We start from the raw sequence: 115,343 nt of genomic DNA on the forward strand, positions 1-115,343 counted from the left end.
TCGAAACCTTTTACAACCCGGTGCGCCTCCACAGCTCGCTGGGCTATCAATCGCCCGTGGAATACGAACAATCCCTCAACCACAGCTAACCCCCGAAACCGTGTCCGCGCTTTCAAAGTAAGATCAGTCATCCCCGCAAATGCATCGGTGCCCTGTAGGGGCACGAGGAGGTCACGGGCCCTATTACCGTCCCGAATCCTTCGCCGTTTAACCCGCTCATCAATACCTCAAATTCCCACCAAACTCCGGGATCTTCCCGGCTTCCACCTCCTTCGCCCACCGATCGAGCTTCCCATCCTCCATTTTCCAAAACTTCCGGCAGAGCTCGAAATATTCGAGCACCGTCTTCTTCTCCCCCTTCTTCAAGAGATCCAGAGCCAAACTCATGTTCGGCCCGAAGCTGTCCATCTGCGGCGAACCCGGGCTCCGGCCCGCGGCTAACAGATGCTCCTTCGCCTTCTCCAACTTCCCATCCCGCACCGCCAGTCGCCCCAGAATCACATTCGAGTCCTGAATCGCATTGCCATAATTCCAATTGTCTTTGAAGCGCGGCGTCAGCCTTTCCAGCTCCAGAGCCAGCTTCTCCGCCTCCTCATATTTTTTCTCCTTGAACGCCTTCGTCACCGCATCTCCGAGCGAATAGAATCTCTTCTCTTCCGCAGGAATCTTCTCCTCGGCCTCCTTGTCCTCCGCTCCCTGAGGCTCCGCATAACCGCTCGGCGCACTGACCAAACCGGCGACCATCACAAGGACAAGCGTGGGAATCCTCATAAGAGAATGGAACACACCAACCACGATCCTGACGAGACAAAAGCGGCATCGTGCCCCTGCCGTCGCCGACAGCATTCCGCATTTCTTCCGATCATCCATGCTCCCCGAAATCTCCTCGACGACCGTTACGTCACTGATAGGGCAACCCATGTCATCCCTTCTTCTGCGCTTGTACCATGACGTTCGCTAACCTCCGCTTCCGCCGCTTGCTCCTTCTCGGCAGGAAAGCGTTGCTTCCCGTCCTCCTGCTCCTCGGCATGGCAGACTTCTGGAATGACTCAGGCTCTCTATCGAAAAGCGAGCATTTGCCACCATCCGCGCATCAGCCCACGCCCATTTCTCTATCTGACACCGCACCCGCACGCGGCTCAACAACCCTATCCACCCCGCCAACCCGCGGCGCCGGTGGCGAGCTACCCGGCACCAGCTTGGAGGTGGCATTGGATCGAGCCCGCCGTGAAATCGGCGCCCCGAACGAGGAGGAATCGGCACTGCGGCTGAATGAAGGTGTCACGCATTTCGCTTGGAATCCCGGTCAGGACTTCACCGCACGCTTCCTTGCCGCGGGCAGTGTCCGCTTTGACTCTGGTGATAAAACCGGCGGATGGCAGGTCGGCTTCCGTTACTCCGGCGCGGGCACTACTTCCGCGGTCGCGGTGGAGGGCACACGTGCCGAGTTCCTCCATCGGGACGGCGTGCGCGAGTGGTTCGACAATGGCAGCTCCGGGATCGAGCATGGCTTCACGCTCGACCGCCGGCCGCCGCAGGGGGCGCGTCTTGAGATTGCGCTGGATGGCATGATCGCGGTGCGGGAGAGCCCGGACAATACCGCCAATCTGCTACTGCAGGATACGCACGGCAATGCCCGGCTCCGCTACGCCGGCCTTAAGGCATGGGATGCTGATGGTAAGGATCTGCTTGCAGCGATGGATGCCACTCCAATGGGACTCGCCATCACGGTGGATGACCGCGACGCTCGCTATCCGCTTACCATCGATCCCCTCATCACTGTACTGAGTCAGGAGTTGGACCCGCTAATAACCGGTTCCGGATCACAGTATGACTTCTTCGGCTGCAGTGTCGCATTCGACGGCGATACCGCCTTGATCGGCGCGCCTCACGATCAAAGCGCCTCGGGGAAATCCGACTCGGGGAATGCCTACATCTTCATCCGCAGCGGCGAGGGCGTGGACGAAACATGGACACTCCAAGGCCGGCTCGGGACGGGCGGTGCAGCCGAAAACGATTGCTACGGCGCTGCAGTGGCTCTGCAGGGAGACATTGCCGTGATTGGCGTGCCGAACGAAGGCTCGCGCATCAGTCTGTCCCCCGGGACCGTGCGGGTGTGGGCCCGCAGCAATGGCCAATGGACGGAGCAAACCAGAATTGCTCAGCCCACCTTCCATGTCCCGTCGTCGTCGAGTGAAGGCACTCTTGGCTGGCAACTGGCGCTAAGCGGTGAGACGCTGGCGCTTGGCATCCCACGGGCAAACGTGGTGGAAGTCTACACCCGCAGCGGAACCCAGTGGAGCAAGGAACAGCGGATCCACTCGCCGTGGATGGGTGCCACAAACTTCGGCTCCTCCGTGGCGTTGGAGGGCAACGCCCTCGCGATCGGTGCCAATGGCGACACGAGCGAGGGCCGCGTTTACTACTATACACGGAGTAGCGGCATCTGGAGTGGCGCGCAGATCCCCCTGCCTCCGGACCTCGAAAAGGGCGACTACTTCGGCAGCAAGGTCGCGCTATCCGGCGATACCATTCTCGCCACGGCCCCGGGCAGCGGAGGGGTTTATGCACTCCAGAAGACCGGCCAGAATTGGGATGCCGGCACGAAGCTCACCAGTAGCTCGCTGGGAGTGAGCGCACCCAACTTCGGTAGCACCTTGGCAATCGATGGAGATCACGCCTTGATCGGCGCGGCGAGAATGGACCTTTCTCCTTTTCTACAAAGCAGTGGAAAGGTTTTCTCCGCTCGGCGGGTCAACGGGGTTTGGCAGCTTACCGGCATCCTCGCGAATGCCGGTCGTCAAGGCTTCGATAAGTTCGGCTGCTCGCTGGCGATCCGCGGCACGCGCGCGCTGGTGGGTGATATGGGCCGCACCACCGCAGGCGGCATGATGACGGGAGACGCCACCTTCTATCACCTCGCAAACGACATCTGGAATTCCGGTGCCACTGTGGATCTCGGTGATGATGGCGCGGGTTCCAGATACGGTCGAGCCGTCGCGGTAGACGGGGATACCCTTGCCTTCGGTGCCGGTGCGGAGAGCAATGCGAGCGGGCTCCGTCCTGAAGTGGTTCACATTTTCACGCGTGTCGGCACGGGCTGGACCCATCAGGCCCGCCTTGAGGATCCCTCTCCTATGGAGGATCCCTTTCTCACCACAGGCTTCGGCTCATCCCTCGCAATCAGCGGCGGCACTTTGGTCGCGGCCTCGCCGATCCGCAGTAACGGCACTTACCCCCCCGCCCAGGACGGCTCCGTGTACTTTTACGAGCGCTCGGGAGCACAATGGAATCTTGTCTCCGAACTTCCGGGCATCGGGCAGTTCGGCATCTCTTTGGCAGCGGAGGGAAATACCGTCGCCATCGGTGCCCCCTCTTTCCCGCTCCCCGGCGAGCCCCTCAAACAAGGCAAGGTCTTTATTTACACGCGAGGGGCCGCTTCTTGGACACAGACCGGAGAACTGCAAGCCACTGCTGATGCTGGCTACAATAACTTCGGCCGCTCGCTTGCACTCGACGGCGGAACTTTGCTGGTGGGTGCTCCCTACTCCTTGGGAGAAGAGTGGGATAATACCCCCCACGGTGCCGTGGTGTTCTTCCGCAACAGCGGAACCGAGTGGGAGCAGGAAACGGTCATCGGCAATCCTCTTGCCGAGGGCTTCTTCGGCTATTCGGTGGATATCAGCGGCGACCACGCGCTGGTCGCCGTACCGGGATACGAATACGCCTCCTACCTGTTCCTCAACCGCGATGGAAGCACATGGACCAGCGGCGATTTGCACTATCTTGAAGGCTTCCGGAGCCTGACGGGAAATCAAGTGGCACTGGATGGCCATGCCGCGGCTATCTCGGCGGATAATAGCACCTCGGCCCCTGGCGTCTGCAAGCTGCTGGAGTTCGCCGCCGGCCATTGGTTGCCTTCCCGGGACCTCGGCACCACCGGGACAGCGGTGGCAATGGATGGAAATACGCTGGTTGTGGGTGACTCGCTGGCACAAAGATCAAATCCGGACATGCCGGATTTTTCCGCCCGAACCGGTCACGTTTGGATCTTCGGTCTATCCGGCGCGGAGAAGTTTTTGCTGCAAAGCTTCGATCAGAATCAGGATCTCCTGCTAAGCCTCGACGAATGGATGGCGGTCTACGGCACGTCCGCCCCGGAGACGGCTGCCGCAGTTCATGGCTTCATCGATGCCGATGAGAATGGACTGCTAACCGAGGAGGAGTTGGTGAAAGCAGCATCGGCTGCCGCCACTCCCAAGGACAAGACCGCCAGTGCCGCAGTCGCCCTGATGGCCCGCCTTCGCACCTTCGTGGAACTCGATGGCAGCGTGTCCGGCGGAGAAAGGGACGGCATCGTCAACCGCGCCGAAATCGCCTTGATGTGGAAGCCCGGCACCACGGCCAAGCCAATCGATGCCTTCTGGAAGCGGGCTCAGGTTCCGGCAGGCTATGACCTGCGGTCTTGGTTGTTGGCAAAGAGCCTGCCCTCGCAAACAGCCTATGCCAGCGCCCGGCAGACCCGAAGCAGCCGCCGCGCGCTCGCCCTGCGCTATGATAGCAATCGCGACGGATTGATACTGTATCCGGAGTTCATCAACATGCTCGAAGCGGAAACAGGGAGCACCAAGAAATCCTCATCTCTTTGGAAAGCACTTACGACTCCATCCGGGCGCACGCCGACCTACGAAATGAGCATCGATGGTTTCGTGGAAGCCCCTAAGTTCCCTAAAGGACTGGCTGGAAAGTAAAAGTAAGCCGGAACGGGCTAGGTCCAAAGGGCCTCACACCTCGCCATCTCCGCCCCCACCCTTCTCATCCAGACGCTTCGTCTTGAGACCGATCACCATCCCGAGAATCGCCGAGGGCACCAAGTAGCGCAGCGGACTGGCAGGCTTCGATGGACCCGCCGCGGCAAATGCCCCCTCGATCTCCGGGCAATCCGGCACCGCCATCCGCAGGGCCTCCATCTGCGACTCGATCGAACGCCCCAAATCAACTGCCACCAAACTGGGCATCTGCCCGAGATTCGCGATATGCGCCGTGAGTTGCGGGCCCAACCCCACCCGCAGATCCACCTCCAGGTGGGTCCCCTCCGATGACTTCACCCCTTCAAGATGGAAGCCCACGAAGGCTCGGTCATGCCATGAGTAGATTGAGAAGCTCGGCAGGGAGTCGTAACAAAAGACCTCCAGCTTCCCCGGCGAGGCCGCCGGCTTGGCGAGCAAACCCGGCAGCACCGGTGCTGAAACACGAGCCTTCGCCGCAACACGGGCAAGATACTCCAGCGTGCCGCAGATCGACTGACGGTTCTCCTCCGGCCCCTTCTTGTTTTCACGGTCGCGACCGCGACGCGTAACCGATGGCGAGAAGGGATTGAGAACATAGACCCGGATCCGCCGCGACTTGCCCAGCGACTCCAGCATCGCCGGTTCCAACCGCTCCAGGGTGCTGTCGTCGAGCCATGTCTCCACGATTACGGTCTCCGGTGAACTCGCAATCCCCTTGGTCACCTCCTCGAAAGGCAGCCCCAAGCTCGAGGAACGCACGCCGCTCTTGTTCTTGGCATCAAGCTTCTCCACCAGACGCTCTTCCTTCTCCGCCTCCAGCGCCTCGCGATACTTCCACGTCGCGTAGCCGACTCCCACCGATACCACGTAGAGGATCGCCGCTCCCGCCAGACCACCGAAGATCTCGTCGGCCATCTCATCCCGCTGCGACTTCTCCATCCGGAAGTAGAGGAAGAACATCAACAGCAACATCGCCACACTCATGATCGCGGCATTGCGGAGCCCGCGTCTGCCGAGGTTGGAAGGAGGAGGAGATGAGCTCATGGGAGGAGAGCGCGAAGCTTGGTGAAGTTCTCGTCCATCAGCTCCCCGATGCCCGCTTCATTTCCATCGGCCCTCGAGCTGCTGGCCAAGATCAAAGCGGCATTCTGCAGGACCGTGTCCCTGAGAACCGCCTCGGCCCGGCCCTCCAGCAACCCGATAAACAGATCCACCGCGGCATACGGTGAGGCCGCCTCCCGGATGCTCTCGATCTTCTCCGCCGGATAATCAGGCAGCAGCTGAAGCTCGGCATCGAAGCGCTGGATGCCCCGGTCAAACAAGGCGATGCGATTTCTGCCCGGCAGCAATTCATCCACCCCCGACTCCGCGCGGACGATACAAGAGGTCCTACCCAGAAGCTCGCAAAGCTCCGCGAAACGCTCGAAGTAGAGCGTCTTCGCGGCACCATTGATCTGGACCACCGGACCGGTGTAGTTCGCGAAGGGGAAGACGATCTTGTAGAGATCCGGAACACCTTCGCGGTGAATCCGGCGGCGCGCTTCGCGCAGTTCGTTCCGGTAGACGAAACCCGCTTCGCTCAGCCGGAGAAAACGGAACCGGCTCGCCTCGAGAACCTGCGCCAGCGTCGGCGAGTCCGCCTCGCGCTCCCGGAGCTCCGCCACGAAATCCGAACTGCCGATGTTCCCCGTAACCGCCCGCGTGCCCATCTTCACCACCGGCACGAAGCGTGCGGCGAGGATCGCGGCCATGGACGAAAGGTTCACCGTGCCGTCCCCGCCGGTGCCGAAGATGTTCACGTGCCGCGGGAGGTCCTCGCTCACCTGCTTGTTCGCCTCGATGAACCGCACGATCTCCGCAAGCTCCGACACCGCAAGCCGGTCAGGCCGGAGGGCGCACAGCAGGCGATAGTAATCTTTTTCGCTCGCCGCCTCGCGAGTTTTCCGGAACTGGGCAAGGACCTCTGTTTCCACGTTCGCCGTGATCCTCCCGACCGGCGAAGCCCAATGCAAGGCTCGAACAGGGCTCAAGGCTTCAAGATCACCCTCACTCGCGAGTGGTCCGAGCCATGGCGCGAATGCTCCACCCACTGCGCGTGCCAGCCGCTGCCGGTCCAGATCTGGTCGAGCGTGAGCAACGGCACACCGAAGGCCCAAGTCTCGCGGAAGCCCCGGCGCGGGGCATTGTTCGCGAGGGCGAGCTTGCCCTGCCAACGCTCGTACCACTTCGATTCCGGCGGGGTATTGAAATCACCGAGTACGACCACCTTCGGATCGTCACCCGCGGCTTGGAGCACACCGCTCATCGCCTGATCCCGGGAAAGCCACGGCTGCGATCGCACGTCCACCACGATCACCATGAACTCCCCGTGCTCCGGCAGGCTCACGCGAACCCGGTAGCAGCGGTAGCGGTTGTAGATGCCGAGCGATTCATGCCCGAGGATTTTGCCGCGCACCCCGAGCAGGGTGCCGCCGAAAGTCTTCCACTCCATGCCGGACCCGGCCGCCAGGAAACCCCGCCATGACTCTTCGGTGAAATCACCAGACTCCACCACGGCGCTAATGTCCGCCTCCGCCAGCGCGGACCAAGTCGCGGGATCGCTCTCCAAGGTACGGCCCGCATTGTAGATCGAGGCCCGCACGGACCCCGTCATCTCGGAGGGAACCGGATCGAGACGGAAGGAGTGCCAGCCCTCCAAGACCGAAAGAAGCAGGCAGGTTCCCGCCATCAGACGGAACCCCCAATGCCTCAAGACGATGACCGCCAACAGCCCGGCGAGCAACCGCAGCAACCAAGGCGTGCCGTAGTAAAGGGTCGCCGCGATCGCCGAGCCATCCCGCCCGCGGCATGCGAGCCCGAGCCAAGCCAGAATGAGGCCCGACAGCGCCACGCCGCGTAACAGCCGCATCCACGGAACCCGCTTCATTTCCCGAGATTCAGGATCTGCTCGAGGATCGCCAGATAGTCCTCGAAAGCCTTCCGGCCTTCCTTCGTGAGAATATAAAGTGTCTGCGGCCGTCCATCGCCCGTGAGCTTCTCCCCGCTGATGTAGCCGGCCTGCTCCAGCGTGCGCAGATGGGTGATCAGGTTGCCATCGCTCATCTCCAGCTCGAGCTTCAGATCCTGGAACGGCCACGCGTTGGTCCGCGACGCGAGCAAGGTCATGATGCCGAGCCGCGCCTTTTCGTGGATGGTCTTGTCCAGCTTGGAAAAGTCGATCATGCGCCCGGCTTGTCGCGGGGAGTGGTAGTGACGATGGCCGCCCCGTAAAGCAAGTGGAAGCCGCCGAAGGTGGCCGCCATCAACCCGGAAGGTCCTAAACGGTAAAGATGAGGCAACATCGATGTAATGAAGGTGCAGAAGGCGAAAGCCCCGATCCCGGTGACGAGGAAGGCAAGACCAAGCCAGACCATCGACTTCGGAGCGAACTCGCGGATAGCCATCAAGGCCAGCCCGTAGTGCAGGATCCAGAAGGAAGCCGTGAAGAGCTCCGCCCGCGGATTCACCGAATCACGGGCACCATATTTCAGATAAAGAAGACCTAGGAATCCTCCCGCCACCAGCGATGGCAGAGCCCCGCGCAATGCCACCTTCAAGCCATGCGACCAGAACGGCCGCTCGTTCGCCCGGGAGATCCGGTGCAGTTGCCACGCCGCGAAAAACAGCACAACCACCAGGCCGCCGAGCCACACGCTACCCCAAGCCCAGCCGATCTTTGGTTCCGAAAGCCACCCCGCCAGCAGTGACATCGCCCCGCCGAGCAACGCCGCTTCCCCGGACAGCGCGCGAAAGATCGTCGCCCGCTCCATCATCGTCCGGATCACCCGCAACTGCTCGGCGGCTTCCTGATGCATCGTCATGCCGGAACTTTGCGAAACAAAGCTCCAACTTCCAAGCCCGAACTTCTCCCCACAGGTTACAACTTCATACCAACCCGTCCTTCCGCGCCTGCTTCCAGTAAGCGTACTCGGAGCGGTTGAAATCGATATACTCCGGCGAGAGGTCGCTGGAGTACATGATGTAGTCCGCATCCCCCTGATTGAGGTGGATCTCGATCCGGAACTCCGGCTTCGCCGCGATCTCCCGCAACTCGTCCATCGCCGTCGGCGCCTGCAACCCGCCGAGACAGGCCGGCTTGCCATCGTAGAAAATGTCCACCAGCTCCTCACGGATGCGGGCCCGGGAATAGCCGACCGCGTGAAGCACCCGACCCCAATTCGGATCCCCGCCATTCCACGAAGACTTCACCAGCGCGGACTTGCATACCGCTTCCGCGACCAGCTTGGCATCGGCATAAGTGCGCGCACCTTTCACCTCCACGGTGACGAACTTCGTGACCCGCTCGCCGTCGCGCACGATCGCTTGGGCGAGCTCCAGCATCACCCAGCGCAGCGCCTCGCGGAACTGCTTGCAGAGGGCACTGCCGCGGCGGATCGGAGGCATGCCGGAGCAGCCGTTCGCAAGCACGAGCACGGTGTCGTTCGTGCTCATGTCGCCGTCGATCGTGATACGGTTGAAGCTTTCATCCACACCTTCCAGCACCGCCTTGCGCAGGGCCTCGCGCGGCACATTCGCATCCGTGGTGATGAAGCAGAGCATGGTCGCCATGCTCGGTGAAATCATGCCGGCTCCCTTCACGCAGCCACCGATGCGGACACGATGCCCGCCGAGATCGAAAGAGATCGCAACCTCCTTGTGGTGGGTGTCGCTGGTGATGATAGCTCTGGCGAAATCGGTTCCCTTGCCGGAATCGAGGCCTTCAACGAGTTGCTCGAAGCGCGGTTCTATGCGGACCATCGGCATCGGCAGCCCGATCACGCCGGTGGAGCAAACCCCGATCTCCGCACGCTTCAGGCCGAGCGGCTTGGCCACGCCCTTGCACATCAGCTTCGCGTCATTGATCCCTTGAACGCCGGTGCAGGCGTTCGCGTTGCCGCTGTTCGCGATCACCGCGCGCAAGTCTCCCTGGCGCAGATGGGCTTGCGAAAGTTTCACGGGAGCAGCCTTCACGCGGTTGGTCGTGAAGGTGCCGGCGGAAGTGCACGGATGGTCCGAATAGATCAGCGCGAGATCCAACCGCTCGGCTGCGGGATTCTTGATGCCGCAGGAGAGCGCGGAGCATCGGAAGCCGCGCGGCGCTCCTACGCCGCCTTTGATCCGGGTGACGGGAAAATCCATGGCAGGGTTTGCAAGGGTGGGGCGTTGACGCTGCACAAAACTCAGGCCGTTTGCAACCCGGCTGTCTCGCCGAGGCCGAAGATGAGGTTGAATGACTGTACCGCCTGCGAGCCGGCGCCCTTCCCGAGGTTATCTTCCGCGCTGGTTAGGATAACCCTGCCGGTGCGGGCATCGAGGTGCCAGCCGATGTCGATAAAGTTGGTGCGGGTGACATTTTTCGTGTCCGCACAAATGCCTGCACCGAGAAGGCGGACGAAAGGAGCATCCGCATAAGCGGCTTCCAGTGCCTGGCCGATGGCTTCCAGCGAGACACCGGCGCGAATCTTGGCCGTGGTGGTGGTGGCGATCCCGGAATTCACCGGAATGAGGTGCGGGATGAAGGTGATGATAACCTTGCCGCCCGCCGCCAGGGAGAGCTCCTGCTCGATCTCCGAGAGATGGCGGTGCTTCGGCAAGCCGTAGGCGCGGGCGCTTTCGTTGCACTCGCAGAAGAGCAGGGAAATATCCGCTTTCCGCCCGGCACCGCTCACGCCGCTCATCGAGTTCGCGACGATGGTGTCTGGATCCAGCAGGCCGGCTTTCACCAGCGGGATGAGAGGCAGGAGGATGCTGGTGGGATAGCAACCCGGCGAGGCGATGAGGCTGGCGGCCTTGATTTCCTCAGCACGGATCTCCGGCAGACCGTAGACAGCCTGATCCAATAGCGCGGGTGCAGGGTGCGGGTGATCGTAGAATTCTTGGTAGACGGCGGCATCCCGGAGGCGGAAGTCCGCGCTCAGGTCGATAACCTTCAGGCCGCGCTGGAGCAGGGCGCTGGCGATTTCCGCCGCCACCCCGTGCGGGAGCGCGAGGAAGGCGGCCTGCGCACCGGTCGCGGCGATGGCATCGGGATCCGGCTCGATGAAGGCGAGGTCGGCACCGGGGAGCTTGCGGAATCGTGGGAAAACGGCGGAAAGCGGCTTCCCGGCCTCTTGGCGGGAGGTCGCGGCGACCAGGTCGACATTCGGATGGACGAGGAGGAGGCGCAGCAATTCCTGGCCGGTGTATCCGCTCGCCCCCACAATGGCTGTTTTGATCCGCTGCATGGCGGGCGGAAAATGCACGATTTTCGGGGCTTGCCAACCGCGATCTCCCCTGATTGTCTGCCCGCCCGTCGCCGCAGAAGGTAAACGGGCTGTAGCGCAGTCTGGTAGCGCACCTGCCTGGGGGGCAGGGGGTCGTGGGTTCGAATCCCGCCAGCCCGACCACTTCGGGGTTCCAAAGTCAGGAACTCCCTCTTTTCCACCTGATTGGGAGAGTCTTGTACCGGAAAGGTCTGGAAATGTCTGTGGTTTTGAGAAACGGAGTTATGGGCCGGAATGTGGCGTTTATGTGAAAAATTATGTCGCCGGGGATTGGGAGTTGACTTATCGCGCTAATGCTGGTTTTCCAGCACAACTCTTCCGACCATGCTGCCCCGCCTCCTCACCCCTTTGTGTCTCGGTTTGTACCTTGGCCATGCTCATGGCGACGAATTGACCGCTTCCGGCGGGCAATGGTCGCGCTACAAGTCCGACAGCCAGCCCGGTAGCAATCTGGGCAACCTGGTCTCCCGCGGGGACGAGATCCAAGTCAACGGGATCTACCAGTTGAAGGTGAACCATGAAACGGGTGCAGCGGACCAGGCGGCGCGACCGTCCTTCAATCCGAACACCGATCTCATCGTGGCGGACGGGGATAGCCCGGTGTTCTGGACCCGCTCCTGGGCGGAGCCTTCCGGGGCGATCTCGGTGCGGGATTGGACGACCGGCGCGGTGATCGGGACGGCGGCGGTGCCTCAGGAGATGACGCATGCGAGGTTCCACATCGACCAACACGGGGTGGTGATGATCGGCAACGGGAAGGTGGGGGTATGCGGTCATAACGGAGAAAATGCCCAAGTGGCGGCCGCACCTATCTCGATGAGCGGCTTCCAGACGAGGATCGACGCGAGCAGCCAGGCGTTCGCGGTGTCCTTCGAGACCGCGAGCACCTTCAACCGCAGGATCGAAGTCTATGACCGCAGCACCCTGGCCTTCCAAGGCGGATGGGGAAACACGGGCTACCCGGTGGGACTGGAGGGGAACCTGCTGGCCTGCCAGACGGGGAACGCCGTGACGGTCCGCGAGCTGCCGAGCCTGAGCGTGCGGGCGAGTATCCCGCTGCAACCGAACGGCGGATTGCTCGACCTGCAGATGGTGGATGGCGGCCTCTGGTTGCTACAGCGGGCGGGAAACCCCTTCGAGAAGGAGTTCCGCTACTACGACCTTAGTAATCCTTCGGCTCCGGCAGCGGCGAACCGGCTGACACCGCCGGCCTGGAGCTCTTATCTTGGCGGGCTGCATGTGCCCCTGCTTGCGAGCGACGATTTCATCGCGTTCATCGCGGACGACAAGTCGGTCTGGGTGTGGAGCCAAGGCGAAGAAGGGCCGGTGGCGAGCATCGTGCCTTCCGGGGCAGGGCGCGAGGGTCAAGCCGCAGGTTTCAAAGTGAAGCTATCGCATGCCTCGGCCACGGCGGCACAGGTGCAAGTGAGCGCGCAAAGCGCCAGCGCCATGGAGGGGCAGGACTTCCAGGCATTTTCGATGACCGTGACGATTCCCGCCGGGGCTCTCGAAAGTTCCGAGCAGCAGATCAACATCCTCGAGGACACCGTGCTGGAGCCGAATGAGTCGCTGATCCTAGCGAGCGGCACGACGAGCGGCTGCGTGGTGGAGGAAACCAAAGTGCCACTGAAGATCAAGGCGAACGGCTTCAACGCGACCGTGCACCGGAAGTTCCTGAACAACGGCAGCGTGCGGGTGTCGGATGTGTGGGGCGTCGAAGGCGGGAATCTGGTCGCGACGGTTTACGGTTTTCCGCAGATGGGGACCGACTACGGGCGGACGGTCACGATCGACGCCGCATCGGGCGCGATCACCAGCGAGATGGCGGGATCGACCGACTACTTGAGTAACGACACACGCGAGGTGGTGGACGGCATGTTGTTCCGCAACTCGACCCACACGGTGAGCGCGTGGCAGGTTCCAGGGTTTCAGTCGATTGCTTCGAACGTATCTTCGGGCGGCAAGGCTTTAGCCCCGATCAATTCGCAGCATCTTTTGGCAAGCGCAAGCGAGCCGCAGCGCATTCTGGTCACGAAGATCTCCGATGGTTCGGCGGTGGCAAGCAAGACGCTGGAAGCCTCCGGAGGCGACGCGGTGGTGGCGCAGACCATGGCCGGAGTGAACGGGCGAGCAGTCGTGCTGGCCTACATCGGAACCCATCCGGAGGGCGGGAACGCCCTGTTTTTCCAGATCCTCCATCCCTCCACCTTGGAGGTAATCCGGACCTTCACGTGGCCCTACTATCATCCGAAGCTCGGGACTTCCCCAAAGCTCGTGAGCGCGGGCGGGCGCCATGCAATTTTCGCGTCGAACCATGCGATCTCCGCAATGGATACGATGACGGGCGAGTGGCTGTGGTCCACGTCGACCCGCCACCAGAGCAGCTTGGGGGTGGACTACTGCATCAGCGGGGATGTCCTGGCGGTCCGGGGGATCAGCCTGAATGACGCCTCGGACGAGTTCTCCCGCTTCCGCTTCTATGACCTCAAGAGCGGGGCGCTGCTGGAGGATCTCCGTTTCGAAGAGGTATCTGGCAAACCCTTGTTCGCGGTCTCCCGCACCGAGATCCAAGCTACCCCAACGGGATTCCTGCTGATGAACGGCGGCCAGGCCGTGAGCCTGACGACCACGCCGACGCGCCCGAATGTCGAGGTGCTGGCTGAAGCCTTTGAAGACAACCGCAGCGGCGAAGTGCGCATCGTGCCGAAAGAGAACTTCTCCGGCAGCCACACGCTGGTGATCGACGAGTATGCGGAGACACTTGAAGACCTGTCCACGAGCGGGCGTTTGATCGGAACGCTGCCGAGGCAGATCGAGCTCACCGCGGCAGGTGCAAGCATGCCGCTGGATTGCCGACGCCCGGCGAATGCGAGCGAGCTGGCAAGACTGCGGGCCATGTCCCCCGGGAGCATGGGAGCCGCCGCAGGCTTCGGCACCGCCACGGTGACAACCCATGTGGAGCCGATGGTGGAGCAGCTTTTCTTCACCGGAGCACCGGCTCGGCAGACTCACTCGACCCCGCTGGCGACGGGTGCCCAAGTGCTGGCCGTGGGTTATCCCACCGAGCCGGATCAAGCGGGACGACCGACCGGCCTCGTCGATCTCTACGACACGAGCACGGGTGCCTACCTGCGGACGATCAATGCTCCGGCCAATGCCGTGGCGATGTCCTTCGGCGCGTCGCTCGCGATCACCGGCAACCGCATCGTGATCGGTGCGCCGGGGAATAACACGGGCTATCCCTCGATGCCGGGTAAGGTCTTCGTCTTCGATCTGACCAGCGGAGCGATGCTGAAGGAGCTGAAGCTGGGCAAGACGATGGCCTTCGGCGCCTCGATCGCTGCGAACGAGTCTTGGATCGCGGTGGGGGCACCGGGAACGTACCGGGTGCTGCCGCCCACGGGACAGAGCGGGCGCAAGCTGGTGCCCGGCACGGTGGCCGTCTTCGACGCAACGACCTACAAGATGCGCTACAAGTCGACGACGAAGGGCGAGATGCTGGGATGGTCGGTGGCCCTGAAGGGAGACACCTTGTTCGCGGGCGCGCCGATGGCTTCACTGGCGCTGCCAAGTTTCACGGCCTTCGCGGGAATCGTGCGGCCCTATGCCCTGCCGAAGGGGAAGACCAAGGGCAAGGCCCTGCCGATCCTGGGCGCGCTGCGGCCGATGGAGCGCGGACGCTATGGCGAGAGAATCTCGGCCAGCTCCACGCTGCTGGCGGTGTATGCCTCGCCCGGAGCCGATGGTCATGCCGGGTTGCAACTCCATGCGCAGGAGAACCTGCTGCAGGTAGCAGTCCTGGGGGTGCCCGGAGACGATCTGGAGGAAGAATGCGGACTGCACGTGACGGATAGCCTCGTCTTCAACGGCAGCCCGGGCGAGCCGCTGCGGATCTTCGATCTGGATGATGCGCGTCCCGAGCTGAGTTACTCGCTGCCCTTCGTGCGGGACATCAAGACGGATGCCACACACTTTTACTGGGCGGACAAGCTTCCGCACCGCGCGCCGCTGCCTGCCGCAGCTGCCAGCGGAGCGAGCATGGCGAAATCGACCATTGCGAATCATGGCGACCAGAACCTGGACGGCCGGGTGGATGAGATCGACTTGCTGATCCAGACGCGGAGCACGAAGGGACTGCCGGTGAGCATCGAATCTTCGACCGCGGTGGCCGGGATGGAAGGCGTGCGGAGCTTCCGCTTCGCACTGGATGCCGATATTCCCGAGGGTTCGGAGGTGGAGTTCGAGTACACGACGAACCTGTCGGATTGGTCGCCGCTGCTGAGCTGGGATTCAGCGAGCTCGCGCTGGCTGGATGCGAAGGGTGCGGCCATTGGTGCGGTCGGCGGGGAGAACTGGTTCTACGAGTGGCAAGCATCCGCAGGGAAGGTCTTCTTCCGCACCCGGGTGAACGACGGGGAATGAGATCTTGATTGATAGTCGATGCGTGCATCCGTGAGGATCAACCACGGATGCACGCCGATTCACACGGATATAAAGGTGACGGCGATCTTGCCCTGGAGGGTGGGAGGTTCGCGACCGCGGATGACGCGGATAGCGCGGATGGGAAGACAAGATCTTACCGCGGTTCCAATTGATGCAGGTCAAGGTTCCTTGGCGATTTGCTTGCGTTGCTTGAAGAGGGATACTGCATCGCATGTCCATGGAGTTGCCGCACAAGACCCTGGTTGCACGGCTGACAGAGCACAGCCGAGCGCTGGCCCTGCCGAACGGACGACGGGTGGGACAGCCGGGTCATGACGTGGCACGCGACTACCTGCTCGCGGAGATGCGAAGGATCGGTCTGGAGCCATTCAGAAGCGAAGGCTTCGGGCTGACCTATGAGCTGCCCCATCCGAATCACGGGCGACTTCAGGAATTCACGAATCTCGCGGGCGTGATCCATGGTCGTGACCGAAGCCTCCCGCCGATCCTGTTAGGCGCTCACTACGACAGCGTGATCGATGCCCCCTGCGTGGACGACAATGCAACCTCGGTGGCTCACAATCTGGTCTTGGCGGAACACTTCGTGCAGCATCCTCTGGATCGCGATCTGATCATCGGAAGAACCGCCATTCTTCCTAGGAGAAACGATGGGATCGCGGCGCTTCTGCGAGGACTACTGCGGGGATATCGACTTCGCGGCGGTGATCGTGACCGACCTGGTGGGCCACGATGCCACGGATGGCGGCCTGCCCGTGCCGGGGCCGGTGACGCTCTTGCTCCCGCATCTCAAGCGACTGGTGGGAGTGATGGGCACGGAAAGCGACGGAACTTTTCCGGCGATCGTGGAGGCCGCCGCGAAGAACGCGGCAGAACTGCGCGTGATCCCGGTGCTCCACCGGTATGTTGGGCCGATGTCCGACCATGCGTCCTTCGCCGAAGCAGGCCAACCCTTCCTCTTCCTGAGCTGCGGCATGGGAACGCACTATCACACTCCGCAGGACACCATGGACTGGATCAATTTCGACAAGCTGGCCCACATTACCCGCTTCATCGCGGATATCGTGGTAAGAATCGATCACGTGCCGGCTGATGCCGAACATGCAGCGGCGGACCCCTTCGACACCGATCTACGAATGCTCAGGAAAGCGCTCGGCCCGGTGGCGATCGCCGGGCTGCGGGCGGTCGGAATCAAGATGCCGGAATCCCGCAAGGAACTGGACGGCTTCCTCGGTGCTCTCGTCGACGGACAGATGCACTAGCGCTGTTTCAAGTTGCCCCTTCGGGCTGCGGAGTCTATCCCCGCCTTGATGACCCGAACCCTGCTATTCTCAGCTCTCTTGCTCTCCGGCGCGCTGGCCGACACTTTCGTCAATCCGATTGCTGAAGGTGCGGACCCTTGCGTGATCAAGCACGGGGACAAGTACATCTGGTGCCAATCGGCAGGGAACCAGGGCGTGGCGCTGTGGGTTTCGGATCGCCTGACCTCGCTGGGGACGCCGCACGTGGTGTGGCAGGCGCCGGCAACGGGGCCTTACTCGAAGGAGGTGTGGGCGCCGGAGCTGCAGTTCATCGACGGCAAGTTCTACATCTACGTTGCGGCCTCCGACGGGAAGAACGCGAACCATCTGGCCTATGCGCTGGAATCCGAAGGCGTCGATCCGCTGGGCCCTTACAAGCTTCACGGCCCCTTCGCCACCGGCGAGGGCAAGGATGGCAAGTCGCCTAACATCTGGGCGATCGACATGTATGTCTTCAAGTCCGGCGGCAAGCTGTATGCGGTGTGGTCCGGCTGGGACAAGCCGGGCAGCGACCAGCAGTACCTCTACATCGCGCCGATGAAATCGCCGGTGGAGCTGGCGGGCCCGCGCGTGCTGCTGGCGAAGAACGACACCTACCTGTGGGAGCGCACGGAGGAGAAGGAGGGCACCCGCGGTCTGGCGGAAGGCCCGCAGATCCTGGAGCACGAGGGGCGCACCTTCCTGATCTACTCGACGGCGGCTTCCTGGCTGCCGACCTACAAGCTGGGGCTGCTGGAACTGACGGGCAAGGATCCGCTGGATCCAGCCTCTTGGAAGAAGCATGAGGAGCCGGTCTTCCGCAGCACGGACAAGACCTTCGGCACAGGCCACGGCGGCTTCGTGCAGAGCCCGGATGGCAAGGAGTGGTGGCACATCTTCCACGCGAAGCGCGACCGCGGCGGCAACTGGAAGCGCTCGATCTTCGTGCAGCCCTTCACATTCAAGGATGGCTTCCCGGACTTCGGCCAGCCGGTGGCGCCGGGTTCATCGATCGAGCGGCCTTCCGGTGAGAGGCTGCCCTCTCCCAAGCTGCCGGTGGCGCTCGATCTCCGCGGCGGGAAGGACTTCGGTGCGCTGTCCTATTACGGCCACCAGCAGTTCCTAGTGCTAGGGAAGCAAGGTGTGGAGCTGGGCGCGGCGCCGAAGGATCCGGTAAACGATTACCGGACCGGCGAGAAGCTGGTGCTGGATGGCGGGGAGTTCACGGATTTCACGGCGAGCACCACGATCGAGTTCCTCAAGGGCGAGCGCGATGCGGGGCTGCTGCTGCGGGTGACCGATCCCTCGGTGGGATTCGATGCGCAGCGCGGTTACTTCGCGGGGGTGATTCCGGGTTCGAAGAGCGTCGTATTTGGCAAGACGGACGGAACGAATTGGAAGGAAATCGCGCGCGCGGAGGTGGATGTGGACAAGTCCAAGCCGATCGAGCTGAGCGTGACGGCGAAGGGACAGGACTTCACGATCGCGGTGGGCGGGAAGACGGTGCTGAGCGCGAAGGATGATACCTATGCGAAAGGCAGCGTGGGACTGCGCGTGGTGGACACGCACGTGCGATTCGAGACGCTGGAGGTGAAGTAGGGAGATGGCTTAGGATCTCCATCGCTTTGAAGCCCGGGGTCGTGATGAGCGGCCCCGGGCTTTGTGTCTTACACCCGTTGAGATAGAGGGCTTCTCTGGAGAAGCTCCGAAGCAGCCGTTCAACCGCAGATTAGCGGGATAGACGCAGATGAAGAGGATTGGGACCGGGATGGATCCGGTGGATGAGATAGGGATGAAGGTGGGTTTTCTCGCTTCGAGGGATTCGTGCTCTTGGGGGCTCTATGAAGGGCGCGAGACGCACCCTCTCCTTGTGCAGGCAGTGTCGGACCCTTCAAGGCGATTCAGAGAGAGAGTTCCAAGGGGAGAAGGGATGGGTCGGGGGCGAGAGCACTGGGAGGAAGGAGGACTCGGGTGGCCTTAGCGGCGTAGCTTTGGAGCTGGTCGCGTTGGTCGGTCCAGAATTCCTGCTCGGGGAGGGAGGCGGCGGGAGGGATGGCGTCGAGGAGGGCGAGAAGATCGGCGGCATCACCGCGGGCGGCGCTGGCCAAGGTTTGCCATGCCCATGCGGGATCGGGCAGGACGAGAGAGAGGCTGAGCGGCGCGGAGGGGCGGATGAGTCCGCAGGGGTAGCGGTGGATGGGTGTATCCGGACAGGCGGCGCGATAGACGCAGCGGGCGAGGACGCCGAAGAGATGACGGAAGCCGGGCGAAAGCGGGCCGATCTCGCCCTGCTGCCGCTGGACCTGAAGCCGGAGGCGGCCGGAGACCACGCCACCATCGAGCCACCACGGCTGACCGATCCAAACGCCGGCACGATTGAAGGGGGGGCGGTGCTGGAGGAGAAGTTCGCTCTCGCGAGCGATGGCGCAAGCCGGGGATTCGCAGATCTCCCAATCGATGCGATGGATGCGAGCAACGAGCCTGAGGGTGCGGCGGGGGTGGCGGCCTTCGACGACATGGCGGTAACTGCCCAAGCGTCCGCGGAGGCTGGCCGATTGGCCGATGTAGAGAAGCTTATCGGTCCGATCGGTGAAGAAGTAGACGCCCGGGAGCTCCGGGAGATTGAGGAAGAAGTCCCGGCCAAAGCGCTGGGTGAGAACATTCTCCAAGGAGAATAGCCCGGGCTGCTTGGATCGGGTGATGACGGGACTCTCCGGCATGCAAGGAGGCGAGAATAACAGAGCGGTAGAAGGGGCCAATCCCCTTCCCTGCGCATTTCGCGGTCCAAGCTATCCGGTATCATTACGTCATCATGACTAGAACATACACGCCACCTGGAGCGAAGGCCGACGATTGTCGAGATCGGGCTTTATCTTCGGTCAATGGCGGGATTCCGGCTGGACCTCTCAGGAAAAGAGAGGCTTCCCAAAGCGGTGCGGTGATTTGTATGATTCCCAAACCGCTGATCCTACCATGAAAGCCCATCCGATCCTCGCACTGGCGTTCGGCCTGGCGGCGCTTCAGCCGCTCGCTTCGCTCGCCCAAGCTCCTGCCGCAGCGAAGCACCGCTTTGAAATCGGGGAGACGGAGCTGCTGCTGGACGGCAAGCGGATGCAGATCCGCTGCGGTGAGCTGCACTTCGCGCGGGTGCCCAAGGAGTATTGGAGGCATCGCCTGCAGCTCTGCAAGGCGATGGGGCTGAATACGGTGTGTGCCTATCTATTCTGGAACCTGCATGAATTCGAGAAGGGGAAATACAACTGGGAAGGTCAGGCGGATGCGGCGGAATTCTGCCGGTTGGCACAAGAGGAAGGGCTGTGGGTGATCCTGAGGCCGGGGCCCTATGCTTGTGCGGAGTGGGACGGTGGAGGCCTGCCATGGTGGCTGCTGAAGAAGCCGGACATCGCGCTGCGATCGCAGGACCCGGACTTCATGGCGGCGAGCAAGGCATGGCTGGCAGAGGTGGGCCGGGTGCTGGGGCCGCTGCAGGTGACCAAAGGCGGGCCGATCCTGATGGCGCAGGTGGAGAACGAGTACGGCTTCTACGGCAAGGATGCCGAGTATATGGGGCGGATGCGGCAGGCGACGATCGACGCGGGATTCGATATCCCGCTCTTCGCGTGCAATCCGACGGGCAGCCTGTGGAACGGCAAGCGGGATGATCTCTTCAACGTGGTGAACTTCGGCAGCGATCCGGCGACGGGCTTCAAGAAGCTGCGCGAGGTGCAGCCGAAGGGGCCGCTGATGTGCGGGGAGTTCTATCCGGGATGGTTCGATACCTGGGGCGCGCCGCATCATCTGGGCAAGACGGAGACCTACTTGGCGGATCTGGATTACATGCTGAACGCGGGGGCTTCCTTCAGCATCTATATGGCGCACGGGGGAACCTCCTTCGGGCTATGGGCAGGGGCGGACCGTCCCTTCAAACCGGACACGAGCAGCTACGACTACGATGCACCGATCAGCGAGGCGGGATGGATCGGCGACAAATTCGAGCGGACGCGTCAACTAATGTCCCGCTATCTGCTGCCGGGCGAGAAGCTGAGCGATCCACCGGCGCCGAAGCCGGTGATCGAGATCCCGGCATTCCAGCTCACGGAGACGGCGGCGGTGCTCGCGAACCTGCCGGAGGCGATCAAGGACAGCGCGCCGCGCCATATGGAGGCCTACGACCAAGGGCACGGGTGCACGGTGTATCGTACTACACTTCCAGTAGGTCCGGCGGCGAAGCTGCAGCTCGATCAAGTGCACGACTTCGCATGGGTATATCTGGACGGGAAGGAAGTCGGTGTGATGGACCGGCGTTCGCGGCGCTTCCACGTGAACCTGCCGGAACGAAAGGAGGAGGCTCGGCTGGACATCCTGGTGGAAGCGATGGGTCACGTGAACTTCGGCGTGGAGATCCACGACCGGAAGGGAATCCACGGCAAGGTGCAACTGGTGGAGGCTGCGAAGACGAGCGAGCTGAAGGGTGCGTGGGAGATCTTCCCGCTGAAGCTGGATGCGCCACTGCTTGCGGGACTGAAGTGGAAGCCGGCGGACAAGGATGAGAGCGGGCCAAGATTCTGGCGCGGCGGATTCACGCTGGCGAAGGCTGAGGATACCTTCCTGGACATGCGGAGCTGGGGGAAGGGCGTGATCTGGGTGAACGGCCACTGCCTGGCGCGGCACTGGAACATCGGGCCGACACAGACGGCCTACATGCCGGGAGCCTGGCTGAAGGAGGGCAAGAACGAGGTGATCGTGCTGGATCTAACAGGACCGACGGAGGCGACGATGGCAGGGCTGAGCAAGCCGATCCTGGACGAGCTGCGGCCTGAGCTGGACTTCGCCCGCAAGGGGACGAAGAAGAGCACGCTGGAGTTGGGCGACCATGTGGCGGACTTGAGCGCGAGCTTCAGCGCGGGAGCCGACGCGCAAGACGTGAAGTTCGCGACGCCGCTGGAGGGATCGCAATTCGTGCTGGAGGCGCTGAGCGCGCATGATGGCAAGCCTTACGCGGCGATCGCGGAGCTGGATCTACTGGATCCGGCTGGGAACTCGATCTCCCATGCGAGCTGGACGATCGCGTATGTGGATAGCGAGGAACTGGTGGGTGAGGATGGCTCCGCCTCCAATGCGATCAACGGGCAGACGGCGGACTTCTGGCACTCCGAGTGGAAGACCGTGCAACCGGGCTATCCGCACCGGCTGGTGATCGACTTGGGGGCGAAGACGGCGATCGGTGGATTCCGATATACGCCGCGTGCGGGGAACAATCCGGGACGGATCAAGGACTACCGGGTGCACGTGGGGAGCGGCTTCGTGAAGGAAGCGAAGTGAGCGGCGTTTTCCGGGCATCGCGGGTTGCGGGGATGGCATCCCGATCCACTGTGCCCGGATGATGAAGCTCGCTGTCTCCGCCTTGCTCGCGCCCATTTGTCTGATCGCACCGGCACTGGCGCAAGATTCCTCGCTTGAGAAAGTACCGGCTCTGGATGCGGAGTTGAGCGGCTATGCTTATCCCTTCGAGGAACAGAAGCTGGCGCTGACCGAGCAGGGGCAGGCGCTGACGATGGTCTACATGGACCTGAAGCCGGAGGGAACGGCGAACGGGAGGACTGCGCTGCTGCTGCACGGGAAGAATTTCTCCGGAGCGTACTGGGAGCGCACGGCGAAGGAGCTTTCGCAGCGCGGCTTCCGCGTGGTGATGCCGGACCAGATCGGCTTCGGGAAATCGAGCAAGCCGGTGAATCTCCAATACAGCTTCCAGATGATGGCGGCGCACACGAAGGTGCTGCTGGAGCATCTGAAGATCGAGAAGGCGGAGGTGATCGGCCACTCGATGGGCGGGATGGTGGCGACGCGATTCGCGCTGATGTATCCGGCCGCGACGGGGAAACTGGTGCTGGTGAACCCGATCGGGCTGGAGGACTGGAAGCGCAAGGTGCCCTACCAGAGCATCGATGCGGCGACGGCATCGGAGATGAAGAAGGAGCCGAAGGATGTGAAGGAATACATGCGGACGGTGTACTTCGACGGGAAATGGAAGGAGGAGTATGATGCGCTGATCACGATCCAGGCCGGATGGATGAAGGGCCCGGACAAGGAGAAGATGGCCCGGGTGAGTGCGATGACTTCCGACATGGTGATAACGCAGCCGGTGCTCTACGAGTTCCCGGATGTGACGGCGCCAACGCTGCTGATCATCGGGGAGCGGGATCGCACCGCGATCGGGAAGAACCTCGTATCGAAGGAAGTGGCCGCAACGATGGGGCAGTATCAGGTGCTGGGAAAAGCGGCGGCGGAGGCGATCCCGGGCGCGAAGCTGGTGGCGCTGGAAGGAGTAGGGCACGCCCCGCAGGCGGAGGTGTTCGAGGATTACCTGAAGGCTCTGTTAGATTTCCTGAAGTGACGTCTATTCGGCGGGCTTGGCCTTGGTGAGGAGCTTGCGAGCCTCTTCGAGAACGGCGCGCTGCGAATCGTCGATCTGCGGGAAGTGCAGTTCGACGGAGGCGAGGGCATCGACGATGGCGGCGGCGACGACGACGCGGGTGTACCATTTGTTATCCGCGGGCACGACGAACCATGGCGCGTCTTCGGTGGAGGTGTTGCGGATGGTCTTCTCGTAGGCTTCCTGATATTCCTTCCAGTGCTCGCGCTCCTCGACATCGCCCATGCGGAACTTCCAGTTCTTCTCGGGTTCATCGAGCCGGGAGAGCAGTCGTTTGCGTTGCTCGCCCTTCGAGACATGGAGGAAGAATTTGCGGACGATGGTGCCGTTGCGGACGAGATGCTTCTCGAAGTTGCGGATGTCGTCGAAGCGTTCCTTCCAAATGTTGTCGGTGAAGAGCGGGTCGGGGAGCTTTTGGGCTTTCAGGATCTCCGGATGGACGCGGGCGACGAGAGTTTCCTCATAGTAAGAGCGATTGAAGATGCCGATGCGGCCGCGCTCGGGGAGCTCGAGCATGCAGCGCCAGAGCCAGGTGTGGTCCTGCTCGCGCGAGCTGGGCACGCCGAAGGAGGTGACCTGGCAGCCCTGCGGATTGATGCCGGACATGACGTGCTTGATCGCGCCGTCCTTGCCCGCGGCATCCATGGCCTGGAAGATGAGGAGCACGGACCAGCGGTCCTGGGCGTAGAGGCGCTCTTGCATTTCGGAGAGGGCGTCGCGGCCCTCGGCTAGGGCCTGCTCCGCGCTTTCCTTGCCGTCCTTCGGGAAGGGGCCGGTATCGCCGGGGTCGATGTCCTTCAGGCGGAAGTCCTTCCCGTCATCGATGCGGTAGCGCTTCGAGATGTCGCGGGCGTGGCGGAGGAGTTCCTTGGTTTTCTCGTTCATGATGGAGCTACGGCATCATGCTTTAGCATGGGTGCGGTGCCCCGTCATGCAACAATCGCGGCTCAGGCGAGCAGCTTCGCGGCAGCACCGAGGATGGCGCAAACGCTCAGGACGGGGATGACGCCGATCTTGAAGCGCTCCATGGCGATCAAGGAGACGACGGCGGCGACGACGACAAAGAGATCGAAGCGGCCGGATTCCGGCCAGAGGGCATGGATGGAGAAGCCGATGGCAAGATCCAGGATCACGCCGACGACGGCGGCGGTGATGGCGGTGAGGGCTGAAGCCAAGGCGGGCTTCTCGCGCAGGCCCTCGACATGCGGTGCGCCGAGGAAGACGAAAAGGAAGCAGGGCAGGAAGGTGACCCAGGTGGTGATCGCGGCTCCGAGCGTGGCGGCGAGCAGCGGTGGCAGATCGCCGGGGTGCTGCCATGCGGCGACGAAGCCGACAAACTGCAGCACCATGATGAGGGGACCGGGAGTGGTTTCCGCGAGGCCTAGGCCGGCCATCATCTGGCGCTGACCGAGCCAGCCATAGTGTTCAACGACCATTTGCGAGACGTAGGGCAGGACGGCATAGGCACCGCCGACGGTGACGAGGGCAGCCTTGCTGAAGAAGAGTCCTTCCTGGAAAGGAACGCTCTGCCAGCCTAGCCACTGTCCGCATAGTAGCACCGGCAGCCACCAGAGGGTCAGGCAGAGGAGGCTGATCTTGGCGCTGCGTGCCCAGGTGGCGGGAGCACCGGGAGGGAGCGCGACGACCAGATGATCCTCATGGCCGGACTTGCCGTGGCCTTTGCCGGCGGGGAACTGCTTCGGGAAACGCTTGCCGCCGAGATAGCCGATGAGCACGGCGGCGAGGATGATGATGACAAAGGAGACCTTGAAGAAGTGGATCGCGACGAAGGAAAGCAGCGCGAGAGTCCATAGGGAGGGCGAGCGGAGAGCCTTCGAGCCGATGCGTTTCACGGCGGAGAAGACGATCGCGATGACGGCGGGAATCAGGCCGTAGAAGAGACCTTGAATCCAATTCACCTCGCCGCCGGCCATGTAGAGCCAGCTCAGGCCCCAGAGGATGAAGACGGAGGGCAGCACAAATAGCGCTCCGGCCGCGATGCCGCCGCGAGAGCCGTGAAGGCGCCAGCCCAGGTAGGTGGCGAGCTGCTGTGCCTCCGGGCCAGGGAGGAGCATGCAGAAATTCAGCGCGTGCAGGAAATGATCCTCGGAGAGCCAGCGGCGGCGCTCGACGAGTTCCTTGTGCATGATGGCGATCTGGCCGGCAGGGCCGCCGAAGCTGATCCAGCCGAGCTTGATCCAGAAGCGCAGGGCCTCCCGGAAGGAGGGAATGGGCGGCGCTTCGTCGGGATTCATTCGTGCTACTATCGGTTCCGTAGTTTCAACAGGCGTTCGCCCGCGGCATGCAGGGTATCCTCGCCCTTGGCGAAATGGAAGCGGATGAGATGATTCACCGGCTCGCGGAAGAAGCTCGATCCTGCAACACCTGCGACACCGAGTTCCTTGATGAACCACTCGGAGGCGGCGGTGTCATCGGCGAAACCGAGCGAGGAGATGTCGAGCATCACGAAGTAGGTACCCTGCGGTTCGGTGAAGGGCAGGCCGAGCTGGCGGAGGTAGGCGAGCAGCACCTCCTTCTTCTTCGCATACTGGTCGCGCAGGGCGGTGTAGTAGCTATCCGGCAATTCCAGGCCGGCGACTGCGGCTTCCTGCAGCGGAGCGGCGGCACCGACGGTGAGGAAGTCATGGACCTTCCGCGCTTCCGCGATCACGCGCTCGGAAGCTTGGACATAGCCCAAGCGCCAGCCGGTGATGGAGTAGGTCTTGGAGAGCGAGTTGCAGGTGATGGTGCGCTCGAAGGCTCCGGGCAGTGCGGCGACATGAACGTGCTCGTGGGGATCGAAGACGATGTGCTCGTACGGTTCGTCCGTGATGATGAAGGTGTCGTGCTTCTCGGCGAGCTCGAGGATGAACAGGAGCTCCTCACGGGTGAAGACCTTGCCGGTGGGGTTCGAGGGATTGCAGACCACGATGGCCTTCGGCTTCTGCTCGAAGGCCTTGGCGAGTTCCTCGCGATCGAAGGCGAAGTCGGGCGGGCGCAGGGCGACGTAGATCGGCTCGGCCCCGGAGAGGATCGCATCCGCGGCGTAGTTCTCGTAGAAGGGTGAGAAGACGATGACTTTGTCACCCGGATTGCAGGCGGTCATCATGGCCACCATCATGGCCTCCGTGCTGCCGCAGGTGACGACGAGGTGAAGATCCGGGTCGAGGGGCAGGCCGCTGAAGCGGGTGATTTTCCGCGCCAAGGCCTCGCGAAAGCGCGGAGCTCCCCAAGTGACGGCGTATTGGTGATGCGAACCCCGGGTGGCGCGCTCCAGCGCGGCGAGCAATTCCTCCGGCGGATCGAAGTCGGGGAAACCCTGAGCCAGATTGATGGCTCCATGGCGGGCGGCCAGCCGGGAGGTGCCCCGGATCACGGACTCGGTGAAAGCGCTGAGACGGGTGGCGGTCGCGGGCATCGGTTCGCGGAGGTTTTGGCTTTCCACCAAGGCTTTGAACAGTCCGGAGTCCCACCACCCCGGCCGTGACCGGGGGAGCCAGAGGCGCTCAGATCACCCTGCCAATACCCCGAAACTCCGCAGTATTCCGGCGTTTTCGGCACCAAACCGATCTATGCAAAAAGCTGCAAAAAATAAATTAAACCGGTCGTTGGTTTCCTGACATCTCCAGGATGAACATTGTCCAATGGCCCAAAGAGCCGGAGGTCACTGCCCTCTCCTCCGACCCTTCCCCGGGCCCCGTCCGCTTCCAATACAGGCGGACGGGGCTTTTCGTTTCCGGGGACGAAGGTATCAGCGGCTGGTAATGTCCTCGATGAAGAGGCGGGTGCGCTCTTTCAGGATGGGATCGCTGAAGTACTGGAGGATGCCGAGGGCGAGGTCCTTCTTCCGGGCGTGAGAAGCGCGGGCACAGATGGAGCGCAGGGCTTCATCGCGATGGGTACCGGAGGGCAAGGAAGGAAGGAGGGCGAGCGCTTCCTGCGGCTCTTGGTCGTAGATAGAAAGCATGGCCTTCGCCGCCTCCGGCCGACCCTGCTCCACGGCCCAATCGAAGGCCGGACGGGGCTGCCGTTCGGCCCAAGCTGAAACGAGTTGGCCGACTTGCTCTGAAGAAAGCGCGGCGACAGCCGGCTGATCGAGGCTGGCCGCGTAGGCGGCGGGATCGCGTTGGATCGCGGCATCCCGGACGAGATCGGCGATGGCAGGGTCCACGTCCGAGAGCTCGGCGAGAAGAGGCGCGGGAGGAGCATCGCCTGCGGCGGCGAGGGCTTGGCGGGCAAGGAAGGCACGGGCTGCTGGAGTGGTGGCGGCGCGGAGGGTAAGCAGCCAGTCCTCTGACTTCAGCACGGGCCTGGCCTCGGAGTAGTGGCTGAAGTAACTGCCGGATTTCCCCAGAAGGGCGAGCTCATCAGCGCTCAACTCTTGCGAGAGTTCGTCAAGCCATGCTGCGGCGGCCCGGGGATCCTGCCTGAGATAGTCAACCACGAAATCGGCAAGAATCGCGAGCTTCCCGGTGCTTTCCGGAATCTGGTCGAGATAGGCGAGACGCTGGTCGGGAGGAATCTCCAGCAGGCTGAGGCCCCACACGCCCACCTGCAGGGATCGCGGAATCTCCGTGGTCACAAAGCTCGCGAGCGTTTCAGGATCCTGTTTCGCGAGGTTGCATGCGATTGCCTCCGCGGCGCTCATCCGAGCACTCATCAAACCGTCCCGCCACTCCGCGAGCAGCTTGCGGGCATAGGCGGGATCGGTCTTCGAGAGCTGGATGAGCAACAGCGAGATCGCACTATCCCGGTTACTCGCCGGCGGCAACTTGCGGATCTCTTTCAGGCTCTCCTCGGCATCGGCAGCCGTGATTCCCTCCTGCGGGATGATTTCTCCGCTAGCAAGAATCGAGAGCTTCGGGGTGCGAAGCATGAAGCCCTGCTGAGTTTGGCCGAACTGGGTGGATATCGCCGGGTCGGAGGTGGGGGCAGGAGGATTTCCGGGAAGCGGGTCCGATGAAGCATTTGCCGCGGGCTTATCGTCCCGACAGGCCACGAGCACGCAGACGAGTGGAATGAGGATGAAACGCTTCATGGCATGCTCATGAGGCGTTTCGTTACCGGATCGTGCGGGGTCAGGGTGACACCGGCAGCGCCGCCATGACGATTCTTCTCAATGGCCCAAGCTGCAGCGGCCTCGGCGTCCACGGCTGACCAATGCTTCCACAGATTGTATACGAGGCTGTGCCGCGGCGCGCCGTCCTTCTGAGCGGTGATCCAGTCGAGAAATCGGGTGGGATCCCCGAGCACCCTTCCCATGGAGGGGAAGATCTCCAAGGACTCGTCGAATTTGATCTCATTGAGGATCCGGAAGGCCCGGGTTTCATCACCACGCTGGAGGCAGGTCATCGCTTGTTCGGCGAGTGCATAGCGGCGATCCTCACCCCGCAATTGATCGGGAAGATCCGCGACCATTCGTTCATCGGTCGCGCGGGCCTGCGTGTAGGTCTCCCGGATCAGCCAACGCCTGACTTCCGGCGAGCGGGCGACGCGGAGTGCGCCAGCGTAGTCGCCATCCAGCTTCCGGTCGCGCAAACTAAAGAAGTAGGACTGCGAGTAGAGAACGCTGCGGCGCTCGGACACCTTCGGGAAGGCGTCTACCCAGACAATGGCAGCATCAAAGTTTCCTTCAGCGCGGGCATCAAAGATTCCGGCGATGATGCGAATGCGTTCGGACTCACCCTCCACCACATCGAGCAAGCGCTCCGCTGCCGACATGTCGCGGTCGGCAAGATGGCGGACCGAGTCCTTGAGGAATCCATCGGCCCCTTGCGGCCTCAGCCGGACCCATTCCCAAGCGTCCTTGGAATCGGCCTTCGCGCGGGCGATGAACTCGCGGAGCTCGTCACTGAGCTTCTCATCGGCGAGGACGGGGCGGAGCTTGCGGGCTTCCGCCCGCGTAGGGGCGGGTGAAGGCTCCGGTGCTTTCACGATGGCCGGGGCGGGCTCTGCTTTCTTCTGAGCAACTGCAAGAACCGCGCCGCCGATGAGCACGGAGGCGAGGACAGGCACCCATGGCAAGGTGAAAGCAGCGGGCTTCTTGAGCGCGACGGTGCGGCTGAGGAAGGTGGCAGGCACTTCGATCTCCCGCGGGACGAGCCCGGCGGCAAGCCACATGGCGCAGGCGGCCTCATCCTTCGTGCCGCCTTTCAGCAGGCGGGCAAGCCGCTCCATAGCACGGTGGCCGCGGCGCTGGGCGGCGGCGGCGGTGATGCCCATGCGCTGGGCGATCTGCTCGTAGCGCAGCTTTTCGAAATGATGAAGAAGGAGGATCTGCCGGTCCGGTGACGGGAGGGAGGCCAAAGCCTGATCGATATCCGCGCCTTGGGCGGAAGCCTCTTCAGGAGAATCGAGCTCACTCGACTGGAGGGCCCGGCGGCGCTGGCGGGCCTCTCTGCGCAGGATCGTAGCGGACTCGTAGACCGCAGCTTTCTGCAACCATGCGGGGAGGCAGGGGATGGCACGTAGCCGCCGGGAGCGGCGGGAAAGCGCGATGAAGACCTGCTGGGCAGCGTCCTCCGCAAAGCCGGAGTTCCCCATGCGGCGGCGGGTGATCGCGAGAACAAGCGGCGAGTGGCGGCGGACGATCTCGGAGAAGGCGGCTTCATCCGCGCTGCGGGCGTAGCGGTCCAGCAGCTCCGCATCCGTGGCGTCCGCTGCGGGGGTGTCCCAGGTTGCTTGCATGTTTTTCCTACTCACCGCTGCTGGAGATCAGGATCAGACAGCAGGGGAGGAAAAAACAGGAAGTTTTCGGGAAGGAGGGAAGACCGGGGAAAGAAAAGAACCACGGAATACACGGAACACACGGAAGTCCTCCCAAGGATGGGGAGTTGAACCGCGGATAGCGCGGATGACGCGGATCCGGAACATGATGAGAGTCGGGGCGTTGTCGCTCTGCCTTCTCATCCGTGGAAAGAACGTGGGCCGTGCGAGCGGTAGAAAGGGCGTCCTTTCAAGGGCGACTTTATCGCTCTCCACACCGCGTGATCGTTCGCAGCTCGCTCGAAAGCGGCGATGCTCGCCGCAGTCCGAAAGAGCCTGCGGCTCCAAGGGGGACACTTCTAGGCGATGACTTCCTTCACGACGCGGGAGGGCTTGGTGACGTTCGAGAGACGCTGCTCCAAGCCTTGGAAAGGGTAGGTGAGCTTCTTGTGGTCGTAGCCGAGGAGGGTCATGAGCGTGGCGTGGAAATCGTGGGCGCTGACCTTATCGATGGTGGCTTCATAGCCAACCGGATCGGTCTCGCCATGGGAGTAGCCGGGCTTCACGCCGCCGCCAGCCATCCAGAGGGTGAAGGCACCGGTGTGGTGATCGCGGCCGACGTACGGCATTTCGACACCGCCGCGGTTCTCGCGCATGGGGGTGCGGCCGAACTCACCGCTCCAGACGACGAGGGTTTCTTCCAAGAGGCCGCGTTGCTCGAGATCCTTGAGGAGCGCGGCGATCGGCTTGTCAATTTCGTTGCACTTGTCGACGAAGCCTTGCTTGAGGTCGGTGCCCTTGTCGGTGCCGTGGGAATCCCAGCCCCAGTCGAAGAGCTGGATGAAGCGGACACCGCGCTCCGCTAGGCGACGGGCGAGCAGGCAGTTGTTCGCGAAGGATTCCTGTCCGGGCTTGGTGCCGTAGAGTTCGTGCGTGGCGGCGGATTCCTGTTTCAGATCGAAGGCATCCGAGGCGTGAATCTGCATGCGGAAGGCCATCTCGTATTGCGCGATGCGGGTGACGGTTTCCGGATCGCCGACTTCGGTGGCGACGCGTTGATTCAGATCGTTCAGGGCATCAAGCGTGCGACGGCGGAGTGCTTGGGAGACGCCATCGGGGTTCGAGAGATAGAGGACGGGCTCGCCTTGGGAGCGGCATTGAACGCCCTGATAAACGCTGGGGAGGTAACCTGCACCCCACACCGACTTGCCCGCGTCCGGATTCTTGCCGCCGGAGGTGAGGACGATGAAGCCGGGCAGATTCGAGTTCTCCGAGCCAAGCCCGTAGGTGGCCCATGCCCCGGCAGAAGGGGAGCCGGGGATCTGGCTGCCGGTATGCAGCAAGAGCTGCGCGGGGCCGTGATTGAACTGATCCGTCCACATCGATTTGATGAAGCAGACCTCATCGATCATCTTCTCAAAATGCGGCAGGCGATCGGAGATCCACTGGCCGCTCTGCCCCGCCTGATGGAAGGGAAACTGCGAGCCGAGCATCTTCGGAACGCCTTGGATGAAGGCAAACTGCTTACCCTCCAAGAACTCCTTCGGGCACTCCTTGCCGTCGAGCTTCACCAGCTCCGGCTTGTGATCGAAGAGCTCGAGTTGGCTCGGCGCACCGGCCATGTGGAGATAGATCACGCGCTTCGCCTTCGGGGCGAAGTGCGGGAGATCCGGCAGCAAGGGATTGGCTGGATCCTTCGCCAGGGTCGATCCCGAGGCCTGTGAGGCAAGCCACATACCACCGAGACCGATTGAAGAGTCCCGCAGGAAGTGGCGCCGAGTTACGAACTGGGCGCGATCGTGGCGGAGCTGCTGGAAGAGATTCATGAGAAATGACGAATGCAGAGGGTTTCAAGGGCAGGGACCTTTCTCCGAAAGATCCGGCGGGGAGCGTCGCTCCCATCGTCCGACCGATTGATCTCAGTTCGGGCCGCCATAAGCCTGACGTCTCGGAGAGACGTCCCTGCTTTCTGATGGGGTGTCTCTTTCATTAGCGGTTCAACGCGATGTCGGAGTTCAGGAGCGTATTCGCGACGAGAACCATCGCGGCTTCGTCCGGGGTAGCGGCGAGCTTGGCGGATTGGGCGGGTGTCTTTTCGTAATCGGCACGGGCTTCCGCATGGAGCTTGGCAAGCGTGGCGACGACCGGCGCGGGCGCATCCTCAAGCTTGAGCATTCGATAACCGGCCGCGATGCGCTCTTCCGGAGTCGATCCGGCCATGCGCTTGGCAAAGGCCTGGGCGAACTCGATGTAGGCGGGGTCATTGAGGGTGACGAGAGCCTGCAGGGGCGTATTTGTCGCGATGCGGCGGGCGGAGCAGACATCACGGGTGGGGGCATCGAATGTGAGGAAGGCGGGGTAGCCGCTAGTGCGCTTCGAATAGGTGTAGAGGGCGCGGCGGTAGCGGTCCTCGCCTTCCGAAGTCTTCCAAGAGGCACCGCTATAGACGGAGCGCCACACGCCCTCCGGCTGCGGCGGGAAGACCGGCGGGCCGAAGGACTTCGGCGAGAGCAGGCCGGATACAAGTAGAGCCTGGTCGCGGACCATCTCCGCGGAGAGGCGCTGGCGCGGACCGCGAGAGGCCCACTGGTTCTTGGGATCGGCACTGGCAGCGACGGGCGACACCTTGGACGATTGCCGGTACGATGCGGATAGTACCAGCTCGCGCAGGAAAGGCTTGATGTGCCACTGGTGATGATCGCGCAGGCGCAGCGCGAGGTGATCGAGCAAGGGCTGATTCGCCGGCGGCAGGCCGGAGCTGCCGAAATCTTCCTGGGTCTCCACAATACCGATCCCGAAAAGTTCGGCCCAGAGACGGTTCGCCAAGACGCGTGCGGCCAAGGGATTCTCCTTCCCGACCAGCCACTGCGCCATATCGAGGCGGGTGAGGCGACCCTCCTTCGGCGGAGGTGCCGCGGTGATGGCGGGGATGGCAGGCGCGACCGACTGGTCCTTCGTCATGCGATTGCCCCGGATGAAGAGGCGGGTATCACGGGTGGCCTCGCCATGGCGTTCCTGCATGACCGGCATCATGGTGCCCGGGACGGCTTGATAGGCCTGCTGGAGTTCCCCATGCTTGGTCCACACGGCGGCGCGTTCGGGACTCATCACGAAGGCGGGCAATTGCTCGTCCGAGGATAGCGACAGGCGGAACTTCCGCAGTACGCAGCCCTGGGTCTCGTTGCAAGTCACGCCGTGCTTGAGACGGATCTCGAAGCGGGCATCCGCCGGAGAATCCTCGACGGTCTCCACGACGAAGAAGCCGTGCCGGGGGCCGCGCAGCACCGGGTAATCCCCGAAGCCTCCTCCCCCACCCTGCACCGTAACATTCGGCTCGAAGGGGCCGGCCATGAAGTCGCTGACCACTTCCTTCAGTTTCACGGGCTGGCGTGTGCCATCCGCCAGCACGCGGTCGATCTCGAGCTTGGTGATCACCGCGCCGAACTCGGTCCACTTCGCCGGATCATCGCTGCCGGGGAGGATATCGACGCGCAGCACACCGAGCCGCATGGCGGGCACCTCGATGGTGAAAACCGTGTTGGTGGGATTGGTGCCGCCGGCAACGAAGGTGCCGTCTTCCTGCTGCCGGAGTGTTCCGGTTCCGGCGGAAGCCTTCGATGAGGTGGCCTTCACCGGAGTCCAGCCGCTGATCTTGTTCGCGATGGCGAGCGCGGCCTTGTTGATGTCATCCCGGTTCTTGCGGATCTCGACTTCCAGTCGCTGGGTGGCGGCATGTTGCGCCGGATCGGAGGCCACCTTGGTCCGTGGGAAGTCCCCGTTCAGGTCCGAGTCTTCGGTGTTATCGAAGAAGGCCATGAACTTGTAATAGTCCGCATGCGGGAAGGGATCGTAGGGGTGCGCGTGGCACTGCACACAGGCGAAGGTGGTGGCATTCCACGCCGTCCAAGTAGTGCTGGTGCGGTCCATGACCGCGGCGAGGCGATACTCCTCATCGTCGCTGCCGCCCTCGGTATTGTTCTGCGTGTTCCGATGGAAGCCGGTGGCGACGAGGTCGTCCGGCGCCGGATTCTCCAACAAATCGCCCGCGAGCTGCTTGATGGTGAACTGATCAAAGGGCATGTCCGCATTGAAGGCGCGGATGACCCAGTCCCTGAAGGGCCAGATATCACGGTGCGGATCCTTCTCGAAGCCGGTGGTGTCCGAGTAGCGGGCTAGATCCAACCACATGGCGGCCCAGCGCTCGCCGAAGCGAGGCGAGGCGAGCAGGCGGTCAGCGGTCGCCTCCATGGCGGCCTGCGGATTGGCCGCAGCAGCCTGGTGGAAAGCGTCCCATTCCTCGAGCGAAGGAGGGAGGCCGGTCAGATCGAGCGAGACGCGGCGAAACCACTCGGCAGGCGTGGCTTCCGGCGCGGGCGAGAGCCGCTCGGCCTCCAGCTTGGCGAGCACGTGCTTGTCCAACTCGGCCTTCGGCCACTCCGCCTGCTTGAGCGCGGGGGCGGGCGGTTCCTCCGGCTGCTGGAAGGACCAGTGCTCGCCCCACTTCGCGCCTTCCTTGATCCAGCGTTCGAGCAGGGCGATCTGGTCGGGCTCCAAGCCGTGCGGGTGGTCGTCCGGAGGCGGCATCTTCTCATCCGGATCACTGCTCTTGATCCGGCGCATCATTTCCGATGCGGCGGGATCGCCCGGAACCACCACGGTCTTGCCGGACTCCCCCTTCCCCAGCGCTTCTTCCCGGAAGATGAAGGAGACTTCCCCGGCCTGCTTCACTCCGCCGTGGCAGATGGTGCAGTTCTTGTTCAGCAGCGGGCGGACGTCGCGGTTGAAATCCACCGGCTCTTCGGCCCCTTGGAGGGACAGGTTCGACAGGACAAGAAATTGGAGAATCCGGTGCATCTCGTAGTGCGATGATACGCGGGAAGTCCTTGGCTTTTCACTCCTCCCGCTTGAACGATCACGGTAATACTTGTGCTTTTTGGTCAGTAAGTCACCAAAACGGGTGACCCTTTTCCCATGAGTGAACGGCAATGGAACATCTGGTCGCAGCAGGTGAAGTCCCGTTTGGGTAGCCTCGTCGAGATCGGCGAGGTGCTCTATTCGACCGGGCGGATGACGCGCTACCGCTACCTGCGGCGACATGCGCTGGTGGTAGTGACGCGCGGGGAAGGGCACTACGAGGACGAACGCGGGAGGAACGTGAGCCTGAGCGCGGGTGACTGGGTGCTGGTCTTCCCGGAGCTAGGACACTGCTACGGACCGCAGGTCACCGGAGGCTGGGACGAGGTTTACGTGATGTTCGAGGGACCGGTCTTTGAAATCTGGCGGCAGCAAGGACTGCTCGATCCGAACCAGCCGACGGGGCGGCTCGCAGAGCCGAAGCGCTGGCTGGAGGAATTCCGCGGGACGGTGCTGGATGAAAGAGCCGCGCCCCTGACGCGGATGTGTTCGTTCCAATCGCTACTGGCGGCGGCGGTGGAGGGATCCAACCCCGACATGGAATCCCGCCACAGCGGACCGGCATGGTTTGCGGATGCCTGCCGTCTGCTCGCGAGGCCGGGCACGGATGCCGAGCAGGTGGCGAAGGAATTGGGAATCGCCTACGAAAGCTTCCGCCGGCAGTTCCGCGATCATGCCGGGGTACCGCCGCACCGCTACCACCGGCAGCAACTGGTGAATCTGGCAGCACGGATGCTGGACTCCACGGACATGAAAGCCGCGGAGATCGCCCGGACGCTGGGCTTCTGCGACGAGGCCTACTTCTCGCGGGTCTTCAAGAAGCTGACGGGGCGCTCGCCGCGGGCCTACCGGAAACGTCAGGAGATGCGGGAGAAGTCGAGGCCTTCGTAGAGATCGGCGAGGGGAAGCGCGGCTTCGATTTCAGGCAGGGGGAGTATCGCGCCTGAATCTGAATACTCTTCGACCTCGAACCCACCCTGAGGACGGCGGCGGTAAACCAGAACGTAGGGTCGATCCGATTCGGCGATGAGAAGTACCTTGAGACTGGGAATGGCGAGGTAGGCCTCGCGCTTCTCGCCTAGATCGGTGCGGCGGGTCGATTCGCTCAGGACCTCAAGCACGAGCGTCGGGTTCTCTTGAAAGCGCTCTCCGCCAGGGCCGGGTCTGCACACAACCTGCGCATCCGGATAGTAGAAGCGGGTTTGATCGGCGAGCTCGATGCGGACCTTGGCATCGCTGGTGAAGGGGCGGCAGGACTTGCCTCGAAGCGCCGCTCCCAGCGAGACGATGGCATTCGCGGCAATGGCCGCATGGTCATTGGTGCCGCCGGCCATGGCATGGACGGCCCCGCCGATGTACTCGTGCTTCACTTCCGAAAGGTCTTCCCCGTCGAGGTATTCCTCAACGCTGACTGGGGCCAACTGGAGAAGCGCGGTCACACCTCAGGCTAGCAAGCCAAGCGGTGCTTGCAAGAAGTGCAGCAAGGGGGTCGGACATCAGAGCACGAAAAAGGCCGGACCCTTGCAAGGTCCGGCCTCGGGGAAATCAATGCGTGGGGCGGAGATCAGAGCCCGGCACTCTCGTGCTTGGCTTCTTCCTTCTGCTTGTTGGCAGCGGTCTTCTCCATCTCCTCGATCTTCTTGCGGAGACCGTCGACTTCCTGGGTCTTGGTGGCGACTTGCTGCTTCAGGCCGCTCTGCTGGTCGAGGGCGGCAGCGAGTTGGCCGTTCACTTCCTTGAGCTGGCTTTCCATCGCGGCGCGGGCCTGCTCGGACTTGTCGCGGGCGGAGGAGACTTCCTGGATCATGGCGGTGGCCTTGGTGGCTTGGTCCTTCACGGCCTGAATCTCGGCGCTGAGCGGCTCCATGGTGGAGCGGAGTTCGGCGGACTGCTTCTGCAGATTCGCGAGGGCATCGCGGGTGGCGGCGAGTTCACCGCGGGTCGCGTCGAGGTTCTTCTCGGCGACTGCCTTGGCGTCCTTCAGGCCGTTCGACTCGTTGCGGGCGGCTTGGAGATACTCGTTGGAGACGGCGAGGTTGCGGGCGATGGCATCGCGCTCTTGCCGGGCCTTGTCGAGTTCGGCGAGCTGCTGCTTGGCGCTGGCTTTCAGTTGCTCGTAACCCTTCTTGAGCTCTTTCACGAGGCCTTCGCTGGCCGAGAGGAGACGCTTGCTTTCCACGTGGGCTTTTGCCTCGGCGGCGAGCTTGCCCTGCACTTCGGCTTGGGCTCCTTGCAAGGTGGCGATCTCCTTCTTGAGCTCGACGCGTTCGGCGGGAGCCTGCAGCTCGCCGCGCACTTTGTTGAGGTCGGACTTGATGGCGCCGAATTCCTGCATGGCGACGCTCATCTCATCGCGGAAGGCGGCGAGCTTCTGGAAGGCCTGCTCCCCGGCACCGAGCTTGCGCTCGAGCACGGTGGCCTTGTCTTTCCATTGCCAGACTTCGTGGTTCGAACTCTCAAGCTGCTTACGCAGGGCGGAGAGTTGTCCCTCGAGTTGTTGTTTTGCTTGGCGAACGGCCTCGGTCTCCTTCACGGCGGCATCGCGCTGGCCGGCCACATCGGCGGCCTCCTTGCGTGCATCGGTGATGGCGGAGTTCATGGCCTCGAAATGCTTCTGCAGGCCGGTGAAGGCGTCAGCGGCCGCCGGGGCAGGGGCGGCAGGCTTCTCTTCGCCTTTGACGATGGGGCTCATGGCCACGGCGAGACTCATCCAAATCGGTGTCGGAATGCGCTTCATTGTAAAAGGTGAGTTCAGGTTCGTTGCGAGTCGTAACGCAACAACTACTCAGGACAAAGCGATATTTAATCAGACTTAAGCAATTTCGTCCGCTTTGTTTCTACTCATGCAGAATGCCCCTGCATGCGTGACGAATCCTTCACCGGGGGCGCCTACTCGCCGAGTAGGTCGGGACGATTCGCGCGCGTGCGTTCGAGGGCTTTCTCCTGCTTCCACTTGATTATCTTCGCATGGTGACCGGAGGTCAGAACCTCAGGGACTTTCATGCCGCGGAAGTCGATCGGGCGGGTGTAGGCGGGTGCTTCGAGGAGATTCGGATCCGAGAAGGATTCATCCTGGTGCGAGCGTTCATCGCCGAGAGCACCGGGGAGAAGGCGCACGATGGCATCGGTGACAACGGCAGCGGCGATGGCTCCATTTGTGAGGACGTAATCGCCGATGGAGAGTTCGAGATCGACGAGGCTTTCGATGACGCGGTGGTCCACTCCTTCGTAGTGACCGCAGAGGAGGATGAGGTGCTGCGCTTCCGAGAGTTCGCGCGCGATGGCCTGCTTGAAGACGCGGCCCTGCGGGGTCATCAGGATGATCTTAGTCTCGGGCCTGCGGAGTTCTTCGATGGCGGCGAAGATTGGTCCCGGCATCATCAGCATACCTTGGCCTCCGCCGCAGAGCGTGTCGTCCGTGCGGCGGTGCTTGTCGGTGGACCAGTCGCGGATGTTGTGCGCATGGATCTCCACCAAGCCTGCGGCACGGGCGCGCTGGATGATGCTCTCACTCAGGGGAGCCAGCGCGATCTCGGGGAAGAGGGTGAGGATGTCGATGCGCAAGACCTTGCAAAGGTGCGGTCGCTTGGCGGGGGCGACAAGCCTTGAGGGCTGACTATCGTCCGCCTGCGACCAAGACGATCACCGCGATCACCAGAATCACCAGCAAGGTGACGAAGGCGATCTTCCACGGGCTGAGGGGGAAGCGGGCGTGGGTGGTGCCGGTGACGGCGTTCACGGCTCCCTGCCAAGTCTTGCCGCGATATTGGTAGGCGAGCAACCAGATGGGCACGAGGATGTGCTTGAAGGTCTTGTCGCTGAAGGACGGGCGGATCTGGAGATTGCGATAGGTGTCGCCCGGGACTTCGCGGCCGCACATCTCGCGGAGGATCCCTTCCATGGTGCCGAAGCCGAGGCGCGCGGCATCGAGCAAGGGGACCTGATAATGCTCCACCTGCCAGCCGGAAACATAGCGCGTTTCGTAGGGCACGAGGTCCTTGGTCGGGAAGGGCTCGAGGCGGCGGAGCAGATCGATATCGAGACCGCGGGAGCCGGAGACGACGATGTCATCGAACCAGGTGGAAACATGGCCGCTGGCAGGCCGCCAGCGGATGCGGCGTTCCTGGCGCGTGACCGTATTGCCATTCGCATCCCGGTCGCGGACGGTGACGTAATAGTAGGTGCCGCTATCCGCGGTCCACGGGCACTCGGCAGAGGAATCGAAGGTCCAATAGGGCAGGTAGACCCGATGGATGCGATCGATCAGATTGCGGCGCTTGAGGTCGTTCGGGGCGAACCATCGCTCGCCGAGGAACTTCTTCAGCGAGTGATAGGCGGTCTCCTTCGAGACGACGGCGGGCAGCAGGGACTCCGGCGTGATCGGGCTGTCGATGTCCTGGTAGTCGAGAAGCTCGGGGGAGCCGCAGAAGTCGCAATGCTGGGCCACGGTCTCGGCGCTACGGACGAGCACGGCGTGGCAGTTGTTGCACTGCACGCGGCGGGTGGAAGTGTCCACGCTGCGGCCCTTATCGCCCAAGTCAACGAGGGCTTGGTCGAGGTCGTGCTCGACGATGGCATCCGGCAGCGGCGGCGGGCCGAGGCGCGGGAAATGGGTGCCGCAGTAAGGGCATACCAGCTCAGCCTTGCCCGGATCCCACTCCGCCTTGCCACCGCATTCCGGGCAGACGTGGCGCTCCATCGAACGCACCTCCGCCGCCACACCGCGCTGTTCGGGCATGGCGGGGGGTATGCGCTTCGGCGGCACCTCGATCGGCGCGGCGCTTTCGTCCGGAGATTCCGGTGACTCGGGATGTTCCATGTCACGATGCCGGGGCGGATCGCCCCCGCGCGGCCACGATTTCAGTGGGCGAGGAAGGCATCGAGCGCGGCGCGGGTGACGCGATAGCTGGAGCCGATCTTCTTGGCGGCCAGGCTGCCGGATTCGATCTCCGCCATCACGTCCGCCTCGGAGACCCCGAGCATGCGGGCGACCGTGGCGGGATCCAGCACGTCAGGATTCACCGGGGCTGCCGCCACTGCTGCGGGTGCGGCCCCCGGAAGCGGCGGCGGAGCACCGCCGGAAAGACCGCCCTGCTGCATGAGTTCCTTCGCGACGGCGAATCCGACGGCGAGTTCGCTGGCCATGCCGGCGGCACCACCACCGGCTCCGCCGCCCGCGGCCATCCCCTGCCCCATCTGGTACTTCACGTAGTCGTTCAGATTACCGATGGCGGACATCGCGGAGCGCTTATCGATCGCTTCCTCCACTTCGGGCGGGACGCTGACGTTCTCGACAATGAAGGAGGCCACCTCGATGCCGTACTTGGCTGAGATCACCGGGTTGATCAGAGGTAGTAGCGCATCGCCGAGCTCGGTGTAGCGGGTGGCCACGTCGAAGACCGGCACGTGCGCGTTCGCCAGCGCATCCGAGAAAATGCTGACCACGCGGGAGCGCATGGTGTCCGCGAATTCATCCACGCGGAAGTCATGGTCGGAGCCGGCCACTTCCTTCAGGAAGGTCTGCACGTTCACCACCTTGAAATCGTAGGTGCCGTAGGCGCGGGCGCGGACGATGCCCAGATCGGCATCGCGCAGCATGATCGGGTTCGCGGTGCCCCACTTGTTGCCGGTGAAGAGGCGGGTGTTGACGAAATAGACGTCCGCCTTGAAGGGGCTCTGGAAGCCATACTTCCAGCCCTTGATGCGGGTGAGAACGGGAATGTTATCCGTGACCAGCGTGTGCTTGCCCGGACCGAAGGTATCCCCGAACTGCCCGAGATAGAGGAACTGCGCGGTCTGGCTCTCGCGCACGATGAGCTGGGCGCCGTTCTTGATCGCCTTGTCATCATCCGGGAAACGCCATGCGATGGTGTCCCGCGAATCGTCCTGCCACTCGATGATTTCGAGAAGCTCGCCCTTGATGAAATCCATGAGTCCCATAGCCCGGTGATAGTTGGTTCCCTATCAGGTTGAAGGCAAGGACGGGCGGGATTCAATGAGAATCCGGCGGCGATTTCGGAACGGCTCTCAGTCCAGGAACTTGCCGGGATTGAGCAGGCCTTGGGGATCAAGCGCATCCTTGAGCGCGAGATGGACATCGAAAGAGACCTCACCGAGGGCTTGCTTGATCCATGGCTTCTTGGCGATGCCGACGCCGTGCTCGCCGGTGATGGCGCCGCCGTGGTCGAGGATCCAGGCGAAGAGCTGGTCGAGCGCGTGTTCCGCCTTCTCCCGCACCGGCGGGTCATCGAAATTCGCGACCATGAGATTCACATGGATGTTCCCGTCTCCCGCGTGGCCGAAGCAGGCAACCGGGATGCCGGTGTCCTCTTCCATGCGTCGCGCGAAATCCACCAGATCGACCAAGGCGGAACGGGGAACGACGATGTCCTCGTTGAGCTTGGTGAGCCCGGTATCGCGGAGAGAGAAGGAGAACTCGCGGCGGAGCTGCCAGAGGGCTTCGCACTGCTGCTCGGTGGTAGCGCGGTCCACGCGGGTGGCACCAAGCTCGTGAAGAAGTGTATCAAGCTCCGCCGACTCGCTCTCCACGGCGACGGGGCGACCATCGACCTCCACCATCAGGTGGGCCTGGCCTTCCGGAAGGGAATCCGGCCCGAGCTTGCGACGCGCGGCGGCCAGGGTGAAGCCATCGGTAATCTCCAGCGCGGAGGGAAGGTGCCCGCGATTCAGTATCCGCTGCACGGCGGCGGCGGCGGCGGGAAAATCCGGGAAGACCGCGGCGAGCATCGCCCGCGCGGGAGGCTTGGGAATCAGGCGCAGGGTCACTTCCGTGACGACGCCGAGCATGCCCTCCGAGCCGGTGAAAAGGCCGCAGAGATCGAAGCCGGTCTTATTCTTGTGGACGCGGCCGCCGCAGCGCAGCACACGGCCATCCGCCAGCACGACCTCCAGGCCGAGGACGTAGTGGCGGGTGACGCCGTACTTGAGGCAGCGGGGACCGCCGGCATTCGTGGCGACGTTACCCCCGATCGAGCAATCCTTCAGCGAGGCCGGGTCCGGTGGGTAGTCCCAGCCGACAGCATGCGCCGCCTGCTGGAGATCTCCGGTGATGACGCCGGGCTGCACCACCGCCACGCCATCGGCGGGGTTCAGCTCGATGATCTTTTTCATCCGCGCCACCGAGAGGGCGATGCCGCCCTCCACCGGGACGCAGCCGCCCACATAACCGTAGCCGGCACCGCGCGTGGTGACCGGGATGCTGAGCTTGGAAGCGAAGCGCAGGGTCTTCGAGACATCCTGCGTGGATTCGGCGAAGACGACGATATCCGGCAACTGGCGCGCATACCATTTATCCGCGGCGTGGGCCTCCAGATCGGCAGGGCGGATGGAGACCTTGCCCGGCCCGAGCAAGCTGGTGAGCTCGGCGGCGATCTTCTCGATCGAGCTGTCCGCGCCGGTATTTGCGCTGGATCGCGAGGGCGCCTGATAGGCCGGCAATGTAGGGCCATCGGGCTTTGGCGGGACGGCCTGCGGGCTATCCAAGTCGCTGAAAACCTCTTCCTCGTTCGCGCTGCCTTGGGCATTCTTCTCGCCCTTGGTCGAGCCGGTGCGGGAGATCCAAGAAGAGCGCTTGGGTGGAAGGTTCATCGGAATGAGAATCGCCCGTTCCGGCAGGACGGTCAATTCACGAGGATGTAAGGCCTGCTCCGGAGCCCTATCTCCGGAAACCCGCTCTCGAGTTGCACGGAACCCCTTGTTAGAGAGTGCCCTACGAGGCCTTCGCGCTTCGTCCGCGCAAACGAAAGGGGCCGCACACTCGTGCGGCCCCATCATTTCGTCATGAAATCAGTCGAGGGTTACCAGCCCGCCGACAGGTGTAGGTATGGCAGAATCCGGCAAGTCTGTCTTGTCCCTAAGATTTGGGACACCCCGGGAAAGCCTTCTCCCGGAAACGAAGCGGGGCCGTGCACTCGCACGGCCCCGATCATTTCGTCATGAAATCAGTTTCGGGGGTTACCAGCCCGCCGACGGGTATAGGTATGGCAGGATCCGGCAATCCTGTCTTGTCCCCAAGATTTGGGACAAGCCCCGGGGGAGGACCTCCCGGCAAACGAAAAGGGCCGCACACTCGTGCGGCCCCATCATTTCGTCATGAAATCGGTCGAGGGTTACCAGCCCGCGGACAATGAAGGAATCGCACAATCGGCGGGATTTGTCTTGTCCCTAAGATTTGGGACACAGACCTAACCCATTGATTAATCAATAAAATCACCCCGAAAACTCAGGACAAATCGAGCAATCCGCGGCGAATTGCCTCACTCACGGCGGCCGGAAGGTTGCGCACGTGAAGCTTATCGAAGCAGCGCTTGATGTATTCCGTGACCGAATGCTGGCTGAGGCCGAGCTTGTCCGCGACCTCCTGGCGGGTGAGGCCCTTGGCGGAAAGCTGGAGCACCTCCGACTCGCGGGCGGACAGCGTTTCGGCGGCAGGAATCGGGCTGAGCTGGCGGAAAGTCTGCAGGATCATTCCCGCGATCTTCGGGTCCAAGGGGGTGCCTCCGGCCAAGACTTCCTCCAGCGTCGCGATCAGGCGGGTGGCGCTGCCGGCTTTCACCAAGTAGCCGTGGGCCCCCGCTTCAAGAGCGGCGAAAACCTTCGCCTTGTCGGTGAAGGCGGTCAGCACGAGCACCTGCACGAGAGGAAGAAGTTCGCGCACTTTCTTGATCCCCTCCACGCCGCTCATGCCGGGCAGACCGAGATCGGAAAGAACAAGATCCGCCTCCAAGCCGCCACGGATCGCCTCGATGGCGTCCTCCATGGTGGAGAACTCCCCGACGCAGCTATAGCCGCGCTCGGTCAGCACCATGGACACGGACTCGCGGAAGTCGGCGTGGTCCTCGATCAGGATCAGGCGGATCGCCTTCTTGTCGGTGGCGGCTTTGGTCTGGAGGTCTCCGGTCAACGGGTCACTCATACGACCAATCCGGCAGCACCGCAATCACGGCTTCGGCTTGGCGAGCCGCCCGGTTTTCTTGCCACCCAAGGGGATGTCCAGATCGAGCACGGTGCCTTTTCCCGGCTCGCTGTTGACCTCGAAGCCAGCGCCCAAGGCCTCCACGCGCTTTCGGAGCGCCCGCAGCGTGGAGGGCCGCGCCATCTTCTCCGGGGTGATCCCACTGCCGTCATCACTCACGCGGAGGCGGAAGTGCGCCGGATCGCACTCGATGTGGATGGCGACCTGCGAGGCATTCGCATGGCGCAGGATATTGTGCAGGGCCTCGCGGAAGAAGAGGAAGAGGTGGCGATTGGCATCGTCCGACATCTCGCACTGCCATGCCGCCTCGTTCGCGGTGAACTTCCAATCGTGCGGCTCCAGCATGATCGAGCAAGTCTCCCGCAGGTGCTCGACGGTGGCGATGCGGTGATCGCCCTGCGGACGGAGCAGCCACACGATGTCCCGCACCGCGCTGACGGTCTCCGCGGCGATGCGCTGGATCCGCTTCAGCTCCTTCGAAGGACCGGCATGGCTTTCCGCGAGGTCCGCGAACATCTGGATGCTGCCAAGGTTACTGCCCACCTCGTCATGCAGGTCGCCGGCGATGCGCTCCCGCACTTCGACCAACTGGCGCTTCTCCCGCAGGCGGTAGCGGATCGGCAGGGCCACCAGCAGGACGAGCCCGAGGCCGCCGAAGATCCCGGCAACGATCAACCCGCCGCGCCGCCACAGGGCAACGGTCTCGCGGATCTCCTCACGCAGGGCATGCTGCCGCTGCTCCAGGGAGAGACGGTGGCCTAGGGCGAGAAGCCACTCGCGCTGCGAGACGATCTTCCCATCCGGGCCGAAGCCATCGGTCAAGCTGGCGGCGCTCCAATATTGCGAGCCAGAGCCGAAGACCGTGCCCATGCCGCCAGCCGCCCGGACGGGCGCACCAATGGCGATATTCTTCTCTCCATCCAACACCTCCACCTCGCTAAGCGCGGCGAAGGCCGGGTAGTTTTCAAAGGCCTTCCAGAGCTGGGTAACCTCGACCCTCACCCGCTGGCCGCTGCGGCGATCGAAGGATACGACCACGGGGTTGTGTCCCGGGTTCCCGATCTCCATGGGGGTCTTGGCCCCCGGTTCGGTAGCGGCGGGAGAGCTGGCGGATACCGTGAAGCGCCGGGGGAAGCCGAAGCCGCTCGGCAGGTCGGACATCGGCCGCTTGGCCGGGAAGAAGCGCAGGCCATCGAACTCACGCACCTGGCCGAGATCGACCTCGATCCAAACCCCTTCGTTCGCGGTATCCTTCGGCTCGGACATCCAGCCGACATTTTGGTGAGCACCGGCGGGGAGTTCCGGGAGGCCGAGCGTGGTGAGACCATCGACGAGAAATTCATTCGCCCACTGCCAGGGAGCCGGCAGTGGGGAGCCGCCGAAGAGCTCGACCACGCTGCCTTGGGCGAGATTCCTGTCTCCGGAGAACGCAAACGCCTCCGCCCAAGCGTGGACGAAGCTATTCGATACCTCCGGGCTATCCGAGATATCGGGCGCCGGCTTCAGGCTCCGGGCGGAGATCCGGAGTCCTGCCGCCTCCATCGGGGGATTCACCGGGAAGATGAAGGGGTGACCGGCTCGGACAGGATCCGCCCAAAGATTTGTCTCATCCGCAATGCGGGCGATCGGCTTGTCCTCGGCATCGAGGAGATCCACCGCGAAAGAATCCGGCATGCCGAATTGGGGTTCCAAACCCTGAACCGCGTAACGTCGAGCCGGGACCAGCGCCACGAGGTCGACCGGCGACGGAGTGGCAAAACGGATCGTGACCGAGTGGCCCGCCTCCTGATCGGGCTCCGCCTTCAGGTGCAGACTGGCGAAGCCGCCGGTGCCACCCTGATCCGCCACCGGAACGAAGGGCAGGGCAGGCAAGGCGGCGCGGATCTCCTCCAGCGACTTCTCCGCCTCCCCCACCCGGCCCGAGAACTGACGGGCGAGCCGGTAGTCCCAACCGGCCTCCTCTGCTGATAGCCATGATGCCGGGAGCAGGGAGAAAAGCAGGGCAACCAGCTTGCGCATGGGCGGAGACTGGGAGATCCGAAGACCGCGATCCAGCCTTCTAAGCGCCTACCTCGATCAGCCGGTATCGAGAGAGCTTGGGCAGCGGGCCGCTGAGTCATGTCGAAGGCATCAGCAAAAGTGCCTACGGCAATATGGTAGTCGCCCTCCACCATACGCGGGATACGGCAATCGTCGCTGCGCGGATAGAATCGATGGGAAAGGCCAACCCCATAACAGAGGATAGGAAAAGCGGGGTTTTCACCCTTCTTGCTTTGCCTGGAGATGCAACACGAGGCGATACGAAGAGAAGCGGTTAGCGAAGGCGGATGAGGCCGATCGCACCGAGAAGACCCAAGAGAACCACGGTTGAGGGTTCAGAAACTCCCAAGATCGAAGTGTTGCCTACGACTTGGCCAGAAGTCCCTAGCACCGAAATCGCGGCACCGTCTGGAATGCTTGCTATCGAAGAGCTTGCAGCTGCCATGTTCGCGGGAAAACTATTCGAGCTCAGTTTGAAAATCGCGATCTGACCCGAGTTTGCGATGGTATCCCGGTCGCCACCATGAAGTAGATCGGCTTGAGGTTAAAGACACTCGGATCCACCCTATCGCCACAACATAGCCACCATCCGAGAAAGGCCTGCTGTCAGGAGGCTGCCGATTCACCCGGATTGCCTGAACTCAAAATCACGGTGATCGTGGCCGCTTGGATAGAGCTGGCGGCGAGAGCGATGATTGCAGCAAGCAACCCGAGTAGCGCTCTCAGTATAAGGAGGGCGTTTCAGGTGAAGACAGAGAAACTGGACACTAGCGGCCTCCTTTATGACTCCGTTATCCACACAAAAGAAAACGGGTGAAGCCCAAAGAGCTTCACCCGCTTATTGAACTGCTCTAGCTGCTAGCAATTAGCGACGGCGGCGGATCAGACCCGCCACACCAAGCAGGCCCAAGAGCACCGAAGCGGACGGCTCCGGAACAGCTACAAGGCCGAGGTTATTGCCATTAACAACGCCAGCGGTGCCCACCACCGTGATTGCCGCCCCGTTCGCGATCGTGGCGTTCGTGCTACCTGCAGCAGCAACGTTTGCAGGGAAGGCAGTAGGAGTGGTCAGCCTAAAAATCGAGACATGAGTGGATGTAGCAATAGTAGCACCGTTACCAACCAAGAAGTAAATGGGCTTCAGGTTGAACACGTTCGGATCTGCACCACCCAAGGAGGTGAACTGACCGGTGATCGTGCCCTGAGTTGCACCAGAGGTGGGGGCAGTAAGCGTAGCGAAGGTATCAAAAGATGCGATCGCAGCCTGTAGAGACTCAGTGCTGGTGATCAGAGGCTCCTCCGTCGCTCCCAAAGTATTTGTGAACGTGCCGATGGAGATCGAGTAGCCACCAGCGCTGAGGGCAGTGCCTTCCACCGCGGCGATTACGCCGGGGTTGCCAGTGCCTCGGATTACGGCAATGGTTGCAGCCTGAGCCGAAGCGATAAGCGACGCGACGCCGATGATTAATGCAAGTGCTTTCATAAGTTAGGTTAGACGGAGGGAATAATACAGAACTAGATCACTGGGCGATAAGCTGAGCAGGAATGGTGATGGTCGATGCAGCATCGGCCGGCAGACGGCGCAGAACATAGCCACTTCCTTCAACAACCGGCTCACTGTCTGATGGCTCTTCCGTCACAGCATTATACATCGTGCCCGCGACGGCAACAAATGTATCGGTCGGCTGGCCAGTGCCCGGGTCGGGGCGGGTGAGCAAGACGTTGTCGTTAGTAAGGATCTGGGGCGCAAGCGTCAGCGTGCCGAGAGTGCCACCGGTCGGATTCGGTTGTCCGAGCCAGTTGTCGGATGGATATACGTCAACTTGGGTCTTCGTGGTCTTGACACTACCGGAGGTCACCAAGGAAAGAGCCGTGTTAGCGTGATGAATCACCAGAACGGAAGTCCCGGGGTGAATGATCGCGGAGCCAGAAGGCTCTTCCGTCACAATGTTGGTCCAAGCGCCACCAACATAGATGTAAGCAGTAGCGGCTTGAGTCACCGGATCGAGGATCTGGATTTCATCGGCCGGAGTAGTGCCATTAAAAGGAGTCAGGCCAGCGGAGTTGTTAGCACCAAAGACGCTGTCGAGAGTGTTGAACTTGCGAACCGCAACAGAGGTATTGGCCGCGAGACCAGCAGGGAAGGCGTCAGCAACCGTGATAGTGGTTGCGGTGGAACTCACAACCGTGGTCCACCATCCTTCCGATGCCCCGGAAGTAATCTCAAGCATGGAAGCACCGTCCAGACCCACAGGAACACCGCTTGCGAAAGTAATAGTGGTGCCACCAGAAGGCGACGCGGTCGAAGCGCCAGCGAAATCAGACGGGGCAACCAGCGACGGCGCCACGAAGGTCGCGGAACCTGCGGGAGTGCCGCTGACGTTCGCGTTGATGGTCGTAGTGATGTAACCCACCGGGTCGGTGGCGGCGGCATTAGCTGCGCCGATGGTAGCGGCGATTGCAGCAAGAAGCGCAAAAGAGGTAATTGGTTTCATGACGAGTCTGGGTTTAGGTTCGGTTTTCGGTTCCGTCGAGAAAAAAACCGCAGTCGATCGTGACATCCCCGTGACGGGGCGCACTTCTTCCGAGGCTTTTTCACTCATTCATGGCATTCACGTTCATTGCCGGGGTCTCAGCAAGGAAATTCTGGTGGAGTCGTCAATCTGCGTAACTCCGAGCATTCTCAGCAAGTAAGACTACGCAGCCAATGGTGAGGGAGCCGGATATATCGGCCTCAAAATCCGCCATTGAAGGTGATTCCAAAAAAATCATCCGCATTTTAAGGGTTTGGCCATTTCTGCGGCTTCCATCCGTAAAAAAAACGCTAACCCGGGCCGGAGCCCCTTCACCAAACGGTGACGCTGCGGAAGTGCTCCATACGCCCGGCGAGCGCCTGCGCATCAAGCGCTTCGAGGCGACGGGTGGAGAAGGCCTCGCAAGTGAACGAAGCCAACACCGAGCCGTGGACAACGGCATCGCGCAAGGTCGCAAAATCGGGCGTCACGGAGCCCTTGGCCGCCAAGTAGCCTGCAAGCGCGCCAAGGAAGCTGTCCCCCGCCCCGGTAGGATCGAGGACCTCCTCCAGAGGATAGGCATGCGAGCGGAAGAACTGCTGGCCCCCGCCGGAGAAGAGCATGGCACCATACTCGCCGAGCTTGATCACCACGTGCTCGGGTCCCTTTTCCAACATCATGCGCCCGGCTTGGAGCAGGTTATTGGTGCGGGTAAACTCGCGGGCCTCGCTGTCGTTGATGACGAAAAGGTCGATCTGCTTGAGGACGTCGTGGAGGCGCTCGTTCGCGATCTCGATCCAGAGGTCCATGGTGTCCGCGATGACGAAGCGGCTGGTGGATTGGCACTGGGCCAGCATCTCGAGCTGGTTGTCCGGGGACATGTTCGCCAGCACCACGAAGTTCGATTCGTTGATCGGTGCGGGCACCTTGACCTGCCAGCTCTCCAGCACGTTCAGGCCGACGCGATGCGTGACCCGCTGGTTCATGTTGTTGAAGTACTCGCCGGACCAGGTGAAGGAGTCGCCTTCCGAGCGCTCGACGCCATCCAAGGTGATGCCGCGCGACTCCAGCATGGCGAGGTGTTCCGGCGGGAAGTCCTTCCCGACGATACCCACCAGGTGGACCGGAGCGTGGTAGAAGGAAGCCGCGAGTGCCGCATAAGCCGCGGAGCCGCCGAGGAGGTTCACCTCGTCCGAGACGGGGGTCTTTACATTATCGATGGCGATGGTTCCTCCGACGACGATGGGCAGCGGTGCAGACATGGTGGTAATGATTCGAGAGGGGTGGGGCTGGGCCAGAAAAAACGCGGCATCAATGCGCTGCAAGCACGGTGGCGAGCTCGCGGGTGGCAGCTTCAACATCCGGAGCTTGCAGGAGATCCGAGACGATCACGAGGTTCCGGGCCCCGGCCGCGAGGACCTCTGGCAGGTTCGAGCGCTTGATGCCGCCGATGCAGAAAACGGGAATCCGGGAGCCTACGGCCTCCATGACGCCGGGGATATTCTCCATGCCGATGCCGGGACGGCCGAGCTTGGTCGGTGTGGGGAAGAGCGGCCCGAAGCCGATGTAATCGAAGCCTTCCTCAAGGGCGGCACGTGCCTGCTCCGGAGAGTGGGTGGAGCGCCCGACAATCATGTCCGGCCCGACGATGGCGCGGGCGTCCGCAAGGCTGCCGTCGTCTTGGCCGATGTGAATGCCATCGGCCCCGACCGACGCGGCGATGGCCGGAAAATCGTTCACGATGAAAGGCACGCCCGCCTCACGGCAGAGCGGCAGGAGCTGGCGGGCGAGCGCCTCGATCTCCGGCTCGGCATGTCCCTTGGCACGGAGTTGCAGCAAGGACGCGCCGCCCGCCAGAAGCGAGCGGGTGACGGGGACGGCATCCTCCGCGCGGACGTATCCGAGATCGAGGATGGCGTAGAGCTGGCCGTGCAGGGTCATCAGCCCTTGCGCTCTTCCAGATAGCGGGCCACCCAGCCGATGTCGTAGTTGCCCGAGATGAAGTCCGGGTGGGCGATGATCTCCTGCTGGAAGGGGATCGTGGTCTTGATGCCGCGGATCATGAACTCGCCAAGCGCGCGCTTCATGCGGGCGATGGCGATCTCGCGGTTCGCGCCGGTGACGATGAGCTTGGCGATCATCGAATCGTAGTTCGGCGGGACGGTGTAACCGGAGTAGACGTGGGTATCCACGCGCACGCCCTTGCCACCCGGGGCATACCACATGTCGATCTTGCCCGGGCTGGGGCAGAAATTGTTGAAGGGATCCTCCGCATTGATGCGGCACTCGATCGAGTGGCCGCGCGGTACGGCATTCAGGACGTGGCCGGACAGCGGGTCGCCGGAGGCGATGCGGATCTGCTCCTTGATCAGCTCGCAGCCCATCACTTCCTCCGTCACGGGATGCTCCACCTGGATGCGGGTGTTCATCTCCATGAAGTAGAAGTTCTCGCCCTTGTCATCGACGAGGTACTCGATGGTGCCCGCGTTCTCGTAGCCGATGTTCTTGATCAGGGCGACGGAGGCCTCCGCCATGCGCGCGCGGAGCTCCGGGCTCAGCAGCGGCGAGGGACATTCCTCGATGATCTTCTGGTTGCGGCGCTGCATCGAGCAGTCGCGCTCGCCGAGCTGGATGAAATTGCCGTGCGTGTCCGCGATGACCTGGAACTCCACGTGGTGCGGATTCAGCACGAGTTTCTCGAGGTAGCAGTCGCCATTACCGAAGGCGGCGAGCGCCTCGTTCGAGGCGGCCTTGTAGAGGGCGGAGAATTCCTCCGCGCTGAAGCAGGGACGCATGCCGCGACCGCCGCCGCCAGCGGTGGCCTTGATCATGACCGGGAAGCCGATGCGCTTGGCTTCGGCGAGGCCTTCCTTCTCGTCGGCCAGGATCTCTGAGCCGGGGGTGATCGGCACGCCATTGGCGATGGCGGTGGCACGGGCGGTGGCCTTGTCACCCATCATCGAGATCACCTTCGCCGAGGGCCCGATGAACTTGATGTTGCAGCTCTCGCAGATCTCCGCGAAGCGGGCGTTCTCCGAAAGGAAGCCGTAGCCGGGGTGGATCGCGTCCGCCTCGGTGATCTCCGCGGCGGCGATGATGCGGTCCGGCTTCAGGTAGCTTTCCTTGCTCGAGGCCGGGCCGATGCAGACGGCCTCGTCGGCAAGGTGGACGTGCATGGAATCCACGTCGGCCTCGGAATAGACGGCGACGGATTCGATATCGAGTTCCCGGCAGGCGCGGATGATGCGCAGGGCGATTTCACCGCGATTGGCGACAAGGACGCGTTTGATCATGGACAGGCGATGGCGGTTTCAAGTGGCGGCGCTCCCGGGCGGGAGGCTCACTTGATGCGGAAGAGAATGTCCCCGAATTGGACGGGATTGCCGTCTTCGGCGATGACGGCGGAAATGGTGCCGGACTTCTCGGCCTTGATCTCGTTCATCACCTTCATGGCCTCGATGATGCAGAGGGTCTGGCCCTCGCTCACGGCATCGCCCACGTTCACAAAGGGAGGCGCATCCGGAGACGACTTGCGGTAGAAGGTGCCGACCATCGGCGAGGTGATCGCTTCACCTTCCGCGGCGGGGGCAGCAGCAGCGGCTGCGGGGGCCGCGGCGGCAGCAGGAGCTGGGGCCGCGTAGACCGGGGCGGCGGGCGCGGCGGCCATCATGCCGCGCAAGGCATCGAGATCCGGGCCCTTGCGGAGCTTCAGGTGGAAGCCCTCCTTCGACATGTCGAAGACGGTAAGGCCATGCTCGTTCATGAGCTCGACGATCTTGCGGATTTCCTTGAGGTCCACGGTGTGAGAGAGAGTGTGTGGTGGCGAAAATGTGCGGGCGGCCCCGGGTAGCGGCGCCACGGATGCGCTAGCTAGCGACCCGCGGGAAAGCGCGTCAAGCGGGAACGGGACGGGAAGAAGACCCAAGTTAGAAGTTCCGCGTTCCAAATGAAGGCTTGCCACCCGGCGGGCTGGACGCTGGAAAGCGGCACCGATGGAAGAAACACGGCTGGCACGGGTTCCGGAACGATACGAGTTCACCCCGGCGGATTATTTCCGCCGCATGGAGCGGGAGGAGATCCTGCGCCCGGATCGCCCCTTGGAGATCGATCTCGGCTGCGGCGATGGCAAGTTCCTGCTGGAGATGGCGGAACACTATCCGGAGCGGGATTTCCTGGGAGTGGAGCGCCTGCTGGGCCGGGTGCGCAAGGTGTGCAAGAACATCGGCAAGCGCGGGCTGGAAAATGCCCGGGTGCTGCGCTTGGAAAGCCGCTACACGGCGGAGTGGCTGCTGCCGCTCGCCTCGGTATCACGGCTGCACCTGCTCTGCCCGGATCCGTGGCCGAAGCTGCGGCACCACCGCCGGCGGCTGATCCAAGAGGAGTTCCTGCAAGCGGTCTGGGAGATTCTGGAACCGGGCGGGGAATTCCTCTTCAAGACGGACCACCCGGAGTACTTCGAGTGGGCGGAGGAGAAGGTAGCGACATTCGGGAAGTTCGAGAGCCTCGATTGGCCGGAGGACGCGTTCTTCTACCCGAAGACCGATTTCCAGCTCCTGTGGGAAAGCCAAGGGAAGACCTTGCAAGGACTGAGGCTGAAGAAGCAGGGGTGATTTCCTTCCTCACTTCTCCAGATGCAGTTCCTGACCGTTCAGGAAACCGCGGAGGTCGAGGCTCTTGTCCTCGCCCAGGCCGATGGTAACGGCACCCGTCTGGCCTTGGTGGAAGAGGCGGATGCCGAGTTCCTCGCAGTGGGCGGCCCAGCGCGGCGGGATGCGTTCCTCCGAAGGGAAATCCGAGTGGCTGGCGATGATCGCCTTCGGTTTCACGGCGGCGAGGAAGTCATCGCCCATGGAAGAGTCATGGCGGTTCCGCCCGGCGACGATGATGTCCGCGGAGAGATCCTTGCCGCTCTCGATCATGTTCCGCTCGGTGGACCATCCGGCATCGCCAAGGAAAAGGATGCGCCAGCCCTGCCAGTGGAGGCGCAGGATCATGACGCGTTCATCGGCCACGGTGTTCATGTCATCCGGCGGGGGCTGGTGGAGCACTTCCAGCCAGGTATCCCGGTTGACGGGATAGGTCTTCCCCGGCACGCCGAGGAGCACGGGAAGATGCTTGGCTTCCGCCGCCTTGTTCAGTTCCCGGAAGACCGAGCTCCGTGCGCGGCTGACCGGGCCGAGGATCTGCCGGACCGGATAGAGCTCCAAGGAATCAAGCGCACCGCCGATATGGCCGCCGTCCGGATGGGTCAGCGCGATGCTATCGGGCTGGAGCCCGAGGTAGCGAAGCGAGGGGCTCAGAACGCTCCGGAAGGAGGCGCGGCTGCCGGCATCGATCAGCACGGTCGATCCGTCCTGATGCAGCACGGAAGCACCGCCGCCGTAGCCGGGATCGAAGACGACCATGAAATTCTCCGCCGGACGCCCACGCGGCAGAGTTGAGTTCCCGCCTTGAACGCCCGCGAAGAAGGCGGCCATGCGGGTGCAGCCATTCGCCACGTGCCCGTTCGCTTTGTTCACCGTCATCTGCAGCGCCGGGAAGGGGCTGAAAACCACCGCCACCAAGGCCAGTGCCATCAAGCCCAGCACCAGCACACCGACCAAGGGGCTGGCCAGAATCGAAACCGGTGCCACGAAACCGAAATGCCAAAGCGTTAACGGCACCGAGCCGATGCTTGCCGCGGTCGAGGCCGCGAGTGCGGAAGCCGTCCACTCCCGCACCCAAAGCCAGAGCGCCCGTGCCTTGCCGTAGAGCGGACGCGGCAGATAGGGCTCGCGCTTCTCGATCCACGTGAACAGGCGCGCCGCCACCGCCGTGCCGATGCCGATCACAAAGACCACCCCGAAGGAGAGCTGCACGCCGATCTGGAAGATCAGATGCCCGTTGGTGAGCACCGCGGCCAGCAATGCGAACCCAAGCGCGTTCAAAAGATCCGGGCGACGGCGAACGAGGAAAGCCCCGAGCAAGGCCGCCGCCATGATGACCGAGCGCACCGCTGGCGGCTTCATGCCGGTGACCCAGGCGTAGGCAAGCATCCCGGTGAGCAGGATCAGCACGGCCCCGCGCCGTGGCACCCCGAGCAGCTTCAACACGAACCAGCCGATCAGGCCGACCATGGCAACGTGCATCCCGCTGACGGAGAAGGCGTGAAGCGTGCCGCTCGCCCGGTACACTTCCACCAGGCTCTCCGCACCCTCCGGATAATCGCCAAGGACCATCGCACGGATCACGGCGGCCTCCGGCCCGGCCGGGTCCAGTCCCTTGGTCACGGAGTGACGGAAATTCTCCCGCAGCCCCTCCTGCATCCGGATGAGAGGCGGCGGCGGCTTGGCCTCGAAGGCCTCCGAGGTCGCATCGAAGCTGCCCCATGCCCCCTGCCGATAGAGCCAGGAGGCGACATCGAAGGTCCCGGGATTCCGCTGCTGGGGGAATGGCAGGAAGCGTCCCTTCGCCGAGATGGTCGCACCCCTCGGAGGAGCGGTGCCCTCGCCACGGAACCAAACCAAGCCCTCCCCTCCCCTTTCCACCTCGACCAGAGCCGCCCAACCGCGCCCCGAAGATCGGGGGTCCGATTCGATCCGGGCTGTGATCTCCGCCGAGCGCACCCGCTCGCGTTCGATCGCCGAACGCTCCTTGATCTGGGTGGCCCAGCGCAGGCCGTAAAGTTGACACGCCAGAAGCGCGAAGGCCAAGGCGGCAAGGGCAATCCGCCACTGCCGGGCCAGAAGGATCAGGCCGGTGAAAAGCGCCAGACCAATCAGGCCCTGGAGCGGGCGGCCGTCCACGGCGACGACCGCCGAAGCCGCGACGAGAGCCACCCACAGCAGCGGGTGGCGCTCCACCGTGCGGCGGAGCCGTCCGGCCATGGGATCAGACAAGCCCCCACTCGTGGAGCTTGTGGCGGGCGTTCGCGGAGTGGCGGGTTTCCGGGAATTGCTCCATCACTTGTTGGAGCGTGGTGGCGGCGGAGCTGCGGTCATGCAGTTCCTTGTCGTAGATCTCCGCGAGGCGGAACATGAGGTAAGCGGCATCGTTTTCCTCCCACTCCTGGCCTTCGATCGCAGTGCGCAGGGTCGTGACGGCGGAACCTGCATCCTCCAGGTGGTCGATCTGGATCTTCGCGATTTCCACCCAAGGCAGACGGTTGAGCGGCTCGGCGACTGCGGCGGCGCGGAAGGCTTCGATAGCACCTTCCCAATCGCCTTGGGCGACCTTCGCACGCGCATCGTGCATCGGGTCTTTTTCGACCATCTCGGCGCTGTCGTAAACCGCATGGGTGAAGCGCTGGGCGATCGCCGGCAGGACGTGGATGACGAAGACGATGCCGACCAGACCGGCGGTGAGGAAGGCGAGCAGGATCCCGGAGAAAGTCTTCTCGCTCTCCTTGCCCTCGATCTTGTTTTCCAGCGTGTTGATCTCCTCATCGAGATCCTCGCCGGTATTCTTCATCTCGATCAGCTCCTGCTTCTGTTTTTCGATCTCCTTCTCCGCCCCTGCGAACTTCATCCACATGAAAGCAACGCAAAGGACCAGAACGGCATACACACCCCACTTCATATGCCGGGAACCATTCCGTCGGGTTTGCCCGACGCAAAGTACAAAATCCGCGGACCTCGGCTGATTTGCGGTGGAGTTTGATCGCCCTCCAGTCTCAAAGCTGGTCGGCCACGGCTTCGGCGATTGGGGCGATCGGCGAGGCGGTTTCCTCCACGCGGATGGTCTTGGAGGCGCGGAAGTCCGGGAGGAAGACCCGGTTCTCCAGCGCTTTCACGGTGGCCGGATCGGAGAAGGCGAGGTTCAGCTCGCGGTTGATCCGCATGCTGAGGGTATCGAGGTTCGCGGAGCCGACCTGAGCCCAGCCGTCGCAGATCATGACCTTCATGTGGGTCATACGCGGGTAGCGGTAGATCTTCGCCCCGGCGTTGATCAGGTCGCGGGCGGTGGCAAGATTCCCCACGTCCATGATGGTGGAGTCACCGCGGGCCGGGAGAATCACGCGGACATCCACACCGCGACGTGCCGCTGCCGCGAGGGCGAGGGCCGTCTCATCGTGGGCGAAGTAGGGATTCTCGATCCAGATGCGCTTCCGCGCCGCCCGGATGGCGAGGAGGGAGGCATTCAGGATGTGCCTCTGCCCGCGGGCGGCATCGGTGCGCATCAGACGGACGGGAATGCCATCCGGGATCTTCTCCGGTCGCTGGACCTCGCCCGGTTTGCGGAAAAGGGCGAAGTCCCCGAAGGGGCCGGCCTTTCGCCATGCACGGTTGAACTGTTTCGTCAGCGACCCGACGGCGGGCCCCTCGACCTTCACCATCAGGTCGTGCCACTCGGAATAGTATTCCCGGCCGATGTTCATGCCGCCGAGAATCGCGGTGCGGCGGTCGAAGATCAGCAGCTTGGTGTGATCGCAGATCAACCAAGGGTTCATCGTGCGGCGCACGCGTACCTCCGAACCGCTCTTGAGATAGGAGGCGATGTCCGCAGGCGGCGTGAATCCGGCGGGAGCGGGAGTCTCCGGCGCGGCGCGGTGGGCGAAGGTGCTACCGAGATCGTCGAAAAGCACGCGGACCTTCGCCTCCTGCGACTTCTGCTTGAAGAGATCCGAATAGCGGACGGCGATGTCGTCGTTGTCGTAGATGAAGACCTGCACATCCACGGTCTTCTTGGTGCTGGCGAGCTGCCGGTCCACCTCCCCGAAGAATTCCCGGCCATCCACAAGGAAGGAGACCTTACCCTGCTCCTGCAGGGGGATGCCCTTACTGTCGAGCAGCTTGTCGAACTCCGGCGTGCCGGGAATCTCCGTGGGCTGCGGCTGCGGGATGATCTCCGCCGGAACATTTCCGGTGACGATCTCGCGGGGCCGATGCCAGAGCACGGCGAGGCCGGTGCGGATGGTGGTGAAAGGTTGGCGAACCGCCGCCATCCCGGTGGAGCGGAAAGCACTCACCGCCAGTTGCCCGGTGCCCGTGAGCGGATCGACCGCCTGCGGGCGCATCTCGTCGGACTGATCGGCATTCCGGTGCAGGGAAGCACAGGACGCGCAAAGCAGCGCCAGAGGCGGGACGACCAGCGTCGGGAGCGAGGCGATCCGGTGGCGGAGGGGCGGCATGCCGACACTCAAGCGCGCAGGAGCGATCTGGCAAGCGAGGCTTTGCCCGCGCGGACCTGCACTGCAGAATTGCGGATTAGGCATGACGGCAAGCCTTTGGTATGAGCCCAGCCATGAAACCTCTCCTGATCGCGCTTTTCGGAGTCGCCAGTGCGTCCCCGGCCATAGGCGGCGATGCCACCGCGTTTCAATCTCAGCCAAGCGTTCTCAGCAAGGTCATCGACAGCTTGAACGAGGCGAAAATCGATCACCTCACTCCGAAGATCTATGAGGACGATGGCCGCAGCTATTCATATTATGTGCAGTCCGCAACCTGGCTAGGGACCTTGGTGCGTGGAGAGGAAGAGTTTCTCCTGGCGACGGCTACCTTCATGCGATCCAAGGCCAAAGGAGGGGAGCAGGCGATGGCACGCAGCCACGGTTTCCTGCTCTGCCTTTCGAAGGACTTCAAGTTGCTCCATCACTGTCGTCTCGATCCCGGAGCCGTTCTCGACGGGGACAAATTGGTGCGCGAGGGAAAAGTTATCGCGGATTTCTCTGCCGATGATGAGGCCACAAGGACCCGCGGCTACCTGATCGATGGCAGCGACTTCCTGCCTTATCCCTTTTCAAACGAAGAGCGATAGGCTGCATCAATCAATACCCATGTCCTTCCGCATGGCGGCGACCATGAGGACATGGCGGAGGTCGTTCTCCTTGCTGGACTCGTTGTCGAAGTTCAGGCCGTAGGGCCAGAAGTGCATGCGGTCGGCGTGGAGCACCGCGTCCTTGCCATCGAACTGGCGGACCTGCTCCAGCGCATGCTTGCCGGTCCACTTGCCGTCCTTGATGTTCGCCTGCCAATTCGAGTGGGTGCCGATGCCCAGGGTATGGCCGATCTCATGCAGCGCGACGCGGCGGTTGATGCTGCCGCCGAAGTTGATCCAGCCATCGTAGTTCGCATCCGCGGTGGGAGTGCCCGGGCTGTTGTTCGCGGTGAGCTCCTTCTTGAAAACGCCGGTTTTGTTGTAGAGCTCCACGGCGGCATCCATGGCATCGGTGATGCGTTTGCGCCGTTCTTCAGGCCATTTCTCGGAACCGCCAGAGAGCTTGTACTTGAGATGGGTGCGGACTTTCTCTTCCGGCGCGCTCGACGCGGTCTCGCTGGCAAGCTTGAGCTGCACCCACTCTCGGTCGGCGGCACTAAGGAAGCGTAGGGGTAGCGCGACTTCCTTGCCATCGCCGCGCTTGATGACCACCGCTTGTGAGTTCGCACGCAAGTAGAGACCCTCGATGGGTCGGCCGTCGTTCGAGACCCAGGTGCGTGGCTTTGAGCCGTCGTCTGCCTCGCTGGCGATAAGCACGCCAGCAAGGAGGAAAGAAGAGAGCAAGACCTTGGTCTTCATCGGATGGAGGATGCGGGACGAAAACCCGCAGCCGCCATGATGTTTCGGACATCCCCGTGCATTTCCGCCGCCCGTGCCGAATTGGCAGGGAAGGCTGGGGAAGAGGTATGGAGGAAGCGCCTCGATCAACCTCTGTTCCCGCCGTCCTTCGGTCCGCGATCGTAATCGAGGATGAAGTTCCGGCCGCGGAGGTTCGCCCCCTTCGAGATCTGGATCAGCCGCTCGGCGCAGTCCTTGCGCACGTCGATGCAGCTATGTTTCGCGAAGAGCTTCACGTGACCGACGGCGCCATCCGGCAGGCCGGCTTCGCCATAGAGCATGCCGATGATCTCGCCGACCTTCACGCCGTGGAATTTCCCGAGCGAGAAGAAGAGCGGCACCATCTCCGCATTGTCGTGCGGGCCTTCGCGGCGCTCACGCGGACCGCGGTCTTCACGCGGGCCACGCTCGTTGAAATTCCCGCGCGGCTCGCGCTCGCGGAATTCACGCGGCTCGCGGCGTTCGCGGCGCTGGCGATCACGCGGATCCTCGCGGTCTTCCTGAATCTCGCCGAACTCGCGGCCACGCGATTCGCGCAGCAGCGTGAAGAGCACGCTGGCAACATCCGTGGGGGTATAGCCCTGCTCCAACAAGCGGTCCATCTGGCTTTCGTGGGACTGGAACTCGCCCTTCTCCAGGCGCTCCTTAACCTCCTCGAAGGCGAGGTCGGCCAGACGGCCTTCCACCTGCTCTTGAGACGGCACCTTCTCGCGGCGGATGACTTGGCGCGTGTAGCGCTCGATCATCTCCAAACGGTGGATCTCACGGCCGAAGACGAAGCTGACGGCACGACCGCTGCGACCGGCACGACCGGTACGGCCGATACGGTGCACGTAGTCTTCCGGGTCTTGGGGCAGGTCGTAGTTGAAGACCACATCGATGTTCTCCACATCCAGGCCGCGGGCGGCCACATCGGTGGCGACGAGCAGTTCGATGGTCCCTTCGCGGAAGCGGCGCAGCACTCGCTCGCGCATCTGCTGGGTGATATCCCCGTGCAGGCGGTCCGCAGTGTAGCCGCGGGCGAGCAGGGCTTCCGTGCACTCGTCCACGGAGCGCTTGGTATTGCAGAAGATGATGGCGAGGCGGGCCTGCTCCATGTCGAGCAAGCGGGAGAGCACTTCCACCTTCGAGCGCTCGCGCACTTCGAAGTAGCTTTGGTCGATGGTCGAGACCGTCTTGGCCTTCTGCTCGATCTGGATCGTCTGCGGATCCTTGCCGAAGCGGCCGATGAGGTGGGCAACGCCACGGCTCATGGTCGCGGAGAAGAACATCGACTGGCGCTCCGGCGGGAGCTGGCCGAGTAGCTCTTCCATCTCCTCGCGGAAGCCGAGGTCGAGCATGCGGTCCGCCTCATCGAGCACGATGGTAGCGATGCCGCTGACATCGAAGGACCCGCGGCGCACGTGATCCATCACGCGGCCGGGAGTGCCGACCACGACTTGCACGCCATCGCGCAGGGCGCGGAGCTGGCGGTCCATCGGCGCGCCGCCATAGACGGGCACGGCGCGCAGGGCACCGAGCTTCGAGCCAAGGCGGTGGACTTCCTCGCACACCTGCACCGCAAGCTCGCGGGTGGGGCAGAGGATCAGGGCCTGCGGTAGGCGCTTCTTGAAATCGAGGCGGGCCAGCAGCGGCAACGTGAACGCGGCGGTCTTACCGGACCCGGTGTGCGAAAGGCCGAGGATATCGCGACCGGTCAGCGCGACCGGGATGGCCATGGCTTGGATCGGCGAGGGACGCTCGAAACCCAGGGATTCGACGGCGGCGAGCAATTCGGGCGTAAGCCCCAGTTCGGAGAATGGAGGTGTTTCCATAAGACAATGTCGGGTGGTTCAAGGACGGATGATCCTGGAAACCACGACAAAGACGTCTCCTGGATCGCACAACCCGCAACGGCGGGGCGCGGACACTGGCCGCTTTTTCCCGGCTGGCAAGAAGGATTTTTCGCGGATGCGGGATAGAGAGTCTTAGCGCAGCGTCTTCACGTTCACGAATTCGCGGATGCCTTCCTCACCGAGTTCACGGCCCCAGCCGCTGTCCTTCACGCCCCCGAAGGGGAAGCGCGGATCGGAAACGACTTGCGTATTGATGGCCACGGTGCCGCTCTCAATCCGCTCCGCAATCGCGCGGGCACGTGCCGGATCGGAAGAGAAAACGGCCGCACCAAGGCCGAAGGGCGTGAGGTTCGCGAGCCAGACAGCTTCCTCGTCACCCGATACCTTCACCACCGCGGCCACGGGGCCGAAGGTCTCCTCATCGAAAGCGCGGATGCCGGGCTTCACATCCGTTAGAAGCGTGGCCGGATAGTACGACTTATCTCGTAGTTCCGGGATTTCCCCGCCGAGTACGAGGGTGGCGCCGGCCGCCACGCTATCCTTTACCTGCGCGTGGATTTCATCGCGGAGATCCTCGCGCGCCATCGGGCCGAGCAGCGTGGCCTCGTTCAAGGGATCTCCCGGCACAAAAACCGCGAGTTCCTTCGCGAGAAGATCGACGAATTCGTCGTGGACGGTCGCGGCGACGAGGAAGCGTTTGGCCGCGATGCAGCTCTGCCCGCCATTGACCATGCGGGCGGCGGCGCAGGTCTTCGCGGCAGCGGCCAGATCCGCATCGTGGAGGATGAGGTAGGGATCACTGCCGCCAAGCTCGAGCACTGACTTCTTCAAGTGCTTGCCCGCGGCAGCGGCGACCTTCCGGCCCGCCTCGGTGCTACCGGTGAAGGTGACAGCGCGCACGCGCGGATCCGCAATGAGAGGCTCGACCTCCTTCCCCGGGATGAACACGGCATGGATCAGATCCCCACGCCCGAAGGCTTCCGCGACCAACGCGACAATCGCCTTCGCGCAGCCGGGGACATTCGTGGCGTGCTTGAGCAGGATGGTATTCCCGGCCATGAGCGCAGGCGCAGCGAAGCGGAATGCCTGCCACAAGGGGAAGTTCCAAGGCATGATGGCTAGCACGGTGCCGAGCGGCTGATAGATGATGGTGGCACCCTCCCGCTCCTGCGGGGCGAGCATGGCCGCGCCGTGCTCGGCGTAGTAGCGGCAGGCACTGGCGCACTTCACCGCTTCCGCCCTACCCTGCTTCACCGGCTTGCCCATTTCCTCCGCCATCAGCCGGGCGAGCTCATCCTGTCGGGCTTCCAAGAGATCGGCGAGACGCTGCAGACCCGCGGCCCGATCCTGATAGGACATCTCCTTCAGCGCGCCGAAGCCCGCCGTCAGTTCGCTCAATGCATCCGCCATGCGCTACCTTGGACTTGATCGGGGAGCTTCACAAGGAAGACAAAAAAGGCCCCGGCCGCTTGTAGCAGCCGGGGCCCATGGAGTGGCTCAAGCCGGATCAGGGCGTGACGGTCACGCGCAGGAAGCCCTTGCCCGGAAGCCCGTTCGAGGCCGTCAGGCTGAAGGTGCGGTAGGTGTAACCGGACGGAGCCGCAGGCAGGCCGGTGACGACCGGAGTGGCCACGGCGACGGCGCTGTTGAAGTTCGCCAGATCCAGCGAACCCTGCACGGTGTAGGTGTAGCCCTCATGCGTCGCGGTGGGCGAGGGGCTGCCGCTGAAAGCCGGCGTGCCATTGCGCACCGCGATGGTCAGGAGGAGCTCGTTGTTCGAATCCCCATCCGCATCGCTATCACCCGAGAGCCGGTAGACCTTCGCGTTGTCGCTGCCGCTGACCGGGGAGCCGCCGAGCGCGAACTCCACGCTGTTCACCTGGCCGTCGCCATCCTTGTCGAAACCCGGGGCTCCATCCGTGAGCGGATCGAGACCGAAGCTCTGCGCCCATGCGCCATACGGCGTGGTCGACTGGACAAGGGCGATATTGGTCGAGGTGAGGCCGTCGTTGTAGGCATAGTTCACCGTGTAACCGGCCGGCAGGTTGTTCACCGCAGCGAATGGCGCCGGAACGCCTCCCGTGTAGCTGGCGATGATCAGGGCCGGAGCGGTGGGTGCACCGAGGACCGCGAGATCCAGCGTGGCGGCACTGACATTGAGAGCACCGTTCACTACCAGCTTGTCGGCGGTGATGCCGTTGATCTCGCAATCATACTCACCGGTGATGGTCGTGGCTCCCGCCGCGAAAGTGCCGACCGCCGCCGCACCCGGGGCCACCGAGGCTCCGGCCGAAACCGCCAGCGGACCCGCGACCGATCCGGTGCCGCCGAGCGAGCCGGCGGAGACCGTGGTGGTCCCGGTATAAGTGTTCGTGCCATTCAGTTGCAGCACGCCGGTGCCGGTCTTGGTCAGGCCGCCGCCACCCGTGCCATCGAGCAGGGCTTGGGCGATCGCGATGTTCTGGCCGTTGCTGTCGATGTTCGCACCGTTCGCCAGCACGTTCGCGGCATTCAGGCCTTCCATGAAGGCGGCATTCGCACTCGCGCCGGCCTTGAGCAGACCGCCGTTGAAGTTGAAAGTGCCGCTGCCACCGCCACCGCCGTTCTCGCTCACCCGCTTGGCGGTGATCGTGCCGCCGTTCAGGTTCACCGTGCCGGTGCCCAGGTTGGCGCCGACCACGTTCGAGAGGTAAAGCGCCGGGCCATTCGCATTGACCGCGCCCGTGCCGGAAACGGTCAGCGTGCCGACTCCTTCCTCACCCACGTAGAAGGCCTGCGTGGTGCCGTTCTGGTTGATGGTGCCGCCGCTGATGTTGACGGTGCCGGAGCTGCCGGTGAAGCGTCCGATGGTGATCCATCCGGCCGCATTGAAGGTGCCGCCGGTCTGCGTGATCGTGCCCGCGGTGCCCGTGTTCTTGGCGACGAAGACCGTGCCGCCCGCCGTGATCAAGCCCGTATCCTGCAGGTTGAGCGTGCCCTGCGAGGTGCCCACGTCACCCACGTTGAAGTCGCCCACCGGGTTGTTGAAGTGGCCGCTGTCCTTCACCGTCACCGAGCCCGTGCCGTTCACGCCGATCGACAGGTAGCTGCCGGTCCGGTTGAATACCGCGTTGTTCGCCACCGTGAGCGAGCCGCTCGCGCCAGCCACGTTGCCAAACAGCACGCGGTTGGCCGTGTTGAAGACCGAGGTGCCGTTCATCAGCACCGCACCCACGGAGGTCGCATCTTGACCCACGGTGAACTCGGTGGAGCTCGCGGTGGAGGCTCCGTTCATCGTGAAGGTCCCGTTCGATCCCGAAAGGCGACCCACGATCATCGTGCCCGCCGTGAAGGTGGAGCCGTTCAGCGTGAGGTTACCGGTCGAGCCCGCGCTCTCTGACACGTAGGTCGTGCCGGTGGTGAAGGACGAGCTGTTCAGCGTCACGTTGGAAGTCGCCAAGTGACCGGTCACACCGTTCGCGAAGCCCATCGAGAGGCTGCCAGTGGCGATGGTCGAACCGGTGGCGGTGACCGAGGAGACCAGTCCGGTCGTGCCGTTTCCGCGGCCCACGGACATCCAAGTGTTCGTGGTGAGCGAGGTGTTGTTCAGCGTGAGGGTGGCCGGATAAGCGGTGGTGGAGCCGACCCAGAATTCACCGGTTACGGTGCTCGTCTGGGTGCCGCCGCCGCTCAGGACCACACCGCCCTGCTCGATGCGATAGGCACCGGGCACGGCGTTCGAGCCATTCGCCAGCACGTTCGCGCCGGGGTTGGTGTAGGTCAGGATGCCCTCGCCCTGCTTGGCGAACTTGCCGAAGACCGTGTTCACCGTCCCGCCGATCGTGAGATCGAAATCGATATACAGCCCGCTGCTCACGGTATTGTCCGCAGCATTGATGGTGTAGCCGCGGTTGGTGGTAGTGGCCGCTCCCGTGTAATAAAGCGTGCCGCCCGCGAAGACGATGTTCGAGGCATTGGCCGCAGCCGCACCGATCGGGCTCGCCACGCCGCCGTTCGTCAGCGTGTCGATCTGCACCGTGCCGCCACCGAAGGTGGTCACGCCGGTGTAGTCGTTCGTGTTGATGATTTGCACCACGGAGGTGCCGAGCTTGGTCAGCCCGGTGCTGCCGGTGATCTTCCCGGCACCGCTCAGGTCGTAGAAGACGCTGGAGTTGTTGAAGGTCACCGAACTCGGTGCCACCGTGGTGTTCAGCACCACGCTCGGGGTGGTCACGTTGGTGTCATTGAAGAGCACGGGTGCCGGGTTCGCATAGGTAGTGGGCAGTCCGCTCACCAGATCGGTCCAGTTCTGCGTGGTGGTGTCCCAGTTGCCATCGGTGGCTCCGGTCCACTGCGGCAGCGAGACGCTATCCACATCCAGATAGATCAGGCCTTGGCCCGGGCCGTAGAAGTTCGGGTCGATGGTGAGCACGTTCGGGCTCACGACCATGCCGTTTGGCAAAGTGCCGAGGGCGAAGGTGCCAGTGCCAGCGATCGCGCCATTGAACCGCACCAGCGGCATAACCCCGGTGGCAGGGAGCGCGTCGGCCACATTGATGGTGGCCGTGCCATTCACGGTCAGGGTGCCGGTGACGTTCAGCGGAGCATTCGTCGCGTTGCCGGGGAAGTTACCCAGGTTCAGGTCGAGCGTGCTGGCCCCGGTGCTGCCGAAGCTGGCATTCGCCACGGTGAGTGCTTGGTCGATCACCGCGGTGGTCAGGCCGAAACCGGCACCGTCTGCCACGGTGAGCGCTCCCGTGCCCGTCTCCGCGGTGCTGATCGCGAGCTTGCCGCCGTTGACCGTGCGGACACCCGCGTAGGTGTTTGCTCCGCTGAGGGTGAGGGTGCCTGCACCGGACTTCACGATGCCACCGCTCCCGGGGAGCGCTTGGCCGATTCCGACCGCGAAACCGTTCGTATTCAGCAACAGGCCGTTGGCCTCGATGTCGATGCTATCGCAGTTGACCACGAAGGTCGGCTGGATCGCGGTGGCCGTGATCTGGGTGCCGTTGAAATCGACATTCGAAGTGCCGCCGCCGGCACCGTTGATGATCGAGGTCGTCAGCGAGCCGCCGTCCAGGTTGAGTTCGGCAACCACCGTGCCGCCGGCACCCACCAGCACTTGGGGAGCCTTGATGTGGCCGGAGCCGCTGATCGTCACATTCGCCGAGCCCGTGCCGCCTTCACCGGCGATCAGGTTACCCGATTGGATATCGAAGAGACCGCCGCTCACCGTCAGCGTGCCGGCCGCCGCGCTGAAGTTCGCCACCGAGACGCTGCCGCCACCGGTTTTGGTCAGGGTGCCGCCGCTCTGGGTGAAGTTACCGACGCCACCGCGGGCGATCGCGATCCAGTTGTTCACCGTGATCGTTCCCGCTTGGAAGTCGAAGTTGCCGGTACTGCCCGCGCCTTGGCCGAGCCAGAGCTCGCCATTCAGGGCCAGCAGAGCGCCGGTGCCGTTCATGGTCATCGCGCCCTTGCCGATGCCGATGAAGGCGGCGTTGTTGTCGCCGTTGCCGGCATCCATACCGCCCACCGAGAAGCGGCGGGTGGCGTTGATGGTGCCGCCGGTCATCGTGACGCTCGAGGTGTTCGCATTGGCCGTGTTGCCCAAGCCGATCACGAACATCGAGTTGTTGTCGTTCACCGAGTTGGTGTACGTACCGCCGGAGATGTTGAGTTTGCCAAAGGAGTTCCCGATGCCGATGTAGGTCCGCGAGCCCGCATTGTGATTGATGGTGCCGCCGCTGATATTGAGCGTGCCGGTGCCGCCCGCGGTGCCGACGAATTGCCAGCCACCGCCGGTCACCGTGCCGGCATCCAGGTTGAAGGTGCCCGTGCCGCCCTGCGAACCCACGACCAGATCGTTCCCGATCGTCAGGCCACCGGAGGTGTTCATGTTGAAGATCCCGGTGCCGGAGTCGCCACCCGCATCATCGCCACCCACGTAGAGGCGGCCCGAAGACGTGCTGGTGCCGCCGACCTTGAGAGTGCCGGCGCTCAGGCCCATGCCGGTGAGCGTTCCACCGCTGGTCGAGGGGTCCGCCAGGTTGTAGGTGCCGTTCGCACCCGCGTTCCCCGCGCCGACGAAGGCCCAGTTCGTGTTACCCGTGGAGACCGTTCCGCCCTTGTGATCCACCCGACCGGTGACCACCCCGCCCGTGCCCACACGGATATCCCGCGGCGTGGAGGTCGGGCTTACCGTAACAATCGGATAGTTCGGCGTGATCGTGTTGATCACCGCGTCATCGAAAAGGTCGCCGCTCGGCGCACCGTTGGGGTTGGCGGGGACACGGTTCAGGCTCCAGTTGCCCGGCGTGTTCCAGTCGCTTGCGGCGGTATCACCGTCCCACAAGTTGTTCACGGCGAGAGCGGAGGAACCGAGGAAGGCGGTGCCGGCGATGAGGCTGGCGATCCAGCGGGAATTGTACGACGCGGTCGGCAAGCGATTCCCGGGTTACGGAGGTTCGGATTGGGGTTTTCATAGGCATAGTGGGTTCAAGAGACGAAGGCACGAGGGCGCGCAAAGACGCCGGGAGCTCCGGCGGGAGCCGGGGCAGAAACGATCAAGGATTTCGCCGGAAGGAGGCGGGTTCTGCGGTGAGAAGAAGGAGGGTTTCTCGGAAACCGGGTTTGGGTTCAGGACGGTGCCGCGTATTTGTTATGTAGAATCCGTTTCCTACGAAACGATTTGTTGCGGCATACTGCGCATTTTCTCAAACGCGTTTTCATATTTCCTTGGAGTCCAAGGCTTCATGTCCGCCTTCCATTTTTAGGGGATGTCTGACAGCATCCAAAAACTGCATAGTGCAATATGCACCGCGTTTAAGCGGCTTCTCCGCTCCCAAAATAGGCATATATAACTAACATCCAAAACAATATGCATGCCCTGTCACAGCGGCGCGTGGCTTGCTAAAATGGAAGGTGAAACCATGAAAAACAAAGCCGCTAAGAAAGCCGCCAAAAGCTCCCCTTCTCCTGCCGGAGAAGTCATCCACATCGGGCTCGATTCCAAGGTGCGCAGCCAAGCCGTGAAACTGCTTTCCGCGATTCTAGCCGATCAACACGTGCTCTACGCGAAGACCCGGAACTTCCACTGGAACCTCACCGGACACCGCTTCCACACCCTGCACGAGTTCTTCGAGAAGCAATACGACGAGTTGGCCCTGGCCATCGACAAGACAGCCGAGCGGATCCGCATGCTGGGTCACGCGAGCCCCGGCTCAATGAAGGAGTTCCTCGCCAATTCGACCCTAAAGGAGGTGCCCGGCGCTCTGGTCAATGGAGACGAGGCCATCGCCGCGCTCCGTGACGACCATGAGGCTGCCGCCCGCGAAGTCCGCAAGGCGGTGGATACCCTCGACGAAGCGGGTGACGCCGGCACCGCCGACTTCCTCACCGACCTGCTCCAGTCTCACGAGCAATCCGCCTGGATGCTCCGCAGCTTCTTGGACTGAAGTCTTGGACTCCGACTCCACCTGCAAGGCCGTGCCGCCCATTCGGTTGCACGGCCTTTTCCCATCCTATCCACTCCGTCCATCTTGGTCCCTAACCACACGAAAAAGCCCGCTCGGTTTCCTGACCGGAGCGGGCTTGTTGCTTCAACAGAAGCGGAACCTCAGCGGGTTGCCGCGTCTTGGATCTTGTCTCCCGCTCTCTCAACATCGCTGCCGAAGCCGCGAGCGGTGCCACAGGAATTTAAACTGAAGGATCCGGCCAAGAGGGCCAAACCGAGCACCCAAGCGGGCCACGACCGACGACGCTTTCCGGAAAAACGGCAGGTGCTGTTCTGGGGTAGAAGGATGGGATTCATAGCGGCTCCTCTTATTGCAGGCACCGAACCAATTTTCAGCAGCCTTCATAACACACTGAAAATGAGAAAATTTTAATCCCTCCTTGCGCGCACCCCCCTCCCCCCAGCCGATTGCATTTCGCAAACATAGCGGCTAGTCCGCCGCAACTTGCACCGCCCCGGCCCCTTCTTCATCATCTTAGTTCTTGGTTATCAAAAATTTAACCCTGCCGCGCATCCGGCACGAAGGCTGATATAGAGGATGCGGACCCATGCCCTGCTACCATCTCCTCCTCAATCTCGGTTCCGGCGGAAACGAGCGCGGCCTCGACGCACGGGAAGTTTCCCAAATGGTTGAGGAGATCTTCCGCGAGGCGGGCCATGAAATGAACTCAACCCTCGTCGAACCCGGCGGCCTCGATCACGCCTTGGAATCCGCATCCGCCCGCAAGCCGGATGCGATCATCGTAGCCGGGGGCGACGGGACGGTTTCCGCCGCGGCGCGGCATCTCGGCGGCACCGGGATCGCCTTGGGGATCCTGCCGATGGGCACCTTCAATCTCGCCGCCCGAGATCTGGGCGTGCCGCTGGAGATGGAGGAAGCCGCGCGTTTCCTCGCCACCGCGGAACCGCACCCGATTGATGTGATGGATGTCTCCGGGCACACTTGCCTGTGCACGACCATCCTCGGTTTTTATCCGGAGTTCGCGAAGACCTTTGAACGCCGCGACCACGGCGGGCGCTGGTGGAAGAAATCCCTGAAGCTGGTGATGGGACTCCCCAAGTTCTTCGCCCGCGCCCGCCCACTCCACCTCGCGTGGCGCGGGGATGGCGGGGAAGGCACGACCCGCACCAAGTTCTGCGCTTTCGTCCCCGGTCGCTACAAGGCGGCGACCGGCATCGTGCCCGCCCGCACCGAGTTTCGCTCCGGTAAGTTGACCGCCTACGTCGGCACCCAGCGCGATGCCCGGGCGGCCATGCGCGGGATGCTGGACTACATCTTCGGTCGGCAGGAGAAGAACCCGGAGCTGATCATTTTCCAATCGTCCGAACTGGAGTTGAGGGGGGGAACGCGGCGCGACTGCGTGCTGATGCTGGACGGTGAGATCATCCGCATGTCCTTTCCCATCAAGATGAAGATCAAGCCGGAGCACCTGCGGGTCCTGACCACCAAGGAGAATTTGGCGGAGGAGGAAAGCGAGGTGTCGGCATGATCCGCATCCTCCATCTCTCCGACCCTCACTTCGGCGCGGCCGATCCAGCGGTGGCCTCGCTCTTTCTCAGCCGGGCTCCCGGCTACTCCCCGGACCTGACAGTGCTGAGCGGGGACCTGACGATGCGGGCTCGCCGCAGCGAGTTGGTAGATGCCCGCTATTTCGTGGAGCGCCTGCCGCGCCCCCGCCTGGTGGTGCCGGGGAACCACGATATCCCGGCCTTCAATCAGCCGCTGCACCGGCTGCTGCTTCCCTTTGAGCGCTACCGCCAAACCTTCGGCCGCGAGATCGAACCGGTACATACCGCACCGGGACTGCATGTGGTCAGCGTGAATAGCAACAAGCCCTACGGACCCTATCTAGACTGGTCGAAGGGCAGGATCACATGCGAGGAACTGAAGCGTGCGGATCAGCGCCTGAGCGGTGCGCCCGGCTGCTTGAAGGTGCTGGTGCTGCACCACCCCTTGGTCGCGCCGGAGGGCCACCGCCGGGATCTGGTCCAGCCGCTGGACAAGCTGCTGGAAATGACCGCACGCCGCCGGGTGGATCTCATCCTCTGCGGCCACTTCCACTGCTCGCACTTGGATGCCGTGGGACCCGCGGGCGCCTGGCGGAGTGTCGTGTCACAAGCCGCGACCGTTTGCTCGACCCGCCTTCAAGGGGAGCCCCAAGGCTTCCACATGATCCGCATGACCATGGAGCGGATCGAGATTGAGAGGCATGTTTACCGGGACGGTGACTTCGCCACCGAAACCACCTTCGCCTTCACCCGCGGTGAATCCGGCTGGCTGAGCGCGGATGCCGTGACCCGCCGCGAAATCACCCGCGCCTCCTGAGCACCATGTATTCGCCCTTCGAATTGATCGTGATCGGTGGCGGCAGTGCCGGGCATGCCGCCGCACGGACCGCCGCGGAACTTGGAGCCAAGACCGCGCTGGTGGAATCCGCGGATGAACTCGGCGGGCTCTGCATCCTGCGCGGCTGCATGCCCTCCAAGGCCCTGATCGAAACCGCGAACCGGATGCGCATGACGCGGGAAGCCGCACGCTTCGGCTTCCGCGCCGGGGAACCGCAGCTGGATCTCCCCGCACTACGGGAACGGCTTCACCGGCTGATCGATGACTTCCGCCAAGACCGCGTGCATGCGATGGAGAAAGCTCCCTATGCGTTGCTACGTGGATCCGCCCGCTTTCGCTCGGCGAAGGAAATCCTGTTCCAAGCGGAGAACTCCGAACCGCGGATGCTGGAAGCCCGGACCTTCGTGATCGCCACGGGTTCGCTGCCATCGGTGCCGCAGGTCCCGGGATTGAAGGACACTCCCTTTTGGACCAGCGACGATGTGGTGCAGCTCCCCGATATCCCGAAGCGGATCGCCATCCTTGGCTCCGGCGCGATCGGAATGGAATTCGCCCATCTCTTCGAGGGCTTCGGCTGCGCGGTCACCGTCATCGCCCGCGGCAAGCGGATCATGGGGAACAGCGATCCGGACATCGCGGAGGCCATGGAGGCGGAGAGTCGCGAGCGCGGCATTCGATTCCTGAAGGAAACCGAGGCGGAGTCGGTCTCACACGGACCGGACGGTTTCCGCCTGAAGCTCTCCGGAGAGACCTCAGAACTCACGGCAGATGCCCTGCTCGTCGCCACCGGCAGAAGGCCGGCGACCGCCGGACTCGGGCTGGAGGAGATCGGCATCGCCATGGAAAAGGGTCGGATCCTGATCGACGAACGGGCGGCCACCTCCCTTCGCTGCATCTATGCTGCCGGGGACTGCGCCAGCCCCGTACCGGTGGTGCACTTGGCCGTGCTGCAGGGCGAGGTGGCAGCACGGAATGCGTTGCTCTCCCTGCGGGACGATCACTTCAGCAGCGCCGCCGAATGGCCGCGGCACTCCGCCATGTCGGGCTGGTTCACCGAACCGCAGTGTGTCCAGATCGGGCTCTCCGAGACGGCGGCGAAGGAGGACGGAATCGAGGTGATCGTGGGCCGCCAGACCTACGCCGATCACGGGAAAGGGATGATCGCGGGATCGCGCCACGGCTTCGTCAAGGTGCTGGCTGATCCCGCCAGCGGACGGCTGCTCGGCGCGGCAGGCATCGGCCCGGATGTGGTGGAAACCGGCCACCTGCTGCAGGCGGCGATCGAGCAGCAACTCACGCTCTCCGACTACCTGCGCATTCCCCACTACCATCCTACCCTCGCGGAGGCTTGGTCGCGTGCCGTGGAGGATGCCAAGGAGTGCTCCGGATGATTGCAAAGCGCCATCGGGGAGGCTCATGAATTTGCAGTTTGCTCGCGGACGCGCGTGACGCCGCCGTCACCCCGCAGCGGAAAGCGCTGATCTATCAAGCAATCGAATCAAGAGATCAAAAGCGGCACGTCTTTTGCGAAGAGAGAGGGATGAACGAGCTTCGCCTGCCAGCCCAAGCGTCTTCCGTGTCCCTCCAAACCGCTCTCACCCGCACCCTCGACGCCGTCGCTGCCTATCTTCATGCGGCCTCGATTTCGGAGTCGCGGATTTTGACGCAGGTTTGCAACGACTTGGCGATCGCTCGGAACGAGCAGGCGGACCGGATCGCCGGATGGATCGAACGGGAGGGTGAAGCGCCGGATTTCGGCTTCAGCCGCGAGGCTGGCTTCCAGCAAATCTGGATGAGCCTCGTCAGCCGCCGCTTCCCGACCTTCCGCGAAGGCCTGCCCCGCGAATGTGAGCGCAGCGACCGTCGGCTGGAGCGTGTGCTGATGCGCCTGTGGAATGATCCGGAAACCGACGAGGAGCTCCGCCAGGATCTCGATGCCCTGCTGCGGGATGTCCGCTCCGGAATCGAGCGCTTGGAACGCCTGCGCGGTCCGGGCGTGCTGGCTACCTCGGCGGCGGCCTATTGAGCGCCGCCGGGAGAGTCCCATTCTACAGCCGTCGGGCAGCCCGGCCTTCGTCGATCAGCTTCCAGAAGTGCTTCGACTTGGCCAGTTCCTCGTCCTCGCCGATCGGGATCTTGGAGCGGAAAGCGAAATCCGAGAAGGTGCCCTTGTGCAGCACGCGGTGGACGATCACGAATCCGTCTTTCACCTCGAAATAGAAGCGCCAGTCCTTTGCCCGGAAGCGGTAGAGCGTGCGACCATCCCGTTCGATCTTCCCAAAGCGGTCATCCCCGAGGTTCTCCAGATCCTTCTCGGTGACCTTGAACTCATCGAGCAATTCGAGCTGCTCCAGCGTGTCGAGACGCGAGATCTCGGCGGCGCTGATTTCATTGAAAACGATCTGGAACACGCGACGAGCGTGAGAGGCCCGGCCCGAAATTCCAAACGCGAAATTTGACGCTTCAGGATGATGACAGGACCAAGATGGGAAGCGCCGGTCCCCGCTTCCGCTTCAAGTTCGTCGACCCTCGGATCGCGGCGCACTGTTCCTTCGGTCAAGGGGTTTGGGCTCACCCCTCCTCCGAGATCGAGACCAAGCGCAACTTGGGAAAGTAAGTTCGCAGATAGCCCCTGTCATTAGTCGCCAGGGCATCCGCTTGTTTGGCGGCGTGGGCCGCTACCATGAAGTCGGGGAGGATGGTGGTGCGCGGTCCACCGGCTTGGCGGTATTTCCTGAACACCGCTCCAGCCAGCAACGCAGAGGACGCTTCCAATTCGCTATACTGGATCTGGAGTGATTCGAGAGCCTCGAGACAAGGTTCGTCTGAAGGAAAGAAGGAGCGGACTTCCGCCAGAACCACAGGGCTCACCCGCAGGGCTGCCGTCTCGGCAAGCTGCTGTAATTTCCCCAGCCAGAGACTCCCTTCAGGCTCACCTTTGAAGATGGCGAGAAGAACTGAAGTATCGATCGTCACGGTAGTCATTTACCGGGGATCTCGACGGGACCGCGCAGACCATTCATCCACTCCTCCACGGATCCCCCGGAGAGCTCATCCTTCAAACAGCCGAGTACCGCTGCACCTTGCTGGTGGTTCACCACCTTCTTCAAACGGATACCGTCCGAAGTTTCGATGAAATCCACGGTCCCTCCCGGCAAAATCCCAAACTTGTCCCGCAGAGCCTTTGGAATCGTGACCTGGCCTTTGGAAGTGACCCGAGCTTTCACCCCATCACGGTAAGGACGGAAAGTAAGAAAGTCAATTCACCTCCCTTTACTCCGGCACCGCCTCGATGCGATAGAACTGCCGCTCCGTCCCGTTGGGCGGGCTGTAGGTCACCGTCACCCGCTCGTAGTCCGTGCCCGCGAGATCCTCGCGCTGAATGTTCGTGAGTTCCGGATCGATGGACTCCCACGTGGTAAGATCATCGGCGGCGAGGACGTGATAACCCGCTCCCGCGGGAGCTTTTCGTGCAAGGTAGCTCAGGGTCACGCTGCCATCGGCAGCGCGGCTCAGCGGGGTCTGGACGCTATCGTAGACCTGCGGGTTCGTGCCGAAGGCGAATTCACCGAAGTTCGAGATCCCGTCGCGTTCCGGATCGAGGGCGATGCCGTGCAGGTGGGTCAACCCGGCGAACCAGGTGGCGAGCCACTGCTGATACGGTGGCAGGCCACCGGTCTCCTGAGCCAGATCCTCGATCTCGGAAGCGGAGAGTGCTCGGCCGTGAAGGCGGAACTGGTCAAGATCGCCCTGATAGTTGAAATCCGCGCTGGCGGCATTTCCACCCAAGGTCAGCACCGCGTTCGAGTTCAAGCTGCTGGTGCTGCCGTTCGCGCTCCCCTCCAGCATGCCGTTCACGTAGATCTTCATCTCGCCGCTGGCTTGCACGCGCGTGATGCCGATGTGGACCCACTGGCCGGTGTTCACCGCACTCGTGCCGTGCAAGACCACATTCGGAAAAGCGCCCCCGGCCCAGCCGGTCTGGAAGGAAATTCGGTTCATGCCGCTGGCACTCTGGGTGCCGCCGATCATGAAATCCGCCGCGGGGCCCGGACTATCCGCGCTGACGATGGAACGCCCGGCCGGCACGGTGTTCGCCACTTGGAAGACCTGGGTGCTGCGCATCCAGAAGGAGATCGTGAAATCACCCGTGACCGGATTCGCCATGTTCACGACCTCTGCCGCGCCATCAAAGGCCAGCGCACCGCCGAACTTGCCGGCGATCCAATCGCTCTCCTCCATTCCGATGAGGGTGCCGTGATTCTCCTCAGGCGAGCTGTCGGTCGCGGAAACGCCCGTGCCATTGTCGAACTTTAGCCAGGCCAGCAGGCTGGCATCGCTCACGGTGGTGAGGACTTCCGCGGAGGCGAAGTTTCCTTCCCCTCCCGCCCCCTGTGCCTTGCCCGCGGGCAGGCTCACCAGAACATCCCCGAAGCCGTGCGGCGTGAGCGTGAGGGTGTAATCCTGGCCGCTGCCTGTGAGGGTGCTGGCGCTGGCACCCAGCACCGAGAAGTCGGAAGCGCTGAGACCGGTGACCGCCTCGCTGAAGTGCACGCCGACCGTGTAGGAGCCTCCCGCTCCGGACGGCGCCACGAGGTGCACCGCTGGTGCTGCCGGTAGGGACTGGATCCAATCGCCAATGACCTGCGCCGCCTGCTCATCCACCAGGCTCTTCGCGATCGGCGGCATCTTCAGAGTGCCTGCGGTGCCGTGGCGGACCTTCAAAATCGAGCGTGCCAGATCGCCGGGAACCACCACCCGATCCCCCGGATCGAAGTACGGCACCTCCAGCTCGCCGCGGATCAGGCCCTGCGCAGGCAGCGGCGTGGTGAAGCGGGCATCGAAGAATGCGCGCACACCGCCGGGACGGTGGCATTGGGCGCAGTTCGAATCGAGATAGGAACGAACCCGCTCTTCCAAGCTCGCCGAATTATCCGCCATGTTCTTCGCCTTCAAGAACCATGGCAGTTGCGCCGGATTGTAGCCGGAGTCGAACCAGCCGAGCGCACCCAAAGTCTCAAGCTGATTGGCGGTGCGACCCGTCCGGTCGTAGGTGAGATCGCCATTAAGCTGGTGCGTCTTCAGCCCGAGCACGTGCCCCGCATTGCCATTATGGCAGACACGGCAGTCCGTGCGGCTCGGGTATTCCCAAGTCTGCACGCGCGTCCCGCCACCGGCCTCCGTGATGGTGATCGGTTCGCTGAAGCCACCGGGCAGCAACTCCGCATCGCTACCATCCGGCAGCCAGTGGTAGGTCACGCCATAGGGCTCCCCGGTCGTCGGCATGACGATGAAGCGCGTCTCCAAGCGCCGGTGCACGGACGGCTGGCTCTCATCGGTCGCCAGCTCGAAGTGCTTGATGAACACCGTCCCGGCGGGAAAGGACCAATCCCCGTTCGGCTTGAAGCCGATCTTCTCCTCCGTGGTGTTGTGGTTGCCATCGTTGGGCAGCGCGATCCACCGCTTCTTCGCCGAGGCATCCGACCACAAGGGTGCATTCACTCCATACGGAAACACCCCGGGCGCCGGCGTGAGCGTGGCGAGATCCGAAAACGCCCCGGTCTCCGAGAGCAAGGCTGGCGGCTCGGTGACAATGATCGTTGGCTGCCAAGTCCCGGCGTAAAGAAACTGCGACGGACTCAGCGCGACATTCGCGATCCGGACCTCATCGAACTCCGCGCCGTTCGCGTGATCCGCGGGATTCCAGTTGTACATCCCCCGCCCGATGCTCCATGCCCCCGACTGCAGATTCCCCACATAGCCGTTCGCCAAGCCGATCTGCGTGTAGCTCCCGTTATCGTAAGAATAGACCCGCAGCGTGCCATCGCTGACCTTGCCGACGATCGCCAGATGATACCAGCGGTCCGCCAAAAACTCGTTGCGATCGATCACGTGGATCGGCGTGGAAACCCACTGCTGTGTCGCCGGGTTCAGCGTGCGGACGTCCAGGAAGAGATCCCCGTTCTGCAGCGCCACTTGGGTATTTCCCTGCGGATTGCTCCGGCCCCAGCGCATCAGGCGGAAGGGCTGGATCGGCGGGCCCGCCTCATTGTCGATCGGCGTGGTGCCGCTGGCACCGTCCAGACCCAGAAAGCACTGGTAGCTGCCGCTTGTTAGAGAGCCTGCCTCAGGCTTGAAGCTCAGCTCGATCGTGAAGTCGTCCAGCCTACCCATCTTGTCGGGCATCGCCAGCCCGCCCGCACCATTGCCGGGATAGCCATCCCCATCACCGCCCGCGCGGGTGTGGATGCCACCGGTATTACCGGTCATTCCGGAAGGTGTGAGACCATTCGGAGCCGAGTAGATGACGTTACCGCTGCTACTACCATCATCGTACACCTGCATGGCCAGGCCATTGTCGATCACGTCCACGCTCCGGTCCCCCGGATTGTCCGAGACGTAGCCCGAGACATTCGCAGCGGCCCGGTCCTCGAAACGATACCACACTGGATTCGTCGTCGCGGGCGGCTCCACGGCCAGCTTCATGAAGCGCCCCCGCGCCCCGGTGCCATTGATCTTGATGAAGACCGGCTCGCCCGCGTGATCCTTACCGATGGTCGAAGTGCCGCTATAAACACTACCGCTCGGCATGTCCGTGAGGATCGTTCCCGTGGCCGCCCCGTCCGCATAATCAAAGGAGCGGATCCGCGCGCTGACATTGTCCACCGTGAGGAACTTGCCGCTAAGCTCCGGGAACTCGCTGCCGCGATACACGAAGCCGCCGACCACGCAGCCATCCGGCCCGTCCGCATGCCGCACCCGCCACACCGGCGCTGTCACCGTGCCATGCACCACGGGAGGCATCGCCTTCGGCCCCGGCGAAGCCCCCTCGATGAAGGGCCAGCCATAGTTCGCCCCGGCAGCGAGCAGGCACAGCTCCTCCTCCGTATCCTGTCCGCTCTCGCCGATCCAGATGCGGTTCGTGGGCGCATCGTAGGAGAAGCGATAAGGCTGGCGCAGGCCGATCGCGTAGAACTCCTCCAGATGCGCGCCACCCGCATCCACGAAGGGATTGTCGTCCGGAATACCGTAGTTCGCGGTGAAACTGTTAGGCCAACCGGACGGCATCGCGAACTGCACGGGCTGACGCCGGATCCCATGACTCCCCGCCTTCTGGTCCACATCGATCCGTAGGATCCCGGAGAAGAGCCGCTCATCAACCTTCTGCGCGACGTTGTACTGATCGTTCGCCCCGCCTTCGTCCCCGATCGCCACGTAGAGATAGCCATCCGGCCCGAACATCATGCAGCCGCTATCGTGGAACTGCTGCCGGTCATACTGCTGGATCAGGATCTGCTCGCTGCCGGGGTCTGCCGCCTGACTCCCATCCGGCACCGTGAATCGCGAAAGCCGCCAATAGGCCTCGTTGCCATTCCCGCCGCTCGGCGGAGCCCATTTGTAGGTGATGTACACATACCCGCGGTTCGGTGAGCCCGCCTGCCCGAACTCCGGGTGAAACACCAGCCAGGTCATCCCCGAATCACTGGCGGTGAACGTGTTCGAGCGCCAATCGAGGAAGGTCTCCGTGCTGGTCGCCGCCGCATCGTCCTCGAACAGGAAGATCCGCCCCTCCTTCGCCACGCACAGCAGCTTGCTCGTCCCCGGATAAGGGGTGAGGTGCATCGGCAGGTTGATATTGATCCCCTGATAAGTCTCCCGGACCGTCCACTCCCCTGCCGCCGTCGACTCCACAGCGGGAAAATTCCCGTTTAGGAAAGGGCCGATCGCCTCCGGCGCATCCAGTCCCGGCTGGGCTCGCGACACGGCGGTACAGGCAAGCAGGCAAGCGGCTACCGCGGGATGATCCCATGCGGGCGCAGGCCGGCCCGGAAAGAGGGCAGGTAGGACATTTGGGTTTTGGGTTAAACCGAAGGGCGAAGACCAATACGCAAACTTGTTTGATCCTGCAAACGGTTTGTTCCACGCCCCTGTGACGTTTCCGTTGATCGGACCCGCGCTGGCAACCAGCCCGATCCGAGCGAATCTCCTTGGCAGCCCCGAGCCAGCCGCCCTAAAACCCCCGCGCCATGACCCGCAAGCAGATCGACGTCAGCGTCTACGTCTTCATCTTTCTCCTGATCTTCGCCTTCGTAAGCTCAGTCTGGGGCGTCATGGGCATGATCGGTTGGGTCTAAGCGAAGGGCATCGGGACATACTCCCCGCCCCTCACGCCCAGCCCACCGCGATCTCCTGCGGGTGTCCCCCGCGGTCGTGGAATTTCACGTGGCCGTTTGCCAGCGCGTACTCGTGCACGCACTTGGTCACCTTCACGTCGAAGGCGCAGTACTCCGCGATCCTCATCAGCGGCTCCTTGTTGCCCGTCTTCTTGTATTCCTGCCACCAGCGCAGCGCATCCAGACCATCGGCCGACTTGCCCGTGCCCAGGCAGGCGGAAGCCGCAGCCTCCAGCTTCATCCGGAAACCCAGCTTCTCCTGCAGGTCCAGCATCATGTCCAGATTCACCGTCTGGGCTGGCAGATCGTAGATCGTGTAACCCTGCAGCACGGGGTAATCGAACTCCACGTGATTCCAGCCCACGACGAGATCCGCGCGCACCAGTTCGTCCACCAAGTCGTTCACATGCTCCTCCCCGTAGATCCGGTAGCCGCCGCGCGCGGTGCTGTAGGTCACCGCCACGGAGATGCCCATCTTGTCCTTGTGGGCGGAACCACCCACGTCGCCGAAGCTGCGCTGGGTCTCGAGGTCGAAGTAAACGATGTTCTTGCCGGACACGCGGGCAGGCTACGCGGCGAAGCGGACCCGGGGCAACCCCGGAGGGCCGCCTCGGGAGTTAGAATTCCTCCGCCAGCGACTTCCGGAAGCGGTATCCCGTCTTCGCATAGCCGGATTGCTCGTAGAAGCGGTGCGCCTCTTCCCGCTGCAGCCCGCTGCTCACCCGGATGTCCTTCACCCCCTCCCTTCGGAACCAATCCTCCGCTGCCCGCAGCAAAGCCTTGCCGATACCCTGTCCTTGGTAAGCCGGGCTCACCGATAGCGCGAGGATGTAGCCGATGGGATCCGGGTGCTCGTAGACCGGCAGCGAGACAATCCCGATGAACCCCGCCACCTTCTCGCCCGCCACCGCCACCAGCGTGTGATGCGAGTCGGACAAAGCCGTCATCCGGACAACTACGTCATCCCTAGTAGCAGGATACCCGAGCGTGCTCAGCAGACCGGCCAGCGCCGCTGCGTCTTCGTTCACATAAGGACGGATCATGGCTATGGCGCGCTTACCTTCAGCCGCATCGCGCGGCGGCTCGTGGCCCCGATCGGACTCGCGTCCCGCACTACCAGCAAGGTCGCGCTATCCTCCACCACCACCGTGTGCCCGCTGCCGGAATCCCAGGAACTCAGATTACCGGAGACCTCCGCCGTATAGCTCACATCCGTCCGCTTCGCGCGGCGCGGCACCGTCAGCGTGAGATACTTCTGCCCGCTCACCGTGGTGATGCCCGCCGCGGGCCGCTTGGATGCCTCGATCGGCAGCGCCCCGCTCACGCCCAGACCATACTTCACCAGATTCGGGAAGCCATCGCCCGCGGGCGCGGCATTGTCCCCGCCGTACTGCGTGCGCCATGCCGCCAGCGTCGGCGGCAGTTGGTTCGTCAGGCTGATCGTCCATGTCACCTCATGCTGGAGCAGCGCCGAGGGATCGTTCCGCACGAAGGTGGTCGGATCCTTCACCCGCGCCTTCACCGTGTGAGAACCATTCCCCAGGACCTCGGAGTTCACTGAGAAACTCGGGCTCGTTGCCGACGCTTGTTGCACGCCATCGACAAACCAACTCGTCTGCAAGCTGCCGATGCTCGGCAGCTTCGGCGATACCGAGAAGCTGAGGTCCTGGTAGTCGCTCACCGCAAACGAGGTTCCGCTCGGCGTCCAACTCTCCACCGGGTCCACGCGCTGGTAGATCGATTTCACGAACTGCTCGCGGTTCACGTTCCCCACCGGCCGGTTCAGGTTCCGCATCAGCGAATTGTTGTGCGGTCGATACCAGCCCGCCACGCGATACATCGAGCCCTCGAAGAGCCCCACCTGGCTATCGTAGGTCGAGGTCTCCGGAGTCGGCACCGGCGTCGCAGGCAGGATCCACGCATTCCACTTTATCAGCTCCCGGGTCGTCACCGCGGTATTGTTTGCGGCTTCACTGGGCGTATAGCCGGGATACTCGGCATCATACTCGTCCGCGAGATTCGCGAAAGAGTGCCCGACCTCATGCTCCACGATCTGCGGGCTCAGCGAGTTCACGGAGGACACCGAGATCGAGCCGCCTGCGCCGCCATACTTCGTGTCGTTCACCAGCACGATCGGCATGTGATACTCCGGCACATGCGCATTGAGAAGCTGGTAGGCCTTGCTGGATCCGCCCGATCCCAGCGTGAGCAATTGGCCCACCGAAGGCGTGTTGAAGCCGGCATTGAAATACGTGTCCCGCAAAACTCCGGCGCTGCCATAGTCGCAGCCCGATTCATTTGAGACAATCTGGATCCGGAATACGTTGCAGTAGGAGCGGTATTGCTGCCATGGCTCGCGCGAGAAGAGGTAGTTCACCGCCGTGTTCACATGGCTCGCGAAGTTCGGCATGTCAGCAGCGGTATAGCCCTCGGACAAGAACACGATGTTCACGCGCTTGCTCCGCGGACCGGTGCTCTGGACCGTATGCAGGGTCGCCTGTGCGAAGACTCCGCCAATGCAGAGCAAGAAGAGGAGGAGGGATTTCATCAACGGGGGATTGGGATGGAGGCCAGCAAACTTCCGATCGCCGTGGACTGGTCCGCCGGTCGCTGGATCGTGCTGATCCGGCTCACCTCGAGTCGCGCCGCAGCCCCGGTCTCGGGGAACCTCACCTGAAAAACCGAGGGCCCTTCCGGCGTCATCCGCACTACCGTGCTCGCCGCGTTCGGCACATTCGGATCCAGCACCACGCACATCCGGTCCGGCGCAGGGATCGTCCGCTCGTCCAGCACCTCCCCAGCGTCTGATATTAAGCGACAGCACAACATGCCGGGCATCCACTCTTGCTGCCGCTCCCGGCCGAAATGACCGCTCACCTCCTCCATGGCTTCCAGAGCACAGCGATCACCATCGAGGACCAAGCGAAACACCTTCTGTCGCGTGGGCGCTTCGGTTTCTTCGATCGCCACCACCGGCTCTGCTGGTTCGACCGCCATGCCTTCCGTGCCTGCCATATTCTCAGGCAAGAACACCGGCGATGTTACCGCCTCACGCTCCTCAGCCACCGGGCCCATGTCTCCAACATCCTCCCGCGATAACAGCAGCAGGATCACCGTCATCACGACAAGGGCCACGACCAAGGGCAGCTTCCGCAGCATGGCCACTGGCTAGAAGGTCCGCACCCGTCTGTCAATCCGGCTACCCAGTCACCACATTCCATCGCAAACAACCGGGCTAGGGGCGGCGGGTATCGAACCCGCGACCTCCCGCTTATAAGGCGGGTGCTCTCACCGCTGAGCTACGCCCCCGTTTCGCAAGGAAACGGAAGAACGTATTCGAAAACGAGGGAGGCGACTCACCCCGCAAGACTCTCGCAAGCCCCATGGCCCGTCAAGCAAGCCAACACCTGCAAGCATCGCTGACGATTCTGGGACTGCTCGCGCCAAGCTTCCCCGCCCCGGAGGGGCATCGGACCTTAGCCGGTCGGCAAGCGTAGCGCAGCCACCGGTTAGTTCCACCACACCATTGGCGTCCCGGAGGGCCGCCGGAAACATCCGCTCCACGAATCGCTTCACCCACGTCCTCTGCCTTTCCGCTGATCACTGCTCACTGATCACTCGGCACTTCACCACATCCATCTGCGGTTGAAACCCTCCTCCCCCAAACGCAAAAAAGCCGCGGAATCACTCCCGCGGCCTCTCATCAAACTCAGATCCAGGCCATCACAGCTCCTTCACCCAGATGTTCGCGAAGTCGATCGCCGCACCGTGGTGCTGCAGCGCGATCTTCCCCTTCGCCGGGATGCCGGGGAGCTGGGCGTTCTCGATCACCGTCTGGCCGTTCAGCGTCACCGTCAGGCGGTCGCCTTGGATCGTGATCATCGTCCGGTTCCACTCGCCGATCGGCTTGTCCGCCTTCGTCTTCGGCGTCACCCCCGCGATCACTTCCGCCGGCTGCGACTTGTCGGTGCGGTAGCCGTAAACTTCACCCGAGCCGCAAGGCCAGTTCCACAGGTTCACCTGGCTCTTCGAGCTACCGCGCAGGTAGATCCCGCTATCCAGCTCCTGCTCGTCCACCTGCTCGCCGGTTTCCTTTCCGTCCGGCCCGATGATAGGGCGCTTCATCACCGGCCCGGGCTTACCCCAGCGCCAGTCGAAGATCACGGTCATGTCCCCGTATTCCTTGGAGAACCACAGGTCCTTGTCCTTCGCCTCACTATGACCGTCGTACTTCAGGATGCCGTTCGCGGGCACCCAGTGGCCCTTGTCGCCCTCCTCGTGCTCCCAGCCTTCCAGCGTCTTGCCGTCGAAGATCTTCGTGAAGCCCGCCTGCTTCGCTCCCTCGTCGTTCGCCGGCGGCGCCAGCTCCACGATCCCGATGTTCCGGAAGGCCACGCGATCGCCATGACCGCAGAACGCGATGTGACCCGAGCGGCGCTTCACGCCCTTGTGGTCCCCATGCTCCTTGCTCAGCTCGCTAAGCTTCGATTCCAGGATGGTCTCGCCGTTCACGATCACCATCACGTCATCGCCGTTCACCACGATGCGCTCGTTGTTCCACTCGCCCACCGGCTTCAGCGGAGCCTTCTTCGCCGCGGCCAGCGTGTAGAGCGAGCCGTGGAATTGATAAGGCTTCAGGTCCTTGTACTTCTCGGAGCTGTTATCCAGCACCTGCACCTCCATCCCCTCGTAGGCCGCATCGCCCGTACCGGGATAGTGGATGCCGATGCCATTGTTCCCCGCCGCCGGCAGCTTGAATTCGAAATCGAGCGCGTAGTTCGAGTAGATCTTCTCCGTCACCAGGGTCTTGCCCTCCGGCGTGCAGACGATCGCGCCATCCTCCACGACATAGCCGTCACCGGTCCAGCCGCTGAGGTCCTTGCCATTGAAGAGCGGCGTCTTGGTGAGCTGGGGTTCCGCGGCCGTCGCGACCAGCGGTAGGATAAGCAGGATGGATTTCATGGTTACGGGAATCGGATATACGTCGGAAGAGTCGCCAAGTTTCTCGGGTGAATGACGGTGCTGTTCAAAGGTCGATGGTCTTGCCGGTGCGGAAACTCTCGTCCGCCGCCGCCACGATCCGCATGGAGGCCACGGCATCTTCCATGTGGTCGCCCAGATCGAGGTCTTCCAGGATCGCCTTCAGGAAATACTCCTGCTCGCGGTGGCAGAGGCCGTCGTGATCCGGCTCGTCGTCCAGGCGCACCGTCTCGTCGGACTTCGCGAAGGTTCCGTCCGCGGTGAGCTGCGAGTGGTGCAGCCGGATCGATTGCGTCTGCGTGTGCGCATCCACATTCGAGCTCTGCCCCTCGGAGGCTGCCTTGTCCGCCACGATCGAAGCACAACCTTTAGGACCCACCACGTCCTTCACGAAGAAGGCCACCTCGCTCATCATCGGACCCCATCCTGCTTCGTACCAACCCACCGAACCGTCCTCGAAGGTCACCTGCAGCGCCCCGTAGTTGATCTTCCCCTCCGGGATCTCATCGCTGAGACGAGCGCCGATGCCGGAAACGCGGATCGGTCGCGAGCGGGTCATCTGGCACATCACGTCCACATAGTGCACCCCGCAGTCCACCACCGGGGAGATGGAGGACATCAGCGCCTTGTGCGTCTTCCAGTTATCCCCGAAGGATTGCTGGTTCAGGTTCATGCGCATCACCAGCGGCTTGCCCAGCGTCTGCGCCAGCTCGATGAATTTGATCCAGCTCGGGTGGTGCCGCAGGATGTAGCCGATCACCAGTTTTCTCCCGCTGGCCTTCGCCTTGGCCACGATCGCCTCCGCCGCGCTCACGCTCTCCGCCAGCGGCTTTTCGATGAAGACGTGGCAACCGGCATCGAAGGCGGCCTCCGCATAGGGACCATGCGTGTCCGGGTAGGTGGAGATGCTCACGGCATCCGGCTTCGTGGTGGCCAGTGCCTCGTAAAAGTCCGCGAACTCCGCGTAACCGCCGCCCAGCTCGGCATTCAACTTCCCGCGGCTCTCGGCCGAACGGGTCACGATCCCGCAGATCTCGAAGCCGGGGATGCGATGATAGGCTAGCGCGTGCGAGCGGCCCATGTGGCCTGCTCCCACGCAAAGAACGCGGATTGGTTTCTGCATGATCGGGGCGGTAAAACGATTGAAAGTGACGGATTATTTCAAACTCCGCCCGACCGCAAGCGCCGGGCTTGCCAATCCTTCCCACGCCCCGTGCCCGCCGTCCACCACCAAGCCGCAACCCCTCTTGCTGCCACCCGTACATAAAAAACGCCCCGAGCTTGGTTCGCGGGGCGTTTCAGGGAGGGCAATCGCCCGCTTGCAGGAACAGGCGGGGAGGATTCTCAGGCTTGAGTGGCCGGCGTGTAGTCACCGCACCAATCGTCAGCAGCCGTGACGGGGAACATCGATTCAAACTTCACCTCGTCATCGACCTCGAAAGCAACGGTCTGCGGCGCATGGCGACGGCATTCGCCGTGATCTTCTTCCAGCTTGTTCCAATGGACACAGGCGGCACAGGCGCGGGTAGCGGTCTTGGTAGTCATAAGTCAAAGAAAGTTGGTTCGGGTAAACCGTGCCGCACTTTCTAACTCATTGCAAAGAAAAGTTGAGTTGAGAAGCAGTCTCAACCATTTGGATTTCAATGAATTGAGACTAAATCTCAATTACTGTTCAACAGGCGATGGCAATTTACCGCTAATCCCGCATGAGTCACGCGGCACCCGGCTCAGCCTTCCTGACTGGCCCTGAAGGCCCTGCGCAACAAATGCCGCAACTCGTCCGGGCCCACCGGCTTCACCAGATGCTCGTCGAAACCGGCCAGCTCGGACTTCCGGCGGTCTTCCTCCGCCCCCCAACCGCTCAGGGCGACCAAGTAGGCGTCAGGAAGAATCTCCCGCACTCTCCTCGCCGCCTCGTAGCCGTTCAGCACCGGCATCCCGATATCGAAGCAGAGGAGATCCGGCTTGAACCGCCGGGCTTCTTCCACCGCCTCCCCGCCGTCATAGACAACCCGGCAGGACATACCCTCCATCTCGAAGAACATCCCCAGAATATCCGCCGTCGCCTTCCCGTCATCGGCCACCAGCACCCGCTTGAAGGATGGCTCTTCCTTCGGCAGGGGCGGCTTCTCCTCCTCCACCGCGGCTCCGCCGGTCAGGATCGGAAGCTTCACGATGAACTCGCTGCCCTTCCCTTCCCCTTCACTCCGCACCGCGATGCTCCCGCCATGCATGCTCACCAGCGACTTCACCAAGGTGAGACCGATTCCCAAGCCGTCCTTCGGGCCCGAGGCCCCTTGGTCGAAGAGATCGAAGATCCGGACCTGATGCTCCGGGGCGATGCCCTTGCCGTTGTCCTTCACCGAAATATTCAGCATTCCATCCGCATCCGTCGTGGCCGTGAGCTCGATCTTGCCGCCGTCCGGGGTGTATTTCGCCGCGTTCGTGAGCAGGTTCGAGATGACTTGGGCCAGCCGATGATGATCGCCCGTGAGCATTAGTTCCGGCACATCGTTGCGCACCGTGAGCTGGTGACGGGAGCGCTCGACCAAGGGGTGGGTGGCCTCCACCGACTGCTTCAGCACCGCATCCAGGAACACCGGGCTCATCTGCAATTCGATCTTCCCGCTATTGATCCGCGAGACATCCAGCAGGTCGTCGATGAGATGCGACATCTGGTCGATTTGCCGTTTCATCATGCCCGCGATGCGATTCACGCGCTCGGTATCCCCCGGCGAGGCGAGGATGACTTCCATGCCGGTCAACAGCGGAGCCAAAGGGTTCCGGAGCTCGTGGGCCAGCATCGCCAGGAACTCGTCCTTGCGCTGGGAGATCTCCGCGAGGTGCATCTCCACCCGCTTGCTCTCGGTGATATCGCGGGAGACCGCCACCACCGTGTCGATGCTGCCGTCCGCGCGCAGTACCGGGGAAACTTGCACATCCCACCACTTCGCAGTTCCTTTGAAAGTCGGGCTATACTGCCTGAAGCGGATCAGCTCTCCCTTCAAGGCACCCTCCACCGCGGCCCGTACTTCGTGCACGCTGCCTTCCGGCCAGAAGCTCGCCCATTCCCTACCCACCATCACGCTCGGATCATCCAGCTCGAGCAGGCAGCGGCCTGGCTCGTTCAGCGAGATGATCCGCCCTGACCGATCGATCACCTTCACACAGTCGGGACTGCTCTGAAGCACCGTGCGGCTGAACTCCTCGCTGACCCGCAAGAGGTCCGCGGCCCGCTTGCGCTCCACCGCCAAGGCATAGCGCTCCCGGGCATTCTCGATCGCGCGAACAAGAATCTCCGGGCTCGCCCAGCGCTTGGAAAGGTAGTCCTGCGCTCCAGCCGGAAGCACCGCCGATCCGGAATTGGTCGAGCCGGTCAGCACCACCACCGGGCAGAGGGTAAGCTCTCCCCCCGCCCGCAGATGGCCCAGGATCTCGATCGCATCCATATCCGGCAGGTTGAAGTCGAGCAAGATGCAGTCCGGCACCCGCTCGGACTCGGCCAGCATCCGCAGCGCTTCCGCACCGCTGGTGGCCTCGCTGAAGCGGATCCGGCGCTCCGATCCTTGGAGCAGCATCCGCCGCACGTCCACGCGGTCATCCGGTGAGTCCTCGATCAAAAGGAGGTGGAGGGTATCCGGAGCTTCCATCGTTCCTCAGTTGGAAGGCAGGACCACACCCTGCAGCCAGTATTCGAAGATGCGCTGCAGGGTTTCCAAATACTCCGGGTAATCCACCGGCTTGGTGTGATAGGCATTCGCGCCCTGTTGATAGCAGTAGTCGAGGTCCTTCGGATTGCCGGAGCTCGTGAGGATGACCACCGGCAGGGAGCGGAAGTTCGGATTCTGCCGCAGCGATTGCAGCGCCTGCCGACCGTCCGTCTGCGGGGTATTCAGGTCCATCAGGGCCAGGAGCGGAGCGTCATCGTTCCCGTTCCGGGAGCGCTCAAGCATCTCGAGGCACTCGTCGCCGGTGGTGGCGCGCCGGATTTGGTGTGGCAGCATGCTCCTGCGCGCCGCGCAGAGAAGCGTGTCGAAGTCCTCGTCCGAGTCCTCCAATACGAGAAGATAGCCGGGTGGGGAGATGCTCATTCGAGGGCCAAGGGGGATTCAGCGAGGGTGAAAAAGAAGGTGCTGCCGACACCCGGGCTTGAATTCACCCAGATCCGACCGCGGTGCTGCTCGATCAGGCGGCGGACGATGGCAAGCCCGGCACCGGAACCACCGCCGAAGGCCTCGCGATCGTGCAGACGCTTGAAGATCTTGAACACGACATCGAAGTGCCTGGGGTCCATGCCGATGCCATTGTCCTTCACGTGGAAGACCGTGCCACCGTCCGGCAACTCTGCAAATCCTATCTCGATCTCCCGCTCCGCCTTATCGTTGTACTTCAGCGCGTTCGAGAGCAGGTTCATGAAGACCTCCCGCACCCGCATGCGGTCGCACTCCATCACCGGCAGGCGCTGCGGGATCTGCACCCGCGTCGGAACCTCCTGCAGGCGTGGCGCGATGATCTCCAGCGCTTCTTCCAGGACCTCCTGCAGATCCACCGGGCGAGGGCTAAGGGTAGCCCGGCCGACCCGCGAGAAATGCAGCAGCGAATCGAGCAGCGAGTCCATCCGCAGTGCCAGGCGCTTCATACTCTCCAGGCGCCGCAGGGTCTCTTCACCACGGTGCGCCTCGGTCTCGATCAGCTGGTGGGCGTATTTCGAGATCCCGCGCAGCGGCTCCTTCAGGTCGTGGCTGGCCACGTAGGCGAAGGCATCCAGTTCCTCGTTCGAGCGCATCAGCTCCGCATTCATCACGGTGATCTCCTCGGTGCGGGAAACCACCAGCTCCATGATCAATACCCGCAAACGCAGCGCGGCTTCGACCTCGACCCGCTTCCACGGTAGCGAACGATGCTTCACGGACTCCGTGAAAATCTCGAAGGAGCGGCGCGGGGTGAGCCGCGGTCCGTGCGGGCCGGTAACCACCGGCTTGTCATGCGGATTCCCGCCCCAGTTGACTGTCTGGATCGTTTCCGGGCGGAACCACAGCACGAAGGTGTGGCGGCGGCGCGACAGCGTGAGGGCCAGCAAGCCACTCCCCACGGTGGCGAAGCCTGCCGCCGGCGGGAAGTCCCGCACCAACGAATCGGTGGTGTAGATCGGCCTCACGGGTGATTCGAACTCGGGCCGCATGAGCAGCCAGTCCTTCAGCGAATCCAGCTGGGTATCGGTGGGGGTGCTGCCCGTTTTCCACCAGCGGTCGCCGTGGAACACGGCCACACCACCGGCATCCAGCGTATCCAACAGATTGGGCGAGGCGCTGGTCAACGGTCCCAGATCCGCATCCTGCGCGGCATTCGTGATCACACGGTTGTGCACCTCCTCGATCTTCAACCGGTAGCCCAGCGATTCCCGCTGCTCCACCGCCCGCAGATGCAGCGAAGCCACTTGCGCCATGAATTCACAAGCAGCCCGGATCTGGTGGGGAAAGCGTCGCGGCGTCTCGTGCTGGCACGCGATCAGCCCCCATAGCTCGCCATCCACCATCAGCGACATGGTCAGCGAGGCCGCCACCCCCATGTTCCGCAAGTACTCGGTGTACATCACCGAGGCCCCGCGCAGCACGCAATGGGTCATCAGCAGGGGCTTCCCGCTGTCCGGATTCGCCAGCGGGACCAACTCCATCACCGGGGCAGCGGCATCGGGCAGCGGTCGCACCCAGATCTTCTTGAAGATCTCCCGCGCGGGCCAAGGGATGTCCTCCGCCGGATAGTGCAGGCCCAGCCACGGCGCCATGTCCTCGCGCTTCGCCTCCGCCACCACCTCGCCATGGAAGTCCTCGTGGAAATGATAGACCATCACCCGGTCGATCCCTGTTAGACCCCGCACCTCCTCTGCCAGCACGTCACAGAACCCCTGCAGGGAATGAGCCTCGTGCAGCCGCGTCACCGCCTTCTTCACGATCCCGTAGTAGTCCGGCAGCGGCGATTCCGCGGGAGCCGCAGGCTCCGCCTCCAGGATCACCAGCCCCTCGCTGGTATGCACGATGAGATCATAGTCGCCCTTCAGGCTGACCGTGAAAGCATACAGCGGGTTCCGCTCGGTGCGCTCCTTCGTGATGAAATCCCGCAACCTCTGCTCCCCTTCGTCCCCGAGGAACAAGGACAGCGGCTTGCCCAAGGCTTCCGCCGCGGGAATCCCGAAATGATCGCCCAGATTCTCGCTGGCCTGTAGCAGCGTGAAATCCTCTGCCCGCAGCACCAGCAGCGCCCCGTGCGATTGGATGCAGCCCGGCGTCTGCACCGGCTCGCTATCGCAATTCGAGATCGTCACCCCGTGGCGCTTGATACTGTAAGCACCGTTCTCCCACGGCGGAACCGGCACGGATGAGTAGGAGACATTCATGAAGGAGGAAAATCGTTTCGGAACAGCCACTCCGAGAGCGTGCTGAAAGTTCGGTTCGCGGAGGCCACGATCGCATCGCCATCTCCCTCCCGCGTGGCATTTGTTAGAATCTCGCCGAAGGCTTTCCAGCGCGATCCGGTCTCCGCACCATAGCCGGAGAAGAAGGCGCACCCGGTCTCAGGAGTCAGATTCAAATTCTGCAACAAGTGCCGCGAAATGATCTGCCCGCCCAAGGTCGCCCCCTCGATCACATAGAAACACCCCAAGCTCCCCGCCAAAGACTCAACCTCCGGCAAGTTCGCACAGCGCGGCAGCGCGGCAATCCTCGCAGAGTCATCTCCCAGAACCGCTAGATCCCGCTCCAGTGCCCCGACCTTCAAGCGCTCCGGACAATCCAGCCCGATCTCCCGCCACCGCCCCGCCTTCACCAGCCCCTCCTCCAGCGGTGCATAATACCCGTGGAAGCGCCGCAGCAACGCACGGTAATCGCCCACCGACAGCTCCGGACTCAGCAAAGGAAGGCGCTCCTCCAAGGCCATGTGGAGCTCGCGGGTTTCATGACGGAGTCGTTTCAGGATCACTGCTGCAAGAATCCCGAAACTTGCTGAGCCGCCTCGCCAGCGCAAGCACTTGAACAACCCTTAAAAATGCGGACCCGCCGATCACGGACAAGCCGCCCTGCAATACCCCTGCCACGGCTTCACGAAACGGTCATCGGGCACCGAGAACTCCAGATTCATGCTCCCGAAGGTATCGTAGATCCGCACCGAGCTCCGCGTCTCGCCGTCCGAACAGAGCGGCAGCACCCACAACGCATGCGCCTGCGCCGGGTCCACCCGCAGCACGCACTCGCCGCTATCGTCATTCAGCGTGATCGCCCCGCCCTCGAAGGACACCCGCCGCGGCTCGATGAAGCGCGAGAAATCGAAGCCATCCCCCCGGATCCGGCAGTGCATCGGCAATTGCAACTCGACCAGATCCGCCAAGATCGGCGCCAGCGGATGCAGGTCCGGCCGCGCCCGCCGCTCCGCCGCCGCCGCCTTGCAGCAAGGGCAGGCCTCCACCGGAGCCGACAGCCCATCCCGCCACCGCAGCAGCTCCATCAGCTCCACCTCCTCCACGCAGAATTCCGCCACGAACTCCCGCAGCCGCGCCCCGTCGGCCAGCTCGTCCGGCAGTGCGAAGGCCAGCGGGAAACGGCCCTGCGTGAAATCCAGCTCCAGGATGCCCGGATTCTGCGGCAGGCTCGCCATCCGCAGCGCATGCAGCCCCACCACCCGCTCCCGCGCCACCGAAAGCCCCAGCCCCGGAAACAACAGCGAATCTCCGGACTCCATCGCCAAGCCCGCCGGATCCGCGATCGCCACCAGCTCCCCCGTCAGGTTCTTCGCACGCACGCACAGCATGCCGATCTCGGCCAGCCGCTCGAAAACCTCCGGCGCCTGATGCTGGAGCCGGATCGGGACCTGAAGGAAAGGTGAAGCACTCATCGGCGGACGAAGCTCCATCCTTAACCTCCCCCGCCCCGCCCTTGCTGGTGCCTCCTTGCGGAAAGTTGGCGCGGCATCACCCCTCCGCCCCGCCCGGGATCGGTCCTTGGCAGCGCCCGCCCCCCGTGTTTCCCTCCCCGCCCGCCGCCGTGTCCCATCCTTCTTCCATCCGCCGCACCCTCGCCATCATCTCACACCCGGATGCCGGCAAAACCACGCTCACGGAAAAATTCCTCCTCTACGGCGGCGCCATCGATCTCGCCGGCAGCGTCACCTCCCGCCGCGACCGCCGCGCCACCACCTCCGACTGGATGGAGCTCGAGAAGCAGCGCGGCATCTCCATCTCCTCCACCGTCCTCCAGTTCACCTACGGCGGCTTCCACGTGAACCTGCTGGATACCCCCGGTCACGAGGACTTCTCGGAGGACACCTACCGCGTGCTCACCGCCGTCGACGCCGTGATCATGGTCGTCGATGCCGGTAAGGGCGTGGAGGCCCGCACCCGCAAGCTCTTCGAGATCTGCCGCCTCCGCGGTATCCCGATCTTCACCTTCATGAACAAGCTCGACCGGCCGACCCGCTCGCCGATCGACCTCGTGGACGAAATCGAGAACGTCCTCGGCATCGCCTCCCACCCGATGAACTGGCCCCTCGGCGATGGCCCGCGCTTCCGCGGCATCATCCAGCGCCGCGATGGCCAGCTCAACCTCTTCGAGAAGACCAAGGCCGGTGCCTACCGCGCCCCCGTCTCCGTCCTCGGCCTCACCGACCCCGCCGTGCGCGAGCACGTCGATGGCGACCTCGTCGACAAGGCGATCGAGGAGATGGAGCTGCTCGACATCGCCGGCGCCCCCTTCGATCAGGAACGAGTGCTGAAGGGTGAACTCACCCCGATCTTCTTCGGCTCCGCCGCGAACAACTTCGGCATCCAGCTCCTGCTCGATGGCTTCCTCTCCATGGCCCCCGAGCCCTCCGGCCGCAAGTCCGGCGATACCTTGATCGAGCCCGAGGACAAGCGCTTCAGCGGCTTCGTCTTCAAGATCCAGGCGAACATGAACCCGAAGCACCGCGATCGGATGGCCTTCATCCGCATCGTCTCGGGCAAGTTCGAGCGCGACATGCAGGTCTGGCACGGCTCCGCCGCCAAGCAGATCCGCCTCTCGAATTCCCAGAAGCTCTTCGCCCAGGAACGCGAGATCGTGGACGAAGCCTTCGCGGGCGACGTCGTCGGCCTCGTGGGCAACCAGCCCTTCGAGATCGGCGACACCCTCACCACGGACTCCTCGATCAAGTTCGACGAGATCCCGATCTTCCCGCCGGAGTGCTTCGCCTCCATCCGCGGCCGCAGCACCGCCACTGCCAAGCGCTTCCGTGCCGGCATGGACCAGCTCGTGCGCGAGGGCGTCACCCAGCTTTTTGAAAGCGCCGCCGGCACCACCCTCATGCTCGGCGCCGTCGGCCCGCTGCAATTCGAAGTGCTCAAATACCGCCTCGAAACCGAATACGGCGCGGAGGTCATCCTCGAGCACGCCCCATGGACCGTCATCCGCTGGCTCATGCTCGATGGCGAGCCCGTCGCCGGCCAGAACGCCCCCACCGACGACCTCCCCGGAGGCTGCATGATCGCCAAGGACTCCGCCGGCCACTGGGTCGTCCTCGCCGAAGCCGAGTGGGCCCTCCGCAGCTTCAAGCGCTACCACGAGAACTGGGACCTCGCCGAGCGCCTCGTGAAGTAAGCCCGCACAAGCGACGCCCGCCACCAAGGGTAAGTAGTCCCGCCTTCAGGCGGACGAAACCGGGCTCACGTCCCACTATATCCATAGTAGCGGAATGACTTCGTCATTCCGGCTGGGTGCATCCTCCCCGGACAACGCCGCCCTCCCCCGAAAAAAACCGAAACCCCGGCTCTAACAAACATCGCGTCCCTCCGCTTGATTCCCCCCTTGGACGCCTTACCCCTCCCCCGAAAAAAGCCGCCCGGCTTTCACCGGGCGGCTCTCGTTTTACTTCCTTACGGGTGATCTTTGGGATCAGGGAGTGTTCTGCGTCACCTGCAGGCGGGCGAAGATGCGGCCCTGACCGGTCGGCAGCGTGTAGCTGATTTCCGTCGGGGTATCCGTCGTCGGCGTCGCCGGGCTCCAGGAACCCGGCAGCATCGTGGACGAGGTCTCGATCGCGTAGGTCAAGTCACCGTTCGTCACCGCTTCCGCACGCTTGGAGAAGGTGATCGTGTTCGTGCCGGCGTTGAAGGTCCCCGTGTTGGCATCATAGCCGGCCGGGTTCAGATTCAGCGCATACTCCAGCAGGTTCACGATGCCATCGCCGTCCGAATCGCCCGCCGGGCCACCCGTCACGCCGTTCGTCGCCGCCCAGCTCGTGTAGTTGTTCGCAGGCGGTGCGATCGTGTAGTCGATCACCAGGTTGTTGCCGTCGACGCGTGCCGAGAAGCTACCCGTGCCCGTGAAGCCCGGGGCATCGAAGACGAACTTGTTGGCCGCGAAGCCCGTCACGCCCGCCGTCGTCGAGATCAGCGTGAAGCTGCGATTCTCTTCCACGAAGCCAGCCAGCGCCGTCGGCGTGACATGGATACGCACCGGGTTCGCTGCAGTCGCCGTGATGTTCACGCCAGCCGCCGAGCCGATGGTGTCGTAGCCCGTGCCTGCCGCACCGGACCAGCCGCTGAGCTGCCAGTTGATCGCGGAGTCCGCACCCAGGGTTGTGCCGCCGTTCACCGTCAGGGTGCCGACCGCATTGTTGCCCGGAGCGATGTTCGCCGTGTTACCCGTCGTGCCGCTTGCCGCGAGCACACCCGTCGTGCCGTTGCCACCCACCGTGCCGCCGGCCTGCACCGTCAGCGGGCTGGTCGTCATGCTGGTGTTCACCAGCAGCGTGCCGCCGTTCACTGTCGTCGTGCCCGTGTGCGTGCTGGCCACCGCGCCGGAGAGCGTCAGCGTGCCGCGCCCGGACTTCACGATGTTCAGGTTGTTCTCGTTCGCCGCCGCACCGCCGAAGGGCAGGGTGTAGTTGAAGTTGCCTGGGGTGTTGACCGTCAGCGTTGAGTTGGTCGTGGCACCGCCCACGATCGCGCTGCCCGCGAAGGTGTTGCCCACCGTCAGACCGCTCACGGTCTGGACGATTGGCGCGGCGTTCTCACCCAGAATCAGCTTCGAGACGTTGTTGCTCGCCCCCTCACCGATGTTAACCGGTTGTTCGATTGGCAGGGTGTCGTCGCGCAGCAGCCGCACTTGGCTGTTGTTCACCACCGAGGTCCGGAAGTTCTTGTAGTTCTTCCCTGCCGCCCCGATGCGGACACGCACCCCTTCAGTGAAGAGAAGCTCCGCGTCATCCGAGATATCGATACCGCCGGTGATGTTGATCGGACCGGAAGAACCGCGGACGAACAGGGTGGCTCCACCCATCGTTCCCGTGATGTCACCCTGCAGGTTCAGCGTTGAGGTGGCGTTGAAGTTGCGGATGTTCACTGCGGAGCGTCCGGTCGAGTAAACCCCGATCGGGCCCGTGTAGTTCAGCGTCTGGCTGCCACCCTCGTGCGTGAAGCCCGCACGGCCGAAGGCACTCGCCCGCAGCTCCAGTGGCTCGGCCACCGTGTAGGGACCCACTCCACCCAGGTTGCGGATGTTCAGGTGCTGGCCGCCGGTGCCGTTCAGGCCGCGCACCACCGTCTTGCCGCTGGTCGATCCCAGAGCGTTGACGTGGCGGATGTTCAGCGAATTGCCACCGCCGCGGCTTACTTCGATATCTCCGGTGAAGTTGGTGTTATCGCCATTCAGGAAGAGCTCCGAACCGCCGGTCTTGATCAGCTTGCCGCTGCCATTCAGCACACTGAAATACTCGGTGTTTGCCGTCACCCGGATATCCATTTCCGCACCCGCGCCGATTGTCGTTCCCGTGCCCGCTGCACCCGCGCCTGCCGGCACGGCCGGAGAGATCAGCGTCAGGCGACCACCATTCACGGTCGTCGTGCCCGGGTTGCTGAAGGCGCCCGTGAGCGTCACATTGCCCGTGCCGCTCTTCACGAAGCTACCCGTGCCGCTTCCCGTGATCGCATTGGTGAAGATCCGGTCTCGGTTCAAGTTGATGTGCAGCACGCCGCTGTTGCTGATCGGTGCCAGACCCAGCGATCCGGTCGTCCCGCCGTTGCCCACCTGCAGTTCCCCACCGGTGATCGCCACGCTCGAGGTGGAGCTCAGGGTCGCATCGATGTCGAGTAGCGCCTTGCCGTCGCCCTGTTTCGCCAGCGCCACCGTGCCGGTGATCGTGGAGTTCACGTGGGCGGTGTTGATCGTCACGGTATTGCCCGCGCTGTTGTTCACCGTCAGGGCTGCCGGGCGCACCGCGCCGCTCACCGTGATCGGCGTGGCACCCACGGAGTCGCCCAAGCTCAGGCTGTCGCCTTGGCCGAAGGCCACGGCACCCACTCCGTCATTGAAGTTCGCCGTGCTGAAGATGTCCCAGTTGCTGTTCGTCGCGCCGGTCCAAGTCAGGTTGCGCACCGCACCTACCGTCACGTTGATCTCGCCCGCCGTCGCTAGGCTGATCGAGCCAGGACGGGTTTGCTTCAGGTTGCCACCGCCGGTCAGCGTCCCGGTGTAGGTCGCCACCGTATAAGTACCCGGGGCCAGCGCCGCATCGGAGAAGTCCAGGTTCGTCGGTCCGTTCAGCGTCAGGTTCCCGAACTCGATCGGATTGAAGTAAGCCGTGCTATGCAGGATCGTGCCGCCGCTCGCGGCCACCGTCAGCGGGGCCGCGATCACGGAGTTATCCCCGGTGATCGCCGCACTGTTCGACAGGGTCAGGGAGGCGCCGCTGAAGGTGCCGCTGTTGATCCCGAGCACCCCGCCCGTCACCGCGCTCGCGCCGGTCGGATCCCAAGGCGCATTGATCGTTAGAACTCCCAGGCCGCTCTTGGTGATACCGCCGCTACCGGTGAAGAGCTGCGGCGTCCCCAGCGTGTAGGTGTCGCTGTTCACCAACAGTCCGCCCGCCTGCACATCCGCCGTCGTCAGTCCGGAGATGAAGTTCGCTTGGTCGCTCGTGGCGATGATCTGCGAGCCGTTGAAGTTCGCCGTACCCAAGGCCAGCGGATCGGTGGCAGCGCGGAAGATCCGCGCCACCCGTGCTGTGCCACCGTTCAGGGTCAGCACTCCATCCACCGTCTCGCTCTGTGAAACCACAAGATTCGTCGCGCGCAGCTCGGCCGTGTCGGAGAGCGTGTAGCGCCCGATCCCGCTGCCGTTTTCACCCACGAACACCGAACCTTCGCGGACTTCGATCAGGCCACCGCTGTGGTTCCAAGTACCGTCGGACGCGCCACCACCGCCGCCGATGGAGATGCTGCCGCCGCCAGTCTTCACCAGGTTGCCGCCGCTCATGTTGAAGGTTCCGGTGCCGCCAGCGCGGCCGGAGGAGAACCAGTTGTTCGCCAGGATCGTCCCGCTGTTCAGGTTATAGATACCCGTGGCAGTGGCCGTCTGGCCGATCCAGCACTCGGAGCCAAGCTGTACCGTGCCGCCGTTCTGGTTCACCGTGCCCTTCGGGTTGTTACCACCCGCCACGTCACCCAGGATCATGTGGCCATCCTCGCCCGACTTCGCCACCAAGGTGTTCGCCCCGGAGACATTCAGCACGCCTTCGCCACCGGTGCGGCCCATCACGAACCAGCGCCGCACGTTAAAAGTTCCACCCGTGAGGTTGAAGGTGCCGAAGTCGGTATTGTCACCGTTCACCCCGAAGCCGATCCACACTTCGCTCTCGTTGGTGAAGGTTCCGCCGGACTGATTGATCACCCCCGTGGCCGTCGGCCCGGACTCCGCTCCGTTGTCACGGTTACCCGCGATCAACTGGCCGTTGCCATGCACGATCAAGCCGCCCGTCATGTTTAGCACGCCCGCGCCCTTCTCACCCAGGTTCAAGCGCGCGTTGCGGATGTTCAGCACGCCACCGCTCATGTTGTACGTGCCCGTCGAGCCGGGATCCACACCCATGCGGAACCAGCTCGTGATATTCACCAGACCGCCGGTCTGGTCCATCGTGCCTGCCGCACCGCCCGCACCCGTGCGGAAGTCTTGCGTGGTCCAGATCGGATCGCCGGGCGCGATCTGCACCGTGCCACCGTTCCCGACCCACGCGAAGTCGTCCGGTCCCGGGATCGTCCCGGTCGACCAGTTGGCAGTGTTGGTCCAGGTGCCGGTCGTCCCGGTCCACTGGATATCTGCTCCCAGTGCGGCAGGCAGCAGGGACGAGCCTGCAAGGATGCCGGCGAAGTAGCAGGAATTCCGAACCGCCGTGGAAATCAGGGAGGTACGGGTTGTGGGGTCTTCAGTACGGATATTCATGGGTTGGACGTGGAATCACCACGATCCAGCCCGTAACGGGGAGGAAACTCGGGTCCGGGGAAACGGGGACGGAATCTTGCCCGCTGCGGGAAGAGATCGAGGGTTTGATTACTTGGATTTCAGGGAGGCTGGCGTCTCATGGGAAATCGACGCTAGGTGGGGTTGACGTCCGGCCGTTTGAAAAGGTTTAGAACCGGATCAAATTTGTTTCCGCAGAATCGGGCATGCATCGCTTCATGTGCAATTTCGTGCGATTCGCGACACCTCTCCCGCTCTACTTGCGATCTAACAGATAGACAGTGCTCTGCATCCCGGGCTCCTTTTCCCCTTTCTTCCCCGGGCGTTCCTCAGGCCGGAACCGCTGAATTACTACGTTTATAAAAGAAAAGCCCCGGCCGCTTTCGCAGCCGGGGCTTTGGATGAATCGTTTGTTTGATCTGACCCGGTTCAGGGCGTCGGCGTCACGTTCACCCGCAGGAAGCCGCGGCTCGGCAGACCATCGGAACCGTTCAGGCTGAAGGTCCGGTAGGTGTAGCCGCTCGGTGCCGCTGGCAGACCCGTCGTGACCGGAGTCACCACGTTCACTTGGGTCGTGAAGGCGGACAGGTTCGTGCTGCCTTGGGCCGTGTAGGTGTAGCCTTGCGTCGCGGCGCTCGGTGAGGGCGAGCCGGCGAAGACCGGTGTGCCGTTCAGCACTGCGATGGTCAGCAGCAGCTCGTTGGCCGTGCCGCCGTCGCTGCTATCCGCCACCAGCTTGTAGACCTTGGCGCCGTTCGAGCCGTCGTTCGGCACACCGCCGAGCATGAACTCTTGGACGTTCGTGTCGCCATCGCCATCCGGATCCGCATCCGCTCCGATGACCGCAGGATCGGTTTCGAAGGGGAAGAAGTCATCCACCCAGTTCTCGAAGGGCGAAGCTGGCCGGACGATTGCGATCTGGTTGTTACCCAGATAGTTCGTCTGGAGCGTATAACCGGCCGGAAGCGTCGGCGTGCTCGCGAAGCCGCCGCTGAGCGTTCCGTAGCTGGCGATGATGTAGACCGGCAGCGTGGGAGTTCCGGTCAGCGTCAGGTTCGCATTCGCGAGGTTCAGGGTGCCGTTCACATCCAGTTCGCCGGCAGGCGTCGGATTCGCGTTGTTGATGGTCACCGCGAAGTTCGAGCCGGTCGCGAAGTTCACGTTGCCGTCCACTTCCAGGATCCCGGTCGGATTCCCCGGGGCGATCGATGCCCCGGTGGCCACTTGCACCGAACCGTCGATGAAGCCCGCTCCGCCCAGCGCACCCGCGCTCACCGTGGTGAGACCGGTGTAACTGTTGAAGCCGCTGAGATACAGCGTGCCCGCACCCAGCTTGGTCAAGCCACCGCCGTTGCCATCGGTCATTAGGCTGCTGGTAATTTCGATCGTCTGACCGTTGCTATCGATGTTTGCGCCGCCGTCTTCCACTGTCGCGGTGTCGATGCCGGTGAAGAACACCGCCTGCGCTCCGGCACCGGCCTTCAGCAAGCCGCCGTCGAAGTTGAAGGCGCTGATCCCGCCGCTACCCTTCTGCACCCGCTTGGTGGTGATCGTGCCGCCGTCCAGGTTCACCGTGCCGTTGCCGTTGCCGCCGTTTCCGATTACCAGCAGGTCACCGTTCACATTCAGCGCACCCGACCCGGAAACCGAAAGCGTTCCCGTGCCGTCTTCACCCACGATCACGCGTCGATCCGTCTGGTTCTGGTTGAAGGTGCCGCCTGTGATGTTCAGCACGCCGTTGGCGCCTTGATAGCGACCCACCACCGTCCAGCCGGTCGTGTTCACCACACCCGCGCTCTGGTTCCAGGTCCCGGTGCCGTTCTCGCCGATGAACACCACATCGTTGTTACCAATGTTTACGGTGCCGCCGGTCTGCGTGATCGTCCCGTTCGAGGTCGCGTTCTGCGCCACGAGGGTCGTGCCGCCGTTGAGAGTGCCGCCGGAGATGTTGAAGTTACCGATCGTGTTGACACCCTTGCCCACGAAGAAGGTTCCCGCATTCACCACCGCGGAATCCTGCACATTCAGGGTGCCGTTGCTGTTATCCACATCGGAAATGTTGAAGTCTCCTGCCGTGTTGTTCAGCACGCCGCTGTTTTGCACGGTGATCGTGCCGGTGCCGTTGCCACCGATCGAGAGCCAGCCGCCCGTGCGGTTGAAGCTCGCGGTGTCCTTCACGATCAGCGTGCCGTTGGCACCGTTCTCGTTGCCCAGGAACACCCGGTTTGTGGTGTTGAGCTGCGAGTTGCCGTTCAGGGTCACGGTGGAAGTTCCGCCCGCACCTTCGCCGATGTTGATGTCACCGGTGTTGATGGTGGAGTTGTTCAGCGTGATGTTGCCGATCGCCGAATGACCCACCACACCCGAGAGGTTGGCCGTGGCCAGACCTTGGGTCGTGATCGTGGAGTTGTTCGCCGTCAGGCTGGAGACCAAGCCCGTGGTCCCGTTGCCGCGGCTGACCACCATCCAGCTGCTCGCGGTGAGGCTCGTGCTGTTCAGCGTGGCCGTGGCTCCGGTCAGCCCGTTCGAGCCGACCCAGACTTCACCCGTCACCGAGTTGGTCTGTGTGCCGCCGCCCTCCAGCACCAGCGAGCCCTCGTCTACCCGCAGCGAGGCCGGCGTGCCGGCTCCCTTGCCCAGGACGTTGGCACCCGGGAAGCTCAGCGTCAGCGTGCCTGCACCCAGCTTCTGCAGCTTGCCTTGGTTCGGTGCGATCAGTTGGCCTGTAACCGTGAGGTTGTTGGCGATGTTGATGCTGCCCAACGCGTTGTCCAAGGGCGAGTCGTAGCTCCAGCCGCGGTCGATCGTGGTGCTCGCACCGGTGTAGACTAGTCCACCTCCGGCAATCACGAGGTTGGAAGAAGCGGAGCTTGCCGCACCCAGCGGGCCGGCCACGCCGCCGTTCGTCAGCGTGTTCACCGTCACCGTGCCGCCTTCCAGGCGGGTTTGGCCGGTGTAGTTGTTCGTCGTGGAGATCGTCGTGTTGGCGGTTCCTTGCTTGGTCAGGCCACCGGCTCCGCTGATGCTGCCGCTACCCGCCAGAGTGTAATCGTAGAGAGAGTTGTTGAAGGTCGTGAGACCCGGCGAAACCGTCACATTCAGATCTACCGCGCCGTTGTTGAACTCGGCTCCCTGTGCATTGTCATCGAACAGCGCCGGGTTACCATTCGTGAAGGTGGTCCCGGTCGACGTCAGCGTGTTGACCCAGTTTACTTCGGTGGTGTTCCAGTCGTTGGAGACGCCCGCTTCCCAACGCGGCAGAGCCACGCTGGTCACCACCAGCTTCACCACTCCTGGCGTCGCGGTGTCAAGGGTGGCAGCCATTCCCAGCGGCAGGGTGCCGATGACGAAGTTCCCCGTGCCCGTCTTGCTACCATACTGGATCAGTTCATAGGTTCCGGTTTCGGGAAAGTCATGCGTGAGGTTGATCGGCAGGTTCGCCGCCAGATTGATCGCTCCCGTGACCTTCAGAGGCGCAAAGCCCGTCTGCGGCGGGAAATTGTTGCCGATATTGATGTCCAGCGTGGTGCCGGTGCCGAAGCCCGCGCTCGGGATCGTCAGTGACTGCTCGATACCGCTCAGCGTCACGCCGAATGCGGCATTGTTAGCCACCGTCACGGCTCCCGCGGCTGCGGCTAGAGGGTCTCGCGTACCGAGCACCAGTTTGCCCGCGCTGACCGTGCTGGTCCCCGTGAAGGTGCTCGCTCCGACCAAGGCCAAGGTGCCCGTGCCGGATTTCGTCACATTCCCCGTGCCGCTCAGGGCTTGGGGTGCCGTGAGGTTGAAGCCATTGCTGTTCACCAGCAGGCCGCCCGCCTGGATCTCGGCGACGTCGCTCCCGGCCAGGAAGTTCGGCTGGTTGGAGGTTCCGAAGATCTGGGTGCCGTTGAACCGCACCGTGGCATTTCCTCCCCCGCCCACGATCTTGCTCGTGCGCAAGGTGCCTCCGTTGAGGTTCAGGATACCGGTGGCGCTCCCGTTCTGCGCGACCGTCAGATCGTTGGGGGTCCGCACCTCGCCGCCGTTCAACGTGTAAGTTCCCGCATTGTTCTCACCCACCCACATCTGGCTCGATGTGATATCGACCAAGCCCGCGCCCTGCGTCATGGTGCCGGGCCCTGTCGCGCCGACGATGAAACGCTGGTCGGCGGCCCCGCCCTTCGTGAAGGTACCGCCACTCATGTTGAAGGTTCCGGTACCCCCGTCGCGGCCGATCGCCACCCAGCTGTTGACGTTGATCGTGCCGCTCGAGAAATTGTAGATCCCGACGGAACCCGTCCGTTGGCCCACCCACATTTCTCCGCCGCCGCCGACGTTCACCGTGCCGGCATTGTGATTGAAAGTGCCGTTGTTGGGGTTAACGAAGGTATCGTTCTCGTTCTCCGCAACAATGAAGTGGCCGTTCGTGCTGATCGAGCCCTGATTGAAGTTCACCAGGCCCGTCGCGTTGTTGCGCGCTGTATAAAAGCGGCCGTTCACCGTGATGGAGCCGCCGTTCATGTTCAGGGTGCCGTTACCGGTGTTCACCCCGATGTATACCCACGCCCCGGCACCCGCATTGCCGGAGTTTACCGTGCCGTTATCGAGGTTCATCACCCCGGTCCCGGCCTGCGAACCGACGATGATGTCGTTGGTCGCCGAGAGTGTCCCGCTCGTGTTCACGTTGAGGAGGCCAGTGCCACCGTCGCCGCCGCCGTCGTCGCCACCGACATAGAGACGCGCACCGCTACCGGTAGGACCGCCCACGTTCAGGCTACCCGTGCCCTGCGCGAAGCCGGTGGAAGCCCCCCCCGTGCCGGAGGTATCTGCGAGGTTGTAGGTACCATTGCCGCCTGCCGTGCCAACGAACATCCAGTTGCCGGAGCCGGTCCGGGCCGTCCCGGCGCGGTGGTCCACGCGGCCGGTCGTTCCATTCGCGTTCCCCACCTTGATATCCCGCGGATGCACCACCGGGCTCGCGGTCAGGACCGGGAAGTTCGTCAGAGTCTGGATCGTTGCGTCGTCGAAATTGTCCCCCGTGGGCTGGCCGTTGGCGATGTTCGGCACACGACCCAAGCTCCAGTTCGCGGCAGTGTTCCAGTCATTGCTCACGCTGCCGTTCCAGAGGTTATCCACGGCGAAGGAAGAGGATCCCAAGACTGTGGTTCCAGCGACAAGCGTGGCAAACCAACGGGAGTTGTACGTGGCCGCCGCCGTCAAGGACGCGCGGGTGATGGGGGTACGGGTCGGTTGATTTTTCATGGGGTTTTTATCGGGTTTCGGGGCCGCAGGGACACGCGAAGCGACGCCGCCTCATAGAGACGACGGTCCGTGTCCGGATATCCGGGGTACGGTTAAGGGAGGATCGAGAAAGGTCTCGACCGAGGGTTCTGGGTTTCTGGGTTCGGGTTGGGTTTCAGAGAAAGGCGGGTAAGACCTCACTCTTCCTTTTCCATATACCAAGGCCGTTTCGGGGGAAAACAACTTTGTTTGCCACCCCCTCCGCTTGTGCAAATCCATGCACATCTTTGCGACATAAAACCCCTTCCCGGAGATATGATAAACCTGTCAGACAGCCGAACGCCTATTCCTTGGCTTATCGGACTTCCCTCTCCGGCACCCCGCAACCCCATGAGTAGGTTTCCGACACCGCACTTTTAATGTTACGTGATTCTACGTAAATTATCGGAAATCCACCTTCACGGGTCCAAAATGGACACGAAAAAGCCCCGGCCGCCTCTCGGCAGCCGGGGCTACAAGTTCACCACAAATCAAGGTGTCACCTGCACCCGCAGGAAGCCGCGGCTCGGCAGCCCGTTCGAGCCGCTCAAGCTGAAGGTCCGGTATTCATAACCCGTCGGAGCCGGATCCAAACCCGTCGTGACCGGACTCACCACGCTCACACCGGTGGTGAAGTCCGCCAAGTCCGTGCTGCCCTGCACCGTGTAGGTAACTCCGCCCGAGGTCGCCGTCGGCGATGGCGATCCTCCGAAAGCCGGGGTCCCGGTCCTTACCGCGATCGTTAGCAGCAGCTCCGGCTCGGTGCCGGTATCGCCGCTATCGGCGCGCAGCGAGAACACCTTCGGCCCGTCGGCCGGATCCGCCGGATTCCCGCCCAGCGCGAATTCCAGCGAGTTGGCGGTACCATCTCCATCCGGGTCGGAGGTAGGAGCCAAGATTGCGGGATCGCCATTTGCATCCGGGAAGGCGGCTTCGATGAAGGTGTCGTAAGCCGTAGCCGGCCGCGAGATCGCGATCTTGTTCCCCTCGAAATTGTAGCTGATCGAGTAGCCCGCCGGAAGTAGCGGAGCCGGGGTGATGGTGCCCGTCAACGTGCCGTAGGTGGCAATCACATACGTTCTGGCGGTGAAGTCTCCCTCGAAGACCAGAGACGCGTTCGCCAGATTGAGATTCCCCGTGACCTCAAGGCTCCCTGCACCGGCCTCGCCCGACTCGATGGTGAGCGTTGAAGCGCCGCTGAAGGTGACCGACTTCGCTACCAATGTTCCGGCTGGCGCACCAGGCCTGAGATCAGCACCCGCAGCGACGGTGACCGCGCTATCGATGAGGACACCGTTTCCGCCCAAGGTGCCTTCGCTGACTAGAGTGGTGCCGGTGTAGGTATTGTAGGAGTTGATATCGAGCCTGCCTGTCCCGGTCTTCACCACACCGCCACCGCCACCACCATCGGTGAGGGACTGGGAAATACCCACGGTGGTTCCTGCAGTTTCGATCTTCAATCCTCCCGCCTCCACATCTGCACTATCGAATGCGGCAATGAAATCAGCTGCATTCGCTGTCGCCACGATTTGAGTACCGTTGAAGTCGACGCTGGAGTTGCCGGCACCCGCGCCGCTGATCAGACCGGTGCGGAGCGTTCCACCGTCCAGATTCAAATTACCCGTGACGGTATTGTTGGTTCCGACGCGGACGATCGGGGCGATCACTTCACCGCCGGTGATCGTCAGAGTGCCGCTGCCGTTGCCGCCCTCACCGGCGAAAAGATCGCCGGTCTGCACGTCGAAGACACCGCCGCTCACGTTCACGGTGCCGTTGGCATTCTCGAAGTTACCGATCGAGACGCCGCCGCCTCCATCCTTCGTCACCGTGCCGCCCTCGATGTTCAGGACGCCGGTACCGCCGCGACCCACCGCGAGCCAGCTCGACATCTTCAGGGTGCCCGCACTAATGGTGTGGATTCCATTGCCGCCACCGCTCTGGCCTACCCAGAAGTCGTTGTTGATCGTGATATCCCCGCCGGTCTGGTTGAAGATCGCGGTGCCGTTGTCAGCGACGATGAAGTTGCCGCCACCGGTCTTGGTGATCGAACCGCCGCTCATGTTTACCGTGCCGTTGCCGCCGTTGCGGCCCACCGCCATCCAGTTGTCCACGGTGATCGCGCCTGCGCTCAGATTCAGGATGCCGGTACTGCCAGCGCCTTGGGATACCCAGAATTCGCCGGTGACATTCAGCAATGCATTGGTGCCGTTGATGGTGGCGGTACCTTTACCGGAATTGATGAACGCGGCATTGCCGTCGCCGCCGAATCCTTCCGTGCCACCGATCGTGAACAAGCGCGCCGCGTTGATCGTGCCGCCGGTCATCGTCAGGGTCGAGGGATTCAAAGCCGCCAGGTTGTTGGAACCGACGACGAACTGAGTGTTTCCGTCCCCCGCGTTCAGAGCATTGTAGGTGCCTCCGGAGATATTGAAGCTACCCGTCGCATTCCCCACGCCCACGAAGGTGCGGGAGCCCAGATGATTGATCGTACCGCCGCTGAGGTTCAGCGTGCCGACGCCGCCGTCGAAGGCTTCGCGCTTGCCGATAAAACTCCAGGCATTGGTATTCAGCGTACCGGCATCCATGTTCACCACGCCGACCGAATTGCTGGCACCGACCGCGAAGTCCGATCCCATGGAAAGGCTACCGGTGGTATTGATGTTCAGCGTCCCGTTGCCGCCTTCCGCCACTTCGTTACCGCCGATGTAAAGGCGGCCGCCAATCGTGAGGCTACCGCTACCGGTGCCAAAGTTGGTAGTGATTCCTCCGGTCGTGCTGGTGTCCGCCAGATTGTAGGTGCCGGTTCCGCCGGCGCGGCCGACGAAGGACCAATTGCCGCCACCGTTTTGGGCGACGCCCGAGCGATGATCGACCCGACCGGTGTTACCGGAGTTGAGACCCACGATGATGTCGCGCGGAGTGGCGGCAATATCGGCTACGATGACCGGGAAATTCGTCAGCGAATTCACCACGGCGTCGTCGAAAGTATCGCCTTCAGGCGCGCCGTTTGCATTCGTCGGCACGCGGTTCAGGCTCCAGTTGTCTGCTTTGTTCCAGTCGTTATCCACGGCGCCGGTCCAGAGGTTGTCCACGGCGAGGGCCAAGGGTGCGCTGAGTACCGTCGCACCTGCCACAAGGGCGGCGAACCAACGGGAATTGTGGGAAGCAGTCGCGGCCAATGCGGCGCGCGTCGTGGGAGTCTTGTATCTTGGGGTTCTCATCGGGTTGTCGGATTTGCGATGCCTGCCCGTACGACGGGCGACACACGCCCGCCTCCCAGATAGGGGAAGCCGGCATGTTCCGCTGCCGCGGGAGGGATCAGGGTCGGGTTCTACGGTTGATGACCTCAACCGGGGTCTGTGGGTCGATGGAGGAGTGGTCAATTCCGCCAGCCCCACCGGTTTCACATATCAAGCTCGTTTCAACCGAAATCTTCCGAGGCAGCGCTCCCCAAAGCCTTGTAGCTCTAGGAAGATCTGCAGCTCCATTAGGCATTTTGCCAGTAGAACATGTTTAAAATGACCAGACTCCCGTGTGCCTCGTTTGCGATCAAACCACCGTTTCAACCCTAGTTGTCATACCACTTCGGAGCGGGCTTGGTTGTAGGGTTCCACCCTCACACCGCTTCTCAGAAGCTTTCGCCTACCTTGCACCTCATTGTGTCATAAAACCGGATCGTCCCCTCAAAAAGAGGGCTCCCAATTCGGGAGCCCTCTTGAGCGATCAGGTTGTGGAAGCAGGTCTAAACTCCTGCCATTTGCTTTTTCTGCATGTCCGAGTTCCACTGCCAGCCGGGGTGGTTGACGTAGGAAAGTGCTTCCTTCACGTCGATACCTTTGCGGGCGGCAGCGATGTTGGCCGAACGATGTCGCTCCCAAGCCGCCTTCTCTCCCGCCATCGCCTTGTGCGGCTTGCGATGCGGCCAGCGATTGCCGACGAGCATGACGAAATAGCCTTCGATCCCGAAGTCGTTCTGGGTGCTCGGGATGCGGTAACGGCAGAAACCGGTGGGGCCGTTCTCCTCGTAGAAGTCGATCAGGGCTTGGATGCCCGAGAGGTCGGTGTCTGCCCGGCAATGCTTCCAGAAGGGCGTATCCAATGCCGTGTTCGCCTTGTAGTGCAGGCCCAGAAAGTCCCGGATGTCCGTCCAGGTTGCATGGGTAAGATCGTTGTAAAGCGTCCGGAAAGAATCGGTAGGCTCCAGTTCGCTGTGCAGCAGGAAGTCCACAAGGGTCTGGCAGTGTGAGCAGACGATCATCAGCGCGGTCGCTTCCAATGGTTCGACGAAGCCACCGGCATTCCCGATGGCTACGACGTTGTCGACCCACATGCGGCGGTAGCATCCGCTGCGGAATTTTACCACCCGCGGGGATTGCGGGGCTTTTGGATTTTTCCTCAGAAACTCTTCGGCGGCCTGATCGTCGCTGATCGCTTGCGAGGAGTAAACGTAGCCGCGATTGATGTGCCGCTCGTGCTCGATCTGCCAAGCCCAGCCCGCATCCATCTGCTCGGCGGTGGTGTAGGGTAGAATCGGCTCGTCCGTGCGCTCCCAACCGCCGATCACGGCGCGATCGCAGAAGAGGGTCTTGTCAAAGTTGATGAAGGGTTCCTCCAAGGTCTTCCCCAGCAACTCGCTGCGGAAGCCGCTGGAATCGATGAAGAAATCACCTTCCAGTTTTTGACCGTCTTCCAGATGGACCGCGGTGATGCCCTTCTCATTGCGTTCGGACCCGGTCACCCGGCCATCGATAAACTGGACGCCCGCCTCACGGGCCACGATCTCCAGCATGTCGACGAAAAGCTTGTTCTCAATGTGGAAGGCGTGCCAGGGCTGGATATCCGGGGCACCGTTCTGCTGCCTGCCGAAAGCCTTGCCCTCGCGCATCAGCGCGGAAGTCAGGTCGACATTGGAAAACTCGTCATCGCAGTAAAAGCCGTTCGGGCGCGGCAGATCGCCGAAGTGAACATCAAGCTGCGGAGCGAAGGTGTAATCGAAGCGGCCACGCTCACCCCAGAGGAAGCGAATGCCCAGCTTCCATGTCGGCTCCGCCAGCTCGTAGAAACGCTTCCGGGAGATTCCGAGGAAATCGAAAATGTGCCGCGGAAAATTCGGGGTGGTTCCTTCCCCGACGCCGATCACCCCGATATCCGGGCTGCGCACCACGCGCACGCGGAGTTGAGGAATCTTGCGCTTGATGGAAAGAGCGGCGATCAGGCCGGCGCTGCCAGCGCCGAGGACGATGACGTTTTGAATCATAGATGGGAGGCCAAGTGGGTTTTGAAACAGGATCAAGCTGCCAAACTTCCGGCCATTTGGCTAGAGGGGGAATTGTCAGCGACCTACGCAATACAACGGGCCACCCCTCGTCCGACAGCTTTCAGGGCAAGGCAGTCAGAATCTCCTCTACCGCCGACATGCGGCCGACTCCTTGGTATCCGCAAGCGAGGTCTCCTTCCGCCGGACCGATGAAAGTGCAGCCGTCTTCCAGCAGCTTGGCGACGTTCCGTTGCACCGCCGGATGCTGCCACATCTTCCCGTTCATGGCGGGCGCGATGACGACCCGCGTGCTGCGCGGCAGGGCGAGATAGATCGAAGCGAGGGGGTCCGGGGCCAAGCCATGGGCAAAGTTTCCGATCACATCGGCGCTGGCGGGGGCGACGAGAAAGAGATCGGCGCGATCTGCCAGTTCGATGTGCCCCGGCTTCCAGCTCTGCTTCTCATCCTCCAGCGTGACAAGCACCGGCTGGCGGGTGAGGACCTGCAAGGTGAGCGGGGTAATGAACTCGGTGGCCGCCTTGGTCATCACCGCGTGCACCTCGTGTCCGGCCTTCACAAGCTGGGAGGCGATATCCGCCGCCTTGTAAGCCGCGATCGAGCCGGTGATGCCGAGGACGATATTCATGCGCGATAGATACCCGCGGATCGCAAAGGTCCAAGCCGAAGTCGCGGATCATCGTCCGGGGATGACCGGTGCGCCCATAGCAGCCCGGGGATCGGGCACGGCCACCTCTCCTTCCGCCATTTCGTCCAGCAGCTCGCGTGCGAGAACCCGCACGTCTTCCTCTCCATCCTGCAATCCTCTGTCCAAGATCGGCTTACCCAGGTCGCCATGGGTGCTGGCGGTCATGAGGATCGCCTCCCGCACCATCGCATCCGGCTCGGTCTGCACCAGCAGGGAAAGAAGCTGGGTTGGGCCCGGCTCGGGATCCCCGTCCTCAAAATAAGAGAGGATCTCCACCCGCATGAACGGGTCCAACTCCACCCGGTAAGCGGACTTGATGAATTCCGTGCGGGGAGTGCCTTTCAGCGCGGCCGCTTTCTTGAGATACTCGGAGCGCTCCGTCGGCGTCCACTGCGGGTAAGCCGGATCGAAGTCCGGGCTCGCCGAAGCGGAAGCCGGAGGTGCGACGGCGGGCCGGGGCGATGACAAACCCGCTTCCGGCGCAGCCGACGGGGCCCCGGAGGGACGCCGCAAGGCGAGGAAACAGCCAACTCCCCCTATGACGAGAGCCAAAGCGATCAGCAGCAGGCGGGGCCGCGGTGATGACGATGGAGCCATAGGGAGGAGTCAGCCAGCCGATCCTAGAATCAGTTGAAAGTCCAAGTGAGACGCGTGTTCGCGGCATCCCAAACGAAGCTTGCCGAACCCACAGGTGTAGCCGCGCAGCCGGATTGGACACCGGGGTTGATCGTCAGTTGCCGGCGCGGCCCATACAGGGTTCCTGTCTCCGGATTCTGCAGATACATCTCGAGGAAGGCTTGGCCGCTGCCGCCCGCAGGTGCGTACCATCCCGCTTTCGCGGTAATATCGAAGTTTGCGGGCAGCACCTGGTCCTCCGCCGCTTGGGAGATCAAGCAGGTAACCTGCTCGAGCCCGCCGGTGCCGGTATCATCACCGGTCCAATCAAGGTAGTCGGAACTGGAACCGCAGGCGTAGCCGACCGACTCCCCGAGGAAAGTCGTGGAGGTATCCAAATCGGACTGATCCGCAGGCCAAGTGTAGAGGATCTTGAGTACGATGCCGTTTGCCAAAGTATGCGTGGGCTTCTCCAGCAACTCGTTCATTACCTCCGTGATGAGGGTCCACAGCGTGCTGGAATTCAGAAGCGCACCGCCGAGCCGGAGAAGATCCAGAATCTGGGCGATGAAGGCACCGTAGACATCAAGGTCACCGGTATCGATGGAACCGAAGACGCCGTTCGCCACGTCGGTGTGTGTCGCCGGGTCACCATATTTGACGGGGGAGTAGAAGCCGGTGATCGCCAATCCGAGGCCGATGATGGAAGCGAAGACGGTGGAGGGCTCAAAGGCCGCCATATTCTCGATGCCTCCGCCGACAATACTGGCAGAGATCGCGGCGAGCTTGGTGAGCAGCCAGCCGTAGTTACCCATGACGGCACCTTCGGCGGTGCCAAGCACGGTGGTGTTGACGGATCCGCGCGGGGCCGCGGTTGCCCCGAGAAGGGCGCTATAGTCAGCCTTGAAACGCATGCCGGCCCAAGTCTTGGAGTAGGCCTGCAACTTGCTGGCCGTTTCGAACCAGAAGGTGCCATGATCGGAGATATTCACGAAAGAGGAGTTCGCGAACTTCTGGCCGTTGAGCTTGCCCTTCACCTTTACCATGGCCAGGCCAGTGGTCTTGTTCAGGGTTGCGGAGACGGTGTTGCCCCCGGGAACCTTCATCGTGAACTTCGAACCGCCGGCAGCGACCTTGATTTCCACGGGTGCCGCGGAGTTGCTCCAGAAGCCGTAGAGCCGCTTGAACTTCCCGAGCTTGCCGTTCTTGTCGATCTTGTCTTCCGGGACCACGGCCACCTCGCCGGAGTCATGAAGGATGGCCATCGAATTCTTCGAGTAGACCTGGGCAGGAAGCATCACGAAGATCTTCTGCGGGACGATGGCGCGGGGATTCTTCGCAAGCGGCGCAGACGCGGTAGAGCGGCAGCCGCAGTCCGGCATCGCCGGCTTTACATGCGCGGACACCGATTGGATCTGCGCGATGTAAGGGAGGAAACTAACAATCAGGGTTAAGGCTGTCTGGCCAAGGCCAACAACCATCCGGGGGAGGGAGGTGTTCATAAACGGATCGGGAGGTTCCGGGGGAGGAGTCTCACAGCTATTCCCCACCGACCCTCAAGACAAGCCAAAACATAAATCACTTAGCTCAGACCTTCTTATCATTAATCCTTTGCGAGCTTGTCGAGTACCCCGATCACTCCTCCGTGGGCCCGATAAGATAGTAGGGATTGTCTTCGCGTAGCGTGATCCCGGCCGCATTGCCCACGACACGGGAAGGCATGCCATTGGGATCGAGGGCTGTGACCTTGAGATTCGCGGCATCCGTGCGCTTGAAGCTCACTTCACCCGCCAGCTTGCGGACGAGCCAAGGATCCGACCCGATGGCCGTGATCTTGAGACGACCGCCGCCGGCCGGTTCGGTGGTGAAGTTGCTGGCTTTCTCCTCGCTCATCACTTGCAGGAGAATGCGCGTGGAGCTGGCGAGCGGCTTGCCATCCAAGGAGACCGCTACGATCTGACCGAGCTCCATCGACGAACGGATCGAGAGATCCTTCAGGTCCAAGCTTCCCGCAGCTTCGAGATCGCCCACCGCTCCTTGAGCAGCGGGTGCATTCAATGTCAGCAGGCCTTTGCCATAGTCCAACTGCAGATCGCCGTTCGAGGACTTCACGAGTTTCTTGTCGCGATCAATCAGGCGGGAGAGATCGGCAAGCTTGGATGGGCCCGCTTGGCCGATGCGGACGGAAGTACGACCCGCATAGTGGATCAGCGGATCGATACCGTCTTCGCCCTTCGGGACTTGAGCGCCGGGAGCATCCACCTTGCGGAGTTCATCGAGGCTCGCGCCGGGGGCCAGCGGACTGCCTTTCAGTGCGAGGGCGTCCTCCAAGGTGAGCGGAATATCGGCTAGCACGTCCCCTTCCCTTACCAAGCCGAGGCGGAAGATCGCGGCGGCAGCCGGGAACTGGCCCATCTGGGTGGGCGACATGAGCGTCCACGGCTGCATGAAGTAGCCGGGCTTGACCGACCAGTCCTTTGAATCGAGCGCGAAGTGGACGATGCCATCGCTGCCTTGCAGGGCTCCGTACGCGGCGTAGAAAAGCGGGGCTTCGCCCCGGTAGCGGTTCGGGCGATTCCATGTGGTCTCCGAGATCATCGAGGGCTTGCCGTTGAACATCGGATCTGCGGAGGGATGCGAGAAATCGAGCGGCTTGCCGGGTTCCTCCGGTTCGAAGCGAAGGGCGCTGCGGTCGCGGTAGGTATGTCCATCGCGGATCGACCACTCGGCGGCATCGCCCTTATGCTGGCAGGAGAAGTAGCCGTGGCGGTCGATGAAGTCCCCGGGCATGTAGCTGTATTTCTCCAGCGGGCCGAGGATGTCGTTGTTCGCGGTGGTCCAGTTCGAGGCGGTGACGAGGCCCTTGAAGCCTTGGGCACGCAGCCACTTGGTGCTGTCCTCGTAAAAGCCGCGCTGCGTCTCCATCAGGAATGTGGCGGTATCCTGGTCGCGCAGCGTCTTGTCCGTGAAGATCTGATAGAGGGAACGGAAGCCGACGCGGTCCTTGGCATCGTGGGAATGATCGAGCTTCCAGACCGCCCGGGCTTTCTCGAGCGAGCCGTGCTTCCTCGCCGCCCAGGTGGCGAATTGCTTCTCCAGCTTCTGGAGCTGCGGCGCGGGGATATTCTTCTCATCGAAGGTCCAGAAGAAGAAGGAGTCCTCGTTGATGAGTTCGACTCCCATCAGGGCGGGTTCATCGGTGAGCTTCTTGCCGTCCGGACCGGGCTTCGTCAGCAGGGCTTCCATCCACCCGCGGTAGAGCTTCTGGAATTCGGGCTCGAAGTAGAGGAGAGCGAAAGGATGCTTGCTGCCGTCGTAGCCCTCGCGCCAGCCGGGGCCATTCTCCGGAGTGAGCCAGAGCGGGAAGTAAACCGAGAGGTGCGAGTAGATGCCCTCCTTCTTCATCGCCGCGACAATCTCGTGGATGTGGGCGACCTTGGCCGGGTCGAGTGTGCCGGTCTTGTTGTCGAAGACCGCACCGTGCAGGCGGACGAGGTTCACGCCGCGCTTGGCCAAGGTGCGGGCGCACTCGGCAAGGTCCTCGCCCTTGAGTTCGTGCGGCGGGCCATTCACGGCCCAGAAGCGGACTTTCTCGCCGGTGCCGCGATAGATGAAGTCGGGGCCTTTCACACCGATGCCGCCTTTCTCGCCGGCGAACTTTTCGTTCAGCGGGCGGAGGTTAAGAAGTGCGCCTTCGAAGCGGTCCTTGGCGGGTAGCCAAGGGACCCAGCCTTGGTTGGCCTTGGCGAGATTGTCCTTCTGCGCGGCGATCTCGGCGGGCTTCAGGATGCCCATCGGGGTGAAGTTCGAGGCGGCGGGTGCGAGGACGAAGCAATCGAGGCTGCCGTGGTTGGAGTTCTCGCTATCGAAGCGGAAGGAGAGGCGGTGCTTGCCCTTGGTCAGCTTGAGCGTGCCGGCGTGGGCCCAGGCGAGGAAGCGCAGGTCGGGCTTGTCGTTGCTGGCGATATTCACGTTGCCGCTCTGGCGCTTCTCCATGTCGATGGCTTGGGAGGCGGCGGCGTCAAGTTGGTAGGAGAGTTTGGCTTGGACGGGATTGGCGCGGACCCAGAGTTCGAAGTCGCCGGATTCGGCGATCTCGAGGTCGTAGCTGGCGGTGCCCGGGTATTCCTTCTCGAAATGGGAAAGGAAGTCGCCGCCGGAGAGTTCGTCCTTCTTGACCTCGCCGTGATACCAAGGGTGTTTGAGGACTTTCGACTCAGTGGCAGATTCGCCTTCGATCCAGAGGACCGGCTGCGCGGCCATGGCGGGGAGGGCGAGTAGAAGAAGCAGGGATGAGCGCACGAATCGGATACCAGTGAATGGGCGCGGTTGTTGCAAGGAGTGTGCTCCGGCGCGGGTGGGAAGCGGGCGAACGGGAGCGGGGAAAGTCATGAAATGTCTGTTGTTTTGAGAAAGTTTCGGGAGGGGGGAATACGGGCTGTTAGAGGAGGGTAGCAGACGGGATGGGAAGAGGACAGATGGAGATGCTTGCCAGCCGCAAATGGGAAATTTGTGATTCCGGGTTGTGGGGATTCTCTGCCGCAGAAAGGCGAGGCGTGGATTTTCAGGCGAGGGGGTGAGTTCCGGCCTGAGGCAACCCCGTTGGGGTTGGAATCATCGGGCGTGATACCCAGGGTAGGCCTCCTGCGTCGGCCAACCCTGGGCTTTATGAGGGAACGGCGTTGCCGTTCTTGGACTGGAATGGCGCCGGAGCAGGAGGATGCCCGGGGCCTCGCTAGTCCCAGACGTAGCGCTCGTCGTAGGAGATGCCGTATTTTTCGAGGAAGGTGCGGTACTCTTCCTGGAAGGAGCGTTTGCGATGATGCTCAGCCTGATTCGCGATGTAGGTGCGGACGACCTCGATCTCGCCTTGGCCGACGGAGAAGGCACCGTAACCGCCTTGCCATGAGAAGTCTTTCAGGTCGGCGTGTCGGGATTTGAGCCAGAGACTTGATGCGCGCTTGAGATCCCGGACCAGATCGGAGGTGGTCAGGGTTCTCGGGAGAACGAGGAGAAGGTGAACGTGGTCAGCGACACCACCGGCGATGATGGAGTTACCGCCGTGATGGTTTACGATGCCTCCGAGGTAATGATGGAGTTCAACGAGGAGTTGGGGATCGCTGAAGAAGGGCTGCCGATCCTTGGTCGAGAAGATCAGATGGATCAGGAGGTTTGTTAGCGATTGGGGCATTTCGCGGGGACTACATCAGGCTTGGGGACCGAGGCAACCCCGTTGGGGTTGAAATCATTTGGCGGTGGGATCCCAGGGTAGGCCTCCTGCGTCGGCCAACCCTGGGCTATAGGAGGGAACGGCGTTGCCGTTCTGGGAGGCGGTGCCGTTCTCGGACGGAGGATGGGCGTTGAGGATAGGCGGGTGATCAATCCCTCTTCAGGCGGGCGACCCTGAGGCGCTCGCCGAATAGCAGGGCCTTGAACTTGGCGTAGTCCTCTTCATGGGTGCCGGAGAGGAGG

The 115,343-nt window shown here is 62.9% G+C and carries 79 protein-coding genes, 2 tRNA genes and 1 pseudogene (1 of these 82 running past the window's edge); 17 read left to right on the forward strand and 65 right to left on the reverse strand.

Annotated features, from left to right (window positions below; translation table 11 throughout):
- Nucleotides 1-219 precede the first annotated feature (219 nt).
- Entirely contained in the window at nt 220-771 is a 552-nt protein-coding gene (locus OJ996_RS05890; RefSeq protein ID WP_264512199.1) for a hypothetical protein, read from the reverse strand.
- 176 nt (nt 772-947) lie between these two features.
- Between OJ996_RS05890 and OJ996_RS05895 the strand changes: the two genes are divergently transcribed.
- Nucleotides 948-4,751 (forward strand): FG-GAP repeat protein, encoded by a 3,804-nt coding sequence (locus OJ996_RS05895; RefSeq protein ID WP_264512200.1) that lies wholly within the window; start codon nt 948-950, stop codon nt 4,749-4,751.
- 33 nt (nt 4,752-4,784) lie between these two features.
- Here the strand turns inward: OJ996_RS05895 and OJ996_RS05900 are convergent, their stop codons facing one another.
- From OJ996_RS05900 to argC, 7 genes are all read right to left on the reverse strand, one after another.
- On the reverse strand, nt 4,785-5,834 hold the full coding sequence (locus OJ996_RS05900; protein WP_264512202.1) for a hypothetical protein: 1,050 nt from the start codon (nt 5,832-5,834) through the stop codon (nt 4,785-4,787).
- Nucleotides 5,831-6,763, reverse strand: a complete 933-nt coding sequence (locus OJ996_RS05905; protein ID WP_264512204.1) for a hypothetical protein — start codon at nt 6,761-6,763, stop codon at nt 5,831-5,833. The genes OJ996_RS05900 and OJ996_RS05905 overlap by 4 nt, the downstream gene beginning before the upstream one ends.
- A gap of 53 nt (nt 6,764-6,816) precedes the next feature.
- The gene (locus tag OJ996_RS05910) at nt 6,817-7,716 is read right to left on the reverse strand and encodes an endonuclease/exonuclease/phosphatase family protein (protein WP_264512206.1); all 900 of its coding nucleotides are present in this window, start codon (nt 7,714-7,716) and stop codon (nt 6,817-6,819) included.
- Nucleotides 7,713-8,012 (reverse strand): transcriptional regulator, encoded by a 300-nt coding sequence (locus OJ996_RS05915; protein WP_264512208.1) that lies wholly within the window; start codon nt 8,010-8,012, stop codon nt 7,713-7,715. Before OJ996_RS05915 ends, OJ996_RS05910 begins: the two co-directional genes overlap by 4 nt.
- Entirely contained in the window at nt 8,009-8,650 is a 642-nt protein-coding gene (locus OJ996_RS05920) for a hypothetical protein (protein WP_264512210.1), read from the reverse strand. The genes OJ996_RS05915 and OJ996_RS05920 overlap by 4 nt, the downstream gene beginning before the upstream one ends.
- A 64-nt stretch (nt 8,651-8,714) precedes the next feature.
- Complete coding sequence (gene argJ / locus OJ996_RS05925; RefSeq protein WP_264512212.1) at nt 8,715-9,968, reverse strand: bifunctional glutamate N-acetyltransferase/amino-acid acetyltransferase ArgJ; 1,254 nt, start codon at nt 9,966-9,968, stop codon at nt 8,715-8,717.
- A 41-nt stretch (nt 9,969-10,009) separates the two neighbouring features.
- Complete coding sequence (gene argC / locus OJ996_RS05930; protein WP_264512214.1) at nt 10,010-11,053, reverse strand: N-acetyl-gamma-glutamyl-phosphate reductase; 1,044 nt, start codon at nt 11,051-11,053, stop codon at nt 10,010-10,012.
- An 85-nt stretch (nt 11,054-11,138) separates the two neighbouring features.
- On the opposite strand from argC, the gene OJ996_RS05935 reads away from it, so the two are divergent.
- The 5 genes and pseudogenes from OJ996_RS05935 to OJ996_RS05950 all read left to right on the forward strand — a co-directional run bounded on the left by OJ996_RS05935 (nt 11,139) and on the right by OJ996_RS05950 (nt 18,411).
- Nucleotides 11,139-11,215 (forward strand) — tRNA-Pro (locus tag OJ996_RS05935).
- Nucleotides 11,216-11,416: 201 nt separating this feature from the next.
- On the forward strand, nt 11,417-15,514 hold the full coding sequence (locus OJ996_RS05940; RefSeq protein ID WP_264512216.1) for a hypothetical protein: 4,098 nt from the start codon (nt 11,417-11,419) through the stop codon (nt 15,512-15,514).
- 364 nt (nt 15,515-15,878) lie between these two features.
- A pseudogene (locus OJ996_RS26405) lies at nt 15,879-16,139 on the forward strand (M28 family peptidase); the annotation flags it as partial.
- Nucleotides 16,140-16,182: 43 nt separating this feature from the next.
- Nucleotides 16,183-16,794, forward strand: coding sequence for a M28 family peptidase (locus tag OJ996_RS05945; RefSeq protein ID WP_264512218.1), 612 nt, complete (start codon nt 16,183-16,185; stop codon nt 16,792-16,794).
- Between the two features lie 48 nt (nt 16,795-16,842).
- A complete protein-coding gene (locus tag OJ996_RS05950) occupies nt 16,843-18,411 on the forward strand; it encodes a glycoside hydrolase family 43 protein (RefSeq protein WP_264512220.1) in 1,569 nt (522 codons plus the stop codon).
- A 302-nt stretch (nt 18,412-18,713) separates the two neighbouring features.
- Here the strand turns inward: OJ996_RS05950 and OJ996_RS05955 are convergent, their stop codons facing one another.
- Entirely contained in the window at nt 18,714-19,532 is an 819-nt protein-coding gene (locus OJ996_RS05955; RefSeq protein WP_264512221.1) for a nucleotide excision repair endonuclease, read from the reverse strand.
- Nucleotides 19,533-19,785: 253 nt separating this feature from the next.
- Between OJ996_RS05955 and OJ996_RS05960 the strand changes: the two genes are divergently transcribed.
- Nucleotides 19,786-22,134, forward strand: a complete 2,349-nt coding sequence (locus OJ996_RS05960; protein ID WP_264512223.1) for a beta-galactosidase — start codon at nt 19,786-19,788, stop codon at nt 22,132-22,134.
- 58 nt (nt 22,135-22,192) lie between these two features.
- Entirely contained in the window at nt 22,193-23,206 is a 1,014-nt protein-coding gene (locus OJ996_RS05965; protein WP_264512226.1) for an alpha/beta fold hydrolase, read from the forward strand.
- Nucleotides 23,207-23,209: 3 nt separating this feature from the next.
- On the opposite strand, the gene OJ996_RS05970 is transcribed toward OJ996_RS05965, so the two are convergent.
- The 7 genes from OJ996_RS05970 to OJ996_RS06000 form a co-directional block, all read right to left on the reverse strand.
- Nucleotides 23,210-24,130 (reverse strand): polyphosphate kinase 2 family protein, encoded by a 921-nt coding sequence (locus tag OJ996_RS05970; RefSeq protein ID WP_264512229.1) that lies wholly within the window; start codon nt 24,128-24,130, stop codon nt 23,210-23,212.
- Nucleotides 24,131-24,192: 62 nt separating this feature from the next.
- The gene (chrA, locus tag OJ996_RS05975; RefSeq protein ID WP_264512231.1) at nt 24,193-25,500 is read right to left on the reverse strand and encodes a chromate efflux transporter; all 1,308 of its coding nucleotides are present in this window, start codon (nt 25,498-25,500) and stop codon (nt 24,193-24,195) included.
- An 8-nt stretch (nt 25,501-25,508) separates the two neighbouring features.
- On the reverse strand, nt 25,509-26,663 hold the full coding sequence (locus OJ996_RS05980; RefSeq protein WP_264512233.1) for a pyridoxal phosphate-dependent aminotransferase: 1,155 nt from the start codon (nt 26,661-26,663) through the stop codon (nt 25,509-25,511).
- Nucleotides 26,664-26,996: 333 nt separating this feature from the next.
- Nucleotides 26,997-28,283, reverse strand: a complete 1,287-nt coding sequence (locus tag OJ996_RS05985; RefSeq protein WP_264512235.1) for a hypothetical protein — start codon at nt 28,281-28,283, stop codon at nt 26,997-26,999.
- Entirely contained in the window at nt 28,280-29,932 is a 1,653-nt protein-coding gene (locus OJ996_RS05990) for an RNA polymerase sigma factor (protein WP_264512237.1), read from the reverse strand. The genes OJ996_RS05985 and OJ996_RS05990 overlap by 4 nt, the downstream gene beginning before the upstream one ends.
- Before the next feature lie 377 nt (nt 29,933-30,309).
- The gene (locus OJ996_RS05995; RefSeq protein ID WP_264512239.1) at nt 30,310-31,776 is read right to left on the reverse strand and encodes a DUF1501 domain-containing protein; all 1,467 of its coding nucleotides are present in this window, start codon (nt 31,774-31,776) and stop codon (nt 30,310-30,312) included.
- A gap of 163 nt (nt 31,777-31,939) precedes the next feature.
- A complete protein-coding gene (locus OJ996_RS06000) occupies nt 31,940-34,804 on the reverse strand; it encodes a PSD1 and planctomycete cytochrome C domain-containing protein (RefSeq protein ID WP_264512241.1) in 2,865 nt (954 codons plus the stop codon).
- 117 nt (nt 34,805-34,921) lie between these two features.
- Between OJ996_RS06000 and OJ996_RS06005 the strand changes: the two genes are divergently transcribed.
- Nucleotides 34,922-35,755 (forward strand): helix-turn-helix domain-containing protein, encoded by an 834-nt coding sequence (locus tag OJ996_RS06005; RefSeq protein WP_264512243.1) that lies wholly within the window; start codon nt 34,922-34,924, stop codon nt 35,753-35,755.
- Here the strand turns inward: OJ996_RS06005 and OJ996_RS06010 are convergent.
- From OJ996_RS06010 to accB, 14 genes are all read right to left on the reverse strand, one after another.
- A complete protein-coding gene (locus OJ996_RS06010) occupies nt 35,722-36,303 on the reverse strand; it encodes a Uma2 family endonuclease (RefSeq protein ID WP_264512246.1) in 582 nt (193 codons plus the stop codon). The two genes, OJ996_RS06005 and OJ996_RS06010, sit on opposite strands and share 34 nt — an antisense overlap.
- 125 nt (nt 36,304-36,428) lie before the next feature.
- The gene (locus OJ996_RS06015; protein ID WP_264512248.1) at nt 36,429-37,556 is read right to left on the reverse strand and encodes a coiled-coil domain-containing protein; all 1,128 of its coding nucleotides are present in this window, start codon (nt 37,554-37,556) and stop codon (nt 36,429-36,431) included.
- 197 nt (nt 37,557-37,753) lie between these two features.
- On the reverse strand, nt 37,754-38,428 hold the full coding sequence (trmD, locus tag OJ996_RS06020) for a tRNA (guanosine(37)-N1)-methyltransferase TrmD (protein ID WP_264512250.1): 675 nt from the start codon (nt 38,426-38,428) through the stop codon (nt 37,754-37,756).
- Nucleotides 38,429-38,480: 52 nt separating this feature from the next.
- Complete coding sequence (locus OJ996_RS06025) at nt 38,481-39,683, reverse strand: TFIIB-type zinc ribbon-containing protein (protein ID WP_264512252.1); 1,203 nt, start codon at nt 39,681-39,683, stop codon at nt 38,481-38,483.
- 41 nt (nt 39,684-39,724) lie between these two features.
- A complete protein-coding gene (locus OJ996_RS06030) occupies nt 39,725-40,804 on the reverse strand; it encodes an SPFH and helix-turn-helix domain-containing protein (RefSeq protein WP_264512254.1) in 1,080 nt (359 codons plus the stop codon).
- 87 nt (nt 40,805-40,891) lie between these two features.
- Nucleotides 40,892-42,472, reverse strand: coding sequence for an FAD-binding oxidoreductase (locus OJ996_RS06035; RefSeq protein ID WP_264512256.1), 1,581 nt, complete (start codon nt 42,470-42,472; stop codon nt 40,892-40,894).
- 634 nt (nt 42,473-43,106) lie between these two features.
- Complete coding sequence (locus tag OJ996_RS06040) at nt 43,107-43,799, reverse strand: response regulator (RefSeq protein ID WP_264512259.1); 693 nt, start codon at nt 43,797-43,799, stop codon at nt 43,107-43,109.
- Nucleotides 43,800-43,823: 24 nt separating this feature from the next.
- Nucleotides 43,824-45,878, reverse strand: coding sequence for a histidine kinase (locus OJ996_RS06045; protein ID WP_264512261.1), 2,055 nt, complete (start codon nt 45,876-45,878; stop codon nt 43,824-43,826).
- An 886-nt stretch (nt 45,879-46,764) separates the two neighbouring features.
- A complete protein-coding gene (locus OJ996_RS06050; protein ID WP_264512263.1) occupies nt 46,765-47,382 on the reverse strand; it encodes a PEP-CTERM sorting domain-containing protein in 618 nt (205 codons plus the stop codon).
- A gap of 37 nt (nt 47,383-47,419) precedes the next feature.
- The gene (locus OJ996_RS06055; protein ID WP_264512265.1) at nt 47,420-48,502 is read right to left on the reverse strand and encodes a hypothetical protein; all 1,083 of its coding nucleotides are present in this window, start codon (nt 48,500-48,502) and stop codon (nt 47,420-47,422) included.
- A 242-nt stretch (nt 48,503-48,744) separates the two neighbouring features.
- On the reverse strand, nt 48,745-49,674 hold the full coding sequence (locus OJ996_RS06060; RefSeq protein WP_264512268.1) for a PfkB family carbohydrate kinase: 930 nt from the start codon (nt 49,672-49,674) through the stop codon (nt 48,745-48,747).
- Nucleotides 49,675-49,723: 49 nt separating this feature from the next.
- Complete coding sequence (gene thiE / locus OJ996_RS06065; protein WP_264512270.1) at nt 49,724-50,353, reverse strand: thiamine phosphate synthase; 630 nt, start codon at nt 50,351-50,353, stop codon at nt 49,724-49,726.
- Nucleotides 50,353-51,705, reverse strand: a complete 1,353-nt coding sequence (gene accC, locus OJ996_RS06070; protein ID WP_264512272.1) for an acetyl-CoA carboxylase biotin carboxylase subunit — start codon at nt 51,703-51,705, stop codon at nt 50,353-50,355. Before accC ends, thiE begins: the two co-directional genes overlap by 1 nt.
- A 47-nt stretch (nt 51,706-51,752) precedes the next feature.
- Nucleotides 51,753-52,211 (reverse strand): acetyl-CoA carboxylase biotin carboxyl carrier protein, encoded by a 459-nt coding sequence (accB, locus tag OJ996_RS06075; RefSeq protein WP_264512274.1) that lies wholly within the window; start codon nt 52,209-52,211, stop codon nt 51,753-51,755.
- 193 nt (nt 52,212-52,404) lie between these two features.
- On the opposite strand from accB, the gene trmB reads away from it, so the two are divergent.
- A complete protein-coding gene (gene trmB, locus OJ996_RS06080) occupies nt 52,405-53,022 on the forward strand; it encodes a tRNA (guanosine(46)-N7)-methyltransferase TrmB (protein WP_264512276.1) in 618 nt (205 codons plus the stop codon).
- A gap of 9 nt (nt 53,023-53,031) precedes the next feature.
- Here trmB and OJ996_RS06085 read toward each other — a convergent pair whose 3' ends face one another.
- The 3 genes from OJ996_RS06085 to OJ996_RS06095 form a co-directional block, all read right to left on the reverse strand.
- Nucleotides 53,032-55,278: a ComEC/Rec2 family competence protein gene (locus OJ996_RS06085; RefSeq protein ID WP_264512279.1), complete on the reverse strand. Its 2,247-nt coding sequence runs from the start codon at nt 55,276-55,278 to the stop codon at nt 53,032-53,034.
- A gap of 4 nt (nt 55,279-55,282) precedes the next feature.
- Entirely contained in the window at nt 55,283-55,918 is a 636-nt protein-coding gene (locus tag OJ996_RS06090; protein WP_264512281.1) for a tetratricopeptide repeat protein, read from the reverse strand.
- A 145-nt stretch (nt 55,919-56,063) separates the two neighbouring features.
- Nucleotides 56,064-57,521 (reverse strand): phospholipase D-like domain-containing protein, encoded by a 1,458-nt coding sequence (locus OJ996_RS06095; RefSeq protein ID WP_264512284.1) that lies wholly within the window; start codon nt 57,519-57,521, stop codon nt 56,064-56,066.
- A 113-nt stretch (nt 57,522-57,634) separates the two neighbouring features.
- On the opposite strand from OJ996_RS06095, the gene OJ996_RS06100 reads away from it, so the two are divergent.
- Entirely contained in the window at nt 57,635-58,147 is a 513-nt protein-coding gene (locus OJ996_RS06100; protein WP_264512286.1) for a hypothetical protein, read from the forward strand.
- A 6-nt stretch (nt 58,148-58,153) separates the two neighbouring features.
- Here the strand turns inward: OJ996_RS06100 and OJ996_RS06105 are convergent, their stop codons facing one another.
- The 4 genes from OJ996_RS06105 to OJ996_RS06120 form a co-directional block, all read right to left on the reverse strand.
- A complete protein-coding gene (locus OJ996_RS06105) occupies nt 58,154-58,906 on the reverse strand; it encodes a hypothetical protein (RefSeq protein ID WP_264512288.1) in 753 nt (250 codons plus the stop codon).
- Between the two features lie 125 nt (nt 58,907-59,031).
- A complete protein-coding gene (locus tag OJ996_RS06110) occupies nt 59,032-60,759 on the reverse strand; it encodes a DEAD/DEAH box helicase (protein WP_264512290.1) in 1,728 nt (575 codons plus the stop codon).
- Nucleotides 60,760-60,912: 153 nt separating this feature from the next.
- Nucleotides 60,913-62,190 (reverse strand): NAD-dependent succinate-semialdehyde dehydrogenase, encoded by a 1,278-nt coding sequence (locus OJ996_RS06115; protein WP_264512292.1) that lies wholly within the window; start codon nt 62,188-62,190, stop codon nt 60,913-60,915.
- Between the two features lie 97 nt (nt 62,191-62,287).
- The gene (locus OJ996_RS06120; protein WP_264512294.1) at nt 62,288-67,204 is read right to left on the reverse strand and encodes a beta strand repeat-containing protein; all 4,917 of its coding nucleotides are present in this window, start codon (nt 67,202-67,204) and stop codon (nt 62,288-62,290) included.
- A gap of 487 nt (nt 67,205-67,691) precedes the next feature.
- Here OJ996_RS06120 and OJ996_RS06125 point away from each other — a divergent pair, with 487 nt between their 5' ends.
- Nucleotides 67,692-68,216, forward strand: a complete 525-nt coding sequence (locus OJ996_RS06125; protein WP_264512296.1) for a Dps family protein — start codon at nt 67,692-67,694, stop codon at nt 68,214-68,216.
- Between the two features lie 161 nt (nt 68,217-68,377).
- On the opposite strand, the gene OJ996_RS26410 is transcribed toward OJ996_RS06125, so the two are convergent.
- Nucleotides 68,378-68,572, reverse strand: coding sequence for an entericidin A/B family lipoprotein (locus OJ996_RS26410; RefSeq protein WP_345783767.1), 195 nt, complete (start codon nt 68,570-68,572; stop codon nt 68,378-68,380).
- Between the two features lie 251 nt (nt 68,573-68,823).
- Here OJ996_RS26410 and OJ996_RS06130 point away from each other — a divergent pair, with 251 nt between their 5' ends.
- The 4 genes from OJ996_RS06130 (at nt 68,824) to OJ996_RS06145 (ending at nt 72,648) form a co-directional block, all read left to right on the forward strand.
- On the forward strand, nt 68,824-69,765 hold the full coding sequence (locus OJ996_RS06130; RefSeq protein ID WP_264512298.1) for a diacylglycerol/lipid kinase family protein: 942 nt from the start codon (nt 68,824-68,826) through the stop codon (nt 69,763-69,765).
- Nucleotides 69,762-70,601 carry a metallophosphoesterase family protein gene (locus OJ996_RS06135; RefSeq protein WP_264512300.1) on the forward strand — a complete coding sequence of 280 codons (840 nt, stop codon included), beginning with the start codon at nt 69,762-69,764 and terminating at the stop codon, nt 70,599-70,601. The genes OJ996_RS06130 and OJ996_RS06135 overlap by 4 nt, the downstream gene beginning before the upstream one ends.
- A 5-nt stretch (nt 70,602-70,606) precedes the next feature.
- On the forward strand, nt 70,607-72,013 hold the full coding sequence (locus OJ996_RS06140) for a dihydrolipoyl dehydrogenase family protein (protein WP_264512302.1): 1,407 nt from the start codon (nt 70,607-70,609) through the stop codon (nt 72,011-72,013).
- A gap of 149 nt (nt 72,014-72,162) precedes the next feature.
- Nucleotides 72,163-72,648, forward strand: coding sequence for a hypothetical protein (locus tag OJ996_RS06145; protein ID WP_264512304.1), 486 nt, complete (start codon nt 72,163-72,165; stop codon nt 72,646-72,648).
- 22 nt (nt 72,649-72,670) lie between these two features.
- Here the strand turns inward: OJ996_RS06145 and OJ996_RS06150 are convergent, their stop codons facing one another.
- The 17 genes from OJ996_RS06150 to OJ996_RS06230 all read right to left on the reverse strand — a co-directional run bounded on the left by OJ996_RS06150 (nt 72,671) and on the right by OJ996_RS06230 (nt 91,660).
- Nucleotides 72,671-73,033: a hypothetical protein gene (locus OJ996_RS06150; RefSeq protein WP_264512306.1), complete on the reverse strand. Its 363-nt coding sequence runs from the start codon at nt 73,031-73,033 to the stop codon at nt 72,671-72,673.
- A 160-nt stretch (nt 73,034-73,193) separates the two neighbouring features.
- A complete protein-coding gene (locus OJ996_RS06155) occupies nt 73,194-73,607 on the reverse strand; it encodes a type II toxin-antitoxin system VapC family toxin (protein ID WP_264512308.1) in 414 nt (137 codons plus the stop codon).
- Complete coding sequence (locus tag OJ996_RS06160; protein WP_264512310.1) at nt 73,604-73,849, reverse strand: AbrB/MazE/SpoVT family DNA-binding domain-containing protein; 246 nt, start codon at nt 73,847-73,849, stop codon at nt 73,604-73,606. Before OJ996_RS06160 ends, OJ996_RS06155 begins: the two co-directional genes overlap by 4 nt.
- Before the next feature lie 46 nt (nt 73,850-73,895).
- The gene (locus OJ996_RS06165; RefSeq protein WP_264512312.1) at nt 73,896-78,386 is read right to left on the reverse strand and encodes a PQQ-dependent sugar dehydrogenase; all 4,491 of its coding nucleotides are present in this window, start codon (nt 78,384-78,386) and stop codon (nt 73,896-73,898) included.
- 402 nt (nt 78,387-78,788) lie between these two features.
- On the reverse strand, nt 78,789-79,355 hold the full coding sequence (locus tag OJ996_RS06170; protein WP_264512314.1) for a ribonuclease H-like domain-containing protein: 567 nt from the start codon (nt 79,353-79,355) through the stop codon (nt 78,789-78,791).
- A gap of 58 nt (nt 79,356-79,413) precedes the next feature.
- Nucleotides 79,414-79,839 (reverse strand): GNAT family N-acetyltransferase, encoded by a 426-nt coding sequence (locus OJ996_RS06175; protein ID WP_264512316.1) that lies wholly within the window; start codon nt 79,837-79,839, stop codon nt 79,414-79,416.
- Between the two features lie 2 nt (nt 79,840-79,841).
- Nucleotides 79,842-81,344: a M64 family metallopeptidase gene (locus OJ996_RS06180; protein WP_264512318.1), complete on the reverse strand. Its 1,503-nt coding sequence runs from the start codon at nt 81,342-81,344 to the stop codon at nt 79,842-79,844.
- The gene (locus OJ996_RS06185) at nt 81,344-81,955 is read right to left on the reverse strand and encodes a hypothetical protein (protein WP_264512320.1); all 612 of its coding nucleotides are present in this window, start codon (nt 81,953-81,955) and stop codon (nt 81,344-81,346) included. The genes OJ996_RS06180 and OJ996_RS06185 overlap by 1 nt, the downstream gene beginning before the upstream one ends.
- Nucleotides 81,956-82,032: 77 nt before the next feature.
- Nucleotides 82,033-82,105, reverse strand: a tRNA-Ile gene (locus OJ996_RS06190).
- Nucleotides 82,106-82,519: 414 nt separating this feature from the next.
- Nucleotides 82,520-83,758, reverse strand: coding sequence for a 3-keto-disaccharide hydrolase (locus OJ996_RS06195; protein ID WP_264512322.1), 1,239 nt, complete (start codon nt 83,756-83,758; stop codon nt 82,520-82,522).
- A gap of 64 nt (nt 83,759-83,822) precedes the next feature.
- A complete protein-coding gene (locus tag OJ996_RS06200) occupies nt 83,823-84,899 on the reverse strand; it encodes a Gfo/Idh/MocA family protein (protein WP_264512324.1) in 1,077 nt (358 codons plus the stop codon).
- A gap of 221 nt (nt 84,900-85,120) precedes the next feature.
- A complete protein-coding gene (locus tag OJ996_RS06205; RefSeq protein WP_264512326.1) occupies nt 85,121-85,321 on the reverse strand; it encodes a hypothetical protein in 201 nt (66 codons plus the stop codon).
- 182 nt (nt 85,322-85,503) lie between these two features.
- Nucleotides 85,504-87,426, reverse strand: a complete 1,923-nt coding sequence (locus tag OJ996_RS06210) for a hybrid sensor histidine kinase/response regulator (protein ID WP_264512328.1) — start codon at nt 87,424-87,426, stop codon at nt 85,504-85,506.
- Nucleotides 87,427-87,432: 6 nt separating this feature from the next.
- Nucleotides 87,433-87,867 (reverse strand): response regulator, encoded by a 435-nt coding sequence (locus OJ996_RS06215; protein WP_264512330.1) that lies wholly within the window; start codon nt 87,865-87,867, stop codon nt 87,433-87,435.
- Nucleotides 87,864-90,170 carry an ATP-binding protein gene (locus OJ996_RS06220; RefSeq protein ID WP_264512332.1) on the reverse strand — a complete coding sequence of 769 codons (2,307 nt, stop codon included), beginning with the start codon at nt 90,168-90,170 and terminating at the stop codon, nt 87,864-87,866. Before OJ996_RS06220 ends, OJ996_RS06215 begins: the two co-directional genes overlap by 4 nt.
- Nucleotides 90,167-90,751: a biliverdin-producing heme oxygenase gene (locus OJ996_RS06225; protein ID WP_264512334.1), complete on the reverse strand. Its 585-nt coding sequence runs from the start codon at nt 90,749-90,751 to the stop codon at nt 90,167-90,169. The genes OJ996_RS06220 and OJ996_RS06225 overlap by 4 nt, the downstream gene beginning before the upstream one ends.
- Before the next feature lie 81 nt (nt 90,752-90,832).
- Nucleotides 90,833-91,660 carry a hypothetical protein gene (locus tag OJ996_RS06230; RefSeq protein ID WP_264512336.1) on the reverse strand — a complete coding sequence of 276 codons (828 nt, stop codon included), beginning with the start codon at nt 91,658-91,660 and terminating at the stop codon, nt 90,833-90,835.
- Between the two features lie 149 nt (nt 91,661-91,809).
- Between OJ996_RS06230 and OJ996_RS06235 the strand changes: the two genes are divergently transcribed.
- Nucleotides 91,810-93,396: a peptide chain release factor 3 gene (locus OJ996_RS06235; protein ID WP_264512338.1), complete on the forward strand. Its 1,587-nt coding sequence runs from the start codon at nt 91,810-91,812 to the stop codon at nt 93,394-93,396.
- A 294-nt stretch (nt 93,397-93,690) separates the two neighbouring features.
- Here the strand turns inward: OJ996_RS06235 and OJ996_RS06240 are convergent, their stop codons facing one another.
- The 10 genes from OJ996_RS06240 to gmk all read right to left on the reverse strand — a co-directional run.
- A complete protein-coding gene (locus tag OJ996_RS06240; protein WP_264512340.1) occupies nt 93,691-98,016 on the reverse strand; it encodes a beta strand repeat-containing protein in 4,326 nt (1,441 codons plus the stop codon).
- A gap of 447 nt (nt 98,017-98,463) precedes the next feature.
- Complete coding sequence (locus tag OJ996_RS06245; RefSeq protein ID WP_264512342.1) at nt 98,464-103,275, reverse strand: beta strand repeat-containing protein; 4,812 nt, start codon at nt 103,273-103,275, stop codon at nt 98,464-98,466.
- 509 nt (nt 103,276-103,784) lie between these two features.
- Nucleotides 103,785-106,514: a beta strand repeat-containing protein gene (locus OJ996_RS06250; protein ID WP_264512344.1), complete on the reverse strand. Its 2,730-nt coding sequence runs from the start codon at nt 106,512-106,514 to the stop codon at nt 103,785-103,787.
- A 521-nt stretch (nt 106,515-107,035) separates the two neighbouring features.
- On the reverse strand, nt 107,036-108,550 hold the full coding sequence (locus tag OJ996_RS06255) for a tryptophan 7-halogenase (protein ID WP_264512346.1): 1,515 nt from the start codon (nt 108,548-108,550) through the stop codon (nt 107,036-107,038).
- A gap of 121 nt (nt 108,551-108,671) precedes the next feature.
- Nucleotides 108,672-109,196: a flavoprotein gene (locus tag OJ996_RS06260; RefSeq protein WP_264512348.1), complete on the reverse strand. Its 525-nt coding sequence runs from the start codon at nt 109,194-109,196 to the stop codon at nt 108,672-108,674.
- A 48-nt stretch (nt 109,197-109,244) separates the two neighbouring features.
- Complete coding sequence (locus tag OJ996_RS06265; protein WP_264512350.1) at nt 109,245-109,853, reverse strand: hypothetical protein; 609 nt, start codon at nt 109,851-109,853, stop codon at nt 109,245-109,247.
- Nucleotides 109,854-109,882: 29 nt separating this feature from the next.
- Nucleotides 109,883-111,373 (reverse strand): hypothetical protein, encoded by a 1,491-nt coding sequence (locus OJ996_RS06270; protein ID WP_264512352.1) that lies wholly within the window; start codon nt 111,371-111,373, stop codon nt 109,883-109,885.
- A gap of 133 nt (nt 111,374-111,506) precedes the next feature.
- Nucleotides 111,507-114,134, reverse strand: a complete 2,628-nt coding sequence (locus tag OJ996_RS06275; RefSeq protein WP_264512354.1) for a hypothetical protein — start codon at nt 114,132-114,134, stop codon at nt 111,507-111,509.
- 472 nt (nt 114,135-114,606) lie between these two features.
- Nucleotides 114,607-115,062, reverse strand: a complete 456-nt coding sequence (gene tnpA, locus OJ996_RS06280) for an IS200/IS605 family transposase (RefSeq protein WP_264512356.1) — start codon at nt 115,060-115,062, stop codon at nt 114,607-114,609.
- A gap of 187 nt (nt 115,063-115,249) precedes the next feature.
- Nucleotides 115,250-115,343: the final stretch of a guanylate kinase gene (gene gmk / locus OJ996_RS06285; RefSeq protein WP_264512357.1), read on the reverse strand. It continues 683 nt past the right edge of the window; the window shows 94 of its 777 coding nt (coding positions 684-777); the start codon falls outside the window, past its right edge; the stop codon is at nt 115,250-115,252.

The organism is Luteolibacter rhizosphaerae, from assembly GCF_025950095.1.
Classification (GTDB): domain Bacteria; phylum Verrucomicrobiota; class Verrucomicrobiia; order Verrucomicrobiales; family Akkermansiaceae; genus Haloferula; species Haloferula rhizosphaerae.

Bases quoted from the DNA above. Each gene is read 5' to 3' on its own strand.
- OJ996_RS05890 (WP_264512199.1), bottom strand. From the start codon at position 771: ATGAGGATTCCCACGCTTGTCCTTGTGATGGTCGCCGGTTTGGTCAGT.
- OJ996_RS05895 (WP_264512200.1), top strand. From the start codon at position 948: ATGACGTTCGCTAACCTCCGCTTCCGCCGCTTGCTCCTTCTCGGCAGG.
- OJ996_RS05900 (WP_264512202.1), bottom strand. From the start codon at position 5,834: ATGAGCTCATCTCCTCCTCCTTCCAACCTCGGCAGACGCGGGCTCCGC.
- OJ996_RS05910 (WP_264512206.1), bottom strand. From the start codon at position 7,716: ATGAAGCGGGTTCCGTGGATGCGGCTGTTACGCGGCGTGGCGCTGTCG.
- OJ996_RS05915 (WP_264512208.1), bottom strand. From the start codon at position 8,012: ATGATCGACTTTTCCAAGCTGGACAAGACCATCCACGAAAAGGCGCGG.
- OJ996_RS05920 (WP_264512210.1), bottom strand. From the start codon at position 8,650: ATGACGATGCATCAGGAAGCCGCCGAGCAGTTGCGGGTGATCCGGACG.
- argJ (WP_264512212.1), bottom strand. From the start codon at position 9,968: ATGGATTTTCCCGTCACCCGGATCAAAGGCGGCGTAGGAGCGCCGCGC.
- argC (WP_264512214.1), bottom strand. From the start codon at position 11,053: ATGCAGCGGATCAAAACAGCCATTGTGGGGGCGAGCGGATACACCGGC.
- OJ996_RS05940 (WP_264512216.1), top strand. From the start codon at position 11,417: ATGCTGCCCCGCCTCCTCACCCCTTTGTGTCTCGGTTTGTACCTTGGC.
- OJ996_RS05945 (WP_264512218.1), top strand. From the start codon at position 16,183: ATGGGATCGCGGCGCTTCTGCGAGGACTACTGCGGGGATATCGACTTC.
- OJ996_RS05950 (WP_264512220.1), top strand. From the start codon at position 16,843: ATGACCCGAACCCTGCTATTCTCAGCTCTCTTGCTCTCCGGCGCGCTG.
- OJ996_RS05955 (WP_264512221.1), bottom strand. From the start codon at position 19,532: ATGCCGGAGAGTCCCGTCATCACCCGATCCAAGCAGCCCGGGCTATTC.
- OJ996_RS05960 (WP_264512223.1), top strand. From the start codon at position 19,786: ATGAAAGCCCATCCGATCCTCGCACTGGCGTTCGGCCTGGCGGCGCTT.
- OJ996_RS05965 (WP_264512226.1), top strand. From the start codon at position 22,193: ATGATGAAGCTCGCTGTCTCCGCCTTGCTCGCGCCCATTTGTCTGATC.
- OJ996_RS05970 (WP_264512229.1), bottom strand. From the start codon at position 24,130: ATGAACGAGAAAACCAAGGAACTCCTCCGCCACGCCCGCGACATCTCG.
- chrA (WP_264512231.1), bottom strand. From the start codon at position 25,500: ATGAATCCCGACGAAGCGCCGCCCATTCCCTCCTTCCGGGAGGCCCTG.
- OJ996_RS05980 (WP_264512233.1), bottom strand. From the start codon at position 26,663: ATGCCCGCGACCGCCACCCGTCTCAGCGCTTTCACCGAGTCCGTGATC.
- OJ996_RS05985 (WP_264512235.1), bottom strand. From the start codon at position 28,283: ATGAAGCGTTTCATCCTCATTCCACTCGTCTGCGTGCTCGTGGCCTGT.
- OJ996_RS05990 (WP_264512237.1), bottom strand. From the start codon at position 29,932: ATGCAAGCAACCTGGGACACCCCCGCAGCGGACGCCACGGATGCGGAG.
- OJ996_RS05995 (WP_264512239.1), bottom strand. From the start codon at position 31,776: ATGAATCTCTTCCAGCAGCTCCGCCACGATCGCGCCCAGTTCGTAACT.
- OJ996_RS06000 (WP_264512241.1), bottom strand. From the start codon at position 34,804: ATGCACCGGATTCTCCAATTTCTTGTCCTGTCGAACCTGTCCCTCCAA.
- OJ996_RS06005 (WP_264512243.1), top strand. From the start codon at position 34,922: ATGAGTGAACGGCAATGGAACATCTGGTCGCAGCAGGTGAAGTCCCGT.
- OJ996_RS06015 (WP_264512248.1), bottom strand. From the start codon at position 37,556: ATGAGCCCCATCGTCAAAGGCGAAGAGAAGCCTGCCGCCCCTGCCCCG.
- OJ996_RS06025 (WP_264512252.1), bottom strand. From the start codon at position 39,683: ATGGAACATCCCGAGTCACCGGAATCTCCGGACGAAAGCGCCGCGCCG.
- OJ996_RS06030 (WP_264512254.1), bottom strand. From the start codon at position 40,804: ATGGGACTCATGGATTTCATCAAGGGCGAGCTTCTCGAAATCATCGAG.
- OJ996_RS06035 (WP_264512256.1), bottom strand. From the start codon at position 42,472: ATGAACCTTCCACCCAAGCGCTCTTCTTGGATCTCCCGCACCGGCTCG.
- OJ996_RS06040 (WP_264512259.1), bottom strand. From the start codon at position 43,799: ATGAGTGACCCGTTGACCGGAGACCTCCAGACCAAAGCCGCCACCGAC.
- OJ996_RS06045 (WP_264512261.1), bottom strand. From the start codon at position 45,878: ATGCGCAAGCTGGTTGCCCTGCTTTTCTCCCTGCTCCCGGCATCATGG.
- OJ996_RS06050 (WP_264512263.1), bottom strand. From the start codon at position 47,382: ATGAAAGCACTTGCATTAATCATCGGCGTCGCGTCGCTTATCGCTTCG.
- OJ996_RS06055 (WP_264512265.1), bottom strand. From the start codon at position 48,502: ATGAGTGAAAAAGCCTCGGAAGAAGTGCGCCCCGTCACGGGGATGTCA.
- OJ996_RS06060 (WP_264512268.1), bottom strand. From the start codon at position 49,674: ATGTCTGCACCGCTGCCCATCGTCGTCGGAGGAACCATCGCCATCGAT.
- thiE (WP_264512270.1), bottom strand. From the start codon at position 50,353: ATGACCCTGCACGGCCAGCTCTACGCCATCCTCGATCTCGGATACGTC.
- accC (WP_264512272.1), bottom strand. From the start codon at position 51,705: ATGATCAAACGCGTCCTTGTCGCCAATCGCGGTGAAATCGCCCTGCGC.
- trmB (WP_264512276.1), top strand. From the start codon at position 52,405: ATGGAAGAAACACGGCTGGCACGGGTTCCGGAACGATACGAGTTCACC.
- OJ996_RS06085 (WP_264512279.1), bottom strand. From the start codon at position 55,278: ATGGCCGGACGGCTCCGCCGCACGGTGGAGCGCCACCCGCTGCTGTGG.
- OJ996_RS06090 (WP_264512281.1), bottom strand. From the start codon at position 55,918: ATGAAGTTCGCAGGGGCGGAGAAGGAGATCGAAAAACAGAAGCAGGAG.
- OJ996_RS06095 (WP_264512284.1), bottom strand. From the start codon at position 57,521: ATGCCGCCCCTCCGCCACCGGATCGCCTCGCTCCCGACGCTGGTCGTC.
- OJ996_RS06100 (WP_264512286.1), top strand. From the start codon at position 57,635: ATGAAACCTCTCCTGATCGCGCTTTTCGGAGTCGCCAGTGCGTCCCCG.
- OJ996_RS06105 (WP_264512288.1), bottom strand. From the start codon at position 58,906: ATGAAGACCAAGGTCTTGCTCTCTTCTTTCCTCCTTGCTGGCGTGCTT.
- OJ996_RS06110 (WP_264512290.1), bottom strand. From the start codon at position 60,759: ATGGAAACACCTCCATTCTCCGAACTGGGGCTTACGCCCGAATTGCTC.
- OJ996_RS06115 (WP_264512292.1), bottom strand. From the start codon at position 62,190: ATGGCGGATGCATTGAGCGAACTGACGGCGGGCTTCGGCGCGCTGAAG.
- OJ996_RS06125 (WP_264512296.1), top strand. From the start codon at position 67,692: ATGAAAAACAAAGCCGCTAAGAAAGCCGCCAAAAGCTCCCCTTCTCCT.
- OJ996_RS26410 (WP_345783767.1), bottom strand. From the start codon at position 68,572: ATGAATCCCATCCTTCTACCCCAGAACAGCACCTGCCGTTTTTCCGGA.
- OJ996_RS06130 (WP_264512298.1), top strand. From the start codon at position 68,824: ATGCCCTGCTACCATCTCCTCCTCAATCTCGGTTCCGGCGGAAACGAG.
- OJ996_RS06135 (WP_264512300.1), top strand. From the start codon at position 69,762: ATGATCCGCATCCTCCATCTCTCCGACCCTCACTTCGGCGCGGCCGAT.
- OJ996_RS06140 (WP_264512302.1), top strand. From the start codon at position 70,607: ATGTATTCGCCCTTCGAATTGATCGTGATCGGTGGCGGCAGTGCCGGG.
- OJ996_RS06145 (WP_264512304.1), top strand. From the start codon at position 72,163: ATGAACGAGCTTCGCCTGCCAGCCCAAGCGTCTTCCGTGTCCCTCCAA.
- OJ996_RS06155 (WP_264512308.1), bottom strand. From the start codon at position 73,607: ATGACTACCGTGACGATCGATACTTCAGTTCTTCTCGCCATCTTCAAA.
- OJ996_RS06175 (WP_264512316.1), bottom strand. From the start codon at position 79,839: ATGATCCGTCCTTATGTGAACGAAGACGCAGCGGCGCTGGCCGGTCTG.
- OJ996_RS06180 (WP_264512318.1), bottom strand. From the start codon at position 81,344: ATGAAATCCCTCCTCCTCTTCTTGCTCTGCATTGGCGGAGTCTTCGCA.
- OJ996_RS06185 (WP_264512320.1), bottom strand. From the start codon at position 81,955: ATGCTGCGGAAGCTGCCCTTGGTCGTGGCCCTTGTCGTGATGACGGTG.
- OJ996_RS06195 (WP_264512322.1), bottom strand. From the start codon at position 83,758: ATGAAATCCATCCTGCTTATCCTACCGCTGGTCGCGACGGCCGCGGAA.
- OJ996_RS06200 (WP_264512324.1), bottom strand. From the start codon at position 84,899: ATGCAGAAACCAATCCGCGTTCTTTGCGTGGGAGCAGGCCACATGGGC.
- OJ996_RS06205 (WP_264512326.1), bottom strand. From the start codon at position 85,321: ATGACTACCAAGACCGCTACCCGCGCCTGTGCCGCCTGTGTCCATTGG.
- OJ996_RS06210 (WP_264512328.1), bottom strand. From the start codon at position 87,426: ATGGAAGCTCCGGATACCCTCCACCTCCTTTTGATCGAGGACTCACCG.
- OJ996_RS06215 (WP_264512330.1), bottom strand. From the start codon at position 87,867: ATGAGCATCTCCCCACCCGGCTATCTTCTCGTATTGGAGGACTCGGAC.
- OJ996_RS06220 (WP_264512332.1), bottom strand. From the start codon at position 90,170: ATGAATGTCTCCTACTCATCCGTGCCGGTTCCGCCGTGGGAGAACGGT.
- OJ996_RS06230 (WP_264512336.1), bottom strand. From the start codon at position 91,660: ATGAGTGCTTCACCTTTCCTTCAGGTCCCGATCCGGCTCCAGCATCAG.
- OJ996_RS06240 (WP_264512340.1), bottom strand. From the start codon at position 98,016: ATGAATATCCGTACTGAAGACCCCACAACCCGTACCTCCCTGATTTCC.
- OJ996_RS06245 (WP_264512342.1), bottom strand. From the start codon at position 103,275: ATGAAAAATCAACCGACCCGTACCCCCATCACCCGCGCGTCCTTGACG.
- OJ996_RS06250 (WP_264512344.1), bottom strand. From the start codon at position 106,514: ATGAGAACCCCAAGATACAAGACTCCCACGACGCGCGCCGCATTGGCC.
- OJ996_RS06255 (WP_264512346.1), bottom strand. From the start codon at position 108,550: ATGATTCAAAACGTCATCGTCCTCGGCGCTGGCAGCGCCGGCCTGATC.
- OJ996_RS06260 (WP_264512348.1), bottom strand. From the start codon at position 109,196: ATGAATATCGTCCTCGGCATCACCGGCTCGATCGCGGCTTACAAGGCG.
- OJ996_RS06265 (WP_264512350.1), bottom strand. From the start codon at position 109,853: ATGGCTCCATCGTCATCACCGCGGCCCCGCCTGCTGCTGATCGCTTTG.
- OJ996_RS06270 (WP_264512352.1), bottom strand. From the start codon at position 111,373: ATGAACACCTCCCTCCCCCGGATGGTTGTTGGCCTTGGCCAGACAGCC.
- OJ996_RS06275 (WP_264512354.1), bottom strand. From the start codon at position 114,134: ATGGCCGCGCAGCCGGTCCTCTGGATCGAAGGCGAATCTGCCACTGAG.
- tnpA (WP_264512356.1), bottom strand. From the start codon at position 115,062: ATGCCCCAATCGCTAACAAACCTCCTGATCCATCTGATCTTCTCGACC.